Annotated in this window: 108 protein-coding genes, 1 tRNA gene and 1 pseudogene (1 of these 110 only partly in view); 40 read left to right on the top strand and 70 right to left on the bottom strand. The window is 69.7% G+C overall.

Annotated elements, in window-relative coordinates; all coding sequences use genetic code 11:
* Together GCN81_RS22555 and GCN81_RS22550 are read left to right on the top strand one after the other, a co-directional pair.
* Window positions 1–776, top strand: partial view of an NACHT domain-containing protein gene (locus GCN81_RS22555; RefSeq protein WP_156726482.1) — the 3' end only. The gene continues 1,948 nt to the left of window position 1, outside the view; the window shows 776 of its 2,724 coding nt (coding positions 1,949–2,724); its start codon lies beyond the left edge, outside the window; the stop codon is at window positions 774–776.
* A gap of 106 nt (window positions 777–882) precedes the next feature.
* Window positions 883–1,530: a COG4315 family predicted lipoprotein gene (locus GCN81_RS22550; RefSeq protein ID WP_231626913.1), complete on the top strand. Its 648-nt coding sequence runs from the start codon at window positions 883–885 to the stop codon at window positions 1,528–1,530.
* Between the two features lie 73 nt (window positions 1,531–1,603).
* Here GCN81_RS22550 and GCN81_RS22545 read toward each other — a convergent pair.
* Window positions 1,604–1,685 (bottom strand) — tRNA-Tyr (locus tag GCN81_RS22545).
* A gap of 230 nt (window positions 1,686–1,915) precedes the next feature.
* Between GCN81_RS22545 and GCN81_RS22540 the strand changes: the two genes are divergently transcribed.
* On the top strand, window positions 1,916–2,404 hold the full coding sequence (locus GCN81_RS22540) for a YajQ family cyclic di-GMP-binding protein (protein WP_156726481.1): 489 nt from the start codon (window positions 1,916–1,918) through the stop codon (window positions 2,402–2,404).
* Window positions 2,405–2,562: 158 nt separating this feature from the next.
* Here GCN81_RS22540 and GCN81_RS22535 read toward each other — a convergent pair whose 3' ends face one another.
* On the bottom strand, window positions 2,563–2,829 hold the full coding sequence (locus GCN81_RS22535) for a GlsB/YeaQ/YmgE family stress response membrane protein (RefSeq protein ID WP_156726480.1): 267 nt from the start codon (window positions 2,827–2,829) through the stop codon (window positions 2,563–2,565).
* A gap of 143 nt (window positions 2,830–2,972) precedes the next feature.
* On the opposite strand from GCN81_RS22535, the gene GCN81_RS22530 reads away from it, so the two are divergent.
* Window positions 2,973–4,238, top strand: coding sequence for an APC family permease (locus GCN81_RS22530; protein WP_156726479.1), 1,266 nt, complete (start codon window positions 2,973–2,975; stop codon window positions 4,236–4,238).
* Window positions 4,239–4,318: 80 nt separating this feature from the next.
* Window positions 4,319–4,750: a YccF domain-containing protein gene (locus tag GCN81_RS22525; protein WP_156726478.1), complete on the top strand. Its 432-nt coding sequence runs from the start codon at window positions 4,319–4,321 to the stop codon at window positions 4,748–4,750.
* Between the two features lie 42 nt (window positions 4,751–4,792).
* Here GCN81_RS22525 and htpX read toward each other — a convergent pair whose 3' ends face one another.
* The 11 genes from htpX to GCN81_RS22470 all read right to left on the bottom strand — a co-directional run bounded on the left by htpX (window position 4,793) and on the right by GCN81_RS22470 (window position 15,836).
* Complete coding sequence (gene htpX / locus GCN81_RS22520; RefSeq protein WP_156726477.1) at window positions 4,793–5,656, bottom strand: zinc metalloprotease HtpX; 864 nt, start codon at window positions 5,654–5,656, stop codon at window positions 4,793–4,795.
* Between the two features lie 156 nt (window positions 5,657–5,812).
* Window positions 5,813–7,369: an NADH-quinone oxidoreductase subunit N gene (locus tag GCN81_RS22515; protein ID WP_156726522.1), complete on the bottom strand. Its 1,557-nt coding sequence runs from the start codon at window positions 7,367–7,369 to the stop codon at window positions 5,813–5,815.
* Window positions 7,370–7,455: 86 nt separating this feature from the next.
* Window positions 7,456–9,057, bottom strand: a complete 1,602-nt coding sequence (locus tag GCN81_RS22510) for a complex I subunit 4 family protein (protein ID WP_156726476.1) — start codon at window positions 9,055–9,057, stop codon at window positions 7,456–7,458.
* A gap of 3 nt (window positions 9,058–9,060) precedes the next feature.
* Window positions 9,061–11,067 (bottom strand): NADH-quinone oxidoreductase subunit 5 family protein, encoded by a 2,007-nt coding sequence (locus tag GCN81_RS22505; protein ID WP_156726475.1) that lies wholly within the window; start codon window positions 11,065–11,067, stop codon window positions 9,061–9,063.
* Complete coding sequence (nuoK, locus tag GCN81_RS22500) at window positions 11,064–11,447, bottom strand: NADH-quinone oxidoreductase subunit NuoK (protein WP_156726474.1); 384 nt, start codon at window positions 11,445–11,447, stop codon at window positions 11,064–11,066. The genes GCN81_RS22505 and nuoK (GCN81_RS22500) overlap by 4 nt, the downstream gene beginning before the upstream one ends.
* Window positions 11,447–12,058 (bottom strand): NADH-quinone oxidoreductase subunit J family protein, encoded by a 612-nt coding sequence (locus GCN81_RS22495; RefSeq protein ID WP_156726473.1) that lies wholly within the window; start codon window positions 12,056–12,058, stop codon window positions 11,447–11,449. The genes nuoK (GCN81_RS22500) and GCN81_RS22495 overlap by 1 nt, the downstream gene beginning before the upstream one ends.
* On the bottom strand, window positions 12,055–12,600 hold the full coding sequence (locus GCN81_RS22490; RefSeq protein WP_156726472.1) for a NuoI/complex I 23 kDa subunit family protein: 546 nt from the start codon (window positions 12,598–12,600) through the stop codon (window positions 12,055–12,057). The genes GCN81_RS22495 and GCN81_RS22490 overlap by 4 nt, the downstream gene beginning before the upstream one ends.
* Window positions 12,600–13,568: a complex I subunit 1/NuoH family protein gene (locus GCN81_RS22485; RefSeq protein ID WP_156726471.1), complete on the bottom strand. Its 969-nt coding sequence runs from the start codon at window positions 13,566–13,568 to the stop codon at window positions 12,600–12,602. Before GCN81_RS22485 ends, GCN81_RS22490 begins: the two co-directional genes overlap by 1 nt.
* Window positions 13,565–14,860 (bottom strand): NADH-quinone oxidoreductase subunit C, encoded by a 1,296-nt coding sequence (locus GCN81_RS22480; RefSeq protein ID WP_156726470.1) that lies wholly within the window; start codon window positions 14,858–14,860, stop codon window positions 13,565–13,567. Before GCN81_RS22480 ends, GCN81_RS22485 begins: the two co-directional genes overlap by 4 nt.
* A complete protein-coding gene (locus GCN81_RS22475) occupies window positions 14,857–15,372 on the bottom strand; it encodes an NADH-quinone oxidoreductase subunit B (RefSeq protein WP_456115053.1) in 516 nt (171 codons plus the stop codon). The genes GCN81_RS22480 and GCN81_RS22475 overlap by 4 nt, the downstream gene beginning before the upstream one ends.
* 71 nt (window positions 15,373–15,443) lie before the next feature.
* Window positions 15,444–15,836, bottom strand: a complete 393-nt coding sequence (locus tag GCN81_RS22470; RefSeq protein WP_156726468.1) for an NADH-quinone oxidoreductase subunit A — start codon at window positions 15,834–15,836, stop codon at window positions 15,444–15,446.
* A gap of 199 nt (window positions 15,837–16,035) precedes the next feature.
* On the opposite strand from GCN81_RS22470, the gene GCN81_RS22465 reads away from it, so the two are divergent.
* The 7 genes from GCN81_RS22465 (at window position 16,036) to GCN81_RS22440 (ending at window position 23,796) form a co-directional block, all read left to right on the top strand.
* On the top strand, window positions 16,036–17,217 hold the full coding sequence (locus tag GCN81_RS22465; RefSeq protein ID WP_156726467.1) for a sensor histidine kinase: 1,182 nt from the start codon (window positions 16,036–16,038) through the stop codon (window positions 17,215–17,217).
* 186 nt (window positions 17,218–17,403) lie between these two features.
* Window positions 17,404–18,747 (top strand): sensor histidine kinase, encoded by a 1,344-nt coding sequence (locus GCN81_RS22460; protein ID WP_156726466.1) that lies wholly within the window; start codon window positions 17,404–17,406, stop codon window positions 18,745–18,747.
* Window positions 18,748–18,834: 87 nt separating this feature from the next.
* On the top strand, window positions 18,835–19,170 hold the full coding sequence (locus GCN81_RS32895; protein WP_325065127.1) for an alpha/beta fold hydrolase: 336 nt from the start codon (window positions 18,835–18,837) through the stop codon (window positions 19,168–19,170).
* A 47-nt stretch (window positions 19,171–19,217) separates the two neighbouring features.
* Window positions 19,218–19,706: a hypothetical protein gene (locus GCN81_RS32890; RefSeq protein ID WP_325065126.1), complete on the top strand. Its 489-nt coding sequence runs from the start codon at window positions 19,218–19,220 to the stop codon at window positions 19,704–19,706.
* 99 nt (window positions 19,707–19,805) lie between these two features.
* Window positions 19,806–20,465 (top strand): LuxR C-terminal-related transcriptional regulator, encoded by a 660-nt coding sequence (locus GCN81_RS22450; protein WP_231626912.1) that lies wholly within the window; start codon window positions 19,806–19,808, stop codon window positions 20,463–20,465.
* A 324-nt stretch (window positions 20,466–20,789) separates the two neighbouring features.
* Window positions 20,790–22,721, top strand: a complete 1,932-nt coding sequence (locus GCN81_RS22445) for a 2-oxoacid:acceptor oxidoreductase subunit alpha (protein ID WP_156726464.1) — start codon at window positions 20,790–20,792, stop codon at window positions 22,719–22,721.
* On the top strand, window positions 22,714–23,796 hold the full coding sequence (locus GCN81_RS22440; protein WP_156726463.1) for a 2-oxoacid:ferredoxin oxidoreductase subunit beta: 1,083 nt from the start codon (window positions 22,714–22,716) through the stop codon (window positions 23,794–23,796). Before GCN81_RS22445 ends, GCN81_RS22440 begins: the two co-directional genes overlap by 8 nt.
* Before the next feature lie 40 nt (window positions 23,797–23,836).
* Here the strand turns inward: GCN81_RS22440 and GCN81_RS22435 are convergent, their stop codons facing one another.
* The gene (locus GCN81_RS22435) at window positions 23,837–24,220 is read right to left on the bottom strand and encodes a winged helix-turn-helix transcriptional regulator (RefSeq protein ID WP_231626911.1); all 384 of its coding nucleotides are present in this window, start codon (window positions 24,218–24,220) and stop codon (window positions 23,837–23,839) included.
* Between the two features lie 100 nt (window positions 24,221–24,320).
* Between GCN81_RS22435 and GCN81_RS22430 the strand changes: the two genes are divergently transcribed.
* The 3 genes from GCN81_RS22430 (at window position 24,321) to GCN81_RS22420 (ending at window position 27,813) form a co-directional block, all read left to right on the top strand.
* On the top strand, window positions 24,321–25,181 hold the full coding sequence (locus GCN81_RS22430) for an SDR family oxidoreductase (RefSeq protein ID WP_156726462.1): 861 nt from the start codon (window positions 24,321–24,323) through the stop codon (window positions 25,179–25,181).
* A gap of 183 nt (window positions 25,182–25,364) precedes the next feature.
* On the top strand, window positions 25,365–26,291 hold the full coding sequence (rarD, locus tag GCN81_RS22425) for an EamA family transporter RarD (RefSeq protein ID WP_231626920.1): 927 nt from the start codon (window positions 25,365–25,367) through the stop codon (window positions 26,289–26,291).
* Between the two features lie 166 nt (window positions 26,292–26,457).
* Entirely contained in the window at window positions 26,458–27,813 is a 1,356-nt protein-coding gene (locus GCN81_RS22420; RefSeq protein ID WP_156726460.1) for a M28 family metallopeptidase, read from the top strand.
* Between the two features lie 11 nt (window positions 27,814–27,824).
* Here the strand turns inward: GCN81_RS22420 and GCN81_RS22415 are convergent, their stop codons facing one another.
* From GCN81_RS22415 to GCN81_RS22395, 5 genes are all read right to left on the bottom strand, one after another.
* A complete protein-coding gene (locus tag GCN81_RS22415) occupies window positions 27,825–28,757 on the bottom strand; it encodes an ABC transporter permease (protein ID WP_156726459.1) in 933 nt (310 codons plus the stop codon).
* Window positions 28,744–29,685 carry an ABC transporter ATP-binding protein gene (locus GCN81_RS22410; protein ID WP_156726458.1) on the bottom strand — a complete coding sequence of 314 codons (942 nt, stop codon included), beginning with the start codon at window positions 29,683–29,685 and terminating at the stop codon, window positions 28,744–28,746. Before GCN81_RS22410 ends, GCN81_RS22415 begins: the two co-directional genes overlap by 14 nt.
* Window positions 29,686–29,798: 113 nt before the next feature.
* A complete protein-coding gene (locus GCN81_RS22405) occupies window positions 29,799–31,049 on the bottom strand; it encodes a LolA family protein (protein WP_407698007.1) in 1,251 nt (416 codons plus the stop codon).
* Window positions 31,050–31,272: 223 nt separating this feature from the next.
* Window positions 31,273–32,283, bottom strand: coding sequence for a polyprenyl synthetase family protein (locus GCN81_RS22400; protein ID WP_156726457.1), 1,011 nt, complete (start codon window positions 32,281–32,283; stop codon window positions 31,273–31,275).
* Between the two features lie 213 nt (window positions 32,284–32,496).
* Entirely contained in the window at window positions 32,497–33,306 is an 810-nt protein-coding gene (locus tag GCN81_RS22395; RefSeq protein WP_156726456.1) for an HAD family hydrolase, read from the bottom strand.
* Between the two features lie 197 nt (window positions 33,307–33,503).
* Here GCN81_RS22395 and fahA point away from each other — a divergent pair, with 197 nt between their 5' ends.
* Entirely contained in the window at window positions 33,504–34,745 is a 1,242-nt protein-coding gene (fahA, locus tag GCN81_RS22390) for a fumarylacetoacetase (protein WP_156726455.1), read from the top strand.
* A gap of 104 nt (window positions 34,746–34,849) precedes the next feature.
* Here fahA and recQ read toward each other — a convergent pair whose 3' ends face one another.
* The 15 genes from recQ to GCN81_RS22315 all read right to left on the bottom strand — a co-directional run bounded on the left by recQ (window position 34,850) and on the right by GCN81_RS22315 (window position 52,982).
* A complete protein-coding gene (recQ, locus tag GCN81_RS22385) occupies window positions 34,850–36,781 on the bottom strand; it encodes a DNA helicase RecQ (protein WP_156726454.1) in 1,932 nt (643 codons plus the stop codon).
* A gap of 162 nt (window positions 36,782–36,943) precedes the next feature.
* Window positions 36,944–38,593 (bottom strand): NADH-quinone oxidoreductase subunit NuoN, encoded by a 1,650-nt coding sequence (gene nuoN / locus GCN81_RS22380; protein ID WP_156726453.1) that lies wholly within the window; start codon window positions 38,591–38,593, stop codon window positions 36,944–36,946.
* The gene (locus GCN81_RS22375; RefSeq protein WP_156726452.1) at window positions 38,590–40,161 is read right to left on the bottom strand and encodes an NADH-quinone oxidoreductase subunit M; all 1,572 of its coding nucleotides are present in this window, start codon (window positions 40,159–40,161) and stop codon (window positions 38,590–38,592) included. The genes nuoN and GCN81_RS22375 overlap by 4 nt, the downstream gene beginning before the upstream one ends.
* A 4-nt stretch (window positions 40,162–40,165) precedes the next feature.
* Window positions 40,166–42,058 carry an NADH-quinone oxidoreductase subunit L gene (nuoL, locus tag GCN81_RS22370; RefSeq protein ID WP_156726519.1) on the bottom strand — a complete coding sequence of 631 codons (1,893 nt, stop codon included), beginning with the start codon at window positions 42,056–42,058 and terminating at the stop codon, window positions 40,166–40,168.
* A 29-nt stretch (window positions 42,059–42,087) separates the two neighbouring features.
* Window positions 42,088–42,387: an NADH-quinone oxidoreductase subunit NuoK gene (gene nuoK, locus GCN81_RS22365; protein WP_156726451.1), complete on the bottom strand. Its 300-nt coding sequence runs from the start codon at window positions 42,385–42,387 to the stop codon at window positions 42,088–42,090.
* Complete coding sequence (locus GCN81_RS22360; protein ID WP_156726450.1) at window positions 42,384–43,220, bottom strand: NADH-quinone oxidoreductase subunit J; 837 nt, start codon at window positions 43,218–43,220, stop codon at window positions 42,384–42,386. Before GCN81_RS22360 ends, nuoK (GCN81_RS22365) begins: the two co-directional genes overlap by 4 nt.
* On the bottom strand, window positions 43,217–43,858 hold the full coding sequence (gene nuoI / locus GCN81_RS22355; RefSeq protein WP_156726449.1) for an NADH-quinone oxidoreductase subunit NuoI: 642 nt from the start codon (window positions 43,856–43,858) through the stop codon (window positions 43,217–43,219). Before nuoI ends, GCN81_RS22360 begins: the two co-directional genes overlap by 4 nt.
* A complete protein-coding gene (gene nuoH, locus GCN81_RS22350) occupies window positions 43,851–45,203 on the bottom strand; it encodes an NADH-quinone oxidoreductase subunit NuoH (protein WP_156726448.1) in 1,353 nt (450 codons plus the stop codon). The genes nuoI and nuoH overlap by 8 nt, the downstream gene beginning before the upstream one ends.
* A complete protein-coding gene (locus tag GCN81_RS22345; protein ID WP_156726447.1) occupies window positions 45,200–47,713 on the bottom strand; it encodes an NADH-quinone oxidoreductase subunit G in 2,514 nt (837 codons plus the stop codon). The genes nuoH and GCN81_RS22345 overlap by 4 nt, the downstream gene beginning before the upstream one ends.
* Window positions 47,710–49,107, bottom strand: a complete 1,398-nt coding sequence (gene nuoF, locus GCN81_RS22340) for an NADH-quinone oxidoreductase subunit NuoF (protein WP_156726446.1) — start codon at window positions 49,105–49,107, stop codon at window positions 47,710–47,712. The genes GCN81_RS22345 and nuoF overlap by 4 nt, the downstream gene beginning before the upstream one ends.
* Complete coding sequence (gene nuoE, locus GCN81_RS22335; RefSeq protein WP_156726518.1) at window positions 49,107–49,916, bottom strand: NADH-quinone oxidoreductase subunit NuoE; 810 nt, start codon at window positions 49,914–49,916, stop codon at window positions 49,107–49,109. The genes nuoF and nuoE overlap by 1 nt, the downstream gene beginning before the upstream one ends.
* Before the next feature lie 17 nt (window positions 49,917–49,933).
* Window positions 49,934–51,262, bottom strand: a complete 1,329-nt coding sequence (locus tag GCN81_RS22330) for an NADH-quinone oxidoreductase subunit D (protein WP_156726445.1) — start codon at window positions 51,260–51,262, stop codon at window positions 49,934–49,936.
* Window positions 51,259–52,053 carry an NADH-quinone oxidoreductase subunit C gene (locus GCN81_RS22325; protein ID WP_156726444.1) on the bottom strand — a complete coding sequence of 265 codons (795 nt, stop codon included), beginning with the start codon at window positions 52,051–52,053 and terminating at the stop codon, window positions 51,259–51,261. The genes GCN81_RS22330 and GCN81_RS22325 overlap by 4 nt, the downstream gene beginning before the upstream one ends.
* Window positions 52,050–52,604 (bottom strand): NuoB/complex I 20 kDa subunit family protein, encoded by a 555-nt coding sequence (locus GCN81_RS22320; RefSeq protein WP_156726443.1) that lies wholly within the window; start codon window positions 52,602–52,604, stop codon window positions 52,050–52,052. The genes GCN81_RS22325 and GCN81_RS22320 overlap by 4 nt, the downstream gene beginning before the upstream one ends.
* An 18-nt stretch (window positions 52,605–52,622) precedes the next feature.
* Window positions 52,623–52,982: an NADH-quinone oxidoreductase subunit A gene (locus tag GCN81_RS22315; RefSeq protein WP_156726442.1), complete on the bottom strand. Its 360-nt coding sequence runs from the start codon at window positions 52,980–52,982 to the stop codon at window positions 52,623–52,625.
* A gap of 776 nt (window positions 52,983–53,758) precedes the next feature.
* Between GCN81_RS22315 and GCN81_RS22310 the strand changes: the two genes are divergently transcribed.
* Window positions 53,759–54,643: a C40 family peptidase gene (locus tag GCN81_RS22310; RefSeq protein ID WP_156726441.1), complete on the top strand. Its 885-nt coding sequence runs from the start codon at window positions 53,759–53,761 to the stop codon at window positions 54,641–54,643.
* A gap of 76 nt (window positions 54,644–54,719) precedes the next feature.
* On the opposite strand, the gene GCN81_RS22305 is transcribed toward GCN81_RS22310, so the two are convergent.
* Window positions 54,720–56,003 (bottom strand): geranylgeranyl reductase family protein, encoded by a 1,284-nt coding sequence (locus GCN81_RS22305; protein ID WP_156726440.1) that lies wholly within the window; start codon window positions 56,001–56,003, stop codon window positions 54,720–54,722.
* A 100-nt stretch (window positions 56,004–56,103) separates the two neighbouring features.
* On the opposite strand from GCN81_RS22305, the gene GCN81_RS22300 reads away from it, so the two are divergent.
* A complete protein-coding gene (locus GCN81_RS22300; protein WP_156726439.1) occupies window positions 56,104–56,616 on the top strand; it encodes a GNAT family N-acetyltransferase in 513 nt (170 codons plus the stop codon).
* Between the two features lie 75 nt (window positions 56,617–56,691).
* Here the strand turns inward: GCN81_RS22300 and GCN81_RS22295 are convergent, their stop codons facing one another.
* From GCN81_RS22295 to GCN81_RS22275, 5 genes are all read right to left on the bottom strand, one after another.
* Window positions 56,692–57,603 carry a glutaminase gene (locus tag GCN81_RS22295; RefSeq protein WP_156726438.1) on the bottom strand — a complete coding sequence of 304 codons (912 nt, stop codon included), beginning with the start codon at window positions 57,601–57,603 and terminating at the stop codon, window positions 56,692–56,694.
* Between the two features lie 10 nt (window positions 57,604–57,613).
* Window positions 57,614–58,306: a demethylmenaquinone methyltransferase gene (locus tag GCN81_RS22290; protein ID WP_156726437.1), complete on the bottom strand. Its 693-nt coding sequence runs from the start codon at window positions 58,304–58,306 to the stop codon at window positions 57,614–57,616.
* A 129-nt stretch (window positions 58,307–58,435) separates the two neighbouring features.
* Window positions 58,436–59,086 carry an amidohydrolase family protein gene (locus GCN81_RS22285; protein ID WP_156726436.1) on the bottom strand — a complete coding sequence of 217 codons (651 nt, stop codon included), beginning with the start codon at window positions 59,084–59,086 and terminating at the stop codon, window positions 58,436–58,438.
* Between the two features lie 37 nt (window positions 59,087–59,123).
* Window positions 59,124–60,323: a cyclic dehypoxanthinyl futalosine synthase gene (mqnC, locus tag GCN81_RS22280; RefSeq protein WP_156726517.1), complete on the bottom strand. Its 1,200-nt coding sequence runs from the start codon at window positions 60,321–60,323 to the stop codon at window positions 59,124–59,126.
* Between the two features lie 138 nt (window positions 60,324–60,461).
* A complete protein-coding gene (locus GCN81_RS22275) occupies window positions 60,462–61,313 on the bottom strand; it encodes a menaquinone biosynthetic enzyme MqnA/MqnD family protein (protein ID WP_156726435.1) in 852 nt (283 codons plus the stop codon).
* A gap of 310 nt (window positions 61,314–61,623) precedes the next feature.
* Here GCN81_RS22275 and GCN81_RS22270 point away from each other — a divergent pair, with 310 nt between their 5' ends.
* A complete protein-coding gene (locus GCN81_RS22270) occupies window positions 61,624–61,827 on the top strand; it encodes a cold-shock protein (protein ID WP_156726434.1) in 204 nt (67 codons plus the stop codon).
* 147 nt (window positions 61,828–61,974) lie between these two features.
* On the opposite strand, the gene GCN81_RS22265 is transcribed toward GCN81_RS22270, so the two are convergent.
* Window positions 61,975–63,813, bottom strand: coding sequence for an AMP-dependent synthetase/ligase (locus tag GCN81_RS22265; protein ID WP_156726433.1), 1,839 nt, complete (start codon window positions 63,811–63,813; stop codon window positions 61,975–61,977).
* 94 nt (window positions 63,814–63,907) lie between these two features.
* On the opposite strand from GCN81_RS22265, the gene GCN81_RS22260 reads away from it, so the two are divergent.
* Complete coding sequence (locus GCN81_RS22260; protein ID WP_156726432.1) at window positions 63,908–64,990, top strand: AraC family transcriptional regulator ligand-binding domain-containing protein; 1,083 nt, start codon at window positions 63,908–63,910, stop codon at window positions 64,988–64,990.
* Window positions 64,991–65,075: 85 nt separating this feature from the next.
* Entirely contained in the window at window positions 65,076–66,281 is a 1,206-nt protein-coding gene (locus tag GCN81_RS22255) for a lipase family protein (protein WP_156726431.1), read from the top strand.
* 36 nt (window positions 66,282–66,317) lie between these two features.
* On the opposite strand, the gene GCN81_RS22250 is transcribed toward GCN81_RS22255, so the two are convergent.
* Together GCN81_RS22250 and GCN81_RS22245 are read right to left on the bottom strand one after the other, a co-directional pair.
* Window positions 66,318–66,938 carry a TetR/AcrR family transcriptional regulator gene (locus GCN81_RS22250; protein WP_197287753.1) on the bottom strand — a complete coding sequence of 207 codons (621 nt, stop codon included), beginning with the start codon at window positions 66,936–66,938 and terminating at the stop codon, window positions 66,318–66,320.
* 218 nt (window positions 66,939–67,156) lie between these two features.
* Entirely contained in the window at window positions 67,157–67,591 is a 435-nt protein-coding gene (locus GCN81_RS22245; RefSeq protein ID WP_156726430.1) for a PLD nuclease N-terminal domain-containing protein, read from the bottom strand.
* A 98-nt stretch (window positions 67,592–67,689) separates the two neighbouring features.
* Here GCN81_RS22245 and GCN81_RS22240 point away from each other — a divergent pair, with 98 nt between their 5' ends.
* Both GCN81_RS22240 and mqnP read left to right on the top strand, forming a co-directional pair.
* A complete protein-coding gene (locus GCN81_RS22240) occupies window positions 67,690–69,147 on the top strand; it encodes a menaquinone biosynthesis decarboxylase (protein WP_156726429.1) in 1,458 nt (485 codons plus the stop codon).
* A complete protein-coding gene (gene mqnP / locus GCN81_RS22235; RefSeq protein WP_156726428.1) occupies window positions 69,144–70,049 on the top strand; it encodes a menaquinone biosynthesis prenyltransferase MqnP in 906 nt (301 codons plus the stop codon). The genes GCN81_RS22240 and mqnP overlap by 4 nt, the downstream gene beginning before the upstream one ends.
* 55 nt (window positions 70,050–70,104) lie before the next feature.
* On the opposite strand, the gene GCN81_RS22230 is transcribed toward mqnP, so the two are convergent.
* Window positions 70,105–70,626 (bottom strand): rhomboid family intramembrane serine protease, encoded by a 522-nt coding sequence (locus tag GCN81_RS22230; protein ID WP_156726515.1) that lies wholly within the window; start codon window positions 70,624–70,626, stop codon window positions 70,105–70,107.
* Between the two features lie 260 nt (window positions 70,627–70,886).
* Here GCN81_RS22230 and GCN81_RS22225 point away from each other — a divergent pair, with 260 nt between their 5' ends.
* The 6 genes from GCN81_RS22225 (at window position 70,887) to GCN81_RS22200 (ending at window position 76,165) form a co-directional block, all read left to right on the top strand.
* Window positions 70,887–71,606 carry a UbiX family flavin prenyltransferase gene (locus GCN81_RS22225; RefSeq protein ID WP_156726427.1) on the top strand — a complete coding sequence of 240 codons (720 nt, stop codon included), beginning with the start codon at window positions 70,887–70,889 and terminating at the stop codon, window positions 71,604–71,606.
* Between the two features lie 97 nt (window positions 71,607–71,703).
* Window positions 71,704–72,156, top strand: coding sequence for an Lrp/AsnC family transcriptional regulator (locus GCN81_RS22220; RefSeq protein ID WP_156726426.1), 453 nt, complete (start codon window positions 71,704–71,706; stop codon window positions 72,154–72,156).
* Between the two features lie 109 nt (window positions 72,157–72,265).
* Window positions 72,266–73,429 (top strand): aminofutalosine synthase MqnE, encoded by a 1,164-nt coding sequence (mqnE, locus tag GCN81_RS22215; protein ID WP_156726425.1) that lies wholly within the window; start codon window positions 72,266–72,268, stop codon window positions 73,427–73,429.
* Window positions 73,430–73,440: 11 nt separating this feature from the next.
* Window positions 73,441–73,971 carry a GNAT family N-acetyltransferase gene (locus tag GCN81_RS22210; RefSeq protein WP_156726424.1) on the top strand — a complete coding sequence of 177 codons (531 nt, stop codon included), beginning with the start codon at window positions 73,441–73,443 and terminating at the stop codon, window positions 73,969–73,971.
* A 117-nt stretch (window positions 73,972–74,088) separates the two neighbouring features.
* On the top strand, window positions 74,089–74,418 hold the full coding sequence (locus GCN81_RS22205; protein WP_231626909.1) for a DUF4229 domain-containing protein: 330 nt from the start codon (window positions 74,089–74,091) through the stop codon (window positions 74,416–74,418).
* Window positions 74,419–74,761: 343 nt separating this feature from the next.
* Window positions 74,762–76,165: a dicarboxylate/amino acid:cation symporter gene (locus GCN81_RS22200; RefSeq protein ID WP_156726423.1), complete on the top strand. Its 1,404-nt coding sequence runs from the start codon at window positions 74,762–74,764 to the stop codon at window positions 76,163–76,165.
* Between the two features lie 73 nt (window positions 76,166–76,238).
* On the opposite strand, the gene GCN81_RS22195 is transcribed toward GCN81_RS22200, so the two are convergent.
* The gene (locus tag GCN81_RS22195; RefSeq protein ID WP_156726422.1) at window positions 76,239–77,639 is read right to left on the bottom strand and encodes an NADP-dependent succinic semialdehyde dehydrogenase; all 1,401 of its coding nucleotides are present in this window, start codon (window positions 77,637–77,639) and stop codon (window positions 76,239–76,241) included.
* A gap of 242 nt (window positions 77,640–77,881) precedes the next feature.
* Here GCN81_RS22195 and GCN81_RS22190 point away from each other — a divergent pair, with 242 nt between their 5' ends.
* Both GCN81_RS22190 and GCN81_RS22185 read left to right on the top strand, forming a co-directional pair.
* Entirely contained in the window at window positions 77,882–79,426 is a 1,545-nt protein-coding gene (locus tag GCN81_RS22190; RefSeq protein WP_231626917.1) for an FMN-binding glutamate synthase family protein, read from the top strand.
* A gap of 105 nt (window positions 79,427–79,531) precedes the next feature.
* The gene (locus GCN81_RS22185; RefSeq protein ID WP_156726420.1) at window positions 79,532–79,990 is read left to right on the top strand and encodes a nucleoside deaminase; all 459 of its coding nucleotides are present in this window, start codon (window positions 79,532–79,534) and stop codon (window positions 79,988–79,990) included.
* A gap of 25 nt (window positions 79,991–80,015) precedes the next feature.
* On the opposite strand, the gene GCN81_RS22180 is transcribed toward GCN81_RS22185, so the two are convergent.
* The 8 genes from GCN81_RS22180 to hemL form a co-directional block, all read right to left on the bottom strand.
* Window positions 80,016–80,570: an SRPBCC domain-containing protein gene (locus tag GCN81_RS22180; protein WP_156726419.1), complete on the bottom strand. Its 555-nt coding sequence runs from the start codon at window positions 80,568–80,570 to the stop codon at window positions 80,016–80,018.
* A 51-nt stretch (window positions 80,571–80,621) separates the two neighbouring features.
* Complete coding sequence (ccsB, locus tag GCN81_RS22175; RefSeq protein ID WP_156726418.1) at window positions 80,622–81,707, bottom strand: c-type cytochrome biogenesis protein CcsB; 1,086 nt, start codon at window positions 81,705–81,707, stop codon at window positions 80,622–80,624.
* The gene (resB, locus tag GCN81_RS22170) at window positions 81,704–83,410 is read right to left on the bottom strand and encodes a cytochrome c biogenesis protein ResB (protein WP_156726417.1); all 1,707 of its coding nucleotides are present in this window, start codon (window positions 83,408–83,410) and stop codon (window positions 81,704–81,706) included. The genes ccsB and resB overlap by 4 nt, the downstream gene beginning before the upstream one ends.
* Window positions 83,411–83,413: 3 nt before the next feature.
* Entirely contained in the window at window positions 83,414–84,226 is an 813-nt protein-coding gene (locus GCN81_RS22165) for a cytochrome c biogenesis CcdA family protein (RefSeq protein WP_407698006.1), read from the bottom strand.
* Between the two features lie 5 nt (window positions 84,227–84,231).
* Window positions 84,232–84,834: a TlpA family protein disulfide reductase gene (locus GCN81_RS22160; protein WP_156726416.1), complete on the bottom strand. Its 603-nt coding sequence runs from the start codon at window positions 84,832–84,834 to the stop codon at window positions 84,232–84,234.
* A gap of 121 nt (window positions 84,835–84,955) precedes the next feature.
* Window positions 84,956–86,200: a polysaccharide deacetylase family protein gene (locus GCN81_RS22155; protein ID WP_197287749.1), complete on the bottom strand. Its 1,245-nt coding sequence runs from the start codon at window positions 86,198–86,200 to the stop codon at window positions 84,956–84,958.
* A gap of 178 nt (window positions 86,201–86,378) precedes the next feature.
* On the bottom strand, window positions 86,379–87,077 hold the full coding sequence (locus tag GCN81_RS22150) for a histidine phosphatase family protein (protein WP_156726414.1): 699 nt from the start codon (window positions 87,075–87,077) through the stop codon (window positions 86,379–86,381).
* Window positions 87,074–88,396 carry a glutamate-1-semialdehyde 2,1-aminomutase gene (gene hemL / locus GCN81_RS22145; protein WP_156726413.1) on the bottom strand — a complete coding sequence of 441 codons (1,323 nt, stop codon included), beginning with the start codon at window positions 88,394–88,396 and terminating at the stop codon, window positions 87,074–87,076. Before hemL ends, GCN81_RS22150 begins: the two co-directional genes overlap by 4 nt.
* A gap of 140 nt (window positions 88,397–88,536) precedes the next feature.
* Here hemL and GCN81_RS22140 point away from each other — a divergent pair, with 140 nt between their 5' ends.
* Window positions 88,537–89,151, top strand: coding sequence for a hypothetical protein (locus GCN81_RS22140; RefSeq protein WP_156726512.1), 615 nt, complete (start codon window positions 88,537–88,539; stop codon window positions 89,149–89,151).
* 170 nt (window positions 89,152–89,321) lie between these two features.
* A complete protein-coding gene (locus GCN81_RS22135) occupies window positions 89,322–89,534 on the top strand; it encodes a DUF4287 domain-containing protein (RefSeq protein WP_156726412.1) in 213 nt (70 codons plus the stop codon).
* A 56-nt stretch (window positions 89,535–89,590) separates the two neighbouring features.
* Here the strand turns inward: GCN81_RS22135 and GCN81_RS22130 are convergent, their stop codons facing one another.
* From GCN81_RS22130 to GCN81_RS22095, 8 genes are all read right to left on the bottom strand, one after another.
* Window positions 89,591–90,391, bottom strand: coding sequence for a cytochrome c biogenesis CcdA family protein (locus tag GCN81_RS22130; protein ID WP_156726411.1), 801 nt, complete (start codon window positions 90,389–90,391; stop codon window positions 89,591–89,593).
* A 172-nt stretch (window positions 90,392–90,563) separates the two neighbouring features.
* Window positions 90,564–91,271 (bottom strand): DUF305 domain-containing protein, encoded by a 708-nt coding sequence (locus tag GCN81_RS22125; RefSeq protein WP_231626907.1) that lies wholly within the window; start codon window positions 91,269–91,271, stop codon window positions 90,564–90,566.
* Window positions 91,268–91,903 (bottom strand): DUF3105 domain-containing protein, encoded by a 636-nt coding sequence (locus tag GCN81_RS22120; RefSeq protein ID WP_197287748.1) that lies wholly within the window; start codon window positions 91,901–91,903, stop codon window positions 91,268–91,270. Before GCN81_RS22120 ends, GCN81_RS22125 begins: the two co-directional genes overlap by 4 nt.
* Before the next feature lie 142 nt (window positions 91,904–92,045).
* The gene (locus GCN81_RS22115; protein ID WP_156726409.1) at window positions 92,046–92,525 is read right to left on the bottom strand and encodes a hypothetical protein; all 480 of its coding nucleotides are present in this window, start codon (window positions 92,523–92,525) and stop codon (window positions 92,046–92,048) included.
* Between the two features lie 55 nt (window positions 92,526–92,580).
* Window positions 92,581–93,597: a M56 family metallopeptidase gene (locus GCN81_RS22110; RefSeq protein ID WP_156726408.1), complete on the bottom strand. Its 1,017-nt coding sequence runs from the start codon at window positions 93,595–93,597 to the stop codon at window positions 92,581–92,583.
* Entirely contained in the window at window positions 93,594–94,013 is a 420-nt protein-coding gene (locus GCN81_RS22105; RefSeq protein ID WP_156726407.1) for a BlaI/MecI/CopY family transcriptional regulator, read from the bottom strand. Before GCN81_RS22105 ends, GCN81_RS22110 begins: the two co-directional genes overlap by 4 nt.
* A gap of 31 nt (window positions 94,014–94,044) precedes the next feature.
* Window positions 94,045–94,962, bottom strand: a complete 918-nt coding sequence (locus GCN81_RS22100) for an ion transporter (RefSeq protein ID WP_156726406.1) — start codon at window positions 94,960–94,962, stop codon at window positions 94,045–94,047.
* A gap of 171 nt (window positions 94,963–95,133) precedes the next feature.
* Window positions 95,134–95,568 carry a GNAT family N-acetyltransferase gene (locus GCN81_RS22095; protein ID WP_156726405.1) on the bottom strand — a complete coding sequence of 145 codons (435 nt, stop codon included), beginning with the start codon at window positions 95,566–95,568 and terminating at the stop codon, window positions 95,134–95,136.
* A 160-nt stretch (window positions 95,569–95,728) separates the two neighbouring features.
* Between GCN81_RS22095 and GCN81_RS22090 the strand changes: the two genes are divergently transcribed.
* Window positions 95,729–96,499: an SDR family NAD(P)-dependent oxidoreductase gene (locus GCN81_RS22090; RefSeq protein ID WP_156726404.1), complete on the top strand. Its 771-nt coding sequence runs from the start codon at window positions 95,729–95,731 to the stop codon at window positions 96,497–96,499.
* Complete coding sequence (locus GCN81_RS22085; protein ID WP_156726403.1) at window positions 96,489–96,677, top strand: hypothetical protein; 189 nt, start codon at window positions 96,489–96,491, stop codon at window positions 96,675–96,677. The genes GCN81_RS22090 and GCN81_RS22085 overlap by 11 nt, the downstream gene beginning before the upstream one ends.
* Before the next feature lie 56 nt (window positions 96,678–96,733).
* Here the strand turns inward: GCN81_RS22085 and GCN81_RS22080 are convergent, their stop codons facing one another.
* Window positions 96,734–97,927 carry an RtcB family protein gene (locus GCN81_RS22080; RefSeq protein ID WP_156726402.1) on the bottom strand — a complete coding sequence of 398 codons (1,194 nt, stop codon included), beginning with the start codon at window positions 97,925–97,927 and terminating at the stop codon, window positions 96,734–96,736.
* Window positions 97,928–98,089: 162 nt separating this feature from the next.
* On the opposite strand from GCN81_RS22080, the gene GCN81_RS22075 reads away from it, so the two are divergent.
* The 3 genes from GCN81_RS22075 (at window position 98,090) to GCN81_RS22065 (ending at window position 101,547) form a co-directional block, all read left to right on the top strand.
* Window positions 98,090–98,995, top strand: coding sequence for a DUF3558 domain-containing protein (locus GCN81_RS22075; RefSeq protein ID WP_156726401.1), 906 nt, complete (start codon window positions 98,090–98,092; stop codon window positions 98,993–98,995).
* 135 nt (window positions 98,996–99,130) lie between these two features.
* Window positions 99,131–100,003 (top strand): DUF3558 domain-containing protein, encoded by an 873-nt coding sequence (locus GCN81_RS22070; protein WP_156726400.1) that lies wholly within the window; start codon window positions 99,131–99,133, stop codon window positions 100,001–100,003.
* 47 nt (window positions 100,004–100,050) lie between these two features.
* Window positions 100,051–101,547, top strand: coding sequence for a DUF2637 domain-containing protein (locus GCN81_RS22065; RefSeq protein ID WP_156726399.1), 1,497 nt, complete (start codon window positions 100,051–100,053; stop codon window positions 101,545–101,547).
* A gap of 93 nt (window positions 101,548–101,640) precedes the next feature.
* Here the strand turns inward: GCN81_RS22065 and lysS are convergent, their stop codons facing one another.
* Window positions 101,641–103,377: a lysine--tRNA ligase gene (lysS, locus tag GCN81_RS22060; protein WP_156726398.1), complete on the bottom strand. Its 1,737-nt coding sequence runs from the start codon at window positions 103,375–103,377 to the stop codon at window positions 101,641–101,643.
* A 171-nt stretch (window positions 103,378–103,548) separates the two neighbouring features.
* On the opposite strand from lysS, the gene argS reads away from it, so the two are divergent.
* Window positions 103,549–105,375 (top strand): arginine--tRNA ligase, encoded by a 1,827-nt coding sequence (argS, locus tag GCN81_RS22055; RefSeq protein WP_156726397.1) that lies wholly within the window; start codon window positions 103,549–103,551, stop codon window positions 105,373–105,375.
* 66 nt (window positions 105,376–105,441) lie between these two features.
* Here argS and GCN81_RS22050 read toward each other — a convergent pair whose 3' ends face one another.
* The 3 genes from GCN81_RS22050 to GCN81_RS22040 form a co-directional block, all read right to left on the bottom strand.
* Window positions 105,442–105,999 (bottom strand): Uma2 family endonuclease, encoded by a 558-nt coding sequence (locus GCN81_RS22050; RefSeq protein WP_231626906.1) that lies wholly within the window; start codon window positions 105,997–105,999, stop codon window positions 105,442–105,444.
* Between the two features lie 138 nt (window positions 106,000–106,137).
* Window positions 106,138–106,710: a dihydrofolate reductase family protein gene (locus GCN81_RS22045; protein ID WP_156726395.1), complete on the bottom strand. Its 573-nt coding sequence runs from the start codon at window positions 106,708–106,710 to the stop codon at window positions 106,138–106,140.
* A 76-nt stretch (window positions 106,711–106,786) separates the two neighbouring features.
* The gene (locus GCN81_RS22040) at window positions 106,787–107,083 is read right to left on the bottom strand and encodes an SCO0607 family lipoprotein (protein WP_156726394.1); all 297 of its coding nucleotides are present in this window, start codon (window positions 107,081–107,083) and stop codon (window positions 106,787–106,789) included.
* A gap of 241 nt (window positions 107,084–107,324) precedes the next feature.
* Between GCN81_RS22040 and GCN81_RS22035 the strand changes: the two genes are divergently transcribed.
* Entirely contained in the window at window positions 107,325–108,254 is a 930-nt protein-coding gene (locus tag GCN81_RS22035) for an NAD(P)-dependent oxidoreductase (RefSeq protein ID WP_156726393.1), read from the top strand.
* Window positions 108,255–108,275: 21 nt separating this feature from the next.
* Here the strand turns inward: GCN81_RS22035 and hemB are convergent, their stop codons facing one another.
* The 4 genes and pseudogenes from hemB to GCN81_RS22015 all read right to left on the bottom strand — a co-directional run.
* Complete coding sequence (gene hemB / locus GCN81_RS22030; protein ID WP_156726392.1) at window positions 108,276–109,268, bottom strand: porphobilinogen synthase; 993 nt, start codon at window positions 109,266–109,268, stop codon at window positions 108,276–108,278.
* Between the two features lie 103 nt (window positions 109,269–109,371).
* Window positions 109,372–111,054, bottom strand: a complete 1,683-nt coding sequence (locus tag GCN81_RS22025) for a bifunctional uroporphyrinogen-III C-methyltransferase/uroporphyrinogen-III synthase (RefSeq protein ID WP_156726391.1) — start codon at window positions 111,052–111,054, stop codon at window positions 109,372–109,374.
* Window positions 111,051–112,010 carry a hydroxymethylbilane synthase gene (gene hemC, locus GCN81_RS22020; protein WP_156726390.1) on the bottom strand — a complete coding sequence of 320 codons (960 nt, stop codon included), beginning with the start codon at window positions 112,008–112,010 and terminating at the stop codon, window positions 111,051–111,053. Before hemC ends, GCN81_RS22025 begins: the two co-directional genes overlap by 4 nt.
* Window positions 112,007–112,809, bottom strand: a pseudogene (locus tag GCN81_RS22015) (glutamyl-tRNA reductase); the annotation flags it as partial. The pseudogene GCN81_RS22015 and the gene hemC, both read right to left, overlap by 4 nt.

Below are 112,809 nucleotides of genomic sequence, written 5' to 3'. Positions count from 1 at the left end.
CCGAGCTCGACCCGGAGGTGCGGGCCGAAGTCCAGCAGCGGGCCAGCGCCCTGATCCCGCCCCGCTCGGCGGACCAGGCTCGTGCGCTGGCCGAGGTCGGGCCCGTCGTCCTGGACCTGCTGCCGGGCCCCCGGCAGCTTCCGCCGCGGCCGCGCGAGGCGCAGCCGTACGCCACGGAGGAGCAGGAGGCTAGCCGGAAGGCGGAGCAGGCCGCGTACCAGGCCGTAGCCGACGAGGCGTACTTCACCGTGCTGTCGGCCACCCGCATCGCGACCGACGCGGCGATCGCCGTGCTCGCCCGGTACCGGAGCCATCCGGACCTTCGGGTACGTACCGAGCTCGCCCGGGCGTGGAGCCGGTTCGACACCGACCTGTACGGCCAGGAGGTGGTCGCCGATCTCACGGAGGACGACCTCTACTTTCCCGTATCCAACCTGGAGCAGCTCAGCGCGCTCAACACGTTCGGCGGCCGCTCCCACATCAAGGTCTCCGGTGAGATCACCACCGCGGACTTCCGCGGCCTCCACAACATCCGGGACTGCCTGACCCACTTGTGGGTGGAGGCCGACATGGGACGCGCCTGGGGTTGGCTGGCCAGCTTTCCCCGCGTGCACTCACTCACCATCGACACGCCTCACCCACGCGTGGATGTCAGCACGCTGAAGGAGGTGTCGTCGCTGCTCACCATCCGCGTGCCGGAGGGTGTCATCGTCACCGGGGCTGACGATCTGCCACGGTCCATGGCGGTCGTGCACGGACGCCTCAACGCCCTCTGAGGGGTCACAGGCGCCGACCGTCGAGCACACACCCCGTACCACCCCCGTACCTCGAACGGGCCCGCCCGCCTTGCCGTGCCCGTGCGGCTGCGTCCGTAGTGGAGGCATGACAGCGGAATCGGCCGAGGAGCACCGGAGGAAGACCGGGATGAAGACCGGGAAGAAGACGACGAGACGGACGAGGGTGGGCGTGGCGGTGGCGACTGTCGCGCTGCTCGCCGCAGTGGGCGGCTGCGGCGACGATGACGACAACGGCGACGCCGGGGCGTCGCCGAGCCCCACCGCGTCCCCCACGGCGACGCAGTCGCCCACGGAATCGCCCACCGCGACGGCCGAGGCCGACGAGGCGGCGACCGTGATGGTGCGCGAGGCGGGCGATCTGGGGCCGATCCTGACCGACGGCGAGGGGCTCACGCTCTACCTCTTCGAGGCGGACGAGGGCGAGGAGTCCACCTGCAACGACGCGTGCGCGGTGGCCTGGCCGCCCCTGACGACGTCGGGCGATCCGCAGGCCGGGGAGGATGCCGACGCCGACCTGCTGGGTACGACGGAGCGGGATGACGGCAGTACCCAGGTCACGTACAACGGGCACCCGCTGTACTACTTCCAGAACGACAAGGAGCCCGGCGACACCACGGGCCAGGGCGTGGTGGGCTTCGGAGCCGCGTGGTTCGCCCTGACCGCCTCCGGCGACAAGGCCGAGGGCGACGCCCAGGACTCCGGCGACGACGACGCCGTCACCGGCGGCTACTGACACCCCCGCCTGACCGTACGACAATGGGCCCTTGGCCTGCGATAGTCGCAGGCCAAGGGCCCATTGTCTCGTGTGGCGGCGCCAGGATTCGAACCTGGGAAGGCTGAGCCGGCAGATTTACAGTCTGCTCCCTTTGGCCGCTCGGGCACACCGCCGGGTTTGCCGCCGTGGAGCCGCTTTGCGGCGGCTGTCCGTGGCAACGACGTAAACGATACCTGATGCCCAGGGGTGCTTCGCCACCCGATTGAACAGCGCTCCACGGACGGCTGGTGACTAGGCTTTGCGGGTGTGGGCCGGGCCACCGGCCGTACGTTCCGTCGAGCCGTCGCGCACGCGGACGAGCCCGCACGCATCCCCGAACCCCGAGTACAAGGAGCCACAGGACATGGCCGACTCCAGTTTCGACATCGTCTCGAAGGTCGAGCGGCAGGAGGTCGACAACGCCCTCAACCAGGCCGGCAAGGAGATCTCCCAGCGCTACGACTTCAGGAACGTCGGAGCCTCGATCGCCTGGTCCGGCGAGAAGATCCTGATGGAGGCGAATTCGGAGGAACGGGTCAAGGCGATCCTCGATGTCTTCCAGACCAAGCTGGTCAAGCGCGGGATCTCGCTGAAGGCCCTGGACGCCGGTGAGCCGCAGATCTCCGGCAAGGAGTACAAGATCTTCGCCTCGATCGAGGAGGGCATCTCCCAGGAGAACGCGAAGAAGGTCGCGAAGATCATCCGCGACGAGGGCCCGAAGGGTGTGAAGGCCCAGGTGCAGGGCGACGAGCTGCGGGTCAGCTCCAAGAGCCGGGACGACCTGCAGGCCGTACAGGCGCTGCTGAAGGGGCAGGACTTCGACTTCGCGCTGCAGTTTGTGAACTACCGGTGACGTTGGGCTGATTGAGCGGTTGGGCCAGAGACGCGAGAGGGCGGGCATCCCGGTGGGTGCCCGCCCTTCGCTCTGTCAGCCTTTCGCTTTCCGTCGGCCTTTCGCTGCCGTCAGCCCCGCGTTTTCTGTCAGGCGTGCGCTCTTTGTCAGCTCGGGTGTCAGCGTCGGGAGTTGCCGAACAGGAGGCGGTATCCGATCAGCAGGAGCAGTGCGCCGCCGATCGCGGACAGCCAGGTGGCCATGTCGTAGAACTCGTTGGCGATCGGGCGGTCGAGGAAGCGGGCCGAGACCCAGCCGCCGACGAACGCCCCGGCTATGCCGATCAGGACCGTGCCGATCAGGCCGCCAGGGTCGCGGCCGGGCAGCAGGATTTTCGCGATGGCGCCGGCTAGCAGCCCCAGAATGATCCAGCTGATGATGCCCATGCCGTGAACCTGCCCTTCGAGTTGCGCGGAGCTCGCCCTGTGGGCCTGTCTCTGCCGCTGGTGCGTCTTTGCCGCTGGTGCGTCTTTCCTGGAGGACGCATCGGTATGCGAGGGCGGTTGCGGGGATCAGTAGGGTGCGGCGCATGACACAGGAGCTGCGCCGGACGCTGGGCGTCACCGATGCGGTGATGATCGGCCTCGGGTCGATGCTGGGGGCCGGGATCTTCGCGGCGCTGGGGCCCGCGGCGGATGCCGCGGGGTCGGGGCTGCTGTTCGGGCTCGGGGTGGCGGCGGTGATCGCGTACTGCAACGCCGTGGCGTCGGCGCGGCTGGCGGCGCGGTATCCGGCGTCGGGTGGGACGTATGTGTACGGGCGTGAGCGGCTCGGGGAGTTCTGGGGGTATCTGGCCGGGTGGGCGTTCGTCGTCGGCAAGACGGCCTCCTGCGCGGCGATGGCGCTGACGGTCGGGGCGTACGTCTGGCCGGGACAGGCGCAGGCGGTGGCGGTGGCCGCGGTGGTGGCGCTGACCGCCGTGAACTACGGGGGCGTTCAGAAGTCGGCCTGGCTGACGCGGACGATCGTCGCGGGGGTGCTCGCGGTGCTGGCGGCGGTGGTCGTGGTGTGTGTGGGGTCGGGCGACGCGGAGTTCGCGCGGCTTGGCTCGGGGACCTACGGGGGCGTGGGCGGGGTGTTGCAGGCCGCTGGGCTGCTGTTCTTCGCCTTCGCGGGGTACGCGCGGATCGCGACGCTCGGCGAGGAGGTACGGGAGCCGGAGCGGACGATTCCGCGGGCGATCCCGCTGGCCCTCGGTATCACGCTGGTGGTGTACGCGGCTGTCGCGGTCGCGGTGCTCTCCGTACTGGGGTCGGACGGGCTCGCGGGGGCGACGGCGCCGCTGGCCGACGCCGTGCGGGCGGCGGGGGTGCCGGAGCTGGCGCCGGTGGTGCGGGTGGGTGCCGCGGTGGCGGCGCTCGGCTCTCTGCTCGCGCTGATCCTCGGCGTGTCGCGTACGTCGCTCGCCATGGCGCGGGACAGGCATCTGCCGGCCGCGCTCGCCGCCGTACACCCGCGCTTCCAGGTGCCGCACCGGGCGGAGCTGGCGGTGGGTGTCGTGGTCGTGGCGGTGGTTCTGGTGGCGGATGTGCGGGGCGCGATCGGCTTCTCGTCGTTCGGGGTGCTGATGTACTACGCGATCGCCAACGCCTCGGCCTGGACGCTTGGCCCTGGCGTACGGCGCGTACTGCCGGTGCTGGGTCTGGCCGGGTGCCTGGTGCTGGCCTTCGCGCTGCCGCTGTCGTCGGTGCTGACGGGGGCGGCGGTACTCGGGGTGGGCGCGGGGGCGTACGCGGTCAGGCGGCGGCTGAGGACTGGGCGAGCTGGCGGGCGGGCCGGGCACACCGGGGGCTAGCTTCGGCCTGGATATCCGGCTTCGGGCCGGATACTGGGGGCAGGGACCACTGCGGCTGTTCACGACGGAGGGCAACGACCATGAAGCTGATCAACCTGATTCTCAACCTCCTGTGGTTGATCTTCTGCGGGATCTGGATGGCGCTCGCCTACACCGTGGCCGCGCTCATCTGCTTCGTCCTGATCATCACGATCCCCTTCGGGATCGCCGCGCTGCGGAACGCCGTGTTCGTGCTGTGGCCCTTTGGGCGTACGACGGTGGAGAAGGCGGATGCCGGGACCCCGTCGCTGATCGGCAATGTGATCTGGATCATCGTCGCGGGCTGGTGGCTCACCATCGGTCACATCCTGACCAGCATCCCGCTGTTCCTGTCGATCATCGGCATCCCCTTCGGGTGGGCGAACCTGAAGCTGATCCCGATGGCACTGATGCCGCTGGGGCGGGAGATCGTGTCGACGGACCAGGCGTTCGGGGCGCGTAGCGGCTCCGGCTCCGGCTCCGGCTCCTGGTGAGCCCACCGCGCCACGTCGGCCGCCTCGCCCGCGTCGGCCGCGTCAGGTCTGGCGGCCCGCCATCTGCTCCAGACGGCTGATGCGTTCCGCCATCGGGGGGTGAGTCGAGAACATCTTCGCCATCCCCTGCCCCGGCCGGAAGGGGTTCGCGATCATCATGTGGCTGGCCGCCTCGATCTTGGGCTCGGGCGGCAGCGGCAACTGCCGGGTACCGGCCTCCAGTTTGCGCAGGGCGCTGGCCAGGGCCAGCGGATCGCCGGTGAGCTGAGCGCCGGACGCGTCCGCCTCGTACTCCCTGGAGCGGCTGATCGCCAGCTTGATGACGGACGCGGCGAGCGGGCCGAGGAGCATGATCAGCAGCATGCCGAGGATGCCGGGGCCGCCGCCGTTGTTGTTCGACCTCCCCGGCATCAGCCAGGCGAAGTTGACCAGAAACATGATCACTGAGGCGAGGGCGCCCGCGACCGAGGAGATCAGGATGTCGCGGTTGTAGACATGGCTGAGCTCATGGCCGATGACGCCGCGCAGCTCACGCTCGTCCAGGATTCGCAGGATGCCGTCGGTGCAGCAGACGGCGGCGTTGCGCGGATTACGGCCGGTGGCGAAGGCGTTCGGGGCCTCGGTGGGTGAGATGTACAGCCGCGGCATGGGCTGGCGGGCCTGGGTGGAGAGCTCCCGGACCATCCGGTAGAGCGCGGGCGCCTCGAACTCGCTGACCGGGCGGGCGCGCATGGCCTTCAGGGCGAGCTTGTCGCTGTTCCAGTACGCGTACGCGTTGGTGCCGATGGCGACGACGAGGGCGACGAGCAGGCCCGTACGCCCGAAGAAACTGCCGATGACGAGGATGAGCGCGGACAGTCCCCCGAGGAGCAGGGCAGTCTTCAGGCCGTTGTGGCGGCGGTGCACGGTGCGCCCTCCTGTGGTGCCGGTGGGGAACCCTTCACTGGCGGGTTTCCACTCTCCAGTGGACCTTCCCTTCCTGGTCAACGCCAGGCGGAGGGTGCTAGTTCCCTTGTGCGCACCGGGGGCGGTGTGGTCCGTACGGGTGAGGGGGCGGGGCCGTCAGAACAGCACGGTGGCCGAGAACCGCAGGACGAGTTGCGGCGCTCCGGACAGCACGATGCCAAGGACGGCCGTCAGCGCGATGGCCACGGTGAGGGGGGCCGGGGCGGCGGCGTGCCGTCGCCGTTCCGCTTCGCCCTCGCGCGCCTCCGCTCCCCGCGTCACCCCTTCGGGTGCGCGGAACAGGACCGCGGTCCACTGGAGGTAGTAGACGAGCGCGATCACGACGTTGGCGGCCATGACGACCGCGAGCCAGCCCAGGCCCGCGTCGACGGCCGCCGAGAAGACGGTGACCTTCGCGAAGAGGCCGATGACGCCCGGCGGCAGGCCGGCCAGGGAGAGCAGGAAGAAGCCCAGCGCGAGCGCGGTCAGGGGCCGGGTCGCGTAGAGGCCGCGGTAGTCGCTGAGGCGGTTGAGTGGCCGCGTACGGGCGACGAGGGCGGCGACCGCGAAGGCGCCGAGGTTCACGGCGGCGTACATCAGGGCGTACGCGACGGTCGCGCCGATCGCCTTCTCGGTGTCGGCGGCGGTGTCCGCGTACCCGGCCGCGGCGATCGGTACGAGGAGGAACCCGGCCTGCCCGACCGATGACCAGGCCAGCAGACGGACCGCGCTGTACGCGCGCGTGGCGCTCTGTCGCAGGGCCGCGACATTGCCCACGGTCATGGTCAGGGCGGCGAGTACGGCGAGTGCGGGGCCCCACACGTCGGCGTACGAGGGGAAGGCGACGACGGTGACCAGGATGAGGCCGGTGAAGCCGACCGCCTTGCCGACCACGGACAGATAGGCGGCGACCGGCAGCGGCGCGCCGATGTACGTGTCGGGCACCCAGAAGTGGAAAGGCACCGCGGCCGTCTTGAAGGCGAAGCCGACGAGGGTCAGGGCGACGCCGACCCGAGCGAGGGTCTGGAGCTGTCCGTCGACCTCGGTGAGTTGCGTGGCGATCTCGGTGAGGTGCAGGGTGCCGGTCGCGGCGTAGACGAAGCTGACGCCCAGGAGGGTCACGGCGGTCGCGGTGACCGATGACAGGAAGAACTTGAGGGCCGATTCCGAGGAGCGCCGGTCGCCACGCTTGAGGCCGACGAGCGCGAAGGCGGGCAGCGAGGCGACCTCAAGTGCGACGACGAGCGTCGCGAGGTCGCGGGACGCGGGGAGCAGTGCGGCGCCGGCGGCCGAGGAGAGCAGCAGGAACCAGAACTCCCCTTCGGGGAGTTCCTTGTCCTTCAGGGGACTGATCGACAGCAGCGCGGTGAGCAGCGCTCCGGCGAGCACCAGGAACTGGATGACGAGGGTGAAGTGGTCGGCTGTGTAGCTGCACACGTCCGCGTCGGTGGTCAGGCAGAAGGTCGCGCGGTCGCCGTCGAGCAGCGGCAGCAGCGCGAGGCACGCCGCGGCGAGGCCCGCGACGGAGATCCAGGCGAGAACCGTCTTGCGGGTGTCGCGAACGAACAGGTCCGCGACGAGGACGATCAGGCCGACGGCCGCCGCGATGGCGGGTGGCGCGATCGCGAGCCAGTCGACGGACTGCACGAGGCTGCCTGCGGCCGTCGCGGTCATGTCCTGCGCTGCGGAGACCCGTGCTGCGGAGCCCTGCGCTGTCATGCCCTGGGCTGTCATGTCCTGCGCGATCGTGCCTTGCGCGATCATCCCTTGCCTCCTGCGAGGAGCTTCTGCACGGCCGGGTCGGTGAGGCCGAGCAGCAGCGCGGGCCAGAGTCCGGCGAGGACGGTGAGGGCGACGAGCGGGGTCCAGGCGGCGAACTCGTAGCGCTGCACGTCGGCGAGTTGCGGCAGGTCGGGTTCGGGGCGCGGTCCCATGCAGACGCGGCGGACCACGACCAGCAGATACGCGGCGGTGAGCAGCGTGCCGAAGCCGCCGATCGCCACGAAGGTGAGGAAGGCGGAGCGGTTGAGGCCGTCGGCGGGGTTGAAGGCACCGAACAGCGCGAGCATCTCGCCCCAGAATCCGGCGAGTCCGGGCAGTCCGAGTGAGGCGACGGCGCCGAAGGCGAGGAGGCCGCCGAAGCGCGGGGCGCGGCCGTAGAGCGCGGCACCGCTGTGGCGGGCGAGCGTGTCCAGGTCGGTGGTTCCGGTGCGGTCCTTCAAGGCGCCGACCAGGAAGAAGAGCAGGCCGGTGATGAGGCCGTGGGCGATGTTGGCGAAGAGCGCGCCGTTGACTCCGGTCGGGGTCATGCTGGCGATGCCGAGGAGGACGAAGCCCATGTGGCCGACGGACGAGTACGCGATGAGGCGCTTGAGGTCGCCCTTGGCGCCCTGCCGCGCCAACGCCAGGCAGGCGAGGGACCCGTAGATGATGCCGACGACCGCGAAGGCGGCGAGGTAAGGCGCGAAGGTCCGCATGCCGTCCGGGGCGATGGGGAGCAGGATGCGCACGAACCCGTAGGTGCCCATCTTGAGCAGGACCCCGGCGAGGAGGACCGAGCCGACGGTGGGCGCGGCGGTGTGCGCGTCCGGCAGCCAGCTGTGCAGCGGCCACATCGGGGTCTTCACGGCCAGCCCGATGCCGACCGCCAGAACGGCGATGACCTGCACGGATGTGGTGAGGCCCCGGCCATTGTCAGTGGCGAGTGCCACCATGTCGAATGTGCCGGAGTTCAGACCGATCAGGAGGAGGCCCAGCAGCATGACGACCGAGCCGAGCAGCGTGTAGAGGATGAACTTCCAGGCGGCCTCCGCACGTTGGCCACCACCCCAGCGGGCGATCAGGAAGTACATCGGGATGAGCACCATCTCGAACGCCAGGAAGAACAGCAGCAGGTCGAGTACGGCGAAGGTCGCGAGGGTGCCGGACTCGAGGACCAGCAGCAGCGCGACGAATGCCTTGGGAGACGAGCCCGTTGCCCGCGGCGCCAGCCGCTGATGTTGCTGTTTGAAGTAGCTGTAGAGCGCGCAGAGGAAGGTCAGCAGCGCGGTCAGGACGACGAGGGGGAGCGAGATACCGTCGATACCGAAGTGAAGCCGGATGCCCAGGGCCGGAATCCAGCTGATGTCCGTTGTGGCCTGCATCCGCGCCGGTTCGCCGTGGTCGAAGCCCGCGGCGAGGACGAGGGCCGCCGCGAGGACGGCGCCGGTGACGGTCACGCCGTGCCGGAGTACGGCCTGGTCGGGTGAGGTGCCCTTCAGCCCGGGCGGGGCGGGCAGCAGCGCCGCTGCCGCACCAACCAGCGGCGCGACCACCACGAAGAGGAGGAGGAACTGCATGACGGTGTCGTTGATATCGATCACGGCTCAGGCTCCCGCTGCGACGAGGACGACGGCGACGGCCAGCACGACGGAGCCGGCGAGCAAGACGCTCAAGTAGGTCTGCACATTGCCGGTCTGGGCACGGCGGGCGGCTGTGCCGAGCCACCGGGGGGTGGCTCCGACGCCGCGTACGTAGGTCTCGACGACCTCGCGGTCGAGGAACCTGACCAGCGTCGCTGCCCCGCGCACGGGGCGGACGAACAGGGCGGCGTACACGGCGTCCAGCTGGAAGCCGGTGGCGGCGTGGCGGTGCAGCGGGCCGAGCATAAGGCGTCCTGGGTCGGCGGGGTCGTGGGCGGCTGCGACCGAACCGTATGCCGGGGCGTGCGTGGAGATCGCCTCGGACTCCGAGACCGCGGGGGTGGCGTCGGGGTGCGCCGCCACCGCGCCCAGGGGGACTTGGGCGGCAAGGGCTGTGGTGTGCCGCCAGGCGCCGTAGGTGACGACGCCGCCGACGAGGGCGAGGCCAGTGCCGAGGATGGAGGTGGTGAGGGTCGGGGCGAGCGAGTCGCCGTCGAACCAGTCGGGCAGCGTCCCCACGCTCAGGCCGAAGGCGAGCGAGGGGACGGCGAGCACCCAGAGCACGGCGTTCATGGCGACGGGCTGCCTGCCGTGGTCGGGGGCGTCGGCCCCGCTGCCGTTGAAGGCGAGCAGCCACAGGCGCATCGCGTAGGCGGCGGTGAGCAGGGCCGAGGCCAGTCCGGCGACGAGGACGAGCCAGCCCGCGGTGCCGGGGACGGCGGCCGCGTGCCCGGTGGCCGCGTGCTCGGCGGCACCGAGCACGGCCTCCTTGGAGAAGAAGCCGCTGAACGGCGGGACCGCGGCGAGCGCGAGCAGCGCCACGGTCATCGTCCAGTAGGCGTCGGGCACCCGGTGGCGCAGGCCCCGCATGCGGGACATGGCGGCCAGGGAGTTGGTACCCGCGGCGTGGATGATCACGCCGGCGGCGAGGAAGAGGAGCGCCTTGAAGGCGCCGTGCGACAGGAGGTGGAAGACGGCGGCGCCACGGTCGCCGACGGCGAGGGCGCCGGTCATATAGCCGAGCTGACCGACGGTCGAGTAGGCCAGTACGCGCTTGATGTCGTCCTGGGCGAGGGCCGCGAGGGCGGAGCCAACCATCGTGACGGCGGCCATCACGGCGAGGACGACCAGCGCGGCCGCCGAGGCCGCGAAGACGGGAAGGAGCCGGGCCACGAAGTAGACACCGGCGGCGACCATCGTCGCGGCGTGGATGAGGGCGGAGACGGGCGTCGGGCCCGCCATCGCGTCCGGCAGCCAGGTGTGCAGCGGGAACTGCGCCGACTTGCCCGCGACGCCCGCGAGCAGGAGGAGGGCGATCAGGGTCGGATGGTCGAGGCCGCCCGCCGCGACGGTGTCCAGGATGGTGGTGATCCGGAACGAACCAGCGTCGGTGGCGAGCGCGAACAGGCCGATCAGAAAGGGGACATCGCCCAGCTTGGTGACCAGGAAGGCCTTGAGCGAGGCGGCACGGGCCTCGGGGGTCTCCCAGTAGTGGCCGACCAGGAAGTACGAGCAGATGCCCATGACCTCCCAGCCGACCAGCAGCACCATCAGATCGCCGGAGTAGACGACGAGCAGCATCGCGGAGGTGAAGAGCGAGACCAGAGCGGCGTACGAGGGATAGCGCGGGTCGTCGCGCAGATAACCCGTCGAGTAGATCTGCACACAGGACGCGACGACGCCGACCAGGACGGCGACCAGTGCGGCGAAGCCGTCGATGTGCAGGGCCAGTTCGATGGGGATCGAACCGGTGGGAGTGAGTTCGGTGGCCGCGTCCAGCGGTGCTGTGCCGTCTCCGGTTCCTCCGCCCTGGCGGACGGCGACCAGCACGGCCAGCACCATCGACGTCAGGGCTGGCAGTACGGCGAGGGGGCGTACGAAACCGGGGGCCTTGCGGCCGACGAGCAAGCCGGTGACGGCGCCCAGGAACGGCAGAAGGGGGACGAGTACGGCGAGGGTCGTGGTGGTCACGCGGTGGCCTCAGCCTTCTTCGCCGCGGCGGCTGCTTCGTCGGTGTCGTCGGCGTCGTCGGTGTCGTCGTCAGGGCCCTCCGCCGTGTCGCGGAGGCGGTCGACGTCGGAGGTGCCTCGGTTGCGGTAGACCATCAGCACGATCGCCAGGCCGATGCCGATCTCGGCGGCGGCGATGGCGATGGTGAAGAGGGTGAGCGCCTGGCCCGCGTGGAGGCTGTCCCGCAGCCAGACGTCGAAGGCGACCAGGTTGAGGTTGACCGCGTTGAGCATCAGCTCGACGGACATCAGGACCAGGATCGCGTTGCGCCGGGCCAGTACGCCGTACAGCCCGACGCAGAAGAGGAGGGCGGCGAGTACGGCGGGGTAGGCGAGATGCATCAGCTCTTCCCCTCTTCTCTTCTGCCTTCGCTGGCTTCCCTGGCTTGGCTGCCTTGTCTGCTCTCCTCGTTGGTGGTGCCGTTCTTGCGGGAGAGGACGATCGCGCCGACGAGGGCGGCGAGCAGGAGGACGGACAGTGCCTCGAAGGGCAGCACCCAGTGCCGGAAGAGGATCGCGCCGACATCCCCGGTCGAGCCCTGGGCGGTGTCCAGGTCGATCCACTGCGTACGGAAGGCGTCCACCACGACCCAGACCAGGGCGGCCGCGGCGCCCCCGGCGACCGCGAGCGCGGCCCAGCGGTTGCCGGAGTCGGCGTCCGGGGAGGGGCCGATGGGCGCCTTGGTGAGCATCAGTCCGAAGAGGAGGAGGACCACGACGGAACCGACGTAGATCAGGACCTGCATCCAGGCGATGAACTCGGCTGTGAGGAGGAGGTATTCGACGGCGACCCCGCCGAGCGTGACGACCAGCCACAGCGCGGCGTGCACCAGCTGCTTGCTGGTGACGGTGATGAGCGCCGCGCCGAGCGTGACCACGCCGACGAGCAGGAAGACGATCTCGACGCCGGTCGGGGAGAGGAAGCCCTGGGGTGCGGTCGCAGCGAGGGTCACTCCTGGCCCTCCTGCCGCTGCTGCGCCGCCAGCTTGTCGGCGGCCTTGCGGGCGGCGGCGATCTCCTTTGGTTCCTCGGCGCCGGGGTCGAGGGCGGGCGGTGCGGGCACCGTCCACATCCACTCGCGGAGCTTGTCGCGCTCGTGGGTGAGCTCGTGGATGTCGGTCTCCGCGTACTCGAACTCCGGGGACCAGAACAGCGCGTCGAAGGGACAGACCTCAATGCAGATACCGCAGTACATACAGAGCGAGAAGTCGATCGCGAAGCGGTCCAGGACGTTGCGGCTGCGCTCGCGGCCGCCGGGTGCGGCGGGCGGCACCGTCTCCTTGTGGGAGTCGATGTAGATGCACCAGTCGGGGCACTCGCGGGCGCACAGCATGCACACCGTGCAGTTCTCCTCGAACAGCCCGATGACGCCGCGGGTGCGGGGCGGGAGGTCCGGCTGGACGTCCGGGTACTGGGCGGTGACGGTCTTCTTCGTCATCGTCCTGAGGGTGACGGCGAGGCCCTTGGCCAGGCCGCTGCCGGGGATGGGGGGCACTACTGGATCACCACCTTGACGATGCCGGTGAGGGCGATCTGGGCGAGGGCGAGCGGGACGAGGGTCGTCCAGGCGAGCTTCTGGAGCTGGTCTTCGCGCAGTCGCGGGGTGGTGACGCGCAGCCAGATGATCACGAAGGCGAGCACGGCCGTCTTGAGCAGGGTCCACACCCAGCCGAGACCGTCGGCGCCCCAGGGGCCGTGCCAGCCGCCGAGGAAGAGGACGGTGGTGAGACCGCAGAGGATGACGATTCCGGCGTACTCGGCGAGCAGGAAGAGGGCGAAGCGGAGGCCGGTGTACTCGGTGTACGCGCCGAAGATGATCTCCGAGTCGGCGATCGGCATGTCGAAGGGCGGCCGTTGCAGCTCAGCGAGACCGGCGACGAAGAAGACGAAGGCGCCGATGATCTGCCAGGGCAGCCACCACCACTCGAAGGCGTCGAGGATGCCGACGAGCGAGACGGTGCCCGCGGCCATCGCGACGGAGGCGGCGGCGAGCAGCATCGGCAGCTCGTACGACAGGAGCTGGGCGGCGGTACGGAGGCCGCCGAGGAGGGAGAACTTGTTGGCGGAGGCCCAACCGGCCATCAGCGAGCCGAGTACGCCCGCGCCCATGACGGCGAGGACGAAGAAGATGCCCGCGTCGACGACCGTGCCGACCGCGCCTTCGCCGGGGCCGATCGGGATGGCCACGATGACGATGAGGTACGGGATGAGGGCGACGGCCGGGGCCAGCTGGAAGATACGGCGGTCGGCGTTGGCCGGGACGACGTCTTCCTTCTGGGCGAACTTGACGCCGTCGGCGATGAGCTGGGCCCAGCCGTGGAAGCCACCCGCGTACATCGGGCCGAGGCGGCCCTGCATGTGGGCCATCACCTTGTGCTCGGTCTGGCCGACGACGAGCGGGAGGACCAGAAAGACGGCGAGGACGACGAGGAGTCGCAGGGCGACGTCGAGTACGTCGTTCATGCGGGGGTTCCTCCGGCGGAGTTGTCGGGCCGCGGCCCGTCGGGGCCGGGCTCGTCAGTCCCGGTCTCGTCGTCGGTACTGGCCTTGGGTGGCCGGGGGGTGCGGGGTTCGGCGGGGTCCGGAGGCGCGACGTCGGCGTCGTTCGTGGCCTCGGCTTCGGCGGCGTCGGCCTGCGCGGGCGGCGCCGCCTCGTCCTCCTGGTCGGCGAAGGCCGGACGGGCGTGGTGCCAGGGCGCGTCGGAGCCACGGGGGCGACGCGGGGCGGCGCGGGGCGGGGCGGGCTCGGCGGTCGCCCCGGGCGCCGGGGCGTCGCCGGACTCGGCGGCCGGGGGCGCGGAAGCGTCGCGGGACTCGGGTGCCGCCGACGCGCCGGCTTCGGCTTCGGCTTCGCTGGACGCGGCGGCGGCCTGGGGCTCGGAGTCGCCCTTCGCCGCGTCCGACTGGCTCGCCGAGCCTTCGGCGGCGCTGCGGGTACGACGCGGGGCCCGTGGGGCGGCGCCGGTCGCCTGGCCGGGGGCGCCCTCGGGCGGCGCCGTGCCCAAGCTGGGCGTGGCGGGCGCGTCAGCCTGGCTCGCTGAGCCCTCGGCCGCGGTGCGGGTACGACGAGGGGCTTCACCACTGGTCTGGCTCGCTGAGCCCTCGCCTGCTGTGCGGGTGCGGCGGGCTGGGCGGTCGCCCGGGGGTGTGGCGCGGGCGGCGCCACGGGCCGGACGGGCCGGGGCCGGAGGGAGTTGGCCCTTCTGGGGGCCCCAGTCGTTGGGGTCAGGGACGCCAGGCGGCAGCATCTGGCGGCGCTTGGGGCCGCCGTGCTCGGACTCGCCCGGTTCCTTCGCGCCGGGCCAGGCCTTCGCGACGCGGGCCGCGAGGACGAAGTCCTTGCGCAGCGGGTGGCCTTCGAAGCCGTCGGGGAGGAGGAGCGGGGTGAGTCCAGGGTGGCCCGTGAAGTCCACGCCGAACATCTCGTGCGTCTCCCGCTCGTGCCAGGCCGCGCCCGCGTACACCCCGACGGCGGAGGCCAGCACCGGCGCGGAGTGCGGGACCGTCGTACGCAGGAGCAGGCGGCGTACCGGATGCAGCGCCACCACATGGGCCGAGACCCGGAAGCCGGTGCCGGGCTCGTCCACGGCACTGAGCCAGTCGAAGAAGGAGCAGCCGAGGTCGGCGCGGGCGGTCAGCAGCGCCTCCGTCCAGCTGGCGGCGGGCACGTCGACGGTGAGCAGGTCGTACGCGTCCTCGACCGTCGCCTCCTCGCCGAAGAGTTCCGTGACCGGGCGCGGGAGCCAGTTCGTCACCGGTCGCCGCCTTCCGCCGACGGCGGCTTCACCAGGCCGCTCCGCAGCGCCGCGGTCGACGGCCGCCCCACCGCGCCGTACCGCTCGCCCAGCGACTCGCGCGCGATCTTCTCCTGGAGCTTGAGGATGCCCTGCAGCAGTGCCTCCGGGCGCGGCGGGCAGCCGGGTACGTACACATCGACCGGGATGATCTGGTCGACGCCCTTGGTCACCGAGTACGAGTCCCAGTACGGGCCGCCGCAGTTGCTGCACGCGCCGAAGGAGATGACGTACTTCGGCTCGGGCATCTGCTCGTAGAGCCGCTTCACGGCCGGGGCCATCTTGTCGGTGACCGTCCCGGACACCACCATCAGGTCGGCCTGCCGGGGCCCCGGCGCGAAGGGAATGACACCGAGCCGGATGAAGTCGTGGCGGGCCATCGACGCGGCGATGAACTCGATGGCACAGCAGGCGAGTCCGAAGTTGAAGACCCACAGGCTGTAGCGGCGGCCCCAGTTGAGCACCACCTTCATCGGCTCGGGAGCGAGCCGTGCCAACGCGCCAAGCCTCGGCTTGGACTCGATGGACACATCCGTCGCACGCGTCACGTCCACGCGAGGACCCCCTTCTTCCAGGCATAGAGCAGACCAATGACGAGGAAGCCGAGGAAGATGAACATCTCCACCAGCGTCGTCGCGCCGTACCCGGCGGCGGCGAACACCGTCGCCCAGGGGAACAGGAAGATCGAGTCCACGGCGAAGATCACGTACAGGAAGGCATAGACGTAGTAGCGCACCTGCGTGTGCGCCCAGCCCTCGCCGACCGGGTCGACCCCGCACTCGTACGTGAGCATTTTCTCCCGCGTCGGCACGACCGGCCGCAGCAGATGCCCCGCGCTGAACGCGACGGCGACGAAGAGCACGCCGACGACGGCGAGCAGTCCGACCACCGAGTAACTTTGGAAGTAGTCCGCCCCGAGAACGGCTGGTTCCGGCACGCTGGCCCCTCACTCCCTTGATCCCGTTGATCCCGTGGCCCGGTGTGTGGCGCTGTTCGACGATCTGTACGCACGGGAGTCTAGGGCCTGCTCTTGACGGAGTAAGCAGGCTGTCACGCATGAGGTGGGGTTTTCCCCAGTTCCTCCCCGGCGGTGTACCTCATGGCGCACAACCGCCCGACCCGGCAGGCTGACCCGTATGACCCCAGCACTGACCCCTGAGCGTGGCGACGACCCGCTACCGCCCGCCCGCTTCGCGTACGAGCCCCAGGCCTGGCGGGAGATCGCGCATCTGCTGCTCAACCTGCCGATCGCGCTCGTCGGGTTCCTGTACGTGACGACCGTGGTGTTCGCCGGTGGGTCCCTCTCGGTGACCGTCGTCGGGCTGCCGCTGCTCGCCCTGGGACTGGTCGGGGCGCGGCAACTGGGCCGGGCCGAGAGGTTCCGGGCCAGGAAGCTGCTCAGGCTGCGGATCGAGGAGCCGAGCCCGCTGCCGACGGTGCGGGACGAGGGGTACCTCGGTCGGCTGTGGTCGAGTCTGAAGGACCCGGTGGGCTGGCGCACGTTGCTGTACGACTTCATCCGGCTGCCCTGGTCCGTCCTCACCTTCACCGTCACGCTCGTCTCACTCTTCGTCCTGTGGCCCGTGCTGCCGTACATCGCGCGGCTCTTGACGAACGCCGACCGGATGATGGTGCGCGGGCTGCTCTCGCCGTCCGACGAACTGGAACGGCGCATCGCCGAACTGGAGTCGGACCGAGGGGTCGTGGTGGACACGGCGGCCGCCGACCTGCGCCGTATCGAACGCGATCTGCACGACGGCGCGCAGGCCCGGCTGGTCAACCTCGCGATGGGTCTTGGCATGGCCAAGGAGAAGCTCCTGGAGGGGCAGGCCGATGACGCTGTGGCCTCGATGGTGGACGAGGCGCACGGCGAGGTGAAGCTGGCGCTCCAGGAGCTACGTGACCTGGCCCGCGGCATCCACCCGGCGGTCCTGACCGACCGCGGTCTGGACGCCGCGCTCTCCTCGGTCGCCTCGCGCTGCACGGTTCCGGTGAAGGTGACGGTCGACCTGTCGTCCCGGCCCGCGGCCGCCATCGAGGGCATCGCGTACTTCACCGTCTCCGAACTGCTGCAGAACATCAGCAAGCACAGCGGGGCGCGCCAGGCGTCCGTCGATGTGTGGCGGGCCGGGGACCGGCTGTTGATCCAGGTCGAGGACGACGGGCGCGGTGGTGCCCGGCTCGACGGGGGTTCGGGGATGGCGGGCCTCGCGGACCGGCTCGGCGCGGTCGACGGGCTGTTCGCCGTCGAGTCGCCGACGGGTGGGCCGACGCTGGTCACCGCCGAACTCCCGTGGCGGGACCGCCTCACCGCGTAGACGTGTAGACGCGTAGGTAGGGAAAACCCCCGGGCCAAGAGGGAGACGAACCGCATGGTGCGGGCCCGCGCGACCTAGCAGCCTGGGAGTTACGCGGAACCCCCGGTACGCAGAACGCAGAACGCCAGTACGCGGAACCCCAGTACGCACCACGCGGGCACCACCGAGCAGAAACGGACGACACCGATGGCCACGGAGTACGGATCTCAGCCCCGGCCGCAGTTCCGGCCCGAAGCCACCGACGAGCGCGAGCACTTCCTGCCGCCCGCGCTGCGCGCGCCGATCGAGGCGAGGACCTGGCGCGAGTTCGGCTATCTGCTGCTGAGCCTCCCGATCAGCGTCATCACGTTCACCTTCGCGGTGACGATGGTCTCGCTCGGCGCCGGCCTGCTCGTCACCTTCATCGGCGTCCCGGTACTCGCCGCCGCCCTGGCGGGCTGCCGCGGGCTCGCGGTGCTGGAGCGGACCCGGGCCCGCGGTCTGCTGCGCCTGGACATCGCCGAGCCGCCGCCACTGCGGCCGAAGCAGAACAGCCCGATGGGATGGATGGGCGCGGTCCTCAAGAGCGGCACGTCCTGGCGGAACGTGCTGTACGCGCTGCTGCACCTCCCGTGGGCGGTGTTCGGCTTCTCGGTGGCGGTGACGTTCTGGACGACCGGCTGGACCCTGCTCACGTACCCGCTGTGGCAGTGGGTCTTCCCGATGTACGCCGGTCAGGGCGGCATCCAGCTGTACGGCGACGACACGCACACCTTCTACCTGGACTCGCCCATCGAGATCGGGCTCACCGCGCTGGCCGGGCTGCTGATCACCATGGCGACGCCCTGGCTGATCCGGGCCATGACGATGGTGGACCGGGTGATGGTGACCGGGCTGCTCGCGCCCTCGCGGCTGGCCAGCAGGGTGGTCGAGCTGGAGTCGGACCGGGGCGTCGTCGTGGACACGGCGGCCGCCGACCTGCGCCGTATCGAACGCGATCTGCACGACGGCGCGCAGGCCCGGCTGGTCAACCTCGCCATGGACCTGGGCCTCGCCAAGGAGAAGCTGCGCGAGGACCCGCAGACCGCGGCCCGCATGGTCGACGAGGCACACGGCGAGGTGAAGACGGCGCTCCAGGAGCTACGCGACCTGGCCCGCGGCATCCACCCGGCGGTCCTGACCGACCGCGGCCTGGACGCCGCGCTCTCCTCGGTCGCCTCGCGCTGCACGGTTCCGGTCCAGGTCGAGGTCGACCTGCCCTACCGGCCCGCGGCCGCCATCGAGGGCATCGCGTACTTCACCGTCTCCGAACTGCTGCAGAACATCAGCAAGCACAGCGGGGCGACCCACGCCATGGTCGACGTGTGGCAGGCCGAGGACCGGCTGATGATCCAGGTCACCGACGACGGCACGGGCGGCGCCGACACCGCCAGCGGCTCCGGCCTGGCGGGTCTCGCGGAGCGCCTGGACGCGGTCGACGGCATCCTCGTAGTGGACTCCCCCCAGGGCGGCCCGACAGCGGTCACGGCAGAACTCCCCTGGCGCCGCTGACCACAGACCGCCCCAAGACCGTCCCAACCCGGGCGCCGCCACCAAAACCGGGTGCGCCACCTCTTCTCACCTGCCTAGCGTGACGCCATGCACCCACCGATCACTGACTCCCTCCGCGTACCCGGCGCGACCCTTCGCTACGAGGTACGTGGCACCGGCCCCCTGCTGCTCCTGATCCCTGGCGGATCGGGCGACAGCGGCGCCTTCGACCACCTTGGCGCGGCGCTCGCCGACCGCTTCACCGTGGCCACGTACGACGCGCGCGGCGCGGCCCGTAGTCCGCTGGAGGGGCCGGTCACCGACCAGCGGGTCGAGGTGCACAGCGACGACGCGTACCGGCTGGTCAACCGGCTGGCGCCAGACGGCGAACCGTACACGTCTTCGGCGGCAGCGCGGGCGGCGTCACCGCGCTCGACCTGCTGACCAGGCATCCCGAGCGGCTGCGCCGGGTCGTCGTACACGAGCCGCCGGTGGTCGAGCTCCTGCCCGACGCCGCGGAGCATCGGGCGTTCTTCGCGGGCATCGTCGAGACCTTCCACCGGGAGGGGCTCGGGCCCGCGGTAGCCGCGTTCACCGCGGGCAACGAAGACGACGCCCCCACCCACCAACCGCCCGCCCCCGTCACCCCGCTCTCGCCCGAGGCGGTGAGCCGGATGGCCGACACACTCCCGTACTTCCTGAACCACATCCTGCGCCAGTTCACCGCCTACACCCCGGATATCGCCGCGCTCCAGGCCGTCGGCGCCGCCGAGCGTCTGGTACCCGCCGGAGGCCGGGACTCGCGCGGCCAGCGGCTGTACCGCCCCTCCGTCGCCCTCGCCGAGCAGGTCGGTGCCAAGCACCGGGACTTCCCCGGCGGCCACATCGGCGCCGCCGAACACCCCGCCGCATTTGCCGACATGCTCGCCGAAGCACTCACCGAGGTACGCACCGAGGTACGCACCGACACCCCTGGCTGAGGAGTACCACGTACCGCCACCTCAGCGCCCTCTGGTGCGTGTATACACATACAGAGAGGCCAACGGCGGTGAATGAGCCGCAAAAGGGGGTACACGAACGTGCGGGTGGTTATCGCCGAGGATTCAGTGCTGCTCAGGGAGGGCCTGACCCGGCTGCTGACCGACCGCGGGCACGAGGTGGTCGCCGGGGTCGGGGACGCGGAGGCCCTACTCAAGACGATCGGGGAGCTGGACGGCCAGGGCGCGCTGCCCGACGTCGTCGTGGCGGACGTACGGATGCCACCGACCCATACGGACGAAGGGGTGCGCGCCGCGGTACGGCTGCGCCGCGCCCACCCGGGGCTCGGGGTGCTGGTGCTCTCGCAGTACGTCGAGGAGCGGTACGCCACCGAGTTGCTGGCCGGGTCCAGTCACGGGGTCGGCTATCTGCTGAAGGACCGGGTCGCCGAGGTGCGGGAGTTCGTCGACGCCGTGGTGCGGGTCGCCGAAGGCGGCACCGCGCTGGACCCGGAGGTGGTGGCGCAGCTCCTGGGCCGCAGCCGTAAGCAGCACGTACTGACCGGGCTCACCCCGCGCGAGCGGGAGGTCCTGGGGCTGATGGCGGAGGGGCGGACCAACTCGGCGATCGCCCGGCAGCTCGTGGTGAGCGACGGAGCCGTCGAGAAGCACGTCTCGAACATCTTCCTGAAACTGGGGCTCTCGCAGAGCGACGGCGATCACCGCCGTGTTCTCGCGGTCCTCACGTATCTCAACTCCTAGCCCGCCGATCTCAACTCCTAGCGCGCCGATCTCAACTCCGGCACGCCGACGCTCCGCCAGGCATCGAGCAAAACGGTAGTCAGAGAACCAAACTATGCAAGAGGATCGTCACTACAGACGGGGAGTCACGAGGGGGCCACGGCCCCAGTGGGGGGACAGTGGGAGACGAATGAACCGTGCCGAACCCGTACGACTTACCGTCTCAAAGATGCATCCACCATACGAGCAACCCCGGGAAGGCACCCCTCACAGACGTAGGGTGGCCTTGGGAGGGCCGGTCAGCCGTTACCTCCCGTGCCGCAGCCTCGAGGGAGGTCCAGATCAGTGACCAGCCAGGTCAGCAGCCGATCCGAGCAGACCGACGGAACTGTCGTCGGAGAGCAGCGCAAACCGTCCGGGGACAAAGAGGTGCGCCGTCTGGACCGGGTGATCATCCGGTTCGCGGGTGACTCGGGTGACGGGATGCAGCTCACGGGTGACCGCTTCACGTCGGAGACGGCGTCATTCGGTAACGACCTGTCGACGCTGCCGAACTTCCCCGCCGAGATCCGGGCGCCAGCCGGGACACTGCCCGGCGTGTCGTCGTTTCAGCTGCACTTCGCCGACCACGACATCCTCACCCCGGGTGACGCGCCCAACGTCCTGGTGGCGATGAACCCGGCCGCGCTCAAGGCGAACATCGACGATGTGCCGCGCGGCGCGGAGATCATCGTCAATACGGACGAGTTCTCCAAGCGCGCGATGGCCAAGGTCGGCTACGACGCCAGTCCGCTGGACGACGGGTCGCTGGATGGCTACAGCGTGCATCCGGTGCCGCTGACCACCCTCACCGTCGAGGCGCTCAAGGAATTCGAGCTGTCCCGTAAGGACGCGGGCCGTTCGAAGAACATGTTCGCGCTCGGTCTGCTGTCGTGGATGTACCACCGGCCCACCGAGGGCACCGAGGCGTTCCTGAAGCAGAAGTTCGCCAAGAAGCCGGACATCGCCGAGGCGAACATCGCGGCGTTCCGCGCTGGCTGGAACTTCGGCGAGACCACCGAGGACTTCGCCGTCTCCTACGAGGTGGCCCCGGCCTCGAAGGCGTTCCCCACGGGTACGTACCGGAACATCTCCGGGAACCTCGCGCTGTCGTACGGGCTGATCGCGGCGGGCCGGCAGGCGGATCTGCCGCTGTACCTGGGCTCGTACCCGATCACGCCGGCCTCGGACATCCTGCACGAGCTGAGCAAGCACAAGAACTTCGGCGTGCGGACCTTCCAGGCCGAGGACGAGATCGCGGGCATCGGCGCGGCGCTCGGAGCGGCGTTCGGTGGCTCGCTGGCCGTGACGACGACCTCGGGTCCCGGTGTGGCGCTCAAGTCCGAGACCATCGGCCTGGCGGTCTCCCTGGAGCTGCCGCTGCTGATCGTGGACATCCAGCGTGGCGGCCCGTCCACCGGGCTGCCGACCAAGACCGAGCAGGCCGACCTGCTCCAGGCCATGTTCGGCCGCAACGGCGAGGCGCCGGTCCCGGTGATCGCCCCGAAGACGCCGGTGGACTGCTTCGACGCGGCCCTGGAGGCGGCCCGGATCGCGGTCACCTACCGCACCCCGGTCTTCCTGCTCTCCGACGGCTACCTGGCCAACGGCTCCGAGCCGTGGCGCATCCCCGAGGTCGACGAACTGCCCGACCTGCGTGTGCAGTTCGCGCAGGGCCCCAACCACACCGCCGCCGACGGCACCGAGGTCTTCTGGCCGTACAAGCGCGACCCGCAGACCCTGGCCCGCCCCTGGGCCGTGCCGGGCACCCCAGGGCTCGAGCACCGCATCGGCGGCATCGAGAAGCAGGACGGCACGGGCAACATCTCCTACGACCCGGCCAACCACGAGCTGATGGTCCGCACCCGCCAGGCCAAGATCGACGGCATCGACGTCCCGGACCTGGAGGTCGACGACGCCGACGGCCAGGCCAAGCTGCTGGTCCTGGGCTGGGGCTCCACGTACGGCCCGATCACCGCCGCCGTACGACGGCTGCGCGCCGCGGGACAGAGCGTGGCCCAGGCACACCTGCGCCACCTCAACCCCTTCCCGCGGAATCTGGGAGAGGTCCTCAGGCGTTACGAGAAGGTAGTGGTGCCCGAGATGAACCTCGGCCAGCTCGCCACCCTGCTGCGCGCGAAGTACCTGGTCGACGCCCAGAGTTTCAACCAGGTCAACGGAATGCCGTTCAAGGCCGAGCAGCTCGCCACGGCACTCAAGGAGGCCATCGATGACTGAGGCGACGATGTCGGAAGGCACGGGCACGATCGAGGCGCTTTCGCTGGTGCCGAAGGCCGAGGCCAAGCAGTCCATGAAGGACTTCAAGTCCGACCAGGAAGTGCGCTGGTGCCCCGGCTGCGGCGACTACGCGGTGCTGGCCGCCGTGCAGGGCTTCATGCCCGAGCTCGGACTGGCCAAGGAGAACATCGTCTTCGTCTCCGGTATCGGCTGCTCCAGCCGCTTCCCGTACTACATGGACACGTACGGGATGCACTCCATCCACGGCCGCGCCCCGGCCATCGCCACCGGCCTGGCCTCCTCGCGCCGCGACCTGTCGGTGTGGGTGGTCACCGGCGACGGCGACGCGCTGTCGATCGGCGGCAACCACCTGATCCACGCCCTGCGCCGCAATGTGAACCTGAAGATCCTCCTCTTCAACAACCGGATCTACGGCCTCACCAAGGGCCAGTACTCCCCGACCTCCGAGGTCGGCAAGATCACCAAGTCCACCCCGATGGGCTCACTGGACGCGCCCTTCAACCCGGTCTCCCTGGCGATCGGCGCGGAGGCCTCATTCGTGGCCCGTACGGTCGACTCCGACCGCCAGCACCTCACCAGCGTGCTGCGGCAGGCCGCCGCCCACCCGGGCACGGCGCTGGTGGAGATCTACCAGAACTGCAACATCTTCAACGACGGCGCCTTCGAGGTGCTGAAGGACAAGCAGCAGGCCCAGGAAGCCGTGATCCGCCTGGAGCACGGCAAGCCCATCGTCTTCGGCACCGACAGCGCCAAGGGCGTCATCCGCGACTCCCTCACCGGCGACCTGAAGATCGTCACCGTCACCGAGGACAACCAGTCGCAGATCCTGGTCCACGACGCGCACGCCGCCTCACCGACCACGGCGTTCGCGCTGTCCCGCCTCGCGGACCCGGACACCCTGCACCACACCCCGATCGGGGTGCTGCGCAGCGTCGACCGCCCGGTCTACGACACCCAGATGTCCGACCAGCTGGACGCCGCGATCGAGAGAGACGGCAAGGGCGACCTGGCCGCCCTGCTCGCCGGACGCGACACCTGGACGGTCGTCGGCTAGCCGAGCGATCCGTACCCACGAAGCCCGGTCCTGAGTGCGCTCAGGACCGGGCTTCGTCGTACGCGCTGCGGGCGTCGAGCACCGTCTCCGTGCGCTTCGCCGTCCACAAGGCCAGCTCCCGGACGTGCAGGGCCGCCTCCTGGCCGAGTTCGGTCAGCGAGTAGTCGACGCGGGGCGGGATCACCGGTTTGGCGTCACGGTGCACGAAGCCGTCGCGCTCCAGCGTCTGGAGCGTCTGGGCCAGCATCTTCTCGCTCACGCCGCCGACAGTCCGGCGCAGTTCGCTGAAGCGGTACGAGCGGTCCCGCAGCGCGAGCAGGATCAGCACCCCCCAGCGGCTGGTGACGTGCTCCAGGACGCCACGCGACGGGCACATCGGGTCGGTGACGTCGGCCTTCATTCCCGGCTGCCAGCTAACTTCCATACCAGTACCTTACTTCAAAGTGGGTACTTACGGGAAGTGAGTACCGCTCCTAGGGTAAGTGGCAGACCACTTCGCACAGGAAGAACAGGGAGTTTCAGGCATGAGCCTCGTCATCACCGGTGCCACCGGACACCTCGGCCGTCTCGTCATCGACGGACTGCTCGCCGCCCAGGTCCCCGCCCACCAGATCGCCGCCGTCGTCCGCGACAAGGAGAAGGCCGCGGACCTCACGGCGCGCGGTGTCGAGGTACGGGTCGCCGACTACTCCGCGCCCGAGACGCTGGCCGGTGTCTTCGCCGCCGGTGACCGGGTGCTGCTGATCTCCGGCAGCGAGATCGGCCAGCGCGTCGCGCAGCACCAGGCCGTGATCGACGCGGCGCGCGCGGCGGGCGTCGCGCTGCTCGCGTACACCAGCGTCCTGGGCGGCCCGGCGGCCGACTTCCAGCTCGCCGCCGAGCACCAGGTCACCGAGCGGGCGATCCTCGACTCCGGGCTGCCGTACGCCCTCCTGCGCAACGGCTGGTACCACGAGAACTACACCGCGAACCTCGCCCCGGTCCTGGAGCACGGCGCGGTCGTGGCGAGCGCGGGCGAGGGCCGAGTGGCCTCCGCCGCGCGCGCCGACTACGCGGCCGCCGCGGTCGCCGTACTGACCGGCGAGGGCCACGAGAACACCACGTACGAGCTGAGCGGCGACGTGGCCTGGAGCTTCACGGAGTACGCCGCCGAGGTGGCCCGCCAGTCCGGCCAGGAGATCAGCTACGCGAACGTCCCCGCCGAGCAGCACCAGGCCATCCTCACCAGCGCGGGACTGCCCGAACCGCTGCCCGCGATCCTGGTGGACGTGGACGCGGCCATCGAGCGCGGGCTGCTCGCCGGGACCAGTGGCGACCTGGCGCGGCTCATCGGACGCCCCACCACACCCGTCGCCGAGGCGATCGCCGAAGCCCTGCGAAGCTGACAGGTCCAAACTGACAGGTCCGAAAGCGGATATTGGACATGACACCCGGGCCCTCCCGGCGCTACCTTCAGTCTTCGGGCTCACGCTTCGAGCCCAGCGAAGGAACGACGCGGGGAGGGTCCGTTGACGTCTGCCACCGAGCAGCAGCGAGCCGGTTTGCTCTACGGCATCGGCGCCTACGGAATGTGGGGCCTGGTCCCCCTCTTCTGGCCCCTCCTGAAACCCTCCGGAGCCATCGAGATCCTCGCCCACCGCATGGTGTGGTCGCTGGCCCTGGTCGGCCTCGTGCTGCTGGTGCTACGCCGCTGGGGCTGGGTCCGTGAACTGCTCGGGCAGCCGCGCAAGCTGGGCCTGATATCCCTCGCCGCGACGGTCATCACCGTCAACTGGGGCCTGTATATCTGGTCGGTCAACTCCGGGCACGTCGTCGAGGCCTCGCTCGGCTACTTCATCAACCCGCTGGTCACCATCGCGCTCGGCGTCCTCATCCTGAAGGAACGGCTGCGCCCGGCGCAGTGGGCCGCGGTCGCCACCGGCTTCGCGGCGGTGGTCGTCCTGACCGTCGGCTACGGCCGCCCGCCGTGGATCTCCCTCGTCCTGGCCTTCTCCTTCGCCACGTACGGCTTCGTGAAGAAGAAGGTGAACATCGGGGGGCTGGAGTCCCTGGCCGCCGAGACCGCGATCCAGTTCCTGCCCGCCCTCGGCTTCCTCCTCTGGCTCGGCTCCCAGGGCGACGCCACCTTCGGCGCCGAGGGCGCGGGGCACGCCGCCCTGCTCGCCGCGACCGGCGTGGTCACCGCGATCCCGCTGATCTGCTTCGGCGCGGCGGCCATCCGCATCCCGCTCTCCACGATCGGGCTGCTCCAGTACCTGGCCCCGGTCTTCCAGTTCCTGCTCGGCATCCTGTACTTCCACGAGGCCATGCCGCCCGAGCGCTGGGCCGGCTTCGCCCTGGTCTGGCTGGCCCTCTCGCTCCTCACCTGGGACGCGCTGCGTACGGCCCGCACCAACCGGATCCGCGCGGCGACGGCGGCGCGGGCGGCAGCAGCGCAGGCGGCGGAGGCGGCGGCCCCCGCACCGACAGCCGAGGCCACGCCATCTGTCCGGTAGGCGGATGTTGATGACCGGTTTTCGCTCTTGACTGAACGTCAAAATCGCACCACATTCAGCACGCACACCACAGCACGGCAACTTGCTCCAGCACCCCGCGGCGCTCACGCCGCGGGGTGTCCTGCACTTCCGTCTCTGTCCCCGTACGGAATGGGAGCCCCCACGCATGAGACTCTCCAACCCCAGACGGGCCGCCGCGGGCGTCACGCTCGCCGTCGCCGGTCTGCTCGCCACCGCCGTGCCCGCGGCGACCGCGGCCCCAACAGCCCCACCAGCCCCGGCCCCGGCCCCGGCCGCAGTCCCAGCCGCAGCCGCAGCCGCAGCCGCGCCCGACATACCCCTCTCCAACGTCAAGGCCCACCTGTCGCAGTTCCAGTCGATCGCCTCCGCCAACGGCGGCAACCGGGCCCACGGCCGGGCCGGTTACCAGGCCTCCCTCAACTACGTGAAGGGCAAGCTGGACGCGGCCGGGTACACCACCACCGTGCAGTCGTTCACGGCCAGCGGCTCGACCGGCTACAACCTCATCGCCGAGTGGCCGGGCGGCGACCCGGACGACGTCCTCATGGCCGGGTCACACCTCGACTCGGTGTCGTCCGGGGCCGGGATCAACGACAACGGCTCGGGCTCGGCCGCCGTACTGGAGACCGCGCTCGCCGTGTCCCGCGCCCAGCTGGAGCCCACCAAGAAGCTGAAGTTCGCCTGGTGGGGCGCGGAGGAGCTGGGGCTGGTCGGGTCCCGGTACTACGTCAACAACCTGTCGAGCGGTGAGCGCGCCAGGATCTCCGGCTATCTGAACCTCGACATGGTCGCCTCGCCCAACGCCGGGTACTTCGTCTACGACGACGACCCGGTGCTGGAGAAGACCTTCCAGGACTACTTCACCGGGATCGGCGTACCGACCGAGATCGAGACCGAGGGCGACGGCCGCTCGGACCACGCGCCCTTCAAGAGCGTCGGGATACCGGTCGGCGGGCTCTTCACCGGGGCCAGCCGTACGAAGACGAGCGCGCAGGCCCAGAAGTGGGGCGGCACGGCCGGGCAGGCCTTCGACCGCTGCTACCACTCGTCGTGTGACACCACGTCGAACATCAACGACCCCGCACTCGACCGCAACAGCGACGCGCTCGCGCACACGGTCTGGGCGCTCGGCACCGAGGAGCCTCCCCCGCCGGGCGACGTGTACGAGAACACCGACGACGTCGCCATCCCGGACTACGGGTCCGCGGTGACCTCCCCGATCACGGTCTCCGGACGTACGGGCAACGCGCCCGCCGCGCTCCGGGTCGGTGTGGACATCAAGCACACCTGGCGCGGTGACCTGGTCATCGATCTGCTCGCGCCGGACGGCACCGCGTACCGCCTGAAGAACGCGAGCGGCGGCGACTCGGCGGACAACGTCATCACGACGTACACCGTCGACGCGTCGAGCGAGACGGCCAACGGCACCTGGCGGCTTCGTGTCCAGGACGTGGCCCGGTACGACACCGGGCGCATCGACAGCTGGCGGCTCACCTTCTGAATCGGCTGCTCCTAGGCGCTGATGTCCTTCGTCGTGAAGCGCGCCCAGGCGGCGGCCCCGAACACCGCCGCGTACAGACCCTGGAGCCGCAGGTTGGCGATCAGGTCGTCGTAGTGGACCGGGTCCCGCAGCAGATCGGCGAAGGACAGCCAGTGCTGGGAGAAGAGATAGGGGTGGACGGCGTCGAGCTGCGGGATCGAGCCGATGATCTGCACGGTGATCAGGAGGCCCACAGTCGTCGCCATCGCCGCGATGCCGCTGTTCGTCAACGTGGAGACAAAGACGCCGAGTGCCGCGAGTCCGACGAGCGAGGCGGCGACGGCTAGCGCGATCAGCAGGGCGCGTAGCAGGGCTTCGGAGAAGCTGATCTGGGTGCCGGAGATCGTGGTGAGGTCCCCTAGGGGGAAGAGCAGCGCCCCGGTGGCGAGCGCGGATGCCGCCACGGTGACGGTCGCGATCACGCAGAAGACCAGCGTGGAGGCGTACTTGGCGAGCAGCAGTCGGGTACGGCCAGCGGGCGCGACCAGCAGATAGCGCAGCGTACCGGCGCTGGCCTCGCCCGCGATGCCGTCGCCCGCGATGACGCCGACAGCCATCGGAAGGAAGAAGGGGAGGGTGGCGGCGAGCGCGGCGAAGACGAGGAAGAGGCCGTTGTTGGTGATCTGGCCGAAGAAGGCCGGGCCTTCACCGGACCCGCCGCCCTCGCCCGGCCCGGCCGAGCCGCCGTCGCTCGTCTCGATCTTCACGGCGATCCCGATGAGTACGGGGAGCACCGCGAGGACGCCCAGCAGCGCGAGAGTCCGCCAGCGGCGGAGGGTGACGCGGAGCTCGGAGCGGAAGAGGCCGAGGGTCCAGAGGCGGCGGTGGGTGGCGGTCGTGGGGTGTGTGGGCGTGGGGTGTGTGGGCGTGGGGTCGGTGGTCGGTGTTTGTTCAGCCTGCGACATCGAAGCCCTCCCCCGTCAGTTCCACGAACACGTCTTCCAGCGAGGCGCGTTCCAGGCCGAAGCCGCGTACCCGGACCTCCGCCCGCACCAGCGCCGCGTTCAGCTCCGCCAGGTCGGTCAGGTCCGTTGGGGGTGGGTCGCCGGTGACGCGGTCGGCGGTGACGGTCAGGTCGCTCACCCCGTGGTCCTTGAGCACCCGGGCCGCGTCGGCCGGGTCGGGGGTGGTCACGGTCAGCCGTCCGCGGGTGGACGCGGCGAGTTCCGCGACCGTGCCCTGGGTGATCAGACGGCCTCGGGCCATCACCGCGGCATGCGTGCAGACCTGCTCGATCTCATCCAGCAGGTGCGAGGAGAGGAAGACGGTCGTGCCGTCGTCCGCCAGTTCCCGTACCAGCGTGCGGATCTCGCGCATGCCTTGTGGGTCCAGGCCGTTGGTCGGCTCGTCCAGGACGAGCAGGCGGCGCGGCTGGAGCAGCGCCGCGGCGAGGCCGAGCCGCTGCTTCATACCGAGTGAGTACGCCTTGGCCTTCTTGGCGGCGGCGGAGGACAGGCCTACCCGGTCCAGGGCGGCCGCGACGCGGGTGCGCCGGGTGCGCGGATCGGCGGTCGGGTCGGCGGCGTCGTAGCGCAGGAGGTTGTCCCGGCCGGAGAGGAAGCCGTACAGCGCGGGGCCCTCGATGAGCGCGCCGACGTGTGGGAGGACGGTGGGGGTCGCGCGGGGCATACGGTGGCCCAGCAGGTGCGCCGAGCCGGAGGTCGGCTCGATCAGGCCCATCAGCATTCTGATGGTCGTGGTCTTGCCGGAGCCGTTCGGACCGAGGAACCCGAAGACGCTGCCGGGCGGGACGGTCAGGTCCAGCCGGTCCACGGCGGTCTGAGCGCCGTAGCGCTTGGTCAGTGCGCGGGTCTCGATCACACCCGAGATCATCGTTCCCCTGTCGTATCGCGTCGTAGCGCGCAACACCGCGGCGGACCCGGAGAGTGCCGTACTCCCGTGTCCGCCGCGTGCGCTGCGTCCGCCGCTTCCTGACCGTGTCGCGGCTACTTCGCCGCGTTGGCCGCATTCACCAGCGAGCTCTTGTCCACCGCGCCGACATAGACCTTCCCATCGTCGGTGACGAGGGCGTTGACCAGGCGGGTGGAGAAGACCCTGCCAGAGCCGAACTTACCGGTCGCCTTGTCCCCGAGAGCGTCGAGGAACTTCTCGGCCTCCGGCGGGACATCGCTGTCCTTCGGGATCGTGAGGCCCTGGCCTCCCGGCATCTCGAAGGTGGCGATGGAGCTCCAGCCCTCACCGATGACGTTCAGCCCGCCCAGGTCCTCCAGGCCCTCGAACTCCTCGTCCTTCGGGGCGTCGCCCTCAAGGTCCTCCGCCTCGGTGACCTTCGTGCCCTTGCCGGGCTTGAAGTCGAAGGTGGACGCCTTCGGTGCCGAGAAGTCGACCTTGGTGAAACCCGCGTCGATGGCAGCCTTGCCACCGCTGCGCGGGGTGAGCGTGAACTTCAGCGGCACGCCGTTCTCCGCGTCCACGGCAATCCGGATCGAGCCGACGGTCGAGGTGACGCCGTTGGTCGTCTTGGGCTTGATGAGCAGCTGGTAGGCGTCGCGGCCCGCGACCTTCGCGGTGCCGTCGACTGAGACGGAGGTCGTGTCGTCGACCGCCTTCAGCGCCTGCTCGGCGAACTCCTTGGGGGTGGCGGGGGCGGAGTCCGGCACGACGTGGTCGGCGCCCTTGTCCCTGCCCTTGCCCTGCTTCGCGTCGTCGGCCGTGGCGTGGTAGGCCTCGTTGGAGGCGCTGTCGTAGGCCCATACCTCGTCGCCGTTGCGAATGACGCTGTACTCCGCCGCGTCGTCCAGGATGGACAGCTTCTGCTTGTCGGGGCCGTCCGCCGCGACGCGCAGGGTGTGGGTGCCGGACGTCAGCTCCATGAGCTTGTCCTCGGGGGCGGCCGACGAGGCGGTGCCCTCCCCGTCGCCGCGGGCGGCATCGCCCAGGAGGGACGAGGCGGCGCCGCCGAGCCCCGGGATGCCCAGATCCGTACTGATCTTGACGCTGCCGGAGAGCTGCTCCGTATCCGACGCCGCGATCTTCTCGATGAGTTCCTGTGCGGTGATCTTCGGCAGATCCGGGTCGCCGCTGCTGGCGAGCGCCGGGACCAGCCCGATGGTCGCCGCGGCGACCGAGGCCACCGCGACCGGGACGATGTACCGCGCGGCCTTGCGGCGGCCCGACCTGAGCTCGTCGGTCGCCTCGTCGTCCATGGGTCGCTGGTCCGGTCCGTTGGGTGCCATGTGTGCACTACCTCCGTGGTCGGCGACGGCGGCCTGCCGCCATTCTCACCCGAGTGGGTCAGGAGTGGTTGTCGTTCTGGTGTCTCTATCCGACCAAATCGGGTGGCCGAAAGCGTCAGCCCCCAGGATCAACTCCACGTACTGCCCTGGGATGAGATACGACGGTGGCGCCTCCCCCGACCCGTAGGGGAAGCGCCACCGGAAGTCGCATGGAGGCGGGCTCTCAGCCCGCGCGGTGCACCACGGCGTCACAGAGCTGCACCAGCGCCGCTTTGGCACCGCACTCGGGCAGCGGCGCCAGCAAGGCCCGCGCCTCCTCGGCGTACCGCACGCTGTCCCGCCTGGCCTGCTCCAGCGCCGGGTGGACCCGCAGGCCCGCCAGCGCCTTGGCGTGCCGGGTGTCGTCCGTCAGGTCGTCGGCGAGCAGGTCGCGCAGGGCCAGGTCCTCGGGCTTGCCCTCGGCGGCGGCCTGGGCCTGGACGTAGAGCACCGGCAGGGTCGGGATGCCCTCGCGGAGGTCCGTGCCGGGTGTCTTGCCCGACTCGTGGGTGTCGCTGGCGATGTCCAGTACGTCATCGGCGAGCTGGAAGGCGACGCCGAGCCGCTCGCCGTACTGGGTGAGCACGTCCACGACCGTCTCGTCGGCGCCCGACATCATCGCGCCGAAGCGTCCGGCGACGGCGATCAGCGAACCGGTCTTGCCGCCGAGTACGTCGAGGTAGTGCTCGATCGGGTCGCGGCCATCGCGCGGTCCCGCGGTCTCCAGGATCTGTCCGGTGACCAGTCGCTCAAAGGCCTCAGCCTGGATGCGTACGGCCTCCGGGCCCAGGTCGGCCAGGATGTGCGAGGCGCGCGCGAACAGGAAGTCGCCGGTCAGCACCGCCACCGAGTTGTCCCAGCGGCTGTTGGCGCTCTCGACGCCGCGGCGTACGTCGGCCTCGTCCATCACGTCGTCGTGGTAGAGCGTCGCGAGGTGAGTGAGTTCGACGACGACGGCGGAGGGCACCACACCCGGCGCGTGCGGGTCGCCGAACTGCGCCGCGAGCATCACGAGCAGCGGCCTGAGCCGTTTCCCGCCCGCCCTGACGAGGTGCTGGGCGGCCTCGGTGATGAAGGGGACCTCGCTCTTGGTGGCCTCGAGCAGACCTTCCTCGACTGCCGCCAATCCGGCCTGGACATCGGCCTCGAGAGACTGGTCCCGCACGCTCAGCCCGAACGGCCCGACGACGGTCACGAGGGGGTCTCCTGTCTGCTGGCGGTCACGCGTGTCTACTGACGCACACAACTCTGGTCACCCGTTCGGTGCACAGTTTGTCGATGTGTCGCTGCCCTCACTCAAGTCAGCGTATCCGGTCGACTTTCGATCACAGCTAGCACCTGCCCGGCCGGGCGAGGCAGCATACGACGATCTCCACCAAACCGGGCATAAGGTGCTAATCCATTGACGTCAGGGGAACAGTCGCTCCAGGACCACGGCAACGCCTTCCGCCTCGTTCGAGCACGTCACCTCGTCCGCGACCGCCTTGAGCTCGTCGTGGGCGTTGGCCATGGCCACGCCGTACGCCGCCCATCGGAACATCGGGATGTCGTTGGGCATGTCACCGAACGCGATCGTGGTCGCGGCGCACTCGCCCAGAATCCGGGCCGCGAGCGCGAGACCGGCCGCCTTGTCGACGCCGAGCGGCTGTAGCTCCACGGTTCCGGGGCCCGCCATCGTGACGGTGACCAGGCCGTGGACCGCGCTGCGGGCGGCGGTGGCCAGCGCGTCGTCGGTCAGTGACGCATGGCGGAGCAGCACCTTGTTGATCGGCTCGGACCACAGTTCCGCCCGGCTGCCCGCGCGGACCGCGGGGAGCATGGGGTGCGGCAGCTCATAGCCCGGCTCCATGAGCATCAGGCCGTCGGCGCCGTCCTGGTTGACTGCGGCGAAGACCTCGCCGACCTCGGCTTCGATCTTGCCGAGCGCGGTGTCCGCCAGCTCCAGGTCCAGGGTCCTGGAGCTGACGACGGCGTCCGCCCCCGCGTCGTACACCTGCGCTCCCTGGCCACAGACGGCGAGGCCGCGGTAGTCCAGCTCCACCAGCAGATGCCGGACCTGCGGCACCGGGCGCCCGGTGACCACGATGTGCTGCGCGCCTGCCGCGGCCACCCTGGCGAGCGCGGCCCGAGAGCGCGCCGACACGACGTCGCCATGTCGCAGCAGGGTCCCGTCCAGGTCGGTGGCGATCAGCGAGTACGCGGAGGGGGTGGCGGCCATGCCCACCAGGATACGGAGACCCCAACAAACCTCGTGAAAGAGGACGTTGACAGTCTGGCGACGCTCCCGGCATCTGCCATGCCGCCCGGAATCCCGTCCGTGCGCCTGCCCCCACCGGCGCGAATGCCCCTGCCGTCCCGCCGCACCGCGACGTAACGTGTGGGCAACCACAAGACGGAAAGCGAGGCAGCGTACCGATGCCCGAGCAGACCCCGCTCGATCTTCCCGAGGGCGACCCCTTCGGTCCGCACAACCTGCCGTACGGCGTGTTCTCCCTGCCCGGGGAGGTCGCCGAGACCCGCCGCCGGGTCGGCGTACGCCTCGGGTCGTATGTCCTGGACGCCGGCGCGGCCGCGCATGCCCTGGGGTCGCCGTACGCGTCCCTGCTCGCGCAGTCCACGCTGAACCCGCTGCTCGCCTCCGGACGGCAGACCTGGAGCGACGTCCGGCGGGCGCTCACCGCCTGGGTGACCGTCCCGTCCCACCGGGACGTGGTGCAGCCGCTGTTCCACCACCTGTCGGAGGTCACCCTGCACCTCCCGTTCGAGGTCGCGGACTATGTCGACTTCTACGCGAGCGAGAACCACGCGCGGAACGTCGGCCAGATCTTCCGCCCAGACGCGGAGGACTCACTCACCCCCAACTGGAAGCACCTGCCCATCGGTTACCACGGCCGGTCCGGCACCGTCGTGGTCTCCGGGACGGATGTGGTGCGCCCATCGGGCCAGCGCAAGGCCCCGTCGGACCCCGCTCCGGTCTTCGGCCCGTCGATCAAGCTGGACATCGAGGCCGAGGTCGGCTTCGTGGTGGGCGTACCGTCCGCACTCGGCTCCTCGGTGGAGCTGTCCGGCTTCCGTGACCACGTCTTCGGCCTCACCCTCCTCAACGACTGGTCGGCCCGGGACATCCAGGCCTGGGAATACGTCCCGCTGGGCCCGTTCCTCGGCAAGTCCTTCGCCACCTCCGTCTCCGCGTGGATCACCCCCTTGGAGGCCCTGGACTCGGCCAGGACCGCACCGCCCACCCGCGATGTGCCGCTACTCCCCTACCTCGACGACACCGCGGAGTCCGCCAACGAACCCGGCGGCTACGACCTCCGTATCACCGTCGCGATCAACGGCCATACGATCGCCGAGCCGCCGTTCGCCACCATGTACTGGACGGCCGCCCAGCAACTCGCCCATATGACGGTCAACGGCGCCTCGCTGCGCACCGGCGACCTCTACGGCTCGGGCACCGTCAGCGGAGCCGAGCGCGACCAGCGCGGCTCCCTGCTGGAGCTGACCTGGAACGGCCGTGAGGTGATCGACCTTCCCGACGGCAAGCGCACCTTCCTGGAGGACGGCGACGTGGTCACCATGACGGCCTGGGCCCCAGGCCCGGACGGGACGAGGGTGGGCCTCGGCGAGGTCACGGGCCGGATCACCCCGTCCGCATGACCCTCACCCGCTGGTACCCAGCCGTCTGATACAAGCCCCCGGCCAGTCATCTTGTACCAGCCACTGGCACAAGTGGCTGACCGGGGGATTCCTCACGACCCGCCTCACACCGCGTGCTCCTCCCCGTCCCCGTCATGGCCGCCCGCTCCGCCGGAGTCGCCGGAATCGCCCTGATCCGCGACCGTCGCGAGGACCCCCTCTCCGTACGTCGCCAGCTTCCTCTCGCCCACCCCTCCGATGACCGCCAGCTCCGTCACCGAAGCGGGCCGGGCAATGGCGATCTCCCGCAGGGTCGCGTCGTGGAAGATCACGTAGGCCGGAACGCCCTGCTCCTTGGCCTGCCCCGCGCGCCAGGCCCGCAGCGCCTCGAAGAGCGGCACCGCCTCATCGGGCAGGTCGACGACGGCCTTGGCCTTGCGCTCGGCCTTCGTGGCACGCGCCGCCGCGGGCTTCTTCCGCTCCTTGCGCAGCCGCACCTCGCGCTCCCGGCCGAGCACCGCGCCGCTCTGCTCGGTCAGTACCAGCGTGCCGTACTCCCCTTCGACGGACAGCAGGCCCTGCGCCAGCAACTGCCGGACCACACCGCGCCATTCCGCCTCGGAGAGTTCTTCACCGATGCCGAAGACCGAGAGCTGGTCGTGGTCGAACTGAATGACCTTCGCGGTCTTCCGTCCCAGCAGGATGTCCACGATCTGCCCCGCGCCGAACTTCTGCCGCCGCTCCCGGTCCAGCCGCCACACCGTGGACAGCAGCTTCTGCGCGGCCACCGTGCCGTCCCAGGTCTCGGGCGGGGTGAGGCAGGTGTCGCAGTTGCCGCACGCCTCGGCGCCCGGCGCCTGGCCGAAGTAGGCGAGCAGCTGGGCCCTACGGCACTGGGCCGTCTCGCACAGGGCCAGCATGGCGTCCAGATGGGCCCCGGCCCGGCGGCGAAAGGCCTCGTCCCCCTCGCCGCCCTGCAGCATCTTGCGCTGCTGCACGACATCCTGCAGGCCGTACGCCATCCAGGCCGTCGACGGCAGACCGTCCCGACCCGCCCGCCCCGTCTCCTGGTAGTAGCCCTCCACGGACTTCGGCAGGTCCAGGTGGGCGACAAAGCGGACGTCCGGCTTGTCGATGCCCATACCGAAGGCGATGGTGGCGACCACCACCAGGCCCTCCTCGCGCAGGAACCGGGACTGGTGGGCCGCACGCGTCCCGCCGTCAAGACCCGCGTGGTACGGCACGGCCTCGATGCCGTTGCGGGAGAGGAACTCGGCGGTCTTGTCGACCGAGTTACGCGAGAGGCAGTAGACGATGCCCGCGTCCCCCGGGTGCTCGTCGCGGAGGAACTTCAGCAGCTGCTTCTTCGGCTCGTCCTTCGGCTCGATGCGGTACTGGATGTTGGGCCGGTCGAAGCTGGCCTCGAAGTGCCGGGCGTCCGGCATGCCGAGCCGCTCGGTGATCTCCCGGTGCGTGGCCCGGGTCGCCGTCGCCGTGAGAGCGATCCGGGGAACCTCTGGCCAGCGCTGGCCGAGCAGGGAGAGAGCCAGGTAGTCGGGCCGGAAGTCGTGGCCCCACTGCGCCACACAGTGCGCTTCGTCGATCGCGAAGACCGAGATCTTGGCCCGGGAGATCAAGTCCAGGGTCGACTCAAGGCGCAGCCGCTCCGGCGCCAGATACAACAGGTCGAGCTCACCCGCGAGGAACTCGGCCTCCACCACACGCCGCTCGTCGAAGTCCTGCGTGGAGTTGATGAATCCGGCCCGCACGCCGAGCGCCCGCAGGGCGTCGACCTGGTCCTGCATCAGCGCGATCAGGGGCGAGACCACAATGCCGGTGCCGGGCCTGACCAGCGCCGGGATCTGGTAGCAGAGCGACTTGCCACCGCCGGTCGGCATCAGGACGACTGCGTCCCCACCCGCGACCAGATGCTCGATGACCGCTTCCTGCTCACCTCGGAAGCTGTCATAGCCGAAGACTCGGTGCAGCGTACGCAGCGCGTCGCTCTGCGTCACGCCATCCGGCGTCACCTCACTCATCACCACGGTCCCATTCATCGCCCTGTCCCCCGTATGCCGTCCCTCGACCACTACCGCAACGATAGGGGCCAGGACCGACACCCGGGCAAAGTTATCCACAGGCAGCTAGGCAGGCCGCTGCCCGGCACCCCTCACGAGCGGGGTACCGGGCAGCGGAGTGCAAGGTGAGCCGGAACGCGGCTAGCGCACGAACACGCTCGCCTGGTTCGCCAGGTCGAGGAAGTACTGCGGCGCGACACCGAGCACCAGCGTGACCGCGACACCGACCCCGATCGTGGTCATCGTCAGCGGCGAGGGCACCGCGACGGTCGGGCCCTCAGGACGTGGCTCGCTGAAGAACATCAGCACGATCACCCGGATGTAGAAGAACGCGGCGATCGCGGACGAGATCACACCGACCACGACCAGCGCCCCGGCTCCGCCTTCGGCCGCCGCCTTGAACACCGCGAACTTCCCGGCGAACCCGGAGGTCAGTGGGATACCGGCGAAGGCCAGCAGGAACACCGCGAAGACCGCGGCCACCAGCGGCGAACGCCGCCCGAGCCCGGCCCACTTGGACAGGTGCGTCGCCTCGCCACCCGCGTCCCGTACCAGCGTCACCACCGAGAAGGCGCCGATCGTGACGAACGAGTACGCCAGCAGATAGAAGAGCACCGAGGAGATCCCGGCCTCGTTCATGGCGATCACACCGGCCAGGATGAACCCGCCGTGCGCGATGGAGGAGTACGCCAGAAGCCGCTTGATGTCGGTCTGGGTGATGGCGACGATCGCACCGAGCAGCATGGTGATGATCGCGACGCCCCACAGCACCGGCCGCCAGTCCCAGCTCAGGCCCGGCAGCACCACGTACAGCAGCCGCAGCAGCGCACCGAAGGCCGCGACCTTGGTGGCCGCCGCCATGAAGCCGGTGACCGGCGTCGGCGCGCCCTGGTACACGTCCGGGGTCCACATGTGGAACGGCACCGCGCCCACCTTGAAGAGCAGCCCCATCAGGACCATCGCGGCGCCGATGAGCAGCAGCGCGTCGTTGCCCATGGTGTCCGCGAGTGCCGGGTCGATGGACGTCACCGTGCCGTCGACGACCTCGGCGATCCCGGCGTACGACAGCGTGCCCGCGTATCCGTACAGCAGCGCGATGCCGAAGAGCAGGAACGCCGAGGAGAAGGCGCCGAGCAGGAAGTACTTCACCGCGGCCTCCTGCGACACCAGCCGCTTGCGCCGGGCGAGCGCGCAGAGCAGATAGAGCGGCAGCGAGAAGACCTCCAGCGCGATGAACAGGGTCAGCAGATCGTTGGCCGCGGGGAAGACGAGCATGCCAGCGACCGCGAAGAGCGCCAGCGGGAAGACCTCGGTGGTGGTGAACCCCGCCTTGACCGCCGCCTGTTCGCTCTTGCTGCCGGGCGGCGCCCCGGCCTGTGCGACGAACGAGTCGACCTGCTTGCCGTGGGCCACCGGATCAAGCCTGCGCTCGGCGAAGGTGAAGAGGGAGACCAGGCCCGCCAGCAGGATGGTGCCCTGCAGGAACAGCGCGGGCCCGTCCACCGCGATCGCGCCCATCGCCACGATGCCGGCCTTGGTGCTGCCGTGCCCGGTGACCGCCAGCCCGACGACCGCGGCGAACGCGGCGGCCAGCGCCACCACACTCAGGAACAGCTGAACGTGGTAGCGCGCCCGGCGTGCCACGAACGCCTCGACGAGGATGCCGAGTACGCCCGCGCCGACGACGATGAGGATGGGTGAGAGCTGGCCATACTCGATATGCGGCGCGTCGATCCTGCTGACCGGCTCGGCCGCCGTTGTCCACAGGCTGTGGACGGCTGATGCGCTCACTTGGCCGCCTCCACCTCGGGCTCGGGGTCTGTCTTCTGTACGTCGGACATGGTGTGCTCCACGGCCGGGTTCACGATGTCGGTGACCGGCTTCGGGTAGACGCCCAGGAAGATCAGGGCGGCGATGAGCGGGGCCACCACGGCGAGCTCACGCACCCTGAGGTCCGGCATCTTCGAGACCTCCTGCTTCACCGGGCCCGTCATCGTCCGCTGGTACAGGACGAGGGTGTAGAGCGCGGCGAGCACGATTCCGAAGGTGGCGATGATGCCCGCCACCGGATAGCGCGCGAAGGTGCCGACCAGGACCAGGAACTCGCTGACGAACGGCGCGAGACCCGGCAGCGAGAGCGTCGCCAGACCACCCACCAGGAAGGTGCCCGCGAGCACCGGCGCGACCTTCTGCACCCCGCCGTAGTCGGCGATGAGCCGCGAGCCGCGCCGCGAGATCAGGAACCCGGCCACCAGCATCAGGGCCGCGGTCGAGAGCCCGTGGTTGACCATGTAGAGCGTCGCGCCCGACTGGCCCTGGCTAGTCATCGCGAAGATGCCCAGGATGATGAAGCCGAAGTGCGAGATCGAGGCGTACGCGATCAGGCGCTTGATGTCCCGCTGGCCGACGGCGAGCAGCGCACCGTAGACGATGCTGACCAGGGCGAGCGTCAGAACCACCGGCGTCGCCCACGCCGACGCCTCGGGGAAGAGACCGAGGCAGAAGCGGAGCATCGCGAAGGTGCCGACCTTGTCGACCACCGCCGTGATCAGCACGGCGACCGGGGCGGTCGACTCGCCCATCGCGTTCGGCAGCCAGGTGTGCAGCGGCCAGAGCGGCGCCTTCACCGCGAAGGCGAAGAAGAAGCCGAGGAACAGCAGCCGCTCGGTGTTGGTCGCCATGGTCAGTTCGCCGCTCGCCCGCGCCTCGGCGATCTCGGGCAGCGAGAAGCCGCCCGCGACCACGTAGAGCCCGATCACCGCGGCCAGCATGATCAGCCCGCCGACCAGGTTGTAGAGCAGGAACTTCACCGCGGCGTACGAGCGTTGCGTAGCGGCGTTCTCGTCGCTGCCCGCGTGCGCCCGGTCCCCGAAGCCGCCGATGAGGAAGTACATCGGGATGAGCATGGCTTCGAACACGATGTAGAAGAGGAAGACGTCGGTGGCCGCGAAGGAGAGGATCACCATCACTTCGACCATCAGGATCAGCGCGAAGAAGCCCTGAGTGGGCCGCCACCGGGACGACTTCGTCTCCAAGGGGTCGGCGTCGTGCCAGCCCGCGAGGATGATGAACGGGATCAGCAGCGCGGTGAGCCCGATCAGCGCGACCCCGATGCCGTCCGCGCCCAGTTCGTAACGCACCCCGAAGTCCGCGATCCAGGCATGCGACTCGGTGAGTTGGTAGCGGTCGCCACCGGGCTCGAAGCGGACGAGCACGGCGGCCGCGAGGCCCAGCGTGCCGAGCGACACGAGCAGCGCGAGCCACTTGGCGGCGGTGCGCCGGGCGGCCGGGACGGCGGCGGTGGCGATCGCGCCGATCGCCGGGAGCGCCGCCGTCGCTGTCAGCAGAGGAAAGGACATGGGATCAGACCGCCCTCATCAGCAGGGTCGCGGCGATGAGGACCGCCGCACCGCCGAACATCGAGACCGCGTAGGACCGGGCGAAGCCGTTCTGCAGCTTGCGCAGTCGGCCGGAGAGCCCGCCGACCGACGCGGCCGTGCCATTGACGACTCCGTCGACCAGGGTGTGGTCGACGTACACCAGGGAGCGGGTGAGGTGTTCGCCACCGCGGACCAGCACCACATGGTTGAGGTCGTCCTGGAGCAGATCGCGCCGGGCCGCCCGGGTGAGCAGCGAGCCGCGCGGGGCGGTGACCGGGACCGGACGCCGTCCGTACTGCACATAGGCGAGACCGATGCCGAGCACCATCACCGTGATCGTGGCCGTCATGATCACCCCGGCGCTGATCGGCGGATGCCCGTGCTCGAACGCCGTGACCGGCTCCAGCCAGCCCGCGAAGGATTCGTTGAGGCTGAACAGACCACCGGCGAACACCGACCCGAAGGCGAGCACGATCATCGGAATCGTCATGGACTTGGGCGACTCGTGCGGATGCGGTGCGTTGCCTTCCGCGTCAGGCTGCCAGCGCTTCTCGCCGAAGAACGTCATCAGCATCACCCGCGTCATGTAGTACGCGGTGAGGGCCGCGCCCAGCAGGGTGACGGCGCCGAGAATCCAGCCCTCCGTACCGCCCTGGGCGAAGGCCGCCTCGATGATCTTGTCCTTGGACCAGAAGCCGGAGAGTCCCGGGAAGCCGATGATCGCCAGATAGCCCAGGCCGAACGTCGCGAACGTGACCGGCATGTACTTCCTGAGGCCGCCGTACTTCCGCATGTCGACCTCGTCGTTCATGCCGTGCATGACCGAGCCCGCGCCGAGGAACAGCCCGGCCTTGAAGAAGCCGTGGGTCACCAGGTGCATGATCGCGAAGACGTAGCCGATCGGGCCGAGGCCCGTCGCCAGGATCATGTAGCCGATCTGCGACATCGTCGAACCGGCCAGGGCCTTCTTGATGTCGTCCTTCGCGCAACCGACGATCGCACCGAAGAGCAGCGTCACCGCGCCGACCACCACGACCGCCAACTGCGCGTCGGGCGCGGCGTTGAAGATCGCGCCGGAGCGGGTGATCAGATACACGCCCGCGGTCACCATGGTCGCCGCGTGGATCAGGGCCGAGACCGGAGTCGGGCCCTCCATCGCGTCCCCGAGCCAGGACTGCAGCGGCACCTGCGCGGACTTACCGCAGGCGGCGAGCAGCAGCATCAGCCCGATGGCGGTCAGCTTGCCCTCACTGGTGTCACCGGCTGCGCTCGCGCTCAGGACCGGCCCGAAGGCGAAGGTCCCGAACGTGGTGAACATCAGCAGGATCGCGATCGACAGGCCCATGTCGCCGACGCGGTTGACCAGGAAGGCCTTCTTCGCGGCGGTGGCGGCACTGGGCTTGTGCTGCCAGAAGCCGATCAGCAGGTACGAGGCGAGGCCGACGCCCTCCCAGCCGACGTACAGCAGCAGGTAGTTGTCGGCGAGCACCAGCAGCAGCATCGCCGCCAGGAACAGGTTCAGGAAGCCGAAGAAGCGGCGGCGCCGCTCGTCGTGCTCCATGTACCCGACCGAGTAGAGGTGGATCAGCGTGCCCACGCCGGTGATCAGCAGGACGAACGTCATCGACAGCTGGTCCAGCTGGAAGGCCACGTCCGCCTGGAATCCCTCGACCGGGATCCAGCTGAACAGATGCTGGCTCAGGGTCCGGTCCTCGGCGTCCCGGCCCAGCATGTCGGTGAAGAGCACCACCCCGACGACGAACGAGGCGGCCGCGAGCAGCGTCCCGATCCAGTGACCGGTACGGTCCAATCGGCGGCCGCCGCACAGCAGTACGACCGCTCCGAGCAAAGGCGCCGCGATCAGCAGCGCGATCATGTTCTCTGTATTCACGGTTCAGCGACCCCTCACAGCTTCATCAGGCTGGCGTCGTCGACCGAGGCCGAGTGGCGCGATCGGAACAGCGTCACGATGATCGCCAGCCCGACCACGACCTCCGCGGCGGCGACGACCATCGTGAAGAAGGCGAGGATCTGGCCGTCGAGGTTGCCGTGCATCCGGGAGAAGGCGACAAGCGAGAGGTTGCAGGCGTTGAGCATCAGCTCGACGCACATGAAGACCACGATGGCGTTCCGCCGGATCAGCACCCCCGAGGCGCCGATCGCGAACAACACGGCCGCGAGGTAGAGATAGTTGACGGGGTTCACTTGGCGGCCTCCTCATCTGACTGATCCCGGCCGGGCTCGGACTGATCCCGGCCGAGGCGGGTCTGCGACCGCTGCTCCAGCGCCTTCAGGTCGCTCAGCGCCTGACCTGACACATCCCGGATCTGGCCCCGGGACCGCAGCGTCTTGTTGACGGTGAGCTCGGACGGCGTGCCGTCCGGCAGCAGGCCCGCGATGTCCACGGCGTTGTGCCGGGCGTAGACGCCGGGGGCGGGCAGCGGCGGCACCTGGTCGCCGCGTACGCGCTGCTCGGACAGCTCCCGCTGGGTCTGGGCCCGCTCGGTGCGCTCCCGGTGGGTGAGCAGCATGGCGCCGACGGCGGCCGTGATGAGCAGTGCGCCGGTGATCTCGAAGGCGAAGACGTACTTCGTGAAGATGAGAGCCGCGAGGCCCTCCACGTTGCCTCCCGCGTTCGCCTGGGCGAGGCCGTTGAACTCCTGCAGCGAGGCGTTGCCGATACCGGCGACCAGCAGGATGGCGAATCCTGCGCAACACAGGGCGGCCATCCAGCGCTGGCCCTTGATGGTCTCCTTCAGCGAGTCCGCGGCCGTGACGCCGACCAGCATGACCACGAAGAGGAAGAGCATCATGATCGCGCCGGTGTAGACGATGACCTGCACGATGCCGAGGAAGTAGGCGCCGTTGGCGAGGTAGAAGACCGCCAGGATGATCATCGTCCCGGCCAGGCACAGTGCGCTGTGTACGGCCTTCTTCATAAAGACGGTGCACAGCGCGCCGATCACGGCCACCGTGCCGAGCACCCAGAACTGGACGGCCTCACCACTGGACGTGGTGTAGGCGGCGAGCGAGCTCATGCGCCGGCCCCCTCTGGCTGGACCGGGCCGTCCTCCGCTGCCTCCTGTGCGGGCTTCTCCCCCTTGGACACGGCGACCTGACGCTCCGTACCGGGGGCGGCCTCGGTGACCAGGCCCCGGTAGTAGTCCTGCTCGTCCATGCCGGGGAAGATCGAGTGCGGAGTCTCGACCATGCCCTCGTCCAGCCCCGCCAGGAGTTGCTCCTTGGTGTAGATGAGGCTGGCGCGGGTGCTGTTGGCCAGCTCGAACTCGTTGGTCATCGTGAGCGCCCGGGTCGGGCAGGCCTCGATACACAGGCCGCAGAAGATGCAGCGGGCGTAGTTGATCTGGTAGACGCGGCCATACCGCTCGCCCGGTGAGTAGCGCTCCTCCTCGGTGTTGTCAGCGCCCTCCACGTAGATGGCGTCCGCGGGGCAGGCCCAGGCGCACAGCTCGCAGCCGATGCACTTCTCCAGGCCGTCCGGATGGCGGTTGAGCTGGTGCCGTCCGTGGAAGCGCGGTGCCGTGGTCTTCGGCTGCTCCGGGTACTGCTCGGTCAGCCGCTTCTTGAACATGGCCTTGAAGGTCACGCCGAAGCCAGCCACAGGGTTCTGGAACCCCTGCTCGGTCTCGCGTGACTCCCTGGATTCCTCAGACACCGTCAGCCTCCTTTCCGTCACTTGGAGTATCCACTCCGCCACTGACAATCAACTCGCGCTCCTGGCGCGAGCGGCGTCGCGGAACGGGTGGCAGGGTCTGGCCCGGCAGCGGCGGGACCGGGAATCCACCGGCCATCGGGTCGAAGGCGGGCGGCGCCTTCTTGATCGCCGCCTCCGTCCGCTCCTTGCGGTCGCGGAAGATGTCCACGACGAAGGAGAGCAGCAGAACGGCCAGCAGGGTGCCGCCGACGTAGAGCAGGATCTGCCAGAAGTCGACGCCCTCGTTCCGCATCACCCGCACGGTCGCGACCAGCATCAGCCAGGCGACCGCGACCGGGATGAGGACCTTCCAGCCCAGCTTCATCAGCTGGTCGTAGCGGACCCGCGGCAGGGTGCCGCGCAGCCAGACGAAGAAGAAGATCAGCAGCTGGAGCTTGATGACGAACCAGAGCATCGGCCACCAGCCGTGGTTCGCGCCTTCCCAGAAGGTGGAGATCGGGTACGGAGCCCGCCAGCCCCCCAGGAAGAGCGTCACCGCGATCATCGACACGGTGACCATGTGGATGTACTCGGAGAGCATGAACAGCGCGAACTTGATCGAGCTGTACTCGGTGTTGAAGCCACCAACCAGGTCGCCCTCGGACTCCGGCATGTCGAACGGCGCCCGGCTGGACTCACCGATCATCGTCACCATGTAGATCAGGAACGAGACCGGGAGCAGAACCATGTACCAGCGGTCGCTCTGTGCGTCGACGATCGCCGAGGTCGACATCGACCCCGAGTAGAGGAACACCGAGGCGAAGGCCGCGCCCATGGCGATCTCGTACGAGATCATCTGGGCACTCGAGCGGATGCCGCCGAGCAGCGGATACGTCGACCCCGACGACCAGCCGCCGAGCACGAATCCGTAGACGCCGACCGCGCCGATCGCCAGGACGTAGAGCATCGCGACCGGCAGGTCGGTCAGTTGGAGCGCGGTGCGGGTGCCGAAGATCGAGACTTCGTTGCCCGCTGGCCCGAAGGGGACGACGGCGATCGTCATGAAGGCCGGGATCGCGGCCATGATCGGCGCGAGGATGTAGACGGCCTTGTCCGCCCGCTTGACGATCACGTCTTCCTTGAGCATCAGCTTCACGCCGTCGGCGAGCGACTGCAGCATGCCCCAGGGGCCGTGCCGGTTGGGGCCGATACGCCGCTGCATCCAGCCGATGACCTTGCGCTCCATGACGATGGAGATCAGGACGGTCACCATCAGGAAGGCGAAGCAGAAGACCGCCTTGATGAGGATCAGCCACCACGGATCGGTGCCGAACATCGAGAGGTCTTCCAGAGCGGTCTGGCTCATGCCTGCACCTCCGTCGCGGCCGGTCCGTCCGTGGCGGCGCCGGCCGGGCCGACCCTCACCAGGTCACCGGGGCGGGCCCCGGTGTCCGACGCGACCCCGCCGCCGGTGGAGTTCAGCGGCAGCCAGACCACCCGGTCCGGCATCTCGGTGACCCGCAGCGGGAGCACGACCGAGCCCTGCGGTCCGGTGACGGCGAGCGCGTCTCCGTCCTTGACGCCCGCCTCAGTGGCGGTGGCCGCCGAGAGCCGGGCCAGCGCCTCGTGCCAGGTGCCCTCGAGCGCCTGGTCGCCTTCCTGGAGACGGCCCTGGTCGAGCAGTTGCCGGTGGCCCGCGAGTACGGCCTCCCCGCTGCCGGGCCGCGGCAGCCCGGCGACGGTGTCCAGCGGCTCGGTGGCCCGTGGCCCGTCCCAGGGGCCGAGACGGTCGAGTTCACGGTGGACCGACCGGTTGTCCGGCAGGCCCAGGTGGACGTCCATGGCGTCACACAGCATGTGCAGTACGCGCGCGTCGGTGGGCGCGGTCGAGCGGGTCATCTGGTCCGGCTTGAGCGCGGCCTCGAACGGCCGGGCCCTGCCCTCCCAGTTGAGGAAGGTGCCCGCCTTCTCGGGGACCGCCGCCACCGGGAGGACGACATCCGCCCGCTCGGTGAACTCGCTGGGCCGCAGCTCCAGGCTGACCAGGAAACCGACCTCGCCGATCGCCTCCCGGGCGCGCGCCGGGTCCGGCAGGTCCGCGACCTCGACGCCCGCCACCACCAGGGCCGCGAGCTCTCCGGTGGCGGCGGCCTCGACGATCTGGCCGGTGTCGCGGCCGAAGCGATGCGGGAGTTCGGCGACGCCCCAGAGGGCCGCCACCTCGCTCCGCGCGCGTGGATCGGTCGCCGGACGGCCACCGGGCAGCAGCGAGGGCAGCGCACCGACCTCGAGCGCACCGCGCTCACCGGCCCGGCGCGGAATCCACACCAGCTGCGCACCGGTGGCGCGCGCCAGGCGTACCGCGGCGGTCAGCCCACCGGCCACGCCCGCGAGCCGCTCACCGACGACGATGACCGCTCCCTCCGCGTGGAGCGCTTCGGCGGCCTTGGCCCCGTCGTCGCCCAGGCCGACGCCAGACGCCAGCGCGTCCAGCCACTCGGGCTCGGTGCCGGGTGCCGCGGGAAGCAGGGTGCCGCCCGCCTTCTCCAGGCCGCGCGTCGCGTACGGGGCGAGGGCGAAGGTCCGCTGGCCGTGGCCACGCCAGGCCTTGCGCAGCCGCAGGAAGACGCCGGGCGCCTCCTCCTCGGACTCGAACCCGGCGAGCAGGACGGCGGGGGCCTTCTCCAGCGAGGTGTAGGTGACACCCGTACCGTCGAGGTCCCGTCCGCGCCCGGCTACCCGGGCGGCCAGGAAGTCGGACTCCTCACCGCTGTGCACGCGCGCGCGGAAGTCGATGTCGTTCGTGCCGAGCGCCACGCGCGCGAACTTGCTGTACGCGTAGGCGTCCTCGACCGTGAGCCGGCCGCCCGCCAGTACAGCGGTCCTCCCCTTGGCGGCCGCGAGTCCGCCCGCCGCAACCTCCAGCGCCTCCGGCCAGCTGGCCGGCCTGAGCTCGCCCGACTCGGCGTCACGGACCAGCGGGGTGGTGAGCCGGTCCCGCTGCTGGGCGTAGCGGAAGCCGAAGCGGCCCTTGTCGCACAGCCACTCTTCATTGACCTCGGGGTCGTTGGCCGCGAGCCGCCGCATCACCTTGCCGCGCCGGTGGTCGGTCCTGGTCGCGCAGCCGCCCGAGCAGTGCTCGCACACGCTGGGAGACGAGACCAGGTCGAAGGGCCTGGACCGGAAGCGGTACGCCGCCGAGGTCAGCGCGCCGACCGGGCAGATCTGGATGGTGTTTCCGGAGAAGTACGACTCGAAGGGGTCGCCCTCACCGGTACCCACCTGTTGGAGCGCGCCCCGCTCCAGGAGCTCGATCATCGGATCGCCGGCGATCTGGTTGGAGAAGCGGGTGCAGCGGGCGCAGAGTACGCACCGCTCGCGGTCGAGCAGCACCTGGGTGGAGATCGGCACCGGCTTCTCGAAGGTGCGCTTCTTGCCGTCGAAGCGCGAGTCGGACTGGCCGTGCGACATGGCCTGGTTCTGCAGCGGGCACTCGCCGCCCTTGTCGCAGACCGGGCAGTCCAGCGGGTGGTTGATGAGCAGCAGCTCCATCACACCCTGCTGGGCCTTCTCGGCGACGGGCGAGGTGAGGTGCGTCTTGACGACCATGCCGTCGGTGCAGGTGATGGTGCAGGAGGCCATCGGCTTGCGCTGGCCCTCGACCTCGACGATGCACTGGCGGCAGGCGCCTGCCGGTTCGAGCAGGGGGTGGTCACAGAACCTGGGGATCTCGATGCCCAGTTGCTCGGCCGCCCGGATGACCAGGGTGCCCTTGGGCACACTGAGCTCAGCTCCGTCGATCGTCAGCGAGACCAGGTCCTCGGGCGGAACGGCCGCCTCCCCTCCTGAGGAGGTGGCGCTGGTGGACACTGTCATGCGGTCACCTCCGTGGGGTCGGCGGGTCGGTCGGCCCAGAGGGTCGACTTGGCCGGGTCGAAGGGGCAGCCCTTGCCGGTGATGTGCTGCTCGTACTCCTCGCGGAAGAACTTGAGCGAGGAGAAGATCGGCGACGCGGCGCCGTCGCCCAGCGCGCAGAAGGACTTGCCGTTGATGTTGTCGGCGATGTCGTTGAGCTTGTCGAGGTCGGCCATGACGCCCTTGCCGGACTCGATGTCCCGTAGCAACTGCACTAGCCAGTAGGTGCCTTCACGGCAGGGGGTGCACTTGCCGCAGGACTCGTGGGCGTAGAACTCGGTCCAGCGCGTCACCGCCCGTACGACGCAGGTGGTCTCGTCGAAGCACTGGAGCGCCTTCGTGCCGAGCATCGAGCCCGCGGCGCCGACGCCTTCGTAGTCCAGCGGGACATCGAGGTGTTCGGCCGTGAGCATCGGGGTCGACGAGCCGCCGGGCGTCCAGAACTTGAGCTGGTGTCCCGGCCGCATGCCGCCGCTCATGTCGAGAAGCTGGCGCAGCGTGATGCCGAGCGGAGCCTCGAACTGGCCCGGGTTGGCGACATGGCCGCTCAGCGAGTAGAGCGTGAAGCCCGGGGACTTCTCGCTGCCCATCGACTTGAACCAGTCCTTGCCCCGGTTCAGGATCGCGGGAACCGAAGCGATGGACTCGACGTTGTTCACCACAGTGGGGCACGCGTAAAGACCCGCGACAGCCGGGAAGGGGGGACGCAGCCGGGGCTGTCCGCGTCGGCCTTCGAGCGAGTCGAGCAGCGCGGTCTCCTCACCGCAGATGTACGCGCCCGCGCCCGCGTGCACGGTGAGTTCGAGGTCGAGTCCGCTGCCCAGGATGTTCTCGCCGAGCAGGCCCGCCTCCTTCGCCTCACGCACGGCCTCGTGCAGTCTGCGCAGTACGGGGACGACCTCGCCGCGCAGATAGATGAAGGCATGGTTCGACCGGATCGCGTAACAGGCGATCACGATTCCCTCGATGAGGGCATGAGGGTTCGCGAAGAGGAGCGGGATGTCCTTGCAGGTCCCGGGCTCCGATTCGTCGGCGTTGACAACTAGATAGTGCGGTTTGCCATCTCCCTGGGGAATGAACTGCCACTTCATTCCGGTAGGGAAGCCCGCGCCGCCGCGGCCGCGCAGACCTGAGTCCTTGACGTACGCGATGAGGTCGTCCGGCGTCATGGCGAGCGCCTTGCGCAGGCCCTCGTACCCCTCGTGACGCCGGTAGGTCTCCAGCGTCCAGGACTCTTCCTGGTCCCAGAAGGCCGACAGGACCGGTGCGAGCAGTTTGTCGGGACTCGTCTCTCCCCCACCCTCGAATGCACTCGGGCGGGCGGTGCCCCCCTGCTCGGCTGATGCCAAGGTCATCACTCCTCCTCCTCGGTCACCGGGCCCGACGGGTGGGCGGGATCGGACGCTGAGGTCTGCTGGGGTGCGTCGTGTGAGCTCGGGTGGTCCGCGGGCGGCTCGTCACTGGCGTAGCCGGACGACCGGGGCGACACGACCTTGGCCGGGGGCTTCTCGCCCTTGGCGAGCCTGAGCCCGACCAGCGAGGCGTGGCCCGCGCCGCCGGACGCCTCGACGGCTCCGGGGCGCTCGTCGGGAAAACCAGCCAGTATCCGGGCGGTCTCCTTGTACGTGCACAGCTTCGCGCCGCGGGTGGGTTCGACGTCGCGGCCCGCACGCAGGTCGTCGACGAGCCGCTTGGCGGACTCGGGCGTCTGGTTGTCGAAGAACTCCCAGTTGACCATCACGACGGGGGCGAAGTCGCAGGCGGCGTTGCACTCGATGTGCTCGAGGGTGACCTTGCCGTCCTCGGTGGTCTCGTTGTTGCCGACCCCCAGGTGCTCCTTGAGTTCGTCGAAGATGGCGTCGCCGCCCATCACCGCGCAGAGTGTGTTGGTGCAGACCCCCACCTGGTAGTCGCCGGACGGCTTGCGCCGGTACATGGTGTAGAAGGTGGCCACCGCGGTGACCTCGGCCGTGGTCAGGCCGAGGATTTCGGCGCAGAACGCCATGCCGGTGCGGGTGACATGGCCTTCCTCGGCCTGGACCAGGTGCAGCAGCGGGAGCAGCGCGGACCGGCTGTCGGGGTAGCGCGCGATGACGTCGCGCGCGTCCGCCTCGAGCCGGGCCCGTACGTCGGCCGGGTAGTCGGGGGCCGGGAGTTGGGGCATACCCAGCGATACATCGGTCACCGGTCGACGCCTCCCATCACGGGGTCGATGGATGCCACCGCGACGATGACGTCGGCCACCTGGCCGCCCTCGCACATCGCCGCCGTGGCCTGCAGGTTGGTGAAGGACGGGTCGCGGTAGTGGACCCGGTAGGGGCGGGTGCCGCCGTCGGAGACGACATGTACGCCGAGCTCGCCCTTGGGTGACTCTATGGCGACGTACGCCTGTCCCGGCGGGACCCGGAAACCCTCGGTCACCAGCTTGAAGTGGTGGATCAGGGCCTCCATCGAGGTACCCATGATCTTCTTGATGTGGTCCAGCGAGTTGCCGAGGCCGTCCGGGCCGAGCGCGAGCTGCGCGGGCCAGGCGATCTTCTTGTCGGCGACCATCACCGGGCCCGGCTTCAGGCGGTCCAGACACTGCTCGACGATGCGCAGCGACTGGCGCATCTCCTCCACGCGGATAAGGAAGCGTCCGTAGGAGTCGCAGGTGTCGGCGGTGGCGACCTCGAAGTCGTAGGTCTCGTAGCCGCAGTAGGGGTTGGACTTGCGCAGGTCGTGCGGGAGCCCGGTGGCGCGCAGGATCGGTCCGGTGGCGCCCAGGGCCACACAACCGGTCAGGTCGAGGTAGCCGACGTCCTGCAGCCTGGCCTTGAAGATCGGGTTCCCGGTGGCCAGCTTGTCGTAGTCCGGAATGGTCTTGGTCATCGTCTTCACGAACTCGCGGATCTGGTCCACCGCGCCCGGGGGCAGGTCCTGGGCGAGTCCGCCGGGCCGGATGAACGCGTGGTTCATCCGCAGGCCCGTGATCAGCTCGAAGATGTCGAGGATGTACTCACGGTCGCGGAAGCCACTGATCATCATCGTGGTGGCGCCGAGCTCCATACCGCCGGTGGCGAGGGCCACCAGGTGGGAGGCGATGCGGTTGAGTTCCATCAGCAGGACCCGGACCACCGTCGCCCGCTCCGGGATCTGGTCCTCGATGCCGAGCAGCTTCTCGACCCCGAGGCAGTACGCCGTCTCGTTGAAGAACGGCATGAGGTAGTCCATGCGCGTGACGAAGGTCGTGCCCTGCGTCCAGTTCCGGAATTCGAGGTTCTTCTCGATGCCGGTGTGCAGATAGCCGATGCCGCAGCGGGCCTCGGTGACGGTCTCGCCGTCGATCTCCAGGATGAGCCGGAGCACCCCGTGGGTGGACGGGTGCTGGGGGCCCATGTTGACGATGATGCGCTCGTCGTCGGCCTCGGCCGCGGACTGGACGACCTCGTCCCAGTCGCCGCCGGTGACGGTGTAGACGGTGCCCTCGGTGGTCTCGCGAGGGGACGCGGATGCAGATGGGGTGGTCATGAGTACGACCTCCGCTGGTCCGGAGCCGGGATCTGGGCGCCCTTGTACTCGACGGGGATGCCGCCGAGCGGGTAGTCCTTGCGCTGCGGGAAGCCCTGCCAGTCGTCCGGCATCATGATCCGGGTGAGGGCGGGGTGGCCGTCGAAGATCAGGCCGAAGAAATCGTAGGTCTCGCGCTCGTGCCAGTCGTTGGTCGGATAGAGCGCGACCAGCGAGGGGACGTGCGGGTCGCTGTCCGGCGCGCTGGTCTCGACGCGGATCAGCCTCCCGTGCGTGAGTGAGCGCAGGTGGTAGACGGCGTGCAGCTCGCGGCCCTTGTCCCCGGGGTAGTGGACACCCGAGACGCCCGTGCAGAGCTCGAAGCGCAGCGCGGGGTCGTCGCGCAGGGTCCTGGCGACCTGAACCAGGTGTTCGCGCACGACGTGGAAGGTGAGTTCGCCGCGGTCGACGACGGTCTTCTCGATGGCGGTCTCCGGAAGCAGGTCCTGCTCTTCCAGGGCGCCCTCGAGTTCGTCCGCGACTTCGTCGAACCACCCGCCGTAGGGGCGTACCGCGGGTCCTGGCAGCCGTACGGAGCGGACCAGGCCGCCGTAGCCCGAGGTGTCGCCGCCGTTGTTGGCGCCGAACATGCCGCGCTGGACGCGGACCTCCTCGCCGTGGTCGCCGCGCTGACCCGGCAGGTTGTCGGTGCCGAGGTCTTTCTCCGGGTTGGGCTCGTGCGCCGACTTGGGCTCGCTGGCCGGGTTGGGCTCGTCGGCCGGGTTGGGCTTGCTGTCGTTCGCGTCGCTCACCGGAGCAGCCCCTTCATCTCGATGGTGGGGAGCGCCTTGAGGGCCGCTTCTTCCGCCTCGCGGGCCGCTTCCTCCGCGTTCACACCCAGCTTGGAGGTCTGGATCTTCTGGTGGAGCTTGATAATCGCGTCCAGCAGCATCTCCGGACGCGGTGGACATCCGGGCAGATAGATATCAACAGGCACGATATGGTCAACGCCCTGAACAATCGCGTAATTGTTGAACATTCCACCGGAAGACGCACAAACCCCCATGGAGATCACCCACTTGGGATTCGGCATCTGGTCATAGACCTGGCGCAGCACCGGCGCCATCTTCTGACTGACCCGCCCCGCCACGATCATCAGATCGGCCTGGCGTGGCGAGCCGCGGAACACCTCCATGCCGAAGCGGGCCATGTCATAGCGCCCCGCGCCGGTCGTCATCATCTCGATGGCGCAACAGGCGAGGCCGAAGGTGGCGGGGAAGACGGATGACTTGCGCGCCCAGCCCGCGGCCTGTTCGACGGTGGTCAGCAGAAAGCCGCTCGGCAGTTTCTCTTCGAGTCCCATTGGTGGCCCCTCAGCCCCTCAGTCCCATTCCAGGCCGCCGCGTCGCCATACATACGCATAGGCGACGAAGACGGTGAGCACGAAGAGCAGCATCTCCACGAGCCCGAAAACACCCAGGGCGTCGAAGGTGACGGCCCAGGGATAGAGGAAGACGATCTCGATGTCGAAGACGATGAAGAGCATCGCCGTCAGGTAGTACTTGATCGGGAATCGGCCGCCGCCGGCAGCCGTCGGCGTCGGCTCGATGCCGCATTCATAGGCATCGAGCCGTACCCGGTTATAGCGCTTTGGACCGATAAGCGTGGCCATGACCACGGAGAAGATCGCAAAGCCGGCGGCAAGGGCTCCCAGTACGAGGATGGGGACGTAGGCGTTCACCGCTCCTCGCTCCTCTCAGTCGGCACTGACTGCTTCGGCATACGGACTTCACGGGGCGGGTGCCCTGCCTCACGAAGATCGCGCTTATGTGAGGCAGTTCACAAGCCCAACTGCCCCGCATCCTATGCCCGCCGGTCTGTGATCTGCGACACGGGGTGCGTCCTCGAGTTTGTGATCTCCACCACCTGACGAAGGATCATGAAGTCGGATGAGTGGTGATCTTCATACGCGAAGCACCGAAGAGATCACCAGACGTGACATCTGCTCGCGTTAACCCAGGTCGGAGCGGTGCGGCCTCTATCAAGAGGTAGCGACTGCAAGCAAATTGGCAGCCAGGAGACTCCCCTGATAGAGGGGGCGGCTCGCACGACGAGGCGCGGCGAGGCGCGGCGAGGTGAGCCGAGGGCGCGGGGTACGGGCGCGCGCGGAACGGTGAACGCGTGCACGCGTTCACGAGCGGAGACCCCGCGAAGGGATGCCGCCGACGAGCGCCAGCCGGATCGCGTCCCCGCGGTGACCATTCCGTGACCTGCGCCACACCGCCGAGCGACGGAAAACGGCGGGCTTGGCCAACGATGCGGATGGGTGGTACGCGCTGGGCAAATAGGACGTAACTCGGAAAGCCCATGATCACGGGCTTGATCAGCAGTGTCCGTATTGCCCGTTACGGCGTCAATAAGCTGCGACACGCCCGGGATTCAGCCCGCCATCGCCCAACTGTGGCGCAGCACACGTTTCTTGAAGGGAACCCTCATCCCTTGATACCCGTTGTACTCATGTCTCTCACCGCTCACATACCCAGCCACCGGAAGCCCCGCCGCAGCGCCACCAAGTTGCGTGCCGGAGTTGCCGGTGGCGTCCTCAGCACCCTCGCGGTAGCCGGTGCGTCCGGAGCGGCGAACGCGGCCGAACCGGTGACCGAGACCATCGAGATGCCCGCCCTCACCGGACTCGCGAGCGAGGTGACCGCCGCGGCCGACGCCACCCAGCAGGCGGCTGACACCTACTACCTGCAGGCCGAGCAGGACGCGGCGGCGGCCAAGGCCGCCAAGGAAGCGAAGAAGGCCAAGAAGGAAGCCGAGGCGAAGGCCAAGGCTGAGGCGGAAGCCAAGGCCAAGGCAGAAGCCGAGGCGAAGGCCGAGGCCAAGAAGAAGGCCGAGGAGAAGCGCGCCGCCGAAGAGCGGGCCGCCCGCTCCGCCGAGCGCACCACGCTCAGCACCGCCAGCAGCTCCGCGGGCTCGGGCTCCGGCACCGGCTCCGCCGGTACCTCCGCGAGCGCCTCCACCACGGCCAGCGCGCCCGCCAGCGGCAGCGTCGCGACCGTCGTCTCCTTCCTCAAGGCCCAGCTCGGCGACGCCTACGTGATGGGCGCCACGGGCCCCAACGCCTGGGACTGCTCCAGCCTCGTCCAGGCCGCGTTCAAGCAGGTCGGTGTGGACCTGCCGCGCGTCTCCCAGGACCAGTCGACGGTCGGCACCCAGGTCGGCACGTCCAACCTCCAGGTCGGCGACATCCTGTACTGGGGTTCCGCAGGCTCCGCGTACCACACCGGCGTGTACATCGGTAACGGCCAGTACCTGGACGCCGCCAACCCCGCCAAGGGCGTCGTCATCCAGGACCTCTCGGGTTACCCGGCGACCGGCGCGGTCCGCGTTCTCTGACCGACCCAGAAGCCAAGCAAAGGGCCGGCGTTCCTCTCGGGAACGCCGGCCCTTCGCCGTACGCGCTACGCCGTCCTCAGGACCGCGGGGCCACCTTGCTCAGGCCGTTGATGACCCGGTCCATCGCGTCGCCGCCCGTCGGGTCCGTCAGGTTGGCGAGCATCTTCAGCGTGAACCGCATCAGCATCGGGTGGGTCAGACCGCGCTGCGTCGCGATCTTCATGACCTTCGGGTTGCCGATGAGCTTCACGAAGGCGCGGCCCATCGTGTAGTAGCCGCCGTAGGTGTCCTTGAGGACCTTCGGGTAGCGCTGGAGGGCCAACTCCCGCTGCGAGGGGGTCTGCCGGGCATGCGCCTGGACGATCACGTCCGCGGCCAGCTGTCCCGATTCCATCGCATAGGCGATGCCCTCGCCGTTGAACGGGTTGACGAGGCCGCCCGCGTCGCCCACGAGCAGCAGCCCACGGGTGTAGTGCGGCTGCCGGTTGAAGGCCATCGGCAGCGCCGCGCCCCGGATCGGCTGGGTCATGTTCTCCGGGACGTACCCCCAGTCCTCGGGCATCGAGGCGCACCAGGCCTTCAGCACCTCGCGCCAGTCCAGCTCCCTGAAGGCGGAGGACGAGTTGAGGATGCCGAGGCCCACGTTGGACGTACCGTCGCCCATGCCGAAGATCCAGCCGTAGCCCGGCAGCAGCCGGTCCTCGGCGCCGCGCCGGTCCCACAGCTCCAGCCAGGACTCCAGATAGTCGTCGTCATGGCGCGGCGAGGTGAAGTACGTACGGACCGCGACGCCCATCGGGCGGTCCTCGCGGCGGTGCAGCCCCATCGCCAGCGAGAGCCTCGTCGAGTTGCCGTCGGCGGCGACGACCAGGGGCGCGTGGAAGGTGGCTGCGCGCTTCTCCTCGCCCAGCTTGGCCCGTACGCCGGTGATCCGCCCGGTGCGGTCGTCGATGATCGGGGCGCCGACGTTGCAGCGCTCATACAGTCGGGCGCCCGCCTTCTGCGCCTGCCGGGCCAGTTGCTCGTCGAAGTCGTCACGCTTGCGTACGAGTCCGTAGTCCGGGTACGACGCCAGCTCCGGCCAGTCCAGCTGCAGGCGCACGCCACCGCCGATGATGCGCAGGCCCTTGTTGCGCAGCCAGCCCGCCTCTTCGGAGATGTCGATGCCCATGGAGACCAGCTGCTTGGTGGCACGCGGGGTGAGCCCGTCGCCACAGACCTTCTCGCGCGGGAACGCGGTCTTCTCCAGGAGCAGGACGTCAAGTCCGGCCTTCGCCAGGTAGTACGCGGTCGTGGAACCGGCTGGCCCGGCCCCGACGACGATCACATCTGCGCTGTGTTCGGAGAGGGGCTCGGTCACGGCGGGATCTCCCCCGGTCTTGAGAATTTGCGTGCCGAAGGCACTGGACGTGTGCAGTCTATGGGGGTGTGTTGATCACGAACCCGAAGGGCTGCCTCAGATGACTCCCACACCTCCTGACCTCCGGCTGCGCGTCCCCACGGACGAGGACGCCTACGCCTGGCACGAGGTCTTCGCCGACCGCGAGGTCATGGAGTTCCACGGCGGCGCACCGGCCGAGCTGTCCGCGTACCAGGAACTGACGGCCCGGCAGCGCAAGCACGACGCCGAACACGGCTTCTGTTTCTGGACGGTACTGGACGAGGACGACCAGGTCCTGGGGTTCACCGGCGCCCAGCACTGGCCGCATGACTGGGGCCCGGTGGGCGAGATCGAGATCGGCTGGCGGCTCGCGCGCCGCGCGTGGGGCCGCGGCTACGCGACGACGGCCGCGCGCGCGACGCTGGAGCGGCTGCGGGCGGCCGGGGTGGCGGAGGTGGTCGCGATGGTCAACCCGGGCAACACGCGGTCCGTCGCGGTGACGCGACGGCTGGGCATGCGCCACGCGGAGACCTTCGCGATACCGGGCCGGGAGACGGAAGGGCACTGCTTCCGGCTCGCCCTGGGCCGGTAACCGGGCCCGCCCTGGCCGCCCGGTAGCCGCGCCCGGCCACGCCCAGAGCTGTCGTGGCGGGGCGCGGCGCGGCGGTCAGAATACGGAGAGGCCCGTGAGCGTCGTGAAGCGGTCGAGCGCCGCGACTCCGGCGACCGAGTTGCCCCGCTCGTCGAGCCCCGGACTCCACACGCACAGCGTGCCCTTGCCCGGCAGCACCGCGAGGATGCCACCGCCGACCCCGCTCTTGCCCGGCAGCCCGACCCGGTGGGCGAAGTCGCCCGCCGCGTCATACGTCCCGCAGGTCATCATCACCGCGTTGATCTGCTTGGCCTCGCTACGGCTCAGCAGCCTGCCGCCGTCCGCGCGGACACCGTGCCGGGCCAGGAAGCCACCGGCCAGGGCGAGGTCGGCGCAGCTCATCTCGATCGAGCACTGCCGGAAGTAGTGGTCGAGCAAGGTCGGCACGGGGTGCCGGATGTTCCCGTACGAGGCCATGAAGTGGGCCAGCGCCGCGTTGCGGTCGCCGTGCGCGGACTCGGACGCGGCGACCTCTATGTCGAAGCCGAGGTCCGGGTTGCCGCTCTCGGCCCGCAGGAAATCCAGCAGGTCCTCACTGGCGTCGCCGGTGAGCGTCTGCAGCCGGTCGGTGACGACCAACGCGCCCGCGTTGATGAAGGGATTGCGCGGAATGCCGTTCTCGTACTCCAGCTGCACCAGGGAGTTGAACGGATTGCCGGACGGCTCCCGGCCCACCTGCTCCCACAGGGTCGGCCCGTCCTGGGCCAGGACCAGGGCGAGCGTGAACACCTTGGTGATCGACTGCGCGGAGAACGGCGTACGCCACTCCCCCACGCCGTAGACCTTCCCGTCGGTGTCCGCGAGCGCTATGCCGAAGCGGCTCGGGTCGACGGAGGCCAACGCGGGGATGTAGTCGGCGGACCGGCCGCGGCCAGGGGTGGCCGCGACGTCGTCCGCGATCTGTTCCAGGACGTGCTGGTAGTTCACGAGCCGGGCCTCAGGCCTTGAAGCCCCGGTGCAGTGCGACCACACCACCGGTCAGATTGCGCCAGGCGACCTTCGACCAACCCGCCTCCCGCAGCATGCGGGCGAGCGCGGGCTGGTCGGGCCAGCTGCGGATCGACTCGGCGAGATAGACGTACGCGTCCGGGTTCGAGGAGACGGCGCGCGCGACCGGGGGCAGCGCGCGCATCAGGTACTCGGTGTAGACCGTGCGGAAGGGCGCCCAGGTGGGCTGGCTGAACTCGCAGATGACGACCCGGCCGCCGGGCTTGGTCACGCGGTACAGCTCGCGCAGCGCGGCGTCTGTCCGCTGGACGTTGCGCAGCCCGAAGGAGATGGTGACGGCGTCGAAGACGTCGTCCTGGAAGGGCAGCCGGGTCGCGTCACCCGCGGTCAGCGGCAGATGCGGATGGTTGCGCTTTCCGACCCGGAGCATGCCGAGCGAGAAGTCACAGGGCACCACGTAGGCACCGGTCTGGGTGAAGGGCAGCGACGAGGTGGCGGTACCCGCGGCGAGGTCGAGGATCTTCTGCGCGGGCCGGGCATCCACCGCCTTGGCGACCTGCTTGCGCCAGAACCGGTCCTGTCCGAGGGACAGCACGTCGTTCGTGAGGTCGTAGTTCTCGGCCACGTCGTCGAACATCGAGGCGACTTCGTGCGGCTGCTTGTCCAAGGATGCGCGGGTCACCCAGCCATTGTGGCAGGGGCCACTCCGCCGCCCCGCGACCGGGGAGGGGGCCGCGCCGCGGGCCGCGCGAGCGGGTCAGCGGGTGCGAGTGAGGGGGTGCGGGTAGCGGGTGCGGGTAGCGGGTGCGAGTCAGCGGGTGCGGTGGACCAAGCGACCGGCGAGCACCGTGGCCACGCAGGTGGCGGCGCCACGCTCCGCCAGCGCCGCCTCGTCGGGGACATCGAACGCGGCCAGGTCAGCCCGCGCGCCCACGCTCAGTGGGGCGTGTACGGAGCCGGTCAGGTCGTGGCCCTCGGCGAACGGGTCCAGGCTCGGGCCGCCCACCAGCACACCCGGCGCGCCGACCGCGGACACCTCGGTCAGCCCGGAGCGGGTGACCGCCTGGCGCACCGGGCCGGGGAAGGAACCGGCGACGTGGGTCGTGCCGTGTGCCAGCATCCGCTGCAAACCTCGGCGGACGCTGCCCGACCAGCGGGCCTCGTCCAGTACCGGCGCCAGCTTGGCCAGTGCCTCGCCGGTGACCGGCTCGGTGCCGAGTTCGTCGGCCTCGCGGGGGTCGGGGTGGTAGGCCCGGGTCAGCAGCCAGCGGGCGTGCCACTGCCGCAGACCGGGCGTGAGCAGGCCCGGCCAGCGCCGGACGCGGGCCTGCGGATAGGCCGCGGCCAGCTCCTCGTACGGGCCGATCGCCGCGATCCGGTCGCCGTCGACGGCGACCGCGCCGTCCGGGACCGGTGCCGCGCCGACCGGCAGGACCAGTGGCGCGGCGTGCAGGGTCAGCAAGGCGGCCTCCGAGTCTGGGTCACCGCTCTCGGCGATCTCAGTTGGTGGTGAGCAGCTTCAGCTCGGGGTGGGCCGTGCCGCCCTCGATCGCGGTGGAGGAGATGTGCGAGGCCACCCGCTCGTCGACCGGGTCGTTCGCCGGGTCGTCGTGCACGGTGATGTGCTCGTACGTGGTGGTGCGCTGGGCCGGGACACGGCCCGCCCGGCGGATCAGGTCGATGATCTCCAGCCGGTTGGAGCGGTGCTTGGCACCGGCCGACGACACCACGTTCTCCTCGAGCATGATCGAGCCCAGGTCGTCCGCGCCGTAGTGCAGCGAGAGCTGGCCGATCTCCTTGCCCGTGGTCAGCCAGGAGCCCTGGATGTGGGCGACGTTGTCGAAGAAGAGCCGGGCGATCGCGATCATGCGCAGGTACTCGAAGATCGTCGCCTGGGTACGGCCCTTGAGGTGGTTGTTCTCGGGCTGGTACGTGTACGGGATGAAGGCCCGGAAGCCGCCGGTCCGGTCCTGTACGTCGCGGATCATGCGCAGGTGCTCGATGCGCTCGGCGTTGGTCTCGCCGGTACCCATCAGCATCGTGGACGTGGATTCCACGCCCAGGCCGTGCGCGATCTCCATGATCTCCAGCCAGCGCTCGCCGGACTCCTTGAGCGGCGCGATCGCCTTGCGTGGCCGCGCCGGGAGCAGCTCGGCGCCCGCGCCGGCGAAGGAGTCGAGCCCGGCCGCGTGGATGCGCTCGATCGCCTCCTTCGCGGACACCCCGGAGATCCGGGCCATGTGCTCGATCTCGGAGGCCCCCAGCGAGTGGATGACCAGCTGCGGGAACTCCTTCTTGATCGCGGAGAAGTGCTCCTCGTAGTACTCCACGCCGAAGTCGGGGTGGTGTCCGCCCTGGAACATGATCTGCGTGCCACCGAGCTCGACGGTCTCGGCGCAGCGCCGCAGGATGTCGTCGAGGTCGCGGGTCCAGCCCTTGTCGACGGCCTTCGGCGGGGCGTAGAAGGCGCAGAACTTGCACGCCGTCACGCAGACGTTCGTGTAGTTGATGTTCCGCTCGATGATGTACGTCGCGATGTGCTCGGTGCCCGCGTACCGCCGCTTGCGGACCGTGTCGGCGGCGGCGCCGAGCGCGTGCAGCGGCGCGGAGCGGTAGAGGTCGAGCGCCTCTTCGTGCGTGATCCGCCCACCCTCGGCGGCGCGGTCGAGGACGGACTGAAGCGCGGCCTTCTCGGTCACCGGGACGTCCCTTTCAGCAGGGTTCGCCATGGGCGATTCCATGGCTGGGCGGACCGATCCAGCGTACGCCAGCGCTCTGACAGGCCCTGCGGGCGGTTGCCTTGGGCCACCCGGTCCCTTCGTGGGTCACCCGGTCTCTTAGCGGGCGAGCAGCTCTACGCGCGCGTGCGGGTCGAAGCCGGTGGTCGGGCCGACCCGGCGGGCGAACTCGGCCACCCCGGCGAGCTGCTCGGTGCCGAACCGGAAGTCCAGCGTCGTGAAGTAGCGCTCCAGGACCTCCGCGTCGAAGGCCTCCCAGCGCGCCGCCTGCTCGGCGACCTTGCCGACCTCCGCCAGCGACACGTCACGCGAGGACAGGAACGCCTCGTGCACCTTGTGGACGACTTCGGGCTCGCGTGCCAGGTAGTCGCGCCGCGCCGCCCACACCGCGAACACGAAGGGAAGCCCGGTCCAGTCCTTCCACATCTGCCCCAGGTCATGGACCTCGAGCCCGAGCCGCGGCCCGTCGTGCAGATTGGCCCGCAGCGCGGCGTCCCCGATCAGTACGGCGGCCTCCGCCTCCTGCATCATCACGCCGAGGTCCGGCGGGCACGTGTAGTAGTCGGGGGTCACGCCGACGCGCTCGGCGAGCATCAGCTGCGCCAGGCGTACGGACGTACGCGAAGTGGACCCGAGGGCCACCCGCGCCCCGTCAAGCCGTTCCAGCGGCAGCTGCGACACGATGACGCAGGACATCACCGGGCCGTCACAGCCCACCGCGATGTCCGGCATCGCGACCAGGTCGTCGGCGTGCTTGAGGAATTCCACGAGGGTGATCGGCGCGATGTCCAGTTCGCCCCGTACGAGCTGCTCACTGAGCCGCTCCGGGGTGTCCTTGGAGAGCTCGAAGTCGAGCAGTGCCCCGGTTCTGGCCAGTCCCCAGTAGAGAGGAAGGCAGTTCAGAAACTGAATGTGACCGACGCGGGGCCGGCTGCGGGGAGAATGGTCCACATCGTGAGGCTAGCTCCCACGGTCCGGGGCGCGAGTCCGGGGCTCCATTCACTCTCTGTCAAGACGCAGGTCACCGGCTCGTCAACCTTCGCGCAGCCGCTTTCAGACATTCGAGTGACGCGATCTTGCCCTCTACCCTCACCAGGCACCTGCGTGCTAGGCTCGCCGCAAGTTGCAGTTTGGTTTCCCTTGCAGTACAGAGCCTGCGGAGCATGTAACCGCAGGCTCTCGTCGTTTTCAGACTTTTGCAGTAGTGGTTGACACTCGCAGGTTCTGGAGCAGGGCAACCCTTTGGCCCAAGGAGGGCTTTATGGCTACCGGAACCGTGAAGTGGTTCAACGCTGAAAAGGGCTTCGGCTTCATCGCCCAGGAAGGCGGCGGCCCGGATGTGTTCGTCCACTACTCCGCGATCAACGCCTCTGGCTTCCGCTCCCTCGAGGAGAACCAGCCGGTGACGTTCGACGTCACGCAGGGCCCGAAGGGCCCGCAGGCGGAGAACGTCTCCCCGGCCTGATCCGGTATCCCGGTTCTCTGATCCGGAACGGATAGTGAGATAGCAGTACCCAAGGAGCCCTGCCCCTCCGCCTCGGCGGAGGGAGCGGGGCTCCTGCCTTTTTTGCCTTCTTCAGCCCCGCTCAGGTTCCAGTGCCGCCAGCGCCACTCAGGGCCCCGTCGCGTACAGGGCCTCCACCCGGTCGGCGAAGCGGGCCAGCACCGCCTGGCGGCGGACCTTCATGCTTGGCGTCAGCAGGCCGTTCGCGACACTGAAATCGTCGTCGAGGATCTCGAAGGCCCGAATACGGGCCGGTCGGGACACCTCAGCGTTCGCGGCGTCCACCGCCTCCTGGACCAGCTCGCGCACCCGTGCGTTCCCGCCAGGGCGCTCCCCCAGCTCGATGCCCTCGCGGGCGGCCAGACCCGCCAGCTCCTCCGGGTCCAGCGTGATCAGCGCGACCGGATACGGACGGTGGTCACCGACCATCACCGCTCGGGAGACATAGCGTGACCGCTGGATGGCGAACTCCACCGGCGACGGTGCGAGGTTCTTGCCACCCGAGGTGATGATCAGGTCTTTTTTGCGTCCGGTGATGAAGAGGAAGCCGTCCTCGTCCAGGGACCCCAGGTCGCCCGTGTGCAGCCAGCCATCCGCGTCCAGCGCCGCGGCCGTGGCCTCGGGGTTGCCGTGGTAGCCGGGGAAGACGTTCACACCCCGGGCCAGTACCTCGCCGTCCTCGGCGATCTGGACCTCGCAGCCCGGCATCGGGCGTCCGACCGAGCCGTAGCGCAGCGCGCCCGGGTGGTTGAGCGCGATCACCCCGCCGGACTCGGTCATTCCGTATCCCTCGAAGATCGCTATGCCGCAGGCGCGCAGAAAGTCCAGCGTGCTCGGCGCGATCGGCGCCGCACCGGTCAGCGCCCACCTCAGCCGCCCGCCGAAGGCCGCCCTGACCAGGCCGAACAGCTTCTCGTCCGCGGCCTCGAAGGCCTCGCGAAGCTCGCCGGTCGGCTGCTCGCCCCGCTCGCGCAGCTCGGCGACCCGGACGCCGACCCGGATCGCCTCAGCGAACCGCTCCCGGCCGCCCGCCTCCGCCTCGGCCAGGCCCAGGACCACCGAGTGCACCTTCTCGAAGAGGCGCGGCACGGACGGCAGATGGGTGGGCGCGACCTCGGCCAGCTCACCGACGATGTCCTCGATCCGGCCGCCGAAGTACGCCAGCGTGCCGCCCTGTAGCAGCGCCTTGAACTCGATCAGCTGGGCCATGACATGCGCGAGTGGGAGATAGAGGTAGGTACGGTCGCCGGGTCCGCCCGGGATCAGGTTCAGGGTGCCGTCCCGCACGGAGCCGAAGTTGCCGTGGGTGATCAGGCAGCCCTTGGGCAGACCGGTGGTACCCGAGGTGTAGACGAGGGTGGCCAGGTCGTCGTCCGTACGGGCCTCAGCGCGGGCCAGCAGCTCGGGAAGCGGCGCCTGGTCGGGCAGCTCGCGCAGGGCTAGGGGCGAGACGTCCCCTGGGTCCTTGGCGCCTGCCTCGGTCATGAGCACGATGTGGCGGATGCCCGGCAGCTTGGCGCGCAGCCGCTCGACCTTCGCGGCCTGGGCGGTGTTCTCGCAGATCACCACGGAGGCGCCGGAGTCCCCGAGCACCCAGGCCACCTCCTCGTCGCCGGCCGTCGGATAGACCGGCACCACCACGGCGCCCGCCGCGAACGCCCCGAAGTGGGCATACGTCCACTCGGGCCGGGTCTCGCCGAGGATCGCCACCCGGTCATCGGGGCGTACCCCGAGGCCGATCAGACCCCTGCCGACGGCGCGTACGGTCTCGCGAAGCTCCGCGTAGCTGACCTCGGCCCACCCGTCAGCGGCTTCCGCGGCGCCTACGCCTTTCGGGGCCTTGAAGCGCAGGGCGGGGTGCTCGGCGAAACGTTCCGCCACCCATTCCACGAACACGGCCAGACTCTTGGGCTGTTCCGGCTGCGGCTGTTCCGTCTGCGGCTGCATGCGTACGACGCTACGGACACGCCCCGACGGGCGGGGATGACCGGAAGCGTCACCACCGCTGACCTACGCGCTCAATCCCGCTACCGTCATGGGCATGGCGAGGCGGACGGTCACCGTGCACCACGTACGGGCCGTGCTGCGCGGCGCCCAGCGCCACGGCGTCGACACCGTGCCCCTGCTCCAGGCCGCCCAGATCCCCCCGTTGCTGCTCGGCGACGACCGGGCGCGGATCACCTCGGCGCAGTTCGTCCGGCTGTTCCGGGAGCTTTACCGGGCGACCCAGGACGAGTTCCTCGGGCTCGGGACGGCGGTCAGCAGGCCGGGGACGTTCGCGATGATGTGCCGGACCACCTACGGCTGCCGCGACCTGGGCTCCGCGGTGGAGCGCGCGATCACGTTCTACGGGCTGTTCCCCAGCGGCCCCGACCTCGTGCTGCACCGGTCCGACGACGAGGCCGTGTTCACCGTACGCGGCGACATCGCCGGGGACGAGGACCGCTTCCTCACCGAGTGCGTCCTCGCCATCTGGCACCGGCTGTGCAGCTGGCTGATCGGCCGCCGCATCCCGCTGCGCTGGGCGGCGTTCGGCTATCCACCGCCGCCGCACCAGGACGAGTACGCGGAACTCTTCGGCTGCCAGGTGCGTTTCGGCGCCGTGCGGACGGGCGCGGGCTTCGCGCCGCACTGGCTGGACGCGCCGCTGATCCGGGACGAGGACGAGCTGGAGCGGATGCTGCGCCGGGCGCCCTTCGACCTGCTCAGCCGCCGGGAGTACGAGACGACCGTGGCCGAACAGGTGCGGCGGGCGCTGGCGCGGGCACTCGCTGACCAGGGTGACGCGCCGCGGCTGCCCGCGCTGGGTGAGATCGCGGGGCGGCTCGCGGTGAGCCCGGCGACGCTGCGCCGTCGTCTCGCGGCCGAGTCCACCTCGTACCAGCAGCTGAAGGACACCGTGCGGCGGGACGCGGCGATCGCGGGGCTCGCCGAGGGGCGGGAGCCGATCGCGGAGCTCGCGGCGCGGCTTGGCTTCTCCGAGGACACCGCATTCCACCGGGCGTTCAGGCGATGGACGGGGACGACGCCGGGGGCGTACCGGATCGGGCACGCGGTCGTTAGCGATTCATCCAGTTATCCACCCAGTTTCCTGCCAGGTGAGACGCGGAGTCAGCAAAGCTGAGCGTCCCGGTCAGCGCGTAACTTACCCGCCGGTCACTACCTTCCTGGCAACTATCCCTGCCCCACAGGACAGTTGGGAGAGCCGCATGCACATCCGTATGCCCAGAAGGCTGGGCGGGGTGATCACCGCGCTGACACTGGCGGCCGCCCTGCCCGCGGTCGGTACGTCAGCCGCGCAGGCCGCACAGACCGAGCCGACGGCGCGGGCCGAGCAGAACTCCGGCAGCAACCCCGGTGACGTGGTCAGCGTGGAGGACTCGGCCTTCCACCCGCTGCCCGGCCAGCCGACGAACACCAAGGCCTGGAAGATCCACTACCGCTCGACCGACGCGCTGGGCCAGCCGAACACCGTCTCCGGCACGGTCATCGTCCCGCAGGACGGCCGGAAGGGCCCCCGGCCCCTGATCACCTACGCCGTCGGCACGGTCGGACTCGGCGACCAGTGCGCCCCCAGCGCGGGCTTCCCCCACGGCACCACACTGGAGGCCAACCTCATCCAGCAGCTCACCTGGCGCGGCTGGGCGGTAGCCGTCACCGACTACGAGGGTCTGGGCACCCCCGGCGAACACACCTACACCGCGGGACGCTCCGCCGGCCACGCGATGCTCGACGCGGCCCGCGCCGCCCAGCGCATCCCGGCCGCCGCCGCTTCCGGCCTCACCCCCGACAGCCCGATCGGCATCATGGGCTACTCCCAGGGTGGGCAGGCCTCCAGTTGGGCCGCCGAGCTGAAGGCGTCGTACGCGCCCGAGCTCAAGGTGAAGGGGACCGCGACGGGCGGGGTCCCGGCGAAGCTCGCCCCGCTCGCCTCCGTGCATGACGGGTCGTACGGCGCCGGGCTGCTGTTCATGGCCGCGTCCGGGCTGGACGCCGCCTACCCCGAGCTGCGGCTGGACTCGTATCTGAACGACTCCGGGAAGAAGCTCATCGGCACCCTCAGGGGCAACTGTGTGGCGGCCAACGCCGTGCTCGGGGCCTTCAAGAAGATCTCCGACATGACGCACACCAACCCGCTGGACACGCCCGAGTGGCAACGGCGGCTCGGCGACTCCGACCTGGGCGGGACGAAGCCCGACCACCCGGTCTACCTGTACCACGCGGTCGCCGACGAGCTGATCCCGTACGGCCTCGGCAGGCAACTGGGCAAGGACTGGTGCGCCAAGGGCGGCAACGTCAAGTGGCGGACGATCCTGCTCGGTGAGCATGTGTCCGCCGTGATCACGGAGGCGACGGCGGTCCAGAACTGGCTGGCGGCCCGCTTCGCGGACAGGCCGACGAACGGCACCTGCTAGGCCACCTGGCCAGCACGCGGCGCGCCTCCCAGGTTCTCAGAGCCTGGGAGGCGACCACGACTCCCCGCGCATCAGGTTGCCCAGGCCCGCCCAGGCGAAGTTCATCAGCGTCGCCGCGGCGTTCTTGGCCGAGACGCCGGGTGTGGCGTTCGCCCATACGGCGAGCGACTCCGCGGCACCCACCAGCGCCTCGGCGAGCCCGGCGACCTCGTGCGCGGGCAGCGCCGGATCGTGGTGCGCCTCGCGGGCCGCCTCCACGATCAGCAGGGTCACGAACGCCACGATCTCCTCGCGCATCACGGCGACCTCGCGGGCGAACGGCTCGCCGTGCGTACGGGCCTGACTGTGCAGGACCGCCCACCCGTCGGGGTGTTCCGCGGTGTGCGTGAAGAACGCCCGCAGCCCGGCCCAGAGCTGCCGGTCGGCTGGTTCGCCGGGGGTGACCCCGGTGCGTACGGCCTCGACGAGTGCGGCCGCCTCCCGGCGGATGCACGCCGTGAACAGCTCTTCCTTGGAGTTCAGATAGAGATAGACGAGCGGCTTGGACACCCCCGCCAGCTCGGCGATCTCGTCCATCGACGCCGCGCGGTAGCCGCGCTGCCCGAAGGTGCGCACCGCCGCGTCCATCATCTGCCGCTCGCGCACCGCGCGCGGCATCCGCTTCTGCCTGCCCGTCGGCTTGCGGACGGCCTTCGCCGTCCTCGCCGCCCCCTGCACCGAACCGTCGGTTTCCACCGCGCCCACCCCGGCCCCCCAATTCGCACATCCTGGCCAGAGTCAAGCCTACGGTTCACACCAGGCGGGCGATGGCAGGTCCGAGGACCCGGCGAAGGGTCCTCGGACCTGAGCGGCGGGCCCGAGGACCAAGCGGCGGGTCAGGACTTCGGCGGAGCGTCTTCCGGGCCGCCGTTCTCGCGGCGCTTCATCTCCTCCTCGCGGCGGCGCAGATCCGCCTCCCACTCCTTCATCAGCTCATCGTCGTCCTTGTCCTTCGCGCTGTCCTTGTCCTTCGCGCTCGCGTCGCGCTTGGCGGACTCCTCGCTGGACTCCTCCTCGCGCAGCGACCTGAGGAAGTCGGGGTTGTCATCAGGCGCGACCCAGCCGCCGCGCCCGCCGGAGGCGCTCTGGACGGTGCGGTCCTTGCCGACGATCAGCCAGGAGATGGAGCCGACGAGCGGGAAGAGCAGGATCAGGATCGCCCACAGCGGCTTGGGGATGAAGCGAACCTCCTGCTCATCGGTGGTGATGCAGTCGATGAACGCGAAGATGCCGAGTGCCAGCGGCACCAGGATCATCAGCACCCGGAGCATGAGGTGTCCCCCTGAGCGTGGACTGAGCGTGGAGATCGGGGCCGCGCGGGCGGCCCCCCTTACAAGGCAAGAGTAGCGAGTAGCCGATACTTGACCCTATGGCTTACGACGATCTTCGCTCCCTGCTCCGCGCACTGGAGCGCGAGGGCGATCTCAAGCGCATCAAGGCCGAGGTAGACCCGCATCTGGAGGTCGGTGAGATCGTCGACCGAGTCCAGAAGTCCGGCGGCCCGGCCCTCCTCTTCGAGAACGTCCGCGGGTCGTCGATGCCCCTGGCGATGAACGTCTTCGGCACGGACCGCCGCCTCCTCAAGGCCCTCGGCCTCAAGTCCTACGACGAGATCAGCGAGTCGATCGCCGGGCTGCTGAAGCCCGAGCTGCCGCACGGGTTCGTCGGGGTGCGCGAGGCCTTCGGGAAGCTGGCCAACATGACGCATGTGCCGCCGAAGAAGGTGAAGGCCAGCGCCGCCCCGGTCCAGGAGGTCGTCCTGACCGGTGACGACGTCGACCTGAACCAGCTCCCGGCACTGTTCACCTGGCCCGAGGACGGTGGCTCCTTCTTCAACCTCGGGCTGACGCACACCAAGCACCCCGAGACCGGCGTACGGAATCTGGGCCTGTACCGGCTGCAGCGGCACGACAAGCGCACCATCGGGATGCACTGGCAGATCCACAAGGACAGCCGCAACCACTACCAGGTCGCCGCCAAGCGGGGCGAGAAGCTGCCGATCGCGATCGCCTTCGGCGCGCCGCCCGCGGTCACCTACGCCTCCACCGCGCCGCTGCCCGGCGATATCGACGAGTACCTGTTCGCCGGGTTCGTGCAGGGCAAGCGGGTCGAGATGGTCGACTGCAAGACCGTGCCGCTCCAGGTCCCGGCCAATGCCGAGGTGGTGCTTGAGGGCTGGCTGGAGCCGGGCGAGATGCTGCCGGAGGGGCCGTTCGGTGACCACACCGGTTTCTACACGCCGCAGGAGGACTTCCCGGCCCTGACCATCGACTGCGTGACCATGCGCAAGCGGCCGCTGCTGCAGTCGATCGTCGTGGGCCGCCCGCCGACCGAGGACGGGCCACTGGGCCGGGCCACGGAGCGGTTCTTCCTGCCCCTGTTCAAGATCATCGTGCCGGACGTCGTGGACTACCACCTGCCCGAGGCGGCCGCCTTCCACAACTGCATGATCGTCTCGATCGACAAGAAGTACCCCAAGCACGCGCAGAAGACCATGCACGCCATCTGGGGCGCGCACATGCTCTCGCTGGAGAAGCTGATCGTGGTCGTCGACGCCGACTGCGATGTGCGCGACTACCACGAGGTCGCCTGGCGAGCCCTGGGCAACGTCGACTACGCCCGCGACCTCACCGTCGTCGAAGGCCCGGTCGACCACCTCGACCACGCCTCCTACCAGGCGTTCTGGGGCGGCAAGGCAGGCATCGACGCCACCAAGAAGCTGCCCGAGGAGGGCTACACCCGAGACGGCGGCTGGCCGAACATGGTCGAGTCCGACCCGCGCACGGCGGCGATGGTGGACCGTCGCTGGAAGGAGTACGGGCTGTGAGCACCGCGTCCGCCGCGCTCCCACAGCCGAACAGCAGGGTGCGGGCCTTCCTGCGCCTGGTGATGATCGAGCACTCGGTCTTCGCGCTGCCCTTCGCGTACATCGCCGCGCTGTCCGCGATGTTCCAGCTCGACGGGACCATGCACTGGGGGCCGCTGCTCCTGGTCACCATCGCGATGGTGGGACTGCGCACCTTCGCGATGGCCTGCAACCGCATCATCGACCGCGAGATCGACGCCCGTAACCCGCGCACGGCGAGCCGCGAGCTGGTCACCGGCGCGGTCTCGGTGCGGTCCGCCTGGACCGGCGCGCTGATCGCCCTCATCATCTTCCTGGGCGCCGCCGCCCTGCTGAACCCGCTGTGCCTGATCCTCGCCCCCTTCGCGGTGATCCCGATGGTGGTCTATCCGTACGGGAAGCGGTTCACCGACTTCCCGCACGCGATCCTGGGTCTGGCCCAGGCCATGGGCCCGGTCGGCGCCTGGATCGCGATCACCGGCGAGTGGTCCTGGAACGCGGTGATCCTCGGCCTGGCGGTCGGCATCTGGATCGGTGGCTTCGACCTGATCTTCGCCTGCCAGGACGTGCGGGCCGACCGCGCCGAAGGCGTCCGTTCCGTACCGGCCCGCTTCGGCATCCCGGCCGCGCTGTACGGCGCCCGGGCCTGCCATGTGGTGACCTCGGCGCTGTTCGTCTGGTACGGCTTCGCCACGGACGCGGGCGGGTTCTTCTGGTTCGGCCTGCTGATCGTGGGGGTGGCCTTCAGTTACGAGCACACGATCGTGCGGCCGCACGATCTGTCCCGGCTGAACCGGGCCTTCTTCACCACCAACGGGTTCATCGGGATCTCGCTGTTCGTCTTCGCGCTGCTCGACCTGCTGGTGCGCGGGCTCACGCTGTGAGGCGGCGGGCTCACCCTCGGCGGTATGCGTAGGCGTACATGTCCCCCCGCGCGCGTCAGGTGGGCGCGCGCCGGAACATGAACGCCGCGGCTATCCCGCCGAGCAGTCCGAACAGGTGGCCCTGCCAGCTGATGCCGGGCGTGGTGGGCAGCACGCCCCACAGCAGCGAGCCGTAGAGCACACCGATCAGCAGCCCGACCAGGATGTCCCCGATGCGCCGGTCCACGAAGCCGCGCACCACCAGATAGCCGAAGAGCCCGAAGACGACACCGGACGCACCCCCGGTGACCGAGTGCTCGGGCGCCGTGATCCACACGCCGATGCCGCTGACCAGGATGATCAGCACGGCGACGGCGAAGAAGCGGCGCACGCCGGACAGCGCGGCGATGAAGCCGAGTATCAGCAGCGGCATGGTGTTCGCCGTGAGGTGGTCAAAGCCGAAGTGGACGAACGCGGCCGGCACCAGGTCCCGGAGCTCGCTGAACTCGCGCGGCGTTATCCCGAAGGTGTCCAGGGAGTTGTTCGTCGCCTGGTCGATGCCCTCCAGGAGCCACAGCAGCGCCACCCAGGCGATCATCACGAAGGCCGCGGCCTTGACCCGCTGCCCACGCGTCAGCGGCCCGGGGCTCGCCCCGCGCGGTCCAAACGGTCCGTACTGCCCGGATGGTCCGGATGATCCGTACGGCCCGTGCTCTCCGTATGACATGGGCATCCCCCTAAGCCTTGCCCCTGCCCGCCGTTACCTGCCCGGCTCTCCTACCTATCTTCTACCCTCTCAACGCGGGGAGCCTCGGCTCGGTTCCAGCCCCTGGGGCCCACTCGTCTAGGCTCTCAGGCGTGCAGCCAGCCGCCGATCAACCCGAGCCCCGTACCCCGCGCCGCCCCTGGGTCGTCGGTGTCTCCGGCGCGTCCGGGACGCCGTACGCCGCGTCCGTGCTGCGGGCCCTGCTCGCGGCGGGCGAAAGCGTCGACCTGGTGGTCAGTCGCGCCTCACGGCTGACCCTCCTGGACGAGACCGGGATCGCCTTCCGGGACGCGCACTGGCGAGACGATCTGCGCACCTGGCTGGCCCGGGGCGCGGACGGCAAGCCCGAAACCTTCGCCGCCGACGTCCGCGCCCTCGGCGACCTCGGCGATGTGCGCTACTGGGCGGCCGGTGACCTGGCCGCCGGGCCCTCATCGGGCTCGTACGCCACCAAGGGCATGCTGATCGTGCCCGCGTCCACGGCCTGTGTGGCGGGCGTGGCGCTCGGGCTCTCCAAGGACCTGCTCCAGAGGGCGGCGAGCGTGACACTCAAGGAGAGCCGCCGCCTGGTCGTGGCGGTCCGCGAGACCCCGCTGAACGGCCAGACGCTCCGGCACCTGGTGACCCTGGACCAGGCGGGAGCGGTGATCGCGCCCGCCTCCCCCGCGTTCTACGCGGGGGCGACCCACATCCAGGACCTGGTGGACTTCGTCGCCGGGCGGGTACTGGACGCGGCAGGGGTCGAGCACGGGCTCTACCGGCGCTGGGCGGGGGAGCTCGGCTCTGGTCACACAGACCCTGGCGATTCTTGATCGCCTCTGCTACAAGATCCGCAGGGCGCTGACCCGGCACGCCTATTTTCCCTACGTAGACTCACGGGAACGCTGAACAATGGAAGGCTCCAGGCATATGGACGCGGTGGACAGGCAGCTTATTCAGGCCCTCAGAGAGAACGGCAGGGCCTCGTACGCCGAGCTCGGCCGACTCGTCGGCCTCTCCGGCCCCTCCGTCACGGATCGCATCAACCGCCTTGAGGCAGCGGGTGTGATCACCGGCTACCGCGCCACGGTCGACGCGGCCTCGCTCGGCCTCGGCGTCACCGCCCTGATCGGCATCTCCCTCTCGGACGCCGCCGACCACGAGGACGTGGCGCGCCGCCTGAAGGACCTCAGCGAGATCGAGGACGCCTGGTTCATCGCGGGCGACGACTCGTACATGCTCAAGGTGCGCGTCGGTGACGTGGACGGCCTGGAGAAGACGATCCGTCGCCTCAGCGGCACCAAGGGCGTGTCCCGTACGCGCACCACGATCGTGCTCTCCACGAAGTGGGAGAACCGGGTCGGGGAACTTCCCGAGGAATAGGGGGGTCTGGGGGGTCACCCCCCAGAAAAGAGGGGTGGCGTACCGTGGTCGGGGGCCTTTGAAGGTAGGGACGGGGCCCCCGGGAACAGACACATGGGAGGCGCCGGTAATGGACGCTGGACTCAAGCGCGAGCTCGAGGAGAAGGTCCGAGCCGGTGAGCGGCTGACTCGCGAGGACGGCATCGCGCTGTACGAGTCGGACGACCTGGCGTGGCTCGGCGGCCTCGCGCACGAGGTGCGGACGCGCAAGAACGGCGACGTCGTCCACTTCAACGTCAACCGCCACCTCAACATGACGAACGTGTGCACCGCGTCCTGCGCGTACTGCTCGTTCCAGCGCAAGCCGGGCGAGAAGGACGCGTACACCATGCGCATCGAGGAAGCCGTCCGGCTGGCCAAGACCATGGAGGGTGAGAACCTCACCGAGCTGCACATCGTCAACGGCCTGCACCCCAACCTGCCGTGGCGCTACTACCCCCGCTCGCTCTCCGCCCTCAAGGAAGCCCTCCCGAGCGTCTCCCTGAAGGCGTTCACCGCCACGGAGATCCACCACTTCGAGACGATCTCCGGCATGTCCGCGTCCGACATCCTGGACGAGCTGATCGAGGCCGGTCTCGAGTCGCTGACCGGCGGCGGCGCGGAGATCTTCGACTGGGAGATCCGGCAGCACATCGTCGACCACCGCACCCACTGGGAAGACTGGTCGCGCATCCACCGCCTGGCGCACGAGAAGGGTCTGAAGACCCCGTCCACGATGCTGTACGGGCACATCGAGGAGCCCCGCCACCGCGTCGACCACGTCCTGCGGCTGCGGGAACTCCAGGACGAGACCGGCGGCTTCCAGGTCTTCATCCCGCTGCGCTACCAGCACGACTTCGTCGACATGCAGGACGGCAAGGTCCGCAACAAGCTCCAGGCCCGTACGCAGATGGCGACCGGCGCCGAGGCGCTGAAGACCTTCGCGGTCTCCCGCCTCCTCTTCGACAACGTCCCGCACGTCAAGGTCTTCTGGGTGATGCACGGCGTGCAGACCGCCCAGCTGGCCCTGCAGCACGGCGCGGACGACATGGACGGCTCGGTCGTCGAGTACAAGATCACGCACGACGCGGACAACTACGGCACGCCGAACAAGCTGACCCGCGACGACCTCCTCGACCTGATCCGGGACGCGGGCTTCCGCCCGGTCGAGCGGAACACCCGCTACGAGATCATCCGCGAGTACCCGGGCCCGGACGCGGAGCGCCGCGAGACGCCGCAGGCCATGCGGGTCTGAGAGGGCCCCTCATGGCTGACGCTCTGACCTTCGAACTCGACCCCGCCGTCGGCCGCGAACTCGGCGACGGCGTGGTCCGCCTCTGGACGGACGTGTCCAACGCCGGCGGCGCCGTCGGATTCGTCCCGCCCGTGACGCCCGAGGACATCCGGCCCGAGTGGGTCAGACACCTGGTGTCCATGGCCGAGGGGAAGAACCGGCTGCTCGTCGGGTACGACACGGAGGGCCGGGTCGCGGCGACGGCGTTCTTCTCGTACAACACCCACCGCCTGATGCGGCACTGGGTCTGGCTCTACACCGTGATGGTGGCCCCGCGCCACCAGGGCAAGGGGTACGGGCGGCAGCTGATGCGGGCCGTCGAGGACGCGGCGCGCGGCTTCGACGGTATCGACGCGATACGGCTCACCTGCCGCGACGGCACCGGGGCCGACCGGTTCTACGCCTCCTGCGGGTACAAGGAGGTCGGGCGGGTGCCCGGCATGATCCGCGTGGCGCCCGGCGACGACCGGGACGACATCACCATGCTGCTGACCCTGGGCTGACGCGCCCCGGTGACCCTGGGCTGACGCGCCCCTGCCTGCCGCTGATCAAAACGGGCGTGCTTCACTTGTCGGGCAGGGACTGGGGAACCAGCCGTACGAGCAGAGAGAAGGCCAGCCGTGGCACCCAAGCCGAGCGCCACCGTCCGCTACACCGCGATGCGCCTGGGGATCTTCGCGGGCTGCTTCCTGGTGATCTGGGGCTTGGTCTATGTCGGCGCGCTGCCGGCCGGACTCGGCGACTCCAACCTGCTGTGGGTGCTGGTCCTGGCGATCGCCGTGTCGGCGCCGCTGAGCTTCGTGCTGCTGCGCAACCAGCGCGAGGAGATGTCCACCCAGATCATCGACACGGTGGACCGCACCAAGGCCAGGCTCCACGCGAACCGCACCATGGAGGACGCCGCGGTGGACGCGCAGGACGCCTCCCGTGCGCAGGGCTCGACCTCGTAAGGTCCGTCACACCCTCAAGCCCCAGTACAGGAGCCACCCGCCCCTGTACTGGGGCTTTGTGCATCTCGCCCCCTCTCACCCCTCTCGCCCCTCTCGCACCCCAAAGCAGAGCTTTGATGTTCTCAAAGTTCAGGTGTTAACGTTCTCGGCATGAAGACCGCAGCCGCGCACCACACCCCCGTGAGCGTCCCGCTCGTGGAGCGCCTGCACGTCGATCTCTGCCGCTGCATGTCCGCGACCTGTTGCCCCCGCGTCTGACAAGCACCAGCGACATCACGCAGCGGCCCCGTTGACCCTTCGCGGTCCGGTCGTCGCTCCCCCGCACGTCTTACGTCCTCGCCCCATGCGCCTTACCCGGAGTGTGTCCGTGTCCGCGAACGTCAAGTCCGCCGCCGAGAAGCCCGCGGGCTTCCGTATATCGAAGATCCCGTTCTGGGCACAGATCCTGGGCGGTCTGGTCCTCGGTGTGCTGCTCGGCTGGCTGGCCCGCAGCCAGGATGTGTCCTGGCTGGTCACCACCCTCGACAAGGTCGGCTCGATCTTCGTCCAGCTGCTGAAGCTGGCCGTCGCGCCGCTCGTCTTCTTCGCCATCCTGGTGTCGATCACCAACCTTCGTAAGGTCAACAACGCCGCCAGGCTGGCCGCCCAGACCCTGGTCTGGTTCATGATCACCTCGCTGATCGCGGTGGGCATCGGCCTCACCATCGGCCTGCTCACCAACCCGGGCGCGGGCACCGGCCTGACCCCGAAGGACGGCGTGGCCCCGGAGAACACCGGGTCCTGGATCGACTTCCTCACCGGGATCGTCCCGACCGACGTCATCACGCCGTTCACCGAGCTCAAGGTCCTGCAGATCGTCTTCATGGCCGCCGTCGCCGGTATCGCCGTACTGAAGATCGGCGAGAAGGCCAAGCCGATCCTCGACCTCAGCGAGTCCGTCCTCGCCCTGCTGCAGAAGGCCCTGTGGTGGGTCATCCGGCTCTCCCCGATCGGCACCGTCGGCCTCATCGGCTACGCCATCGCCACCTACGGCTGGGACCTGATCGGCAAGTACGCGACGTTCACCGCCGACATCTACATCGGCTGCGCCCTGGTGATGTTCGGCGTCTACCCGCTGCTGCTCGCCACGGTCGCCAAGGTCAACCCTGTGCAGTTCTTCAAGGGCGCCTGGCCCGCGATCCAGCTGGCCTTCGTCTCCCGCTCCTCGGTCGGCACCATGCCGGTCACCCAGAAGGTCACCGAGCGGCTCGGCGTGCCGAAGGAGTACACCTCCTTCGCGGTGCCGTTCGGCGCCACCACCAAGATGGACGGTTGCGCCGCGATCTACCCGGCGATCGCCGCGATCTTCGTCGCGCAGATCTTCGATGTGCAGCTCGGCATCCAGGAGTACCTGCTCATCGCCTTCGTCTCGGTGGTCGGTTCCGCCGCGACGGCCGGTCTGACCGGCGCCACGGTGATGCTGACCCTGACGCTGTCGACGCTGGGCCTGCCGATGGAGGGCGTGGGTCTGCTGCTCGCCATCGACCCGATCCTGGACATGGTCCGTACGGCGACGAACGTGGCCGGTCAGGCGCTGGTGCCGGTGATCGTCTCGGCCCGCGAGAACATCCTGGACCGCACGGCGTACGACACCGCGACGAGCTTCGACATCAACGACCTGGACGACGTCTCGGACTCTTCGGGCATCTCTGACGCCTCGGACGCCTCGGACGCCGAGAAGAAGGCAGCTGTCCCGGTTCCGGCCTAGGCATTCCGGCTCCGACGCCCGTTCCCCGGCATGGGGGGGCGGGCGTCGCCGCGTCTCACCCGAACGCGGCGTCTCAGGTGCCGGGCGAGCCGTACCAGACCGTCGTGGCGTTGCAGAACTCGCGGATGCCGTGCCCCGCCAGCTCCCGCCCGTAGCCCGAGCGCTTGACCCCGCCGAAGGGGAGGCCCGGGTGGGAGGCCGTCATGCCGTTGAAGTAGACGGCGCCCGCCTGGATGTCCCGTACGCACTGGGCCATTTCCTCGTCGTCCCGCGTCCAGACATTGGAACTGAGCCCGAAGGGAGTGTCGTTGGCGAGCTCCACCGCCTCGTCAACGCTCTCCACCCGGTACAGCGTGGCCACCGGGCCGAAGGCTTCGTCCCGGTGGATGCGCATCTCGTCGGTGATGTCGGCCAGGACGGTGGGGGCGTAGTACCAGCCGTGGTCCATCTGTTCAGGGCGCCGTCCGCCGCACAGCACGGCCGCGCCCTTGCCGACCGCGTCGTCGACGAGTTCCTCCAGGTCCTTGCGGCCCTGTTCGGAGGAGAGCGGCCCGACGTCGGTGTCGTCGTCGGTCGGGTCGCCGACGGTCAACTCCCGCATAGCGGCGACGAACCGGTCACGGAAGGCGTCATACACATCGGTGTGCACGATGAAGCGTTTGGCGGCGATGCAGGACTGGCCGTTGTTCTGTACGCGGGCGGTGACGGCGGTCGTGGCCGCGCGGTCGATGTCGGCGCTGGGCAGGACGACGTAGGGGTCGCTGCCGCCCAGTTCCAGGACCGTCTTCTTCACCTCATCCCCAGAGATCGAGGCCACGGAGCGCCCGGCGGGCTCACTGCCGGTCAGGGTCGCGGCCGCCACGCGCGCGTCGCGCAGGATGCCCTCGACGGCCCCGGAGCCGATGAGAAGCGTCTGGAAGCAGCCCTCGGGGAAGCCGGCGCGCCGGAAGAGGTCTTCCAGGTAGAGGGCCGTCTGCGGCACGTTCGACGCGTGCTTCAGCAGGCCCACGTTGCCCGCCATCAGGGCCGGGGCGGCGAAGCGTACGACCTGCCAGAGCGGGAAGTTCCACGGCATGACCGCGAGCACCGGGCCGATCGGACGGTAGTGGACGCGTGCCCTGGACGCGCCGGAGTCCTCGACGTCGGCCTGGGCGGGCTCCTCGTCCGCGAGGAGCGCCTCGGCGTGCGCGGCGTACCAGCGCAGCGCCTTCACACACTTGGCGGCCTCCGCACGCGCCGCCTTCAGCGTCTTGCCCATTTCGAGGGTCATCATGCGAGCGGCGGTATCGGCGTCCTGCTCCAGCAGGTCGGCGGCGCGCTCCAGGAGGCGGGCGCGGTCGGCGAAGGAGGTGAGGCGGTACGTCCGGTACGCGGCGTCGGCGGCGGCGAGCCGCCGCTCCACCTCTTCGGACGTCAGCGCGTCGAAGGTCTTGATCGTCTCCCCCGTGGCGGGGTTGACGGTGGCGATGGGCATGAGGTTCCTCCTCTGGCGCGGCGCCGTGAGGTCGCAACGCGTGCGGGGTGGCGCCGCCGCCTTCCACGCTAGGGGCGGGGCGACGGAGGCGCTTCTTCGCGGCCGGGTCCGGTGCGTCCGTACGGGTGGCGGTGTCACCTGCGGCGAGTGGTGGCGAGCGGTGGTGACGCAGCGGGGCGCGAGGGTCTCTGGAGATAATGTCCGGTGTGATCCGGTTTGCGGTGGTGTTGGTGTGCGTGATCATGAGCCTCGGGCTCACGGCGCTATCCCTTACGGTCTCGCCGTGGTGGTGGCCACCCGCCGCGATCACCTTGGCACTGGCCGCCGTCGGCGGGTACGACCTGCTGCAACGCAAGCACTCCGTGTTGCGCAACTATCCGGTCCTCGGTCACTTTCGCTACCTCCTGGAGCGCCTCCGCCCTGAGCTCCAGCAGTACTTCATCGAACGCAACTACGATGGCCGCCCCTTCGACCGAGAAGTCCGCAGCATCGTCTACGCGCGGGCGAAGGGCACGGCGGCGGAAGACGCCTTCGGGACGGAACGCGATGTCTACGCCGCGGGTCACGAGTTCCTGGTCCACTCCATCGCCCCCGAGCCCGTGCTCCAGACGGCGCCCTCGGTCCGCATCGGTGGCCCGGACTGCACACGGCCGTACGACATGGCGCTGCTCAACGTCTCGGCGATGAGCTTCGGCTCGCTGTCCGCCAACGCCGTACTCGCGCTCAACCGTGGCGCCGCGCTCGGCGGCTTCGCCCACGACACCGGAGAAGGCGGCATCTCCGAGTACCACCTGCGGCACGGGGGTGACCTCGTCTGGGAGATCGGCACGGGGTACTTCGGCTGCCGGACGGAGGACGGCGACTTCGATCCCCGGCAGTTCGCCGAGAAGGCGGCCTACGAGCAGGTCAAATGCGTGTCACTGAAGCTCTCCCAAGGCGCCAAGCCCGGCAGCGGCGGCCTGCTGCCCGGCGTCAAGGTCAGCGCGGAGGTCGCCCGGGCCCGAGGCGTGCCCCAGGGCGCGACCGTCGCCTCCCCTCCCTACCACCGCGCCTTCACCACCCCGCGCGAACTGGTCCGGTTCCTGGCGCACCTGCGGAAACTCGCCGACGGAAAACCCGTGGGGTTCAAGCTCTGTGTCGGGTCACGCCGCGAGTTCCTGGCCCTCTGCAAAGCCATGCGCGCGGAAGGCATCACCCCGGACTTCATCCTCGTCGACGGCTCGGAAGGCGGCACCGGAGCGGCACCGCTGGAGTTCGCCGACCACCTCGGCCAGCCGCTCACCGAAGGACTCCTCACCGTCCACAACGCCCTGACCGGGACGGGACTGCGCGACCGCATCCGCATCGGCGCCAGCGGCAAGGTCGCCACCGGCGTCGACATCGTCAAACGGCTCATCCAGGGCGCGGACTACACCAACTCGGCCCGCGCCATGATGTTCGCCGTCGGCTGCATCCAGGCCCAGCGCTGCCACACCAACACCTGCCCCGTCGGCGTCACCACCCAGGACCCACGCCGCACCCGCGCCCTCAACGTCCCCAACAAGTCCCTGCGGGTCCAGCGCTTCCAGGCCGCCACCGTCACCAGCGCCCTGAAGATCATGGCAGCCATGGGAGTGACCGGCCCGAGCGGCCTCCGACCCCACATGCTGCGCCGACGCATCGGCCCCGCCACCATCCACGCCAGCGACGAGCTCTTCGAACGCCTGGCCCCGGGCCAACTGCTGGACGACACCCCGCCAGGCTGGGCCGAGGACTGGTCGGCCGCCGACCCCGACCGCTTCGCCTAAGGCGCACCGACGGACACCGAAGGCCCGGCCGCCGTCTGGCGGCATCACCGTATGCCAGCAACACCGTCTGGCAGCATCGCCGTATGGATCTGGCAGCATCGCCGTATGGATGAGGCACAGGCCCGCGCATGGCTCGCGACCGCCGTGGCCGAGGCCGAGCACGGGCTCGCCGAGGGCGGCATCCCGATCGGCGCGGCCCTCTACGGCGCGGACGGCACCCTGCTGGGGCGCGGCCACAACCGCCGCGTCCAGGACGGCGACCCGTCCCTGCACGCGGAGACGGCGGCGTTCCGGAGCGCCGGGCGGCAGCGCTCGTACCGCGGAACCACGATGGTCACGACGCTGTCGCCGTGCTGGTACTGCAGTGGTCTGGTGCGGCAGTTCGGCATCTCGCGCGTGATCGTCGGCGAGGCGAGGACGTTCCACGGCGGGCAGGACTGGCTGGCTGAGCACGGCGTGGAGATCGTCGTCCTGGACGACCCACGGTGTGTGGCGCTGATGACGGACTTCATCACCGCCCGTCCGGAGCTCTGGTTCGAGGACATCGGCGCCCACGACCAGTAACGCACGTGGTAGCGCACGCGGTAGCTCACGCGATAGCTCCCGGCGACTCCGCGTACCCGTCCCGCAGCTGCTGCCAGCGCTCACGCGACCAGGCGGACCAGGACGCCGCGTCCATGGGCCGCCCCTCCAGCGCCTCCAGCAGGAACTCGAAGTGCTGGTGCCACCCGGCCAGGCAGTCCAGGCGCAGCGCGTCGTCGCCCGGGAACTCGTTGGTGAAGCGGAGTGTCGTCGCACCGACCCCGAGCGGTTCCAGGTGGAAACGCGCCCGGCCGTGCGGCGGGCCATCGAAGGTGTACTCGACGATCCGCTCCACGTCCCAGGCGGTGATCCGCCCGGAGTGCGTAGGCGGCGGCGCGTGCGCGGGGTCGGCGTTCAGCCAGCGCAGGGTGACCGCCCCGCCCAGGCGGGGCTCCAGGACATCCGCGGCGGCGAGCCAGCCGACCAGACCCTCGGGGGTGGCCACGGCAGCCCATACCTTCTCCACCGCGTGCGGGAGATGGAGCTCGAAGTGGAGGTGCTGGGTGGGCGGCCGGGCGTCACCCGTCGTCGTACTCGTGCCCTGTCCGATCGTTCCGGTCATGACACCAGCGTCTCTCCCACACCCGGGTCGCGCACCCTCCTTAGGCGCGACTCAGGCGTACGAGTGCAGACCGCTCAGGACCATGTTCACGCCGTAGTAGTTCCACAGCCAGGTCACAAAGGCGAACAGCCCCAGGTAGGCGGCCTTGCGCCCCTTCCAGCCCGCGGTCGCGCGCGCGTGCAGATAGCAGGCGTACACGGCCCAGGTCACGAAGGACCAGACCTCCTTGGGGTCCCAGTTCCAGTAGCGGCCCCAGGCCTCGCCCGCCCAGATCGCGCCCGCGATGATCGTGAAGGTCCACAGCGGGAACACCGCCGCGTTGACGCGGTAGGCGAACTTGTCGAGCGTGGCGGCCGACGGCAGCCGGGACAGCACCGAGCGGGCGAAGGCGCCGGGCTCGCCGCCGCGCCCCAGCTTGGCCTCGTACGCGTCGCGGAAGAGGTAGAGCAGCGTGCCGACCGCGCCCATGTAGAAGACCGCGCCGCAGAAGATCGCGGTGGAGACGTGGATGTACAGCCAGTACGAGTCCAGGGCCGGGACCAGCTGGTCACTGGCCGTGTACAGCCAGGTGGTGGCGATGCCCAGGTCGAGCAGAACCGTGGTGACCAGCACCAGGCCCATCCAGCGGACGTTCTTCTTGGCGAGCAGCAGAGCCAGGTAGACGCCGACCGCGACCGTGGAGAACGTGATGGAGAACTCGTACATGTTGCCCCAGGGCGCCCGCTGCACCGACAGGGCGCGGGTGACCACACCGGACGCCGCGACGAGGAAGCCGAGCGCGGTGAGCGAGACGGCGATCCGGCCGTACAGGTCGCCCTTCTCGGTACCCCCGTGCGCGCCCGGCCCGTCCGCCACGTCGCGGCTGCCCGCGGCGGAGCGGGTGACGACCTGGGGGCGCTCCAGGACGGCGGTGCCGCCGCCCGACTGCTTCACCCGCACAGCCGGAGCGGCCGCCCCGGCCGCAGCCGCGCCTTCGCTGGTGAGCGCCGCCGCGGTGCGGCCGACCTTGCTGCGGCTGCCGAAGGTCCACTCGGCGATATGGGCGAAAAAGGCCAGGGTGTAGACGGCCATGGCGGACTTGATCAGCACATCGCTGATCATCGCCAAGTTCTCGTTGGTGGCGGCGGCGAGATTCACTTCTCAGCCCCTTCGGCAGGGTCGGCAGAAACTTCGGCAGGCGCCGTCGGCGCCTTCTCATGCAGCGTGGCAGCCAGCTCGGCGAGCTCTTCGGGCAGCTTCGTGGACTCGCTGCGCCCCAGCCCCGCCATCTCTACGACGGTGACGCCATCCGCGCCCCGTACGGCACGCACCCACACTCGGCGCCGCTGGATGAACAGCGAGCCGACCAGACCCACGAGCGCGGCGACGGCGCCGAACAGGGCCAGGCCCTCGCCCGGCTGCTGGGAGATCTGGAAGGAGGCCCATTCCTTGAGCTCCTTCTCGAACGTGATGGAGCCCGCGCCGTCCGGGAGTTCCAGGGTCTCGCCAGGCAGCAGGCGCTTCTTCAGCAGCTCCCCGTCCTTGTCCTTGAACTCCTTCATCTTGCTGGTGTCCAGCTGGTACACGTTCTGCGGCAGGCCGGAGTCGACACCCAGGCTGCCGTGGTACGCGGACAGCGCGAGCACCGGGAAGTCGGCGGCCGGGAACTGCGAGAACATCTCGCCCTTGCCGGCGCCCGCGAACGTCGGCACGAAGAAGGCGTTGAAGCCGAGCTGGTCCTTCTTGCCGTTCTTGTCGCGGTAGCCGTCCATCACCTTGATCGCGCCGGTGGAGGTGACGTTGGCGTCGATCGGCAGCAGCGGCACCGCGACCTTGTCGTAGACGACCTTGCCGTCGCCGTCCCTGACGGTGACGACCGGCGCGTAGCCGTGGGCGATCAGGTAGACCTTCGAGCCCCCCACCAGGAGGGGCTTGTTGACCTTGATGACCTTCTTCTTCTCCGGCCCGTCCACGCCCTCGGAGTACGTGACGTGCGCCTCGAAGGTACGCGGGGTGCCGGTCTGCGGACCCGTGCGCTCATACGTGCCGTTGAAGCGGTCGAGGCGGAAGCTGAACGGTTCGAGGTCTTCGGCGTCGAAGAGCGTGCCGGGCTTGAAGTCGTCGTACAGCGGGATCGTGTTGGAGAAGCCGTCGCCTTCGACGATCAGCTTGCCGCCCTCGGACTTGAAGAGCGAGCCGACGGCGAAGGCCACCAGGATCACGATCAGGGCGATATGGAAGATCAGGTTTCCGGCTTCGCGCAGATAGCCCTTCTCGGCGGCGACCGCGTCCCCGGCCGGGTCGGCGCGGAAGCGGCGCTGCTTGAGCATCGCGAGGGCGGTCTCGCGTACGTGCTCGGGCTCGGCGTCCGTGCGCCAGGTCACGTACGCGGGCAGCCAGGTGAGGCGCTTGGGGGCGCCCGGCGGGCGGCCGCGGAGCTGGCCGACAAACTGCCAGGAGCGCGGGACGATACAGCCGATCAGCGAGATGAACAGCAGGATGTAGATCGCCGAGAACCACACCGAGCTGTAGACGTCGAACAGCTGGAACTTCTCGTAGATCTCCGAGAGGCCCGGGTTGTTGTCTTTGAAGCTCTGGGTCTTGAATTCATCCACGTTGTTCTGCGGGACCAGCGAGCCGGGGATCGCGGCGAGCGAGAGCAGGAACAGCAGGATCAGCGCGACCCGCATCGAGGTCAGCTGCCGCCAGGTCCAGCGCAGCCAGCCGACCACGCCCAGGGCAGGCAGGTTGGGCAGGCTGGGCAGTTCCTCGCGGGGCGTGGTGGAGAGCTGCGAGCCAGCGGCGTCCAGCTCCCGCTCGTCGGTGGTCTGGCCGGTCTCGTCGGCCGTCGTGTTGCTCATCGATCAGATCCCCACAGTGAAGCCGGACGACCAGACCTGCATCTCCTGAACGATGCGGTCCCAGGCGCCCGTGACGAGCAGCAGACCGGTCGCGATCATCATCACGCCGCCGATCCGCATCACCCAGACGTAGTGACGCTTGAACCAGGCGAACGCGCCGAGCGCCCGCCTGAACGCGATGGCCGCCACGATGAACGGCAGCCCGAGGCCCACGCAGTACGCGACGGTCAGTATGGCGCCACGGCCCGCGCTGGCCTCGTTGAAGGCGAGCGTGTTGACCGCCGCCAGGGTCGGGCCGATGCACGGGGTCCAGCCGATGCCGAAGAGCACGCCCAGCATCGGCGCGCCCATCAGCCCGGCGGTCGGGCGCTTGTGAAAACGGAACTCTCGCTGGGTCAGCCAGGGCATCGCGCCCATGAAGAACAGGCCCATCACGATCGTCAGCGCGCCCAGCACCCGGGAGATGACCTCGCGGTGCTCGAGCAGCGTCGAGCCGAACCCGCCGAACAGCGCGCCACCGGACACGAAGACAAAGGTGAAGCCGAGCACGAACAGCCCGGCTCCGGCCGCCATCCGGCCGCGTCTGGCCTGCTCCAGGTCGGCGCCGCTGACCCCGGTGACGTACGACAGATAGCCGGGCACCAGGGGCAGGACACAGGGCGAGAAGAACGAGACCAGGCCGCCGAGCAGGGCGATCGGCAGGGCGAGGAGCAGGGCCCCGCCGAGGACGGTCTGGTTCGGCTCGGTGACCGCGGCCAGGTGCTGGGCGGCCGCGGTGGCTGTGGAGGCTGCTGAGACTGCGGTGGCTGCTGGCACGGAGGTCACTTCTCCGCGATCAACGGGTCGATCATCTCGTGCAGCTGCTTGTCGTCGACGGCCTTCATGACGCGGGCGGCGATCTTGCCGTCGCGGTCGATGACGATCGTGGTGGGGATGGTCTGCGGGTTCAGGCTGCCCTTGGGGAAGCGCAGCAGGAGCTTGCCCATGGGGTCGTACAGGCTCGGGTAGGGGACCCCGTAGTCCTTCTCGAACGCGATCGCCGGGCCCTTGTTGGGATCGCGGGTGTTGATCCCGACGAACTCCACGCCCTGGTCCTTGGTCTCCTTGGCGACCTTGCTCAGGTACTTCGCCTCGGCCCGGCAGGGCGCGCACCAGGAGCCCCACGCGTTGACGACGAGGACCTTGCCCTTGAAGTCGCTGGTGTCGAGCTTCTCACCGTCCAGCGTCTCGCCGTCCAGCTTCGGTGCGGTCTTGCGCTCGCCCTTGGCGGCTGTGGAGATGCCGTCCGTGCCCGTCACGAAGTTGGTGTTCCCCGACCCGCCGCCCTGTGCGTCGCCGCCGCAGGCCGTCAGGGTGAGGGCACCAGCCGCGGCCAGGGCGATCGCGGCAGGAAGTGCACGGCGCGGGGCACGACTAAGACTCATGTGAAAAGTTTCGCATGACCGTTTCGCGGATCTTGGGCGCCCCCCAATAGGTGCGGAACGCCCTGTTCAGGCCCTACTCAGACCCTGCCCAGTCCCTTCTCGGAACCCGCTCAGCCCCTGCTCAGGCGGCTGGCGCCAGGGATTTCCAGCCACCTGCCGGCGGCTGGCCGACGCCAAGCGTACGGAGCTGGGCGAGGACCTTGGGGTCCTGGACGTCGAGCCAGTCCACGAACTGCCGGAAGGAGACCAGGCGTACGTCCTTCTTCTCGGCCATGGACTTGAGGGCCTCCTCGACCGCGTCCATGTAGATGCCGCCGTTCCACTCCTCGAAGTGGTTGCCTATGAAGAACGGGGCGCGGTTGCCCTCGTAGGCGCGGTTGAATCCGGCGAGATAGGCCCCGGTCGCCTGCTTGCGCCAGGCCGGGTAGTTGTGAGCTGGCGCCTTGGTGGTGTTCTGCGACTGGTTGGCGAGGATGTTGTAGTCCATCGAGAGCACCTCGAAGGTGTGCCCGGGGAACGGCATGGCCTGTAGCGGGAGGTCCCAGATGCCCTGCTTCTTCGTCGGCCAGACCTGACGGCCACCGGACGAGGAGGCGTCGTAGCGCCAGCCCAGCTTGCGGGCGGTGGGCAGCAGCTTGTCCTGGCCGAGCAGGCAGGGGGTGCGGGCGCCGATGAGTTCCTTGTCGTAGTCGAAGGGCAGCGAGGGGAGGTCGGTCCAGCCCGTGTTCGTACGCCACTCCTTGACGAACGCCTTGGCCTGGTTGGTCTCGTCAAGCCACTGGGCCGGGGTCCAGTTGCCGACCGATCCCGTGCCCGAGCAGAAGTGGCCGTTGAAGTGGGTGCCTATCTCGTGGCCTTCGAGCCACGCCTGACGTATGTACTTCAGCGTGGCCTTGACGTTCTCGTCCTTGAGATAGCCGATGTCGGACGCGCCGACGGCGTTGTTCGGCGGACGGTAGAGCCGCTTCTTGGACTCGGGCAGCAGATACAGACCCGAGAGGAAGAACGTCATATGGGCGTCGTGCTCGGCGGCGAGCTTCAGGAAACGCGGGAAGAGGCCGTTGCCGACCTCTCCCGCGCCGTCCCAGGAGAAGATCACAAACTGCGGCGGGGTCTCACCGGGCTCCAGGCGGACGGGGGCCGGGGGCTGCTTCGGCTGCTTTCCGGTGAATGATGTGGAACCGTCACCGATGACTTTGCCCTCTTCCAGAGAGCCGGCCCCGTTTTTGTCCGCCGAGCCGGTCTGCTCCGACTCTGTCTTGCCCTTGTCCGTCGTCTTGGAGTCCTTGCTGCACCCGGCGACTCCCGCCGCCGCGGCGGCGCCAAGCCCAAGACCGATAAGTCCCCTTCGACTGATGTCCCGCATTGCGTTCCCCATTCGTCGCGCGCCTGCGTCCGTATAAAACGGACAACACTCTAGAGGGCGCGACGAACCGAATGGTTCCCGGGTTTAGCTCAAACCTCCGACATTTACTGAGAGTTCGTGAAGGTCAGCAATGGGCTACCGGTTGCGGAATGCGGGTTGGCAGTTACGGGAGAGCGCTTTACGCGCCGAAGGCCTTGTCCTTCCCCTTCACCGGCTTGGCCCCGGCCAGCAGATGAGCCGGAACGAGGTCACGCGCCGGTTCGGAGTACCCGACCGAGACGATCTTGTCGCCGCGGTAGGTGAAGCTGGTCAGGGACGCGAGCGTGCACTGCCGCTTGCGCGGGTCGTGCCACAGCCGCCGCCGCTCGACGAAGCTGCGCACGATCCACACCGGCAGCTGGTGCGAGACGCACACCGCCTCATGGCCACGGGCGGCGTCCTTCGCGGCGTCCAGCGCGCTCATCATCCGTACGACCTGCTCGACGTACGGCTCGCCCCAGGACGGCTTGATCGGGTTGACCAGGTGCTTCCAGTTCCGCGGGTGCTTCAGGGCACCGTCGCCCACGCCGAAGGTCTTGCCCTCGAAGAAGTTCTGCGCCTCGATCAGGCGACCGTCCGTGACCAGGTCAAGGCCGTGCGTCTTGGCGATCGGGGCGGCGGTCTCCTGGGCGCGCTCCAGGGGGGAGGCGACGACGTGGGTGATGTCACGCGAGGCCAGGTGCTCGGCGACCCGGTCGGCCATCTGACGGCCCAGCTCGGAGAGGTGGTAGCCGGGCAGCCTGCCGTACAGCACGCCGTCCGGGTTGTGCACCTCGCCGTGGCGCATGAGGTGCACCACGGTCAGGTCGTCGTCGCGCTTGCTGTCGTTGGCGCTCATGACGTGGCCTCCGCGGCGGCGCGGGCGGCGGCGGGCAGGGCGTCCGCGATCCGCTGGACGGCCCGCTCGTCGTGGGCCGTCGAGACGAACCAGGACTCGAAGGCGGACGGCGGGAGGTAGACGCCGTTCGCGAGCAGCGAGTGGAAGAAGGCGGTGAAGCGGAAGGACTCCTGCCGCTTCGCGTCCTCGTAGTCGCGCACCTCACCGTCGGTGAAGAAGACCGAGAACATGTTGGACGCCGTCTGCAGCCGGTGGGCGACGCCCTCCTTGCTGAGCGCGGCGGTCACCAGCGCCTGGATCTCCCGCGATACGGCGTCGACCTTGGCGTACGCCGCGTCGTCGAGCAGCCGCAGCTGGGCCAGGCCCGCCGCGGTCGCGACCGGGTTCCCCGAGAGGGTGCCCGCCTGGTAGACGGGCCCGGCGGGCGCGAGGTACGCCATCACGTCCGCCCGCCCGCCGAAGGCCGCGGCCGGGAAGCCGCCACCCATGACCTTGCCGAAGGTCATCAGGTCGGGCCGGACGCCGTCGACGCCGTACCAACCGGCCTTGGACGTACGGAAACCGGTCATCACCTCATCCGAGATGTACAGCGCGCCGTTGTCCTGGCAGAGCTGCTTCAGTCCCGCGTTGAACCCCTCGCCCGGCGGCACCACGCCCATGTTCCCGGGCGACGCCTCGGTGATCACACAGGCGATCTCGCCCGGGTGCGCGGCGAAGGCCTGGCGGACCGCTTCGAGGTCGTTGTACGGCAGGACGACGGTGTCTCCGGCCTGGGCTCCGGTGACCCCGGGCGTGTCCGGCAGCGCGAAGGTGGCCACGCCGGACCCGGCGGCCGCCAGCAGCGCGTCCACATGTCCGTGGTAGCAGCCGGCGAACTTGATCACCTTGGCGCGGCCGGTGAAACCACGGGCCAGACGGATGGCGGACATCGTCGCCTCGGTGCCACTGGACACCAGGCGCACCTGCTCGACCGGCTCGATCCGCGCCACGATCTCCTCGGCGAGCGCGACCTCGCCCTCACCGGGCGTACCGAAGGAGGTACCGCGCGCGACGGCCTCCTGTACGGCCGAGATCACCGCGGGGTGGGAGTGCCCGAGGATCATCGGGCCCCACGAGCACACGAGGTCGACGTACTCGCGACCGTCGGCGTCGGTGAGGTAGGGACCGGTACCGGACACCATGAACCGGGGCGTACCCCCCACCGCGCGGAACGCGCGCACCGGTGAGTTCACGCCGCCGGGCGTCACGAGGGCCGCGCGGTCGAACAGAGTCTGCGAAACTGGGGCGTCATAGTCATAGGGGAAGCTCACAGAAGCCATGGTGTCAGAGGCTTCCGACATCCTGCGGACAGGTGTTTCAACACACGTTTCAGCGGACGTTTCGACGTGCGGTCCCGGGGGAGGTCACTGACACGATGATCGGGTTGCGCGGCGGGGGCCGCGAGTGGTCGGGTGGAGATATGCATCGCGGTGGCGGACTGGGCGAGGGGACCGACGACCTCGGGCCCCGGCGTGCCCGTCGGGGGAAGCACCGACGCGAGGCGGAGGCGCAGCAACACGCCGCGGGGTCCCCGCAGGAACCCGGGCAGGAAAACACGCAGGAGCGGTCGGGCGGCTCGGGGAGCAGGGGTGGCCGGGTGGGGGTGACCTACAAATACTTCGGCGCTCCGGACGGCGCCACGGCGGCTCGGGTGCCGATCTCCATGCGCCCGGAGGAGCTCGGCGGCGACGAGCTGGGCATGGGCGGCATGTTCACCAAGATCAAGCCGGAGACGATGGCCGCGATGGTCCTGACCGGCATCGAGGGCATACCCCTGCACAAGGTGCCCCCGCTCGAACTGGTCGTACTCCACCCCGACTACGCGGTGGTCAAGCTCCCCATGACGGTCGTCGACCCCTTGCGCGGCGTCGGCGAGGAGTCCGTCGGCGCGGCGGCGTTCATCTGGTCGACGGTCCCGGACCGCGGCGGCCCACGCGACGCGTTCAACGTCTACCAACTGCTGCACGAGTGGCAGGACTTCTCGCATCGGCTGCATGAGGCGGGCCATCAGCCGTACTGCCTGGTGTGGCCCTGACCTGGACGTGACCGCACCGCTCGGGTTGGTTCAGACCTGAGACCTCCCGGGAGGGAGGCGCGTGACGCACGTCACCTTCTCCTGCCGATGAGTTCGTCGCCCGCCTCCGGTCATAAGGGTCGCCAAGCTCGCGCAGAGAGACTCACGCAGAGAGACGGGACACCTCAGACATGACCAACGCCGTCAAGGGACCCGCCAGTTACTTCCCCTCCATCGAGAAGAAGTACGGCCGCCCGATCGCGGAGTGGAAGGAACTCATCCACTCCTCCCCGCTGACCAAGCACGGGGAGCTCGTCACATGGCTCAAGTCCGAGCACGGGCTCGGACACGGCCACGCCAACGCCCTCGTCGCCCACGCCCTCAGCGAGATCAAGGGCGCCTGACGCGAGGCGGGCGCGCGCGCCTGCGCCTTCGCCTTCGCCTTCGCCTTCGCCTTCGCCTACAAGGGGAGTTCGTAGCCGCCGACCCAGACCTGCAACTCGTGGATCATCAGGGCCCATGCCCCGGTGACCTGGGCGACGCCGACCGCCACCAGGAGCGCGCCCCCGAGGCGCAGCACCACGCGCGCGTGGCGGCGGGCGAACGCGAAGGCGCGCATGCTCTTGCCGAGGACGAGGGTGAAGAGCAGGAACGGGACGCCGACGCCGACCGCGTACAGGAAAGCCAGGAAGGCACCGCGCGAAGCGGAGCCGGTAGTCATCGACAGGGACAGCACCGCGGCGAGCGTCGGGCCGACACAGGGGGTCCAGCCGACAGCGAACATCACCCCGAGCAGCGGCGCTCCGGCGAGTCCGGCGCGCGGGGTGAACTGCGGGCGGAACGTGCGCGAGAGCAGCGGGACGCGTTCCAGTACGCCCATGAACAGCAGGCCGAGCACGATGGTGAGCGTGCCCAACACGAGGAACACCCTGTCCTGGTGGGCCAGGAGCAGGGTGCTGACCGAGCCGAACAGCGCACCGTACGCGGTGAAGACGGCCGCGAAGCCCAGGACGAACAGGGCGGTGCCGAGCAGCGCCCGGCCGCGTGTGCGGGCGCCAGCACCCCGCTGCTCCTGCTGATCCTGCCGCTCCTGCTGCTGTTGGGCATCGGCGGCGGTCATGCCCGTGGCGTACGAGAGGTAGCCCGGGACCAGGGGCAGACAGCAGGGGGAGGCGACCGTGATCGCCCCCGCGGCCAGCGCGATGGGCGCGGCTAGGAAGAGCGATCCGGAGCCGACCACCTGGCTGATTTCGAGTGACAAGACGCTGCCTTTCGGCCAGTTGGGGCGGCTGTGGTGGTGCGTCGAGGCGCACCTGATCTCCTATGCACCTTAGGTCATTAGGTGGTGAGGGGGTCGCGAGGGGGCTGGGGGGCGGGAGTGGGGGGCGGGGGCAGTGGCTCTCTCGCCGCCCCCGCCCCCGCCGCCGCCGCGGTCAGCCAGAAGGAACGCCGCGCGCCGCGAGCAAGTCGGCCATCAGTCTCATCTCCGACCGCTGCCCGCGGACCATGCCCTCCGCCAGTCGCACCAGCACCCCGTCATCGGCCCGGTCCACAGCCCCCTGGGCCATGTCCACGCCAGCGCGGTGGTGTTCGGTCATCAGCTTCAGAAAGCGCACCTCGGCGTCCTTGCCCTTGGCCTGACGCAGCCGGTCGAGTTCGGTGTTGGTGGCCATGCCCGGCATCAGAGACCCGTCGCGCGGCTCGTACGCCATGTCGTGGCCCATCCAGGCCATCGGCGGCCGCTGCGAGGACTTCGGCAGGTCCCACACCTCCAGGCGGCCGAGCAGCATGCCGCGTTGGTTGGCCTGGGTGTTGATGATGTCGTAGGCGAGGCGGCGTACCTCTTCGTCGTCGGTGCGCTCGCGCACGATGAACGACATCTCCACCGCCTGCTGGTGGTGTACGGCCATGTCACGGGCGAATCCGGCGTCCGCCGAGCCCGCGTCCGGGGTCTTGCCCGTGCCCGCGCCGTCGCCGCGCGAGGCGGTCATCACCACCAGGGCGACGACCGCCAGGCACAACGCGAGCGCGGCCCCGGCGTACGGCAGCCACCGAGCTGGACCGCGCGCGCCGCCGCCGTCGCGCGCGCCGCCGCCGCCGCCGTCGTCGCTCGTACCGCTGCCCTTGGCGCCGTCGCTCATGCTCCGACTCCGCCACCGCAGGCGGCGCCCGGCTCAGGCGTCTGCGGACCCTGGACGTACTTGTCCAGAAACTCCGCCACGCGCGCGTCGTCCGCCTCGTCGACCCCTAGCTGGTGACCCCAGGCGGTCAGCGTTATCGGCGCGGACTGGTCCTTGTAGGGGCTCAGGAAGGTGTACGAGGTCTTGGACACCGTGTCGGTCAACGCCTTGATGTCGGCGTCCGAGACCTTGTCGTTGTACGTGACCCAGACCGCGCCGTGTTCCAGTGAGTGCACCGCGTTCTCCTCCGGAACCTCCTTCGTGTAGACCTCGGCGTCGCAGTTGAGCCAGGCCTGGTGGTGGTCGCCGCCCGCGGCCGGGCTCATGGGGTAGTCGACCCGCTGGTCCACATGGTTCTGGCTCAGGTCGGACCAGTTCTGCTCGCCCTTCACCGGGGCGGACTTGGCCTGCTGCTTGTCGTTCGCGGCGCCGACGAGGTACCAGCCGCCGCCGACCACGCCCGCGAGGATCACGGTCGACGCGGTGATCGCCATGATCCGGTTGCGCTTCTCGCGGGCCTGCTCCGCGCGGCGCAGCTCCTCGATGCGGGCCCGGCGGGCCTCCGCCTGCTTCTTGTTGGTCTTGGAACCCATGGAAATGCCTTTCGTCCTGCTGTCGCCATTTGTCATCACTTGTCGTCACTCATAGGACGTGCCGATGTGGCGATGTGGCGATGTGGTCATGGAGGCACGGGCGGCGGACGGCACGGCTGTGCCGGTCCCGCCGCGGGGTGCTCTACACGCGCAGGAGTTGCAGCAGATGAAGGTCAGGGGCGCGCGGGTCGGCGCCGCCGGTGAGACGGATCGGGCTCGGCTCGGGAGCCGGTCCGGCCAGGGCGTACGGGCCACGGGGGACCGCCGCGCCGGGCTTCGGGGTCGGCGTGGTGTCGCGTACCGCGTGCCGGACGGGCCCGTCGCAGTTCGAGTGGCCCCGTTCGACGCACTGCTCGCAGACGCGCTCGCCCTGGGGTGCCGCTTGGAGGGCCGCTTGGGATGCCGCTTGCGGGGCGGCTTGCTCGTCCAGCGCCGGAACCGCTGGGGCCAGCACTGCCGGGGCGGCGGCCCGCGCCTCCCCGGCCATGGCCGGGTCCAGGTCCACGTCCTGGCGCGCGCTCGCCGCCACGGCGGAAGCGCAGACCATCACCAGTACGGCCACGGCGGTCAGTACGGCGGCGAGGAGGCGTGCGAGCGGACGCACGGGTACGGAGGCCAGCACCGCCCCACCTCCGCACACCTCACCACCTAACCCATATAGGTGACCGTGAGTGAACCTACCAGACGCCCCACGCGGCGACGGGCGCGTCCGGCAACGGGCAGCTTTTCGTCCCGGTCGAGGCCATGGCGGGCTGCGCCGCGACCACCAGCGGCAGTACGAGCAGCGCACCCGCCGCCAGCGCCCCGCCCCAGACGACCGCGCGGTGCAACGGCCGATGCCCGCCGAGCAACCGCCGTACCCGCCCCGCCACCTGGCCACCGGACGCCGCGAGCGAGGCCGGGGGCCCGGCCGGGGATCCAGCCGAGGACGAGCCCGCGGGCCGCCCGCCCGCTCCGGCGAGCTCCACCAGTGCCGTGGCCAGGCTCAGCGACCCGGTCCGCGCCGTAGCCGCGTCATCAGCGGCCAGCTCCACCAGCCGCCGCGTCTCGACAGCGGCCGTGCGAAACAGACTCAGCCGGGGGAACGCCCGCTCCAGCCCTTCGGCGTAGGCCAGCACCAGATGGTGGCGCTGCCGGATGTGCGCCCGCTCGTGGGCGATCACCGCGTCCAGCTCGCCCGGTTCCAGGGCCGCCAGCGCCCCTGAGGTCAGGACGACTCGATGGCCCTGTCCCGGCAGGCAGTACGCGGCCGGGCGGGCGTCCTCCAGCACGGTCACCCCGAGCCCGGCGTGCGCGCGGCCGACCACCGCGAGCACCGCGGCGTGCCGACGGCGCTCGGTCCAGGCCCGCAGCACGGCCGCGGCCAGGCACCAGACGACGCGGGCGAGTACCGCGAGGGCCAGCGCCGTACCGCTGGCGGCCACGGCGCCGCCGCCAGGTGTCCCGTACTGCTGACGCAAAGTCAGCGAACAGGCCTGAAGCAGCTCGGCCAGGCCGCCGCTGACCGGCAGCACCGGCACCGCGAGTGCGAGACCGGCCAGGACGACGGAACCGACGACCGTCGCGGTCAACGCCTGCCAGGCCCAGATGCCGAGCCGTGGAGCGCGGGCCGCCCAGTGGGTACGGGCCAGCAGCGGCGGGGCGAGCACCGCGATGAGCGCCGCGTACCCCAGCAGCAGGACCGCGACGTTCACGACCGACTCCCGGCGTCCCCCGCGCCCCGCCCCCGCTCACGCCGCTCGCGCCGTTCGCCGAGCGCCGCCCGCAGCTCGGCGACCTCGTCCTCGTCCATCGCGTCGAACAGCCGCACCAGAGTCGCCGTACGATCCGCGCCCGTCGCCCAGACCTGGTCGATCAGCGAAGCCGCGTACTCCTCACGGGACTTCGTGGACCGGTACCGGAAGGCGCGACCGTCCTTCGCCCGGGACAGCCAGCCCTTACGGTGCAGGATCTCGGTCACCGTCTGGACGGTGTTGTACGCCAGCTCCTGGGCCCGCTCCTGTGCCCGCTCGCGGTTCAGCCGCTCCAGCACCTCCCGCACCGTAAGCGGTCCGTCCGCGGCCCAAACCGCGTCCATGATCGCCTGCTCCAGCTCGCCGAAGCCCCGCATCGCTACCGCCTCCCTGCCCGAACACCAGGCGTCAGCGTACGTGCCGGTCAGCGAGGCTCTCCTCCAGGTCGTCGAGGGCGCGTCGGGCAGCGGCGATACGGTCGCGCAGTACGGCATCGGAGTCGTGGACCGGCTCCAGGTCCGCCCCATCGCCCGCCTCGTCGCCCGGCCCTCCCTCCGGCTTCTCGCCCGCCTCTTCCTCCCGCTGCTCGAGTTCGCGGGCCTCTTCGAGAGACGTGATCACGACCCCGATCAGGACGTTGACGAGGACGAAGGAGGCGAGCAGAACGTACGAGGCGTAGTAGACGAGGGTCCAGCGCGAGAGCTCCAGGCCCGCGCGTACGGTGTCGCCGAGCCCGTCCAGGGTCATCAGCAGGAAGAGGGTCAGCCCGGCCCGGCCGATGGAGCCGAACTTCTCCGGGTCGTGCGCGGCGAAGAAGACCCAGCCGACCATCGCGTACACGTACAGCAGCAGCGCGCCCACCAGCAGGAAGCTGGCGGTGCCCGGCAGGCTGCGGCCCACCGCGACCAGGACGATACGCAGTTGGGGCAGAAAGCGGGCAGCACGCATGACGCGCGCCAGGCGCAGCAGCCGCAGGATGGTGGTGTTGTCGCGGAGGCCGGGCAGCAGGGCGCAGAGGACCACGGCCAGGTCGAAGAGGTTCCACGGGTCGCGGAAGAAGTCCCGGAGGCGGTCGGCGTGCGCGCCGACCCGCAAGGCGATCTCGACGGTGAAGGCGGTCAGGAAGAGCTGCTCGATCAGCCACAGCTCCGCTTGCCAGCGCCCGGCTATCCCGCTGTACGTCTCGACGCCGAGTACGACCGCGTTGGCGAGGATGAGACCGAACACCGTGCGGGAGAACCACCGGGCCTCGGTGAGGCTTCGGCAGCGCAAGGCGACGGCCTGGCGGGTGGCGGAAGCTAAGCGGATGTCCCCGTCCTGCGTCATCGGGTAACTCTCAGCTCCCTCACCAGCATCTCCTGTGTCGGCTGTGTCGTCAGCTGGAGAAAGATCCTAAGTGAAGCCACCGCCACCCACGGGCGCCAACCACGGGCACCACCTAAGGCGAACCCGCCCAGCATGGAGCCCCGTTGGCGGGTTCAGCGGTTGTCGCCCCGCTCAGCCCTTGAGCCGCTTGGCGAAGTGGAAGGCGACGATGTCCAGGCGCTCACGCAGGTAGAAGCGGTGCGCGTCGGTGCGCTGAGTGCCGGAGTCCAGCCCGAGGATTCGGCAGCCGGATTCACGCGCGCGCTCTTCGAGGTAGGCGATCAGGCCGTGGCCCACCCCGGTGGAGCGTGCGGTGCCCGCGGTCACGAGGTCGTCTACGTAAAGCTGCCGCAGCGCACTGGTGTTGACCACGATCCGCCAACCGGCCACGCCCACGCAGCGGCCGTCCTCGGCATAGGCGGCGGTGAAGCGCAGGCCCTGCCCGTGCCCTTCCGCGTACACCTCGCGGAAGAGGTCCTCGGTGAGGTGCGGGCGGAGTTCCCGCAGGACGGGCAGTATCTCGGTGGTGAGCCTGGCGTCGCCGGGCTCAAGGTCGATGATCTTCATCGCGACAGCGTAGGCGGAATCTGCCGGCCGGACGGGGTCGGGGCGTAGACCTGTCTGGCCGGGATGGCGGTCATCATGTACGTGCCACGCGTGCGCTGAGCCTCACCCGCCCTATCCTGGCCTGGACCGCAAGGGTCGTACACACGCACGAGGAGCACTCATGACCGCCGCCGCCAGCGCCTCCCGCATCGCCGTAGTCACTGGCGCGAGCAGTGGCATCGGTGCCGCGACCGCACGGCAGCTGGCGGCCGCCGGATACCGCGTCGTGCTCACCGCACGCCGCAAGGACCGCATCGAGGCGCTCGCCGAGGAGATCAACGCCGCGGGCCACCAGGCCACGGCCTACGCCCTCGACGTCACCGACCGCGCCGCCGTCGACGAGTTCGCCACGGCCTTCCGCACCATCGGCGTCCTGGTCAACAACGCGGGCGGCGCACTGGGCGCCGACCCCGTAGCCACCGGCGACCCCGACGACTGGCGCCAGATGTACGAGGTGAACGTCATCGGCGTACTCAACCTCACCCAGGCCCTGCTGCCCGCGCTCACCGCGAGCGGCGACGGCACCGTCGTCGTCCTCTCCTCCACCGCGGGCCACGCCACCTACGAGGGCGGTGCCGGGTACGTCGCCGCCAAGAACGGCGCCCGGGTACTCGCCGAGACCCTCCGCCTGGAGATCGTCGGGCAGCCGGTCCGGGTCATCGAGGTCGCCCCCGGCATGGTCAGGACCGAGGAGTTCGCCACCACCCGCTTCCGCGGCGACGAGCAGAAGGCCGCGAAGGTCTACGAGGGTGTCGCCGAACCTCTGTCCGCGGACGACGTCGCCGAGACCATCACCTGGGCCGTCACCCGGCCCAGCCACGTCAACATCGACCTCCTGGTGGTACGGCCCCGCGCCCAGGCCTCCAACACCAAGGTCCACCGTGAGCTCTGATCCCGAGCAGGCTCAAGATCAGGACCAGGAGCAGTACCAGCACGATCGCGAGCAGCGGCACCTGGCCCAGGAGACGAAGAACGAACGCATGGTGTGGTGGTACCTCGCCTACTTCCTCTTCGGCATCCACGTCTTCGCGTTCATCATGATCTACGCGGTAACCCACGCTGACCGCTGACCGCTAACCGCTAATCGGTGATCGCTGATCGGCGCCCGGCGTGGGCCCGCCGGGCCTCAGCCCTTGACGCAGATGACCTGCTTCAGCTTCGCCACGACCTCCACGAGGTCCCGCTGCTGGTCCATCACCTGCTCAATCGGCTTGTACGCGGCCGGAATCTCATCCACGACACCGGAGTCCTTACGGCACTCCACGCCCCGCGTCTGCTCCTCCAGGTCTCGCGTCGAGAAGCGCCGCTTGGCGGCGTTCCGGCTCATCCGCCGCCCGGCCCCGTGCGAGGCCGAGTTGAAGGACTTCTCGTTGCCGAGCCCCTTCACGATGTACGAGCCGGTTCCCATCGAGCCGGGGATGATCCCGTACTCGCCGGAGCCCGCCCGGATCGCGCCCTTACGTGTGACCAGCAGGTCCATGCCCTCGTACCGCTCCTCCGCCACGTAGTTGTGGTGGGCGGAGATCTCCGGCTCGAAGGTCACCTTGGCCTTCTTGAACTCCTTGCGGACCACGTCCCGGAAGAGCGCCATCATGATGGCGCGGTTGTACTTCGCGTACTCCTGCGCCCAGAACAGGTCGTTGCGGTACGCCGCCATCTGCGGGGTCTGCGCGACGAAGACCGCCAGGTCGCGGTCGATCAGGCCCTGGTTGTGCGGCAGCTTCTGCGCCACGCCGATGTGGTGTTCGGCCAGCTCCTTGCCGATGTTCCGGGAACCGGAGTGCAGCATCAGCCAGACAGCGCCCGACTCATCGAGACAGAACTCGATGAAGTGGTTGCCGCTACCGAGCGTTCCAACCTGCTTCGCGGCCCGCTCTTGACGGAACTTGACCGCTTCCGCGATGCCGTCGAACCGCTCCCAGAAGTCGTCCCACTTCGCCGTCGGGAAGCCATGCAGCCGCCCCGGGTCAACCGGAGTGTCATGCATCCCCCGGCCCACCGGAATCGCCTGCTCGATCTTCGTACGCAGCCGGGACAGGTCTCCGGGCAGGTCGTTGGCCGTCAGCGAGGTCTTCACGGCCGACATCCCGCAGCCGATGTCAACACCGACCGCCGCAGGACACACCGCGTCCCGCATGGCGATCACCGAGCCGACCGTCGCGCCCTTGCCATAGTGGACATCCGGCATCACGGCGAGGCCCTTGATCCACGGCAGCGTCGCGACGTTCCGCAGCTGCTGCAGCGCACCCTCTTCGACCGACGCCGGGTCGGCCCACATCCGGATCGGTACCTGCGCACCGGGCACCTCTACATACGACATATCTTCCTCATTCCCCCGAAAAGTCTGAAAACGCAAAAACCGGAGCCCAGGCCAGCAAAAGAGACAGCAGACCGGCATCCACGGCTGTGCGTGCGATACACATTGTGTCCATCGACCGCCATCGGGCGGCAACTGACTTTTCAACCCGAAGGGAGCCGGACCGTGCAGCGTAGGGGGTACGTACCGAGCGCAGCGGCGCTCCTGGCGGCGCTGCTCGTGGGCTGCACCAGCGGCTCGGGGAACGGCACGTCGACCGACGACTCCAAGGGAGGTGGCTCCGACGCCGCGACGTCGACCGCCTCGTCCGGGAAACACCAAGGGCTCCCCGACCCCTGCCGCGCCGTCGACCAAGGAGCCCTCGACACGCTGCTGCCCGGTGCCAAGGAGCTGCCCGACGAGCGACGGCGGGCGGTGTACGAGGGTGCGCCCACGGTCACGTACGACATCGATCGCCGTGGGGGCTGCCGCTGGAAGTTCGAGTCGTCGGACGCCGTACGCCGTCTCCATGTCGACTTCGAGCGGGTCGTGTCGTACGACGACAAGGTGAGCGACGACGAGCGCGCCGAGAGCCTGTACGTCCGGAAGGAAACGGCGGCGGGCCTCCCCTCACCGCAGGCGGAAGAGGCGGAAGAAGAAGACCCGGGCGGCGACCCGAGCGACAAGGACGAGAAGGACGCGAAGGACGAGAAGGGCGGTGAGAGCGAGGAAGGAGACGGCGGAGAAGACGAAGGTGGCGCGAGCGACGACCCGTCCGAGACTCCCTCCAGCTCCAGTTCTCCCTCTGCCGACTCCGACTCCGACACCGACTCCGACGCCGCGAGCCCGACCGGCCTCGAGCCGCGCACCCTGAGCGACCTCGCCGATCAGGCCTTCCTCGACGACCGCCTCAAGGTCACCGGTTCGGCCGCCCGGCTTCGTACGGTCACTGTGGTGTTCCGCACGTCGAACGTCCTGGTGACCGTCGAGTACGACGAGCAGCCGACCCGCGGAACCACCGAGCCGAGCAGCAAGGAACTGCAGGACAGAGCGCGGAAGCTGGCCAGCGGGCTGGCCGGGAAGTTCAGCTGACGACCGGCACTGACCCTGCCACCGCCCGTCCCCGCCCCCTCACACATCCCCCACGGCGCCAACGCCTTCCGCGTACCGTGGCTGGGCGGACCTCCGGCCCCACCACCCCCGCACGAACCGATGAGTGAAGGAACCATGCACCGATCAGCACCGCGTATCACCCGCATACTCGCCGCCTGCGCAGCCGTACCGGTGATGCTGGCCGCGGCGGGCTGCTCCTTGCTCTCCAGCGACGACGGCGGCAGCGGGAACGGCGACGGCAAGAAGGACTCGGGTGCGCAGTCGTCCGCCGCGCCGGACTCCAGCGCGAGCAACGAGGCCCCGGCGGTGAAGGAAGGGGCGTTCAAGGTCCTGCCCGAGGCCTGCGAGACCCTGGCTGGCAAGACGATCGACGCGCTGGTGCCCGAGGCCGACCCGAAGAGCGGCAAGTCCGGCCAGTCGGACAACATCAACAAGCGCGCCCGCTGCACCTGGAACGGCGCGGACCACAAGGGCACCAAGGGCTCGCAGTACCGCTGGCTGGCGGTCTCACTGCAGCGCTTCGACTCCCACCAGACGTTCGGCAGCGGCGATGACCAGGCCAAGGCCCAGCTGGCCAAGAAGGCCGCCGAACCGGAGGCCGGTGGCGAGGCGAAGAACCTCAAGTCCAAGCCGCTGAAGGGCGTGGGCGACGAAGCCGTCCTGCTGACCTTCGACGTGAAGAAGAAGGAAGGCGACTTCAAGGACCAGCGGATCGTCGCCCGCGTCGAGAACGCGCTCCTGGTCCTGGACTACAGCGGCGCCGGTCTCGCCGGAGCCAAGACGCCGGACGCCGCCGAGATGACGAAGGACGCGACGTCCGCGGCCGAAGAGGCGGCCGCCTCCATCGCCGCCGCCAACGAGGCCGCCGACGCGGACGCCAAGGACGACGACAAGTCGTCCAAGAAGCCCGCGGCGGACGACGCGGACGACGACGCGGAGGACGGCGAGAAGGACAGCAAGAAGGACGACGCGAAGGCCGACCAGTAAGGTCTGCCGCACACACTTCGCGCAGTCGAACAGATGGGGGATCAGGGGTGGCCGCGCCACTGCACCTGACACGCACGCACCGCATATTGATCGGGGTGGTGGTCGCCGGAGCGGTCGTCATCGCGGGGATCGGTTTCGCGGGGTCGTACGCGGCGGTGCGCGACCTCGCCGAGAAGAAGGGCTTCGGCGACTTCGCCCTGGTCTTTCCCATAGGCATCGACGCGGGCATCTGCGTCCTGCTGGCCCTCGACCTCCTCCTGACGTGGATACGCATCCCGTTCCCGCTGCTGCGCCAGACCGCCTGGCTGCTCACGGCGGCCACCATCGCCTTCAACGGCGCGGCGGCCTGGCCCGACCCGCTCGGCGTCGGGATGCACTCAGTGATCCCGGTGCTGTTCGTGGTGTGCGTCGAGGCCGCCCGGCACGCGGTCGGCCGGATCGCCGACATCACGGCTGACAAGCACATGGAGGGCGTACGGTTCACCCGCTGGCTGCTCTCCCCGCTCCCCACCTTCCTGCTGTGGCGCCGGATGAAGCTGTGGGAGCTGCGCTCGTACGACGAGGTCATCAAGCTGGAACAGGACCGCCTCGTCTACCAGGCCCGGCTACGCTCCCGTTACGGCCGCGCCTGGCGCCGTAAGGCCCCCGTCGAATCCCTGATGCCGCTGCGGCTGGCCCGCTTCGGGGTGCCGCTGTCGGAGTCCGCACCGGCCGGTCTGGCCGCGGCCGGGATCGACCCGCCCGTCCTCCCGGCGGCCGCCACGAGGCCCGGAGGGCCCGGCGAGCGAGGAGAGCCAGCAGAGCCCGTACGGGCGGCAGTCCAGCCCATCGAGCAACCGCAGCACACGCACCCAGAACTAGCCCCACCGGACGACGGCCACACCCGCCAGCACCCGGCACCGCAAGCCGCCGGGCCACAGGAGCAACACTCCGACCAGACGGCACCGGCCCCGGCGGAGCCCCAGGAGGCCCCGGAGGCACAGCCACCGAACCCCTGGTTCGCGCCGCCCGTCGCACCCACCGCCACCCAGCACCCAGAACCACAGCCACAGCCCCCGTCGCTGCCCCACCCACAGCCGGGCTACGAGCGCTCATACGCCCCCGAGCCCCCGTACGACGAGTGGTACGAGCAGAACCAGCACGAGGGCGACACCGGCGGCTCCCAGACCTCCGAGTTCCCCATCCCCGCAGGCCCGGGCCGCACCCGCCCACTCGCCATCCCCGGCCAGCGCGTAGACGCCCCGCACCAGGACCAGCACCAGGACCCGGGCCCCCACCAGCCGGAGCCCGTCGAGGCAGCCGAGCCCACCGCCTCCACCCTCCCCGACGACGTCCCCCGCGAAGAGGCGTACTTCGGCGCGTTCCGCAAGTACGTCAGCGAGCACGGCGACTTCCCCAACGCCCGCCAGTTCGGGATCTACCTCCAGGACCTGTACGGCGTGACGGGCCGCACCGGCGGCCCGCTGACCGAGAGCTCACTCCGCGGCTACCTGCGCGACTTCCGCGGCCGCTACCAGCAGGAACTGGACGAGCAAATCGCGTAGCACGCGGCGCGAAAAAAGCCGGGCGGGCCCCTCAAAGAGAAGCCCGCCCAGCCACCACCACGTACGCGCAACGCGCCAGGCGCTACACGCTCCCTACGCCCCCAGCAGCTTCCGCACCCGATCCGCCCCCACCGCGAGCAGCAGCGTAGGCAGCCGCGGCCCGGTGTCCCGGCTCACCAGCAGCCGGTAGAGCAGCGCGAAGAACGACCGCTGCGCGCCCTTGATCTCCGACGGCAGCTCCTTGGGCGTGGCGTCCGGCGAGAACCCGGCCTGAACCTTCGGCACGCCGTACACCAGGTGCGTCAGCCCATCCAGCGACCAGTGCTCGTCAAGCCCGTCAAGCAGCAGCCGCAGCGACTCGCGCCCCTGCTCGTCCAGCGAGGCGAGCAGCTCCGTGTCCGGGCTGTCCCGTACGACGGTGCGCGCCTCGGCCGGAACCTGCGTGGAGATCCACGCCTCGGCCCGGTCGAGCCGCGGCCGCACCTCGTCCAGCGAGGTCAGCGGCTGCGTCGGGTCGAGCTCGGACAGGATGCGCAGCGTCTGGTCCTCGGCCCCGGCCGTGATGTCCGCGACGGAGGCCAGCGTGCGGTACGGCAGCGGCCGCGGCGTGCGCGGCAGCTCGCCCGCCGCCGTGCCGACGGCCCGCAGATACGCGGCCGCGTCGGCGGGCAGTACGGTGCCGTCGGCGACCTTGGCGGCCAGCTTGTCCCACTCGTCGTACAGCCGCTGGATCTCCTGGTCGAAGGCGATCTTGAACGACTGGTTCGGGCGGCGGCGCGCGTACAGCCAGCGCAGCAGCTGCGGCTCCATGATCTGTAGCGCGTCCGCCGGAGTCGGCACCCCGCCCTTGCTGGACGACATCTTGGCCATGCCGGAGATGCCCACGAAGGCGTACATCGGACCGATCGGCTGCTTGCCGCCGAAGATCCCGACGATCTGCCCGCCGACCTGGAACGACGACCCCGGCGACGAGTGGTCGACACCGCTCGGCTCGAAGATCACGCCCTCGTACGCCCAGCGCATCGGCCAGTCGACCTTCCAGACCAGCTTGCCGCCGTTGAACTCGCTCAGCGCCACCGTCTCGGCGTGCCCGCACTGGCAGGTGTAGGCCAGCTCGGTGCTCGCGTCGTCGTACGAGGTGACCGTGGTCAGGTCCTTCTGGCAGGCCGTGCAGTACGGCTTGTACGGGAAGTACCCGGCCGAGCCGCTGCTGCCGTCGTCCTCACTCGCCGCGCCCGACCCTTCGGCGGCCTCCAGCTCGGCCTCGTCGACCGGCTTCTGCGACTTCTTCGCGGGGGCCTTCTTGGTGCGGTACTGGGCGAGGACCGCGTCGATGTCGCCACGGTGCTTCATCGCGAACAGGATCTGCTCGCGGTACGCGCCCGAGGTGTACTGCTCGGTCTGGCTGATCCCGTCGTACTCGACGCCCATCTCGTCCAGCGCGCGGGTCATCGCGGCCTTGAAGTGCTCGGCCCAGTTCGGGTACGCGGACCCGGCGGGGGCCGGGACCGAGGTCAGCGGCTTGCCGATGTGCTCGGCCCAGGACGCGTCGACACCCGGCACACCGGCCGGGACCTTGCGGTACCGGTCGTAGTCGTCCCAGGAGATCAGGTGCCTGACCTGGTGGCCACGGCGGCGGATCTCGTCGGCGACCAGGTGCGGGGTCATGACCTCGCGCAGGTTGCCCAGGTGGATCGGGCCCGAGGGGGAGAGTCCGGACGCGACGACCACCGGTTTCCCAGGCGCACGACGCTCCGACTCCTCGATGACCTCGTCCGCGTAGCGGGAGACCCAGTCGGTTGTCTCTGTGCTCTGAGCCACGATCGACACGTCCTCTGCTTCCTGTGCTGCGTGCACTGCTGCCTGCGTACGCCATTCTCCCAGACGGATCGACCTACTCGGCCTACTCCGGGGTCGCCCGTTTCTCCCGAGAAACCGGTGGCGCGCGCATGGGAGAATCCCTACGACCCACAACCCCACCACCGACAGGAACGGCACCCCATGGCCTCGGTCCCTTCCCTTGCTTCGACGGTCCACCAGCGCCTCGCGGACGCCCTCACGGCAGCCCTGCCGGAGGCCGGTTCCGCGGACCCGCTGCTGCGCCGAAGCGACCGGGCCGACTTCCAGGCCAACGGCATCCTGGCGCTCGCCAAGAAGCTCAAGGGCAACCCGCGCGAGCTGGCGACGAAGGTCACCGACGGCCTCCCGCAGGGCGGCGAGAGTGACCTGATCAAGGAGATCGAGGTCTCCGGACCCGGCTTCCTGAACATCACCGTCTCCGACCGGGCGATCACCGAGACCCTCGCGGCGCGGGCCGCCGACTCCAGCGGCCGCCTGGGCGTCCCGTACGCGGCTGACGCCGGCACCACGGTGATCGACTACGCCCAGCCGAACGTCGCCAAGGAGATGCACGTCGGCCACCTCCGCTCCGCCGTGATCGGCGCGGCGATGGTGGAGATCCTGGAGTTCACCGGCGAGAAGGTGATCAGGCGCCACCACATCGGCGACTGGGGCACCCAGTTCGGCATGCTGATCCAGTACCTGGTCGAGCACCCGCACGAGCTGGACCACAAGGCGTCCGCCGCGCCCTCTGCGACGCCCGCGACGTCTGCGGACGCGGTCGACGACGCCTCGGGCGAAGAGGCCATGTCGAACCTGAACCGCCTCTACAAGGCCGCCCGCACCCTCTTCGACTCCGACGAGGAGTTCAAGGACCGGGCCAGGCGCCGGGTCGTGGACCTCCAGGCGGGCGACGAGGAGACCCTCGCGATGTGGGGGAAGTTCGTCGACGAGTCGAAGGTCTACTTCTACTCGGTCTTCAACAAGCTGGACATGGAGATCCAGGACCCCGACATCGTCGGCGAGTCCGGCTACAACAGCATGCTGGAGGAGACCTGCCGCCTGCTCGAGGAGTCGGGCGTCGCCGTCCGCTCCAACGGCGCGCTCTGCGTCTTCTTCGACGAGTTCAAGGGCCAGGACGGCAACCCGACCCCCCTCATCGTCAAGAAGTCCGACGGCGGCTACGGCTACGCGGCCACCGACCTCTCCGCGATCCGCGACCGTGTCTTCAACCTCAAGGCGAGCTCCCTCATCTACGTGGTGGACGCCCGGCAGTCCCTGCACTTCAAGATGGTCTTCGAGACGGCCAGGCGCGCGGGGTGGCTGAACGACGAGGATGTGAAGGCCGTCCAGCTCGCCTTCGGCACGGTGCTGGGCAAGGACGGCAAGCCGTTCAAGACCCGTGAGGGCGAGACGATCCGGCTGGTCGACCTCCTGGACGAGGCGATCGACCGCGCGACGGTGGTCGTACGCGAGAAGGACACCCGGGGCGAGCTCACGGCCGAGGAGATCGCCGAGCGGGGCGCGCAGGTGGGCATCGGCGCGGTCAAGTACGCCGACCTCTCCACGTCCGCCGCCCGCGACTACAAGTTCGACCTGGACCAGATGGTGTCCCTGAACGGCGACACGTCCGTCTACCTCCAGTACGCGTACGCCCGCATCCAGTCCATCCTCCGCAAGGCGGGCGAGGCCCGGCCGGTGGCCCACCCGGAGCTCGCGCTGGCCCCGGCCGAGCGCGCGCTGGGCCTGCACCTGGACCAGTTCGCGGAGGTCATCACGGACGCGGCCCACGAGTACGCCCCGCACAAGCTGGCCGCGTACCTCTACCAACTGGCCTCGCACTACACGACGTTCTACGCCGAGTGCCCGGTCCTCAAGGCCGAGACCCCCGCCCAGGTCGAGAACCGCCTGTTCCTGTGCGACCTCACGGCCCACACCCTGCACCAGGGCATGGCCCTGCTGGGCATCAGGACGCCTGAGCGCCTCTGAGGCGCCCGACGGAGGGCCCTGGTCCGTTCGTTCCCACGGGAACGGGGACCGGGGCCCTCCGTATGTTCAGGCGTAACGCGCCAGACCACTCGTGGCGATCTTCACCCCGAGCCCTGGAATCTCCACGTCCTCGCCGTACATCCCGCGCCTGCGTGCCTGATACTCACCCTCGCGAGGGACGGTGTAGAGCGTCCAGCTGCCGTCCCTGGGGTCGATCAGCAGATACGCGGGGATCGAGGCACCCGCGTACCAACCGACCATGTCGCGGGTGTCCTTGCTGCTGTTCCCCTTGGAGACAACCTCCACCACGAGCTCAACATCGCCCGGGTCGGCCAGCCATTCATCGGAATCGTGGAACCCGGCGTCACAGACAAGCAGGTCGGGGGTGGCGTAGTCGTCCGGGTCATCCGGCCTGGGCACCGAGGCGACCTGGAAGGGCCGCAGATGCTCGGGCAGAGTCGGCCGCAGCTGGTCGTACAGGTCATTAACGATCCCAGCGTGTTTCCCGCGCGGGGTCGGAGACATCATCAGGACTCCATAGATGATCTCGGCCCGCAGGCCACTGGCTTCTTCAGCGGCCTCGGCAGCCTTGCGCAGCGGCGTCATCTCTCGCTCCGAACTCATGAGAGTCATGATGGCCTCCCTTCCGAGCACCGCCCAGCCTAACGACGCAGCCCCGCGCGCGTCGCGGCAGCGCGACTCCCTTCCGCCGTGAAGATCATGCGCTTGCTGACCGCCCTCTCGTCGCCGTGCGCCGCGTTGTCATCGGATGACGTCAAAGACGTTCTTCTGTAGGCCGTTGGCGTACGCCTCGTGCTCGACCAGCTTCAGCTTCTGCGTGTCCTTGTCCGTGGCGCTGAAGAGCCGCTTGCCCGCGCCGAGCAGGAGCGGGAAGACGAGCAGGTAGTAACGGTCGATCAGGCCCGCGTCCGAGAGGGCGTGGTTCAGCGTGGCGCTGCCGTGCATGATGATCGGGCCGCCCTCGGTCTCCTTCAGCGCGGCGACCTCGTCCAGCGAGCGCAGGATCGTGGTCTCGCCCCAGTTCGACACCAGAGCGTCCTCGGTGAGGGTGGTGGAGACGACGTACTTCGGCATCGGCTTGTAGTCGGCGAAGTCCTCCATGTCCGGCCACACCGGACTGAACGCCTCGTAGCTGGCCCGGCCCAGCAGCATCGCCGTGGCCTCCTTCTGCTCCCGCCCCTTGATCTCGAACGCCTCGGGCAGGAACTCGATGTCCTTGAAGGTCCACCCGGAGTTCCGGTAACCGGGCTCGCCGCCCGGGCCCTCCACGACGCCGTCGAGCGAGATGAAGGCGGTGCTGATCAGAGTACGCATCACAGTTCCTAGGTATCTCGGTGTCTGACCCTCAGCGGGTTCCGTTCATCCTCTATGACTGTGGATCCAGGCGAAACTAATCGCCGGGCACCTCAATGATCTTTCCGCTCTCGTCGACGGTGTGGGTGCGCCAGTAGACGTCCCACTTGTCGTCCACGACCTTGGGGACCTTCCCCTCCGGGTAGCGGACGTACCCCTTGGGGGGCTCCTCGTCGTTGGCCACGCATGCGCTGCCGGTGGCCCCCACCGTCATGACGGGGTACTCGCCACCGGCGCAGCTCGCTTCCTCGAAGGAACATCCGGTCAGCATCAAGGCGGTCACGCTGGCCGCGACGAGACCTGTCGTGACACGAACTCGGCTGGCTGTGCGCATGGTTGACTCCCGCAGAGTGAAGGGGGTGAGCTGAACGCTCTGCGGCCAGCCTGCTAGAGGCGAGCGGATCCCTCATGAGTACATGTACTCAGAGGAATGGGTACCGCACAAAGCAACCCACCCCGGCGACGCATCCCCACCAAAAGGTGAGTACCCACTTAATAGTCGGTACTTGTCCGGGTCAGCGCGGCGCGGCGAGGATGAAGGTCATCCCGAACCGCACCGTCTGAAAGGGCTCCGCATGTCTGCGTCCACTTCCGCATCCGCGTCCACACCCGCCCCCACCCCCGCCGTCTCCGTCCTCGGCCTGGGCATGATGGGCTCCGCGCTCGCCGCCGCCCTGCTCAAGGCCGGGTACCGCACCACCGTCTGGAATCGCAGCGCCGCCAAGACCGGCCCCCTCGTCGCCCAAGGCGCCCTGCCCGCCGACTCCGCCGCCGCTGCCGTCGCCGCCAGCCCGCTCGTCATCGTGTGCCTCACCACGTACGACAACGTCCACCAGGTACTCGACCACGCCGACCTCACCGACCTCACCGACCTCCCTGACCTCACCGGCAAGACCATCGTCAACGTCACCAACGGAACCCCCGCCCAGGCAAGGGAGTTCGCCACTGCCGCCACCCAGTGCGGTGCCGCGTACATCGACGGCGGGATCATGGCCGTACCGCAGATGATCGGCGTCCCGGACTCGGGCGCGTACATCCTCTACAGCGGGGACGAGCAGGCGTACCAGACCCACCGCGCCACCCTCGCCGCGATGGCCGAGCCGCAGTGGACCGGCACCGACCCCGGGTTCGCCGCGCTTCAGGACGTGGCGCTGCTCACCGGCATGTACGGGATGATGATCGGCACGATGCAGGCCTTCGCGTTGGTGCGCTCAGCGGGGATTCCGGCCGAGGAGTTCGCCGAGCGGCTGGCCGCGTGGGTCGGCGCCATGCTGGCGAGCGTGCCGCCGGACGCCGCCGCCATCGACGCCGGTGAGCACCTGACCGACGTCTCCAGCCTCGCCGTCAACCAGGCGGCCTTCCCCAACCTCCTGCGCACCTACGCCGACCAGGGGCTGAGCACCGAACTCTTCGAGCCCTTCCAGAAGCTCCTCGACCGCGCCGTAGCCGAAGGCCACGCGTCCGACGGCCTCTCCCGCCTGGCGGACCTCATCCAGAAGCCCTGAGCGGCGCCGGACGATCCGGGCTCAGAGGCCCCGCGCCACCTCAGTAGCCCAGTACGTCAGAATCATCCCGGCCCCAGCCCGCTTGATCCCCGTCAAGGACTCCAGGATCGCCTTGTCCCGGTCGATCCAGCCCTTCTCCGCCGCGGCCTCGACCATCGCGTACTCACCGGAGATCTGGTACGCGGCCACCGGCACGTCCACCGAGGCGGCGACCTTCGCCAGGATGTCGAGGTAAGGGCCCGCGGGCTTGACCATCACCATGTCGGCGCCCTCTTCGAGGTCGAGCGCCAACTCCCGCAGGGACTCCCGGGCGTTGGCCGGGTCCTGCTGGTACGTCTTACGGTCACCCTGGAGCGAGGACCCGACGGCCTCGCGGAACGGGCCGTAGAAAGCCGACGAGTACTTTGCCGTGTAGGCGAGGATGGCCACATCCTCATGCCCTACCTGGTCCAACGCGTCCCGGACGACGCCGACCTGACCGTCCATCATGCCGCTCGGGCCCACCACGTGGGCGCCCGCGTCGGCCTGGACCTGCGCCATCTCGGCATAGCGCTCAAGGGTGGCGTCATTGTCGACCCGCCCGTCCGCCGTCAGTACGCCACAGTGCCCGTGGTCCGTGTACTCGTCCAGGCACAGGTCGGACATGACGACCAGCGCGTCGCCCACCTCGTCCCGCACATCCCGCAGCGCGCGCTGCAGAATGCCGTCCGGGTCGGTGCCCACCGTACCGGCGGCGTCCTTCTTGGCGTCTTCGGGCACGCCGAACAACATGATCCCCGAGACCCCCGCCTCGACCGCCTCGACGGCGGCCTTACGCAGGGTGTCCCGGGTGTGCTGGACGACGCCCGGCATGGCGCTGATCGGCACCGGCTCGCTGACGCCCTCCCGCACAAAGGCGGGCAGGATCAGGTCGGCCGGGTGCAGCCGGGTCTCGGCGACCATGCGGCGCATGGCGGGGGTGGTACGCAGCCGCCGGGGCCGCGCGCCGGGAAACGAACCGTACGTCGTCGTCACTGACTTCTCACCTCAGGGTGTCAAAACCTCGCCGGACGGGCTGAATTATCAGCCCGTCCGGCGAGTGAGGACAAAACGAGAGCCTACGGCCCCAGCAGAGGGACTACGTCGTAGCCCGCCGCCGCCGCGCCCCCGGCCGCCGCTCGCTCGGCCGCGTCACCGGGTCCCCCGCCTCCAGCGCCGCGTCCCGGCGGCCCGCGCCGAAGTCCGCGAGCGCCTCGGCCAGCTTGTGGACCGACGGCTCCGGAGCCATCACGTCCACCCGCAGCCCGTGCTCCTCGGCCGTCTTCGCGGTCGCCGGACCGATACAGGCGATCACGGTCACGTTGTGCGGCTTACCGGCGATACCCACCAGGTTCCGCACGGTCGAAGACGACGTGAACAGCACGGCGTCGAAGCCGCCGCCCTTGATCGCCTCCCGCGTCTCGGCGGGCGGCGGCGAGGCCCGTACCGTCCGATAGGCGGTGACGTCGTCGACCTCCCACCCAAGATCGATCAGGCCCGCGACCAGCGTCTCCGTGGCGATGTCGGCGCGCGGCAGGAACACCCGGTCAATGGGATCAAACACCGGGTCGTACGGCGGCCAGTCTTCCAGCAGCCCCGCCGCTGACTGTTCACCGCTCGGCACCAGATCCGGCTTCACACCAAAGGCGACCAGCGCGTTCGCGGTCTGCTCGCCCACCGCGGCGACCTTTATCCCCGCGAAAGCGCGCGCGTCGAGGCCGTACTCCTCGAACTTCTCGCGCACGGCCTTCACCGCGTTGACGGACGTGAAGGCGATCCACTCGTACCGGCCCGTCACCAGGCCCTTGACCGCGCGTTCCATCTGCTGTGGCGTGCGCGGCGGCTCGACGGCGATCGTCGGGACCTCGTGCGGCACCGCGCCGTACGAGACAAGCTGGTCGGAGAGCGAGGCCGCCTGCTCCTTGGTACGCGGCACCAGCACCTTCCAGCCGAACAGCGGCTTGGACTCGAACCAGGACAGCTGGTCGCGCCGGGCGGCGGCGGAGCGCTCACCGACCACGGCTATGACGGGCTGGTGTCCCTGCGGGGACGGCAGCACCTTGGCCTGCTTGAGCACCTGGGCGACCGAGCCGAGCGTCGCGTTCCACGTACGCTGCCGGGTCGTCGTCCCCGCGACGGTGACCGTCATCGGGGTGTCCGGCTTGCGGCCCGCGGCCACCAGCTCACCGGCGGCCGCGACCACCGTGTCCAGTGTCACCGACACGACCACCGTGCCGTCGCTCGCGCCGACCTCGGTCCAGCAGCGGGCCGATGCCGTACGGGCGTCGACGAAGCGCACATCGGCGCCCTGCCCGTCCCGCAGCGGCACACCCGCGTAGGCGGGCACCCCGACCACGGTCGCGACACCCGGCACCACCTCGAAGGTGATGCCCGCGGCGGCGCAGGCCAGCATCTCGTCACCGGCACCGGTGTCGAGGCCGGGGTCACCGCTCACCGCACGCACGACCCGCTTGCCGGCGCGCGCGGCCGCCATGACAAGATTGGCCGCATCCGCGGGTATGGCGTGGTCAGTTGATGACGCGTCAGCCCCTGGATGCTGCGGCATGCCGGGGGTCTCGGCGGCCGCCCGCACATGAGCGCGTACGACGTCAAGAACATCCGGATCGGCGATCAGCACATCCGCCCCGGCGAGTGCCTCGACCGCCCGCAAGGTGAGCAGTCCCGGATCTCCGGGACCGGCACCCAGGAAGGTGACGTGCCCTGGTCCAGTCGACGGTCCGTTGGACGCCGAAGGTGAAGGTACAGAGGTGGTGGGGCTCAAAGTGCTCGCTCCCCCATCAGACCGGCCGCACCCTTTGCCAGCATCTCGGCCGCGAGCTCGCGGCCCAGCGCCTCCGCTTGGTCATGCGTGTGGGGTACGGGACCGGTGGTGGACAACTGCACCAGCGTCGAGCCGTCGGTCGAGCCGACGACGCCGCGCAGGCGCATTTCCTTGACAACCTGATCGTCGGTAAGCAGGTCGGCCAGCGCACCCACAGGTGCGGAGCAGCCGGCCTCCAGGGCGGCGAGCAGGGAACGCTCGGCGGTCACGGCGGCCCGCGTGTGCGGGTCGTCGAGCTCGGCGAGCGCGGCGGCGAGCTCCGCGTTGGCGGCGGTGCACTCGACTGCCAGTGCCCCCTGGCCGGGGGCGGGCAGGACGACGTCGACCGACAGGAAGTCGGTCACCTCGTCGATCCTGCCGACGCGGTGGAGCCCGGCCGCGGCAAGCACCACGGCGTCCAGCTCACCACTGTGTACGAAGCCGATCCGGGTGTCGATATTGCCCCGGATCGGGACGGTCTCGATCCGCAGACCGTGGTTGCGGGCGTACGCGTTGAGCTGGGCCATCCGCCGCGGCGAACCGGTGCCCACGCGGGCGCCGTCCGGGAGCGCGGCGAAGGTCAGCCCGTCGCGTGCGATGAGGACGTCGCGGGGGTCCTCTCGCTGGGGGATCGCGGCCAGCGTCAGCTCGTCGGGCTGGCTGGTCGGCAGGTCCTTCAGCGAGTGCACGGCGAAGTCCACCTCGCCGCCGAGCAGCGCGTCGCGCAGCGCGGTGACGAAGACGCCGGTACCGCCGATCTGCGCGAGCTGCTCGCGCGAGGTGTCACCGTACGTCGTGATCTCGACAAGCTCGACGGCCCGCCCGGTCACCTGCCGTACGGCCTTCGCCACCTGCTCGGACTGGGTCATGGCGAGCTTGCTTCGCCTCGTCCCCAGCCTGAGTGCCTTCGGGTTCATGACCGCCCTCTATTCGGGTCGTCCGTGTGGGCTGCATCGGCCGTTTCGGCCCGGGAGACGGCGGCTACCGTCTCCGGGTCGAGGTCGAAGAGTGTCCGCAGCGCGTCGGCGTACCCGGCGCCGCCGGGCTCGCTGGCGAGCTGCTTGACCCGCACGGTCGGGGCGTGCAGGAGTTTGTCGACGACGCGTCGCACCGTCTGGGTCATCTCGGCGTGCTGCCGCTCGTCCAGGTCGGGGAGGCGGCCGCGTAGCCGCGTGATCTCGCTCTCCACGACGTCGGCGGCCATCGTACGCAGGGCGACCACGGTCGGGGTGATCTGCGCGGCCCGCTGGGCGGCGCCGAACGCGGCGACCTCGGCGGCGACGATGTCGCGCACCTGGTCGACGTCGGCGGCCATGGGGGCGTCGGCGGAGGCCTCGGCGAGCGACTCGATGTCGACGAGCCGTACGCCGTCCAGCCGGTGCGCGGCGGCGTCGATGTCGCGGGGCATGGCGAGGTCGAGGAGCGCGAGGCGGACGGGGCGCACGGTGGCCTCGCGGGGTGCGGGCACGACCGTGAGCAGCGGGTCGCCGGGGGCACGGTCCGCTTCCGGTCCGGCACTCGACGCCGCTGCCGCGGGCCGGTCCAGCGTCGAGCCGTTGTCGACCCAGGTGCCGTGCGTCCCGAGGGAGTCGGCACCGCCGACCGCGCCCGTCACGCCCGTCACGCCAGAGGAAGCGGAGGCCGAAGCCGAAGCGCTCTCAGGACCGACCGGGCACCCCGCCGCCGGAATCGCGCCGACCACGGCGTCCGAGCCCG

This window comes from Streptomyces apocyni (assembly GCF_009739465.1).
Classification (GTDB): Bacteria; Actinomycetota; Actinomycetes; order Streptomycetales; family Streptomycetaceae; genus Streptomyces; species Streptomyces apocyni.
Note: the sequence above shows the minus strand (reverse complement) of the source record. Positions and strands in the feature narration are given on the sequence as shown.

Bases quoted from the DNA above. Each gene is read 5' to 3' on its own strand.
- GCN81_RS22045 (WP_156726395.1), bottom strand. From the start codon at position 106,710: ATGCGTACTCTGATCAGCACCGCCTTCATCTCGCTCGACGGCGTCGTG.
- GCN81_RS22360 (WP_156726450.1), bottom strand. From the start codon at position 43,220: ATGAGCTCGCTCGCCGCCTACACCACGTCCAGTGGTGAGGCCGTCCAG.
- nuoL (WP_156726519.1), bottom strand. From the start codon at position 42,058: ATGATCGCGCTGCTGATCGCGGCGCCTTTGCTCGGAGCGGTCGTACTG.
- GCN81_RS22210 (WP_156726424.1), top strand. From the start codon at position 73,441: ATGGCTGACGCTCTGACCTTCGAACTCGACCCCGCCGTCGGCCGCGAA.
- hemC (WP_156726390.1), bottom strand. From the start codon at position 112,010: ATGAACCCGAAGGCACTCAGGCTGGGGACGAGGCGAAGCAAGCTCGCC.
- GCN81_RS22435 (WP_231626911.1), bottom strand. From the start codon at position 24,220: ATGGAAGTTAGCTGGCAGCCGGGAATGAAGGCCGACGTCACCGACCCG.
- GCN81_RS22550 (WP_231626913.1), top strand. From the start codon at position 883: ATGACAGCGGAATCGGCCGAGGAGCACCGGAGGAAGACCGGGATGAAG.
- nuoH (WP_156726448.1), bottom strand. From the start codon at position 45,203: ATGAGCCAGACCGCTCTGGAAGACCTCTCGATGTTCGGCACCGATCCG.
- GCN81_RS22095 (WP_156726405.1), bottom strand. From the start codon at position 95,568: ATGAAGATCATCGACCTTGAGCCCGGCGACGCCAGGCTCACCACCGAG.
- GCN81_RS22185 (WP_156726420.1), top strand. From the start codon at position 79,532: ATGGATGAGGCACAGGCCCGCGCATGGCTCGCGACCGCCGTGGCCGAG.
- GCN81_RS22090 (WP_156726404.1), top strand. From the start codon at position 95,729: ATGACCGCCGCCGCCAGCGCCTCCCGCATCGCCGTAGTCACTGGCGCG.
- GCN81_RS22200 (WP_156726423.1), top strand. From the start codon at position 74,762: ATGCGCCTTACCCGGAGTGTGTCCGTGTCCGCGAACGTCAAGTCCGCC.
- GCN81_RS22220 (WP_156726426.1), top strand. From the start codon at position 71,704: ATGGACGCGGTGGACAGGCAGCTTATTCAGGCCCTCAGAGAGAACGGC.
- GCN81_RS22035 (WP_156726393.1), top strand. From the start codon at position 107,325: ATGTCTGCGTCCACTTCCGCATCCGCGTCCACACCCGCCCCCACCCCC.
- GCN81_RS22180 (WP_156726419.1), bottom strand. From the start codon at position 80,570: ATGACCGGAACGATCGGACAGGGCACGAGTACGACGACGGGTGACGCC.
- GCN81_RS22320 (WP_156726443.1), bottom strand. From the start codon at position 52,604: ATGGGACTCGAAGAGAAACTGCCGAGCGGCTTTCTGCTGACCACCGTC.
- GCN81_RS22375 (WP_156726452.1), bottom strand. From the start codon at position 40,161: ATGTCCTTTCCTCTGCTGACAGCGACGGCGGCGCTCCCGGCGATCGGC.
- GCN81_RS22105 (WP_156726407.1), bottom strand. From the start codon at position 94,013: ATGCGGGGCTTCGGCGAGCTGGAGCAGGCGATCATGGACGCGGTTTGG.
- GCN81_RS22440 (WP_156726463.1), top strand. From the start codon at position 22,714: ATGACTGAGGCGACGATGTCGGAAGGCACGGGCACGATCGAGGCGCTT.
- rarD (WP_231626920.1), top strand. From the start codon at position 25,365: ATGTGGGGCCTGGTCCCCCTCTTCTGGCCCCTCCTGAAACCCTCCGGA.
- hemL (WP_156726413.1), bottom strand. From the start codon at position 88,396: ATGGCTTCTGTGAGCTTCCCCTATGACTATGACGCCCCAGTTTCGCAG.
- GCN81_RS22410 (WP_156726458.1), bottom strand. From the start codon at position 29,685: ATGATCTCGGGTGTGATCGAGACCCGCGCACTGACCAAGCGCTACGGC.
- argS (WP_156726397.1), top strand. From the start codon at position 103,549: ATGGCCTCGGTCCCTTCCCTTGCTTCGACGGTCCACCAGCGCCTCGCG.
- GCN81_RS22310 (WP_156726441.1), top strand. From the start codon at position 53,759: ATGTCTCTCACCGCTCACATACCCAGCCACCGGAAGCCCCGCCGCAGC.
- fahA (WP_156726455.1), top strand. From the start codon at position 33,504: ATGCCCGAGCAGACCCCGCTCGATCTTCCCGAGGGCGACCCCTTCGGT.
- GCN81_RS22525 (WP_156726478.1), top strand. From the start codon at position 4,319: ATGAAGCTGATCAACCTGATTCTCAACCTCCTGTGGTTGATCTTCTGC.
- GCN81_RS22415 (WP_156726459.1), bottom strand. From the start codon at position 28,757: ATGTCGCAGGCTGAACAAACACCGACCACCGACCCCACGCCCACACAC.
- mqnE (WP_156726425.1), top strand. From the start codon at position 72,266: ATGGACGCTGGACTCAAGCGCGAGCTCGAGGAGAAGGTCCGAGCCGGT.
- GCN81_RS22240 (WP_156726429.1), top strand. From the start codon at position 67,690: ATGGCTTACGACGATCTTCGCTCCCTGCTCCGCGCACTGGAGCGCGAG.
- GCN81_RS22265 (WP_156726433.1), bottom strand. From the start codon at position 63,813: ATGCAGCCGCAGACGGAACAGCCGCAGCCGGAACAGCCCAAGAGTCTG.
- GCN81_RS22135 (WP_156726412.1), top strand. From the start codon at position 89,322: ATGACCAACGCCGTCAAGGGACCCGCCAGTTACTTCCCCTCCATCGAG.
- GCN81_RS22530 (WP_156726479.1), top strand. From the start codon at position 2,973: ATGACACAGGAGCTGCGCCGGACGCTGGGCGTCACCGATGCGGTGATG.
- GCN81_RS22395 (WP_156726456.1), bottom strand. From the start codon at position 33,306: ATGGCCGCCACCCCCTCCGCGTACTCGCTGATCGCCACCGACCTGGAC.
- GCN81_RS22330 (WP_156726445.1), bottom strand. From the start codon at position 51,262: ATGACCACCCCATCTGCATCCGCGTCCCCTCGCGAGACCACCGAGGGC.
- GCN81_RS22460 (WP_156726466.1), top strand. From the start codon at position 17,404: ATGGCCACGGAGTACGGATCTCAGCCCCGGCCGCAGTTCCGGCCCGAA.
- GCN81_RS22120 (WP_197287748.1), bottom strand. From the start codon at position 91,903: ATGGGTTCCAAGACCAACAAGAAGCAGGCGGAGGCCCGCCGGGCCCGC.
- GCN81_RS22190 (WP_231626917.1), top strand. From the start codon at position 77,882: ATGAGCCTCGGGCTCACGGCGCTATCCCTTACGGTCTCGCCGTGGTGG.
- GCN81_RS22150 (WP_156726414.1), bottom strand. From the start codon at position 87,077: ATGAGCGCCAACGACAGCAAGCGCGACGACGACCTGACCGTGGTGCAC.
- GCN81_RS22140 (WP_156726512.1), top strand. From the start codon at position 88,537: ATGCATCGCGGTGGCGGACTGGGCGAGGGGACCGACGACCTCGGGCCC.
- GCN81_RS22300 (WP_156726439.1), top strand. From the start codon at position 56,104: ATGACTCCCACACCTCCTGACCTCCGGCTGCGCGTCCCCACGGACGAG.
- GCN81_RS22405 (WP_407698007.1), bottom strand. From the start codon at position 31,049: ATGGCACCCAACGGACCGGACCAGCGACCCATGGACGACGAGGCGACC.
- GCN81_RS22100 (WP_156726406.1), bottom strand. From the start codon at position 94,962: ATGACGCAGGACGGGGACATCCGCTTAGCTTCCGCCACCCGCCAGGCC.
- GCN81_RS22125 (WP_231626907.1), bottom strand. From the start codon at position 91,271: ATGAGCGACGGCGCCAAGGGCAGCGGTACGAGCGACGACGGCGGCGGC.
- GCN81_RS22475 (WP_456115053.1), bottom strand. From the start codon at position 15,372: ATGAAGGTGGTGCTCAACTGGGGCCGCCGCTACAGCCTGTGGGTCTTC.
- GCN81_RS22050 (WP_231626906.1), bottom strand. From the start codon at position 105,999: ATGAGTTCGGAGCGAGAGATGACGCCGCTGCGCAAGGCTGCCGAGGCC.
- GCN81_RS22245 (WP_156726430.1), bottom strand. From the start codon at position 67,591: ATGCTCCGGGTGCTGATGATCCTGGTGCCGCTGGCACTCGGCATCTTC.
- resB (WP_156726417.1), bottom strand. From the start codon at position 83,410: ATGAGCAACACGACGGCCGACGAGACCGGCCAGACCACCGACGAGCGG.
- recQ (WP_156726454.1), bottom strand. From the start codon at position 36,781: ATGAATGGGACCGTGGTGATGAGTGAGGTGACGCCGGATGGCGTGACG.
- nuoK (WP_156726474.1), bottom strand. From the start codon at position 11,447: ATGCATCTCGCCTACCCCGCCGTACTCGCCGCCCTCCTCTTCTGCGTC.
- GCN81_RS22270 (WP_156726434.1), top strand. From the start codon at position 61,624: ATGGCTACCGGAACCGTGAAGTGGTTCAACGCTGAAAAGGGCTTCGGC.
- GCN81_RS22195 (WP_156726422.1), bottom strand. From the start codon at position 77,639: ATGCCCATCGCCACCGTCAACCCCGCCACGGGGGAGACGATCAAGACC.
- nuoF (WP_156726446.1), bottom strand. From the start codon at position 49,107: ATGACCTTGGCATCAGCCGAGCAGGGGGGCACCGCCCGCCCGAGTGCA.
- GCN81_RS22230 (WP_156726515.1), bottom strand. From the start codon at position 70,626: ATGATCGCCTGGGTGGCGCTGCTGTGGCTCCTGGAGGGCATCGACCAG.
- GCN81_RS22255 (WP_156726431.1), top strand. From the start codon at position 65,076: ATGCACATCCGTATGCCCAGAAGGCTGGGCGGGGTGATCACCGCGCTG.
- GCN81_RS22250 (WP_197287753.1), bottom strand. From the start codon at position 66,938: ATGCCGCGCGCGGTGCGCGAGCGGCAGATGATGGACGCGGCGGTGCGC.
- GCN81_RS22080 (WP_156726402.1), bottom strand. From the start codon at position 97,927: ATGTCGTATGTAGAGGTGCCCGGTGCGCAGGTACCGATCCGGATGTGG.
- GCN81_RS32895 (WP_325065127.1), top strand. From the start codon at position 18,835: ATGCACCCACCGATCACTGACTCCCTCCGCGTACCCGGCGCGACCCTT.
- nuoE (WP_156726518.1), bottom strand. From the start codon at position 49,916: ATGCCCCAACTCCCGGCCCCCGACTACCCGGCCGACGTACGGGCCCGG.
- GCN81_RS22345 (WP_156726447.1), bottom strand. From the start codon at position 47,713: ATGACAGTGTCCACCAGCGCCACCTCCTCAGGAGGGGAGGCGGCCGTT.
- GCN81_RS22430 (WP_156726462.1), top strand. From the start codon at position 24,321: ATGAGCCTCGTCATCACCGGTGCCACCGGACACCTCGGCCGTCTCGTC.
- GCN81_RS22155 (WP_197287749.1), bottom strand. From the start codon at position 86,200: ATGCGGGACATCAGTCGAAGGGGACTTATCGGTCTTGGGCTTGGCGCC.
- GCN81_RS22535 (WP_156726480.1), bottom strand. From the start codon at position 2,829: ATGGGCATCATCAGCTGGATCATTCTGGGGCTGCTAGCCGGCGCCATC.
- GCN81_RS22515 (WP_156726522.1), bottom strand. From the start codon at position 7,369: ATGACCGCGACGGCCGCAGGCAGCCTCGTGCAGTCCGTCGACTGGCTC.
- GCN81_RS22070 (WP_156726400.1), top strand. From the start codon at position 99,131: ATGCACCGATCAGCACCGCGTATCACCCGCATACTCGCCGCCTGCGCA.
- GCN81_RS22040 (WP_156726394.1), bottom strand. From the start codon at position 107,083: ATGCGCACAGCCAGCCGAGTTCGTGTCACGACAGGTCTCGTCGCGGCC.
- GCN81_RS22465 (WP_156726467.1), top strand. From the start codon at position 16,036: ATGACCCCAGCACTGACCCCTGAGCGTGGCGACGACCCGCTACCGCCC.
- GCN81_RS22540 (WP_156726481.1), top strand. From the start codon at position 1,916: ATGGCCGACTCCAGTTTCGACATCGTCTCGAAGGTCGAGCGGCAGGAG.
- GCN81_RS22485 (WP_156726471.1), bottom strand. From the start codon at position 13,568: ATGAACGACGTACTCGACGTCGCCCTGCGACTCCTCGTCGTCCTCGCC.
- GCN81_RS22260 (WP_156726432.1), top strand. From the start codon at position 63,908: ATGGCGAGGCGGACGGTCACCGTGCACCACGTACGGGCCGTGCTGCGC.
- GCN81_RS22160 (WP_156726416.1), bottom strand. From the start codon at position 84,834: ATGAGTCTTAGTCGTGCCCCGCGCCGTGCACTTCCTGCCGCGATCGCC.
- GCN81_RS22420 (WP_156726460.1), top strand. From the start codon at position 26,458: ATGAGACTCTCCAACCCCAGACGGGCCGCCGCGGGCGTCACGCTCGCC.